Source organism: Catellatospora sp. NPDC049133, assembly GCF_040648455.1.
Lineage (GTDB): Bacteria > Actinomycetota > Actinomycetes > Mycobacteriales > Micromonosporaceae > Catellatospora > Catellatospora aurea.
The window spans coordinates 1-111,101 of the sequence record NZ_JBEZDT010000015.1 but is presented as its reverse complement, the minus strand read 5'-3'; the positions used below and the strand labels follow the sequence as shown (position 1 = coordinate 111,101).

Genomic DNA, 111,101 nt, shown 5'->3' with positions numbered 1-111,101 from the left:
AGATCCTGGACCCGAGGGTCGTCGGTCAGCCGACGTGCCTGCTCGGCGGCTTGCTCACGCAGCGGTCGGTCGGCGCGCCCGAGGGCCTGGCGCACCACGTCCGCACGCGCGAACACCGCTTCGGCGGCGCGTACGATCCACGGCCGGAACTCCTCGTGCGCCGGATCGACCAGCACGAGCCCTGCCACCAGGTCCGGGTCCGACCAGGCGACGACCTGGGCCAGCAGGCCGCCCCAGCTGTTGCCCACCAGGACGCACGGCCCGCCGCCCGCCTGGGACAGCAGTGCCCTGAGATCGTCGAGCTGCGACTCGAACGTCAGCGGCGTGGCCGGGTCGCTGGCCCCGAACCCGGCGCGGTCGTACGCGATGACCCTGGTGTGCGGCACGAGCGCCGGCAGGATCGGCAGCCAGGTCAGCGCGGGAGTGCCGCTGGCCGCGTCCAGCACGACGGTCGGCCCGCCCGTGCCCGCCTCGACCCAGCGAAGTTTGCGCTGCCCGAAAGCGATCTCACGGCGGGTCGCCCCGCCCGGCAGGAGCGCTGCCACGGCCCGCAGCATCACGTCGTCCACGTGCCGCGGCCTCAACCGCGGCGACCGGCGTCGACGAGCCGGTCCCCGAACCAGGTCATGGCCTGGCCGTGCGAACGGGTCCAGGCCAGCGGCCGACCGTCCAGCGCGAGCAGGTTGTACGCCGCGCCGTCGGGCGGTGGCGGCGCCGCACCGGACGGCAGGAGGTCGGCGGAGTCGTTGGCGACCCAGTGACCGGGCAGCCCGCGCACCAGCTCGACGAACGTCGCCTGCTGCGGTGCGGGCACCTGGTACAGCACGGAGGTGTGGAAGACGACCAGGGTCGCGCCTGCCGGAGCCTGGGCCGCGAGCGCGGGCAGGGCGTCGTTCAGGTCACCGCGTACCAGCAGCGGCGGGTCGGCCGCGGCGACGGCGGCCGCGGCGTGCAGCCGGTCGCGGCGGTGCTGGTGCTCGGGCCAGATGAGCGCGTCGAGCCAGGCGACGTCGGCCGGGTCCGTGACGTCGAGCGGGTTCAGGTCGATCCCGGCCCGCCAGACGACCTCGGGCAACCGGTCCGGCGGGGCGGTTCCGGTGACCGTGCAGTCGAGGACCGGGCCGTGCTCGCCCAGCAGGTGCTCCCCGTAGCGGTAGGCGTACCGGTCGGGGTAGAGGCACAGCCCCGCGGACGCGCCGACCTCCAGCAGGGCCAGCGGCTGGGGCAGCGCCGCGAGCACCGGCAGCAGCACCGCGCACCGGCCGGCCTCGTTGGTCTGCGTGGCCCTAACCGTCATCTCGGCCGCGATGGCGGGCCAGCTCCGCACGATGAACGCGCGGCACGCGGCCGGATCGGCCACCGGCCCGCCGAGCAGGCGGACGATGCCGAACAGCAGCTGCGGGTGCCACTTCTCCGGCGGCAGCGTGCCGAGCAGGGCCAGGACCTCGTCGTCCTGGCTGACGGCCGTGCCCAGTCGTTCGTACACGGGCGAGACGCCGTGCGCCTCCGTCTGCGCGAACTCCTCGTAAACCCCCGCGATCGTCACGCCCGCCATCGTCGCACCGCGCCACTCTCCCCGCTGCCCCGCAGAAAACAGCAGCTCACCGCCACCGCTGCGATGGGAAGGGCACCTTCTACATCGGATTTCGATGGGAAGGTGCCCTTCCTTCGTCGGGACGAGGTGGTCTTGCTTTGTCAGGAGTTGAGGCGGCGGTGGCGGTGGACGGAGAGGGGGAGGAAGATCGCGGTGAGCAGGAGCGGCCAGAGGACGGCGAGCAGCAGAGCGTGGTCGGGGACCAGGCCGGGGTTGCCGAACAGGTCGCGGGAGGCGGCGGCGGTGGCCGACAGCGGGTTCCACTGGGCGATCGTGCCGAGCCAGGCGGGCATGGTCTCGGGGTCGACGAAGACCCCGGAGAGGAAACCGACCGGCCAGACGAGGATCTGGACCATGGTCACCGACTCCGGTCCTTTCACGACCAGGCCGAGGAAGATGCCGACCCACAGCAGGGCGAAGCGCAGCAGGAGGAGCAGGCCGAACGCGGCGAGCGCGGAAGCGAGGCCCTCGTGCCAGCGCCAGCCGAGCGCCGCGGCCGCACCGACGAGCACGGCCAGGCCGACCGCCGAGTTCATCAGGTCGGCCAGGCAGCGGCCGAGCACGACCGACGCCGAATTGATCGGCAGGGACCGGAAGCGGTCGGTGACCCCCTTGGCGGCGTCGGTGGACACCGCGGTCATGGTCGCCTCCACGCCGAAGAACATGGTGAGGGCGAACATGCCCGGCATCAGGTAGTCGAAGTAGTCCTCGCCGATCGCCCCGCCGAACAGCCCGCCGAACATCAGCGCGATCATCACGGTGAACAGCCAGTTCACGATCACGCCGACCGGCTGCTGCCGCCAGTGGGTGAGCTCGCGCCGGGCGAGCACCCAGGTCTCCTCCAGTACGGCCGTCACGCCGCCACCTCCTGCTTGTCGCCCTGCTTGCGGTGCAGGTCGAGGAACACCTCGTCGAGCGTGGGCCGGCGCAGGTTGACCTCGACCGGCTCGACGCCCTCGGCGGCCAGCGCCGTGCTGATGGCGATCAGCGCCTTGGTGCGCTGCCGCACCGGCACGCTGATCCGGTGCTGCTCGGTGCGCGGTTCGCCGTCGGCGTGCGCCGCCACCGCGGGCAGCGCCCGCCCGGCCTGCTCGGCGTCCGCGAACGCCAGGTCGATCCAGTCCTCACCGATCGTGGCCTTGAGCTCGTCGGGGGTGCCCTCGCTGACCACGCGGCCGTGCCACAGCATCGCGATCCGGCTCGCCAACTGATCGGCCTCCTCCAGGTACTGCGTGGTCAGCAGGACGGTGGTGCCGCCCGCGACCAGTTCCCGCAGCGCCGACCAGACCTCCTGGCGGCCCTGCGGGTCCAGGCCGGTGGTCGGCTCGTCCACGAACAGCACCTCGGGCGAGACGATCAGGCTGGTCGCGAGGTCGAGGCGGCGGCGCATGCCGCCGGAGTACTTCGCGACCGGTTTGCCGCCCGCGTCGGTCAGGCCGAACCGCTCCAGCAGCTCGTCCGCACGCTTGGCCGCGCGGGCCAGGCCCAGGTGGTTGAGGCGGCCGAACAGCACCAGGTTCTGCCGGCCGCTGAGGATCTCGTCGACCGCGGCGTACTGACCCACGAGGCCGATGCGCTGCCGCACCTGCGCCCCCTGGGTGCTCACGTCGTGCCCGGCCACCACCGCGCGCCCCGCGTCCAGGCGCATCAGCGTCGCCAGGATGCGTACGGCGGTCGTCTTGCCCGCGCCGTTCGGGCCGAGCAGCCCGTACACGGTGCCGCGGGGCACTTCGAGATCGAATCCGTCGAGTGCCGGGGCCTGTGCTCCCCGGTAGGTCTTGCGGACCCCGTGCGCCGATATCGCCGGCTCTGCCATGCGCAGACTCCTCCCGCTCAGTTCGAGTACACCGTACCGTACGTCGTACGCTACTGTCGAGGCGAGCGGAATTCGCGCGGATGACCCACGCTGTGCCGTATGGATTACGCCCCCTTCATGGCTCTCTCCGCGTTCCTGCCACTGGCGGCGCGGACGGCACTGTGGCAGGTGCCCGAGGACGAGGTGTGGATCGTGGAACGCCACCGGCGCTTCCACCGCGCGCTGGCCGCCGGCCGGCGGCTGGCGGTACCCCTGCTCGACCAGGTCAAGGCCAGGGTCGAGCTCACCCAGCAGATGCTGCTGTGGCCCCCGGCGCCACGCGAGGGCAGCGTCGACGAGCCGGCGGGAGACGTGTTCACCGCTCAGGACGGCGGCAAGGTCGAGATCCGGATGCGCATCCTGTGGCGGATCACCGACCCGGTGCGGGCCGCGTACCAGCCGAACGGCCCTGGCCTGGCCATCGACGACCTGGCGGCGGCCATCCTGCGCCGTCTGATCGCGGGCCTGCCGCAGGAGGCCGCGATGACCAGCCGCTCGGCCCTCGACCGGGAGCTGACCAGCGCGCTGACCGAGCAGGCCGGCTGGGCCGAGATCGGCAGTGTGCGGATCAGCGAGGTGCTGGCGCACCCGGTGCCGGTGCGGGCCTAACCACCCGAGCGCAGCAGGTCACGACACAGCGGCACGTCCGAGGTCCGCACGTCGGGCGGGAAGATCAGCGCGGCGAGCGGGCGGCGAAGCACACCGGCCTCCCGCTCGCTGCACATGCGCCGCGAGGTGATCTCGTCGGACTTCAGCTGCCGCGGACCGCCGCCGTCGCGGTACAGGACGGTCTCCAGGTCCTCGTCCTGGCCGATGATGTAGGCGACCTTCGTCGCGCCGTCGACGGTGACCGCGGTCGCGGGCAGCCACATGCCCTGCAGCGTGACCATGCCGGCGAGCACCACGCCCAGCACCAGTGTCAGCCCGTCGACCCAGCGGTTGGGCACCCGCCCGCCGAGCAGCGGGCTCGGCGGGCGCTCGCCGGCGCGCGGCGCGACAGGCCGCCCCCGTCGGCGCAGCATCATCAGCGACAGCAGCGCGGCGGCCGCGGCGAGCACGAGCAGCAGGTACACCGGTGCGGTGAGCAGCCCGACGACCAGCAGCATCAGCGCCACCGGCGGCGGCAGGCTCGCCAGCACCGTGGGCTGGAACACCGCGCCCCGGACGGCGGCGCGCCGCTCGGACAGCGCCAGGTAGGCCGCGAGGATGAGGATCAGCGGCAGGAACGGGACGTAGCTGCCGATGAGCAGCGCCTGCATGCTGGTGTGCTGGGCGAGCGCCTTGAGCGTCGCGTCGTCACCGTTGGACAGCACGAACAGGCGCACCCCGGCCAGGATCGCGGGGAACGCCGCCGACACCAGGCCCAGGTAGAAGCCGTGCCGCTCCCCCGCCGCGACCGCCGGGGCGGCGGCTTCCGGGGTGCGGGGCGAGGGAACCGGGGACGGGGCGTCGCTGAGCTGCTCGGTCACGGTGCGCATTCTTCCATCCAGATCGGACCGCTGGCCATACCCCCGGCGGGCCGTGGGCCACCTGACCTGGTCTCAGGGTCGAGACCAGGGTCGACACCGGATCTGCCGGGCGCGGGCGGAGGTCTAGGTTGGCGGCGTGGCCCTCATCGCGACCCAGTCGCTGACCAAGACATACCCGGGCGGGGTGACCGCTCTGTCCGACCTGACCCTGTCCGTCGAGCCGGGCATCATCGGCCTGGTCGGCGCCAACGGCGCCGGCAAGTCCACGATGATAAAAACCCTGCTCGGGCTACTGACGCCGACCACCGGCAGCGCCCAGGTGCTCGGCCTGGACCCGACCACCGAGGGTGAGCAGGTGCGCGCCCGCGTCGGGTACATGCCCGAGCACGACTGCCTTCCACCGGACATGATCGCGGCGGAGTTCGTCACGCACATGGGCCGGATGACCGGCCTGCCGCGCACCGTCGCCCGCGAGCGCGCCTCCGAGGCGCTGCGCCACGTCGGGCTGTACGAGGAGCGCTACCGCCAGATCGGCGGCTACTCCACCGGCATGAAGCAGCGCGTGAAGCTGGCCCAGGCCCTGGTGCACGACCCGGACCTGCTGCTGCTCGACGAGCCCACCAACGGCCTGGACCCGGCCGGGCGCGACGCGATGCTGACGCTGATCCACCGCATCGGCACCGAGTTCGGCATCTCGGTCGTGGTCTGCTCGCACCTGCTCGGCGAGATCGAACGCATCTGCGACTCGCTGATCGCGATCGAGGGCGGGCGGCTGCTGCGCGCCGACCGGATCGACGCGATGACCACGGGCACGGACGTGCTGGCCATCGAGGTCGCCGAGGGCACCGCCGAGCTGTCGGCGGCGCTGGCGCAGCGAGGGCTGACCGCCACCGCGGAGGGCCGGATGCTGCTGGTCCCGCTCGCCGACGAGGACACCTACGACCTGATCCTGCGTACGGTCGCCGACCTCGATCTGCCGCTGCACCGCCTCGACCAGCGCCGCCACCGGGTGGCCGAGCTGTTCTCCCCCGCCGCCCCGTCAGCTTCCCTGGAGGTGAGCCATGTCTGAGCGGAGCGTCATCCACGACATCGGCTACCAGCGTTACACCGGCACCCGGCTGGGCCGCGGCTACGCCGCCCGCTCGCTGTTCGAGCACGGGGTGCGGGTCGCCTTCGGCCTGGGCCGCAGCGCCAAGGCGAAGATCTTCCCCTGGATCGTGATCGGCCTGGTCACCTCGCTGGCCCTGATCGTGGTCGCGGTGAAGGCGCAGACCGGCGAGATGATCCTGACGTACCAGCAGCTGCCGAGCACGGCCAGCGTACTGGTGATGGTGTTCCTCGCCGTGGTCGCGCCCGAGCTGGTCTCGCGGGACCTGCGCAACCAGACGCTGCCGCTGTACTTCTCCCGGCCGCTGGCGCGCTCGGACTACGCGCTGGCCAAACTCGCCGCGCTGGCGACGGCGGTGTGGCTGCTGATGGCCGGGCCGCAACTGCTGATGTTCCTGGGCTCGGCGTTCACCGCGCAGGACGCGTCGGGGGTGGCCGCGGAGGCGCGCGGCATGCTCGGCGGCTGGGTGGTGGCCACGTGTTACGCCCTGGTCTTCAGCAGCCTCGCGGTGCTGATCGCCTCGATCGCCAGCCGCCGCGCGTTCGCCGCGGGCGCGATCGTGGTCGTCTTCATGATCACCTCTCCGGTGGTGGGCCTGCTCGCCGCGCTCGGCGAGGGCGGTGCGCTGTCGCAGATCGCGCCGATGTTCAGCCCGTTCTCCCTGCCCGAGGGAGTACGCAGCTGGCTGTACGGCACGTCGTTCGAGGTCGGACCGTACGGGCCGGTGTACGGCCTGGTGACGGTGCTGAGTATCACCGTCTGCACCCTGCTGCTGCTCCTGCGCTACCGGAAGGTGAACCTGTGAGCGACCTCGACCTGCGCGGGGTGTCCCGCTGGTACGGCAACGTCGTCGCCGTCAACGACGTCACGATGACCCTCGGGCCGGGCGTGACCGGCCTGCTCGGCCCGAACGGGGCCGGCAAGACCACCCTGCTGCACATGATGGCCGGCTTCCTCGCCCCGTCCCGCGGGCAGGTGCTGATCGACGGCGAGGCAACCTGGCGCAACCCGGCGATCTACCGCAAGCTCGGCCTGGTCAACGAGCGCGAGGCGGTGTACGGCTTCCTGTCCGGCAAGGAGTTCGTGCGGGCCAGCGCGAAGCTGCACGGGCTGCCCGACGCCGACGCGGCGACCCGGCGCGCGATCGAGCTGGTCGAGATGGCCGACGCGCAGGACCGCCGGATGGACACGTACTCCAAAGGCATGCGCCAGCGGATGCGGGTGGCCGCGGCGCTGGTGCACGACCCGGCGGTGCTGCTGCTCGACGAGCCGTTCAACGGCATGGACCCGCGCCAGCGGATGCACATGATGGAGCTGCTGCACCGGCTCGGCGCGCAGGGCCGCACGGTGCTGTTCAGCTCGCACATCCTGGAGGAGGTCGAGCAGGTCTCCGGCACCGTGCAGGTGATCGTCGCGGGCCGGCTGGCCGCGTCCGGCGACTACCGCACGATCCGCCGCCTGATGACGCACCGGCCGCACGTGTTCGCGATCCGGTCCAGCAACGACCGGCGGCTCGCGGTCGCGCTGATGGCCTCGGACTCGGTCGCGGGCGTGACGCTGGGCAAGGACGGGCTGACCGTGCACGCAGGCGACTACGGCACGTTCACCCGTGCCCTGCCGCGCATCGCCCTGGACCAGGGCGTACGGGTGCGCCAGCTCATCCCCTCGGACGAGTCGCTGGAAAGCGTCTTCTCCTACCTGGTCTCGGCATAGGGAGCACCGCGATGAACATGACCATTGCCTGGATCACCGCCCGGGGGCTGCTCGGCCGCCGCCGGTCCTGGCTGCTGCTGCCCATGCCGGTCATCCTGGTCGGCATCACCGCGATCGGCCTGGCCTTCGCGGCCCCGGCCGCCGACCTGGCCGACGGGGTGCTGATCGGGCTCGGGGTGGCCGTGATCCTGCCGCTGGTGTCGCTGATCGTCGGCACCGGCGTGCTCGGCTCGGAGATCGACGACGGCACCGTGGTGCACATCCTGACCAAGCCCATCCCGCGCAGCCGGATCATCCTGGCCAAGCTGGTGGTGGCCTCGCTCGTCAGCGCGGTCACCACCGCGGTGCCGATGTTCGTCGCCGCCACCATGGTCGGCGGGGTGAGGTTGGGCGCCGGGTTCGCGGTGGCGTGCGTGGCGGGGGCGATCGTGTACAGCGCGCTGTTCCTGGCGCTGAGCGTGGTGACCCGGCGGCCGGTGCTGGTCGGCCTGCTCTACGTGGTGATCTGGGAAGGCCTGCTCAGCAACGTCGTGATGGGCACCCGGACCGTGTCGGTGCAGCACTACGTGATCGAGTTCGCCAGCGCGCTGTCCGGCTCGACGCTGTTCCCGAGCACCGTCTCCACCACGGTCGCCGCGGCGATGACCGTCGTCTTCACCGTACTGGGCACCTGGCTGGCCACCCAGCGCCTGCGCGCCTTCTCGGTCGCCGGCGAAACCAGCTGACCTCTGGGAAGCGAAGGAAGGGCACCTTCACAACGCCATGCGTTGTAGAAGGTGCCCTTCCTTCGTATCGCGCGGTCAGGAGCCGGCGATGTTGACCATCCAGTTGACGCCGAAGCGGTCCTTGAGGGCGCCGAACTCGTCGCCCCACATCTGCTTCTCCAGCGGCACGCCGACGGTGCCGCCCTCGGTCAGCTTCTCCCAGTAGCCGCGCAGCCGGTCGCCGTCGTCGCCGCTGAGGCTGATCGTGATGTTGTCGCCGGGGTTATAGGCCATGCCGGGCGGGGTGTCCGAGGCCATCAGCGTGTAGCCGGCGTCGGACTCCAGCTGCGCGTGCATGATCTGGTTCGCGTACGGCGCGTCCTTGTCGCCGAACTCGCCGAAGGTGCTCACCGTCAGGTTGCCGCCGAGGATGCCCTGGTAGAACTCCATCGCCTCGCGGGCGTTGCCGTTGAAGCTGATATACGGGTTGAGCCTGGACGCCATTCGAATCCTCCTTGATCGTCATGGTTCGCCGGGTTGTCGCGCGGTCCACGCAGCATCCTCGCAGAAGGGCCCGACAGCACGGCATGACACGACGGAGTGACGGCCGCCCGTAATCCGTGGTTCAACGGCACAACGGATCACGTTCATCATCGTCCGTGAATGTCCGGCGCATGAGATCACTCCATCGCCGCACGTTCGTCCTAGGCGGACTCGCGATCGCGGGGACCGCGCTGACCGGCGCGAGCGCGTTCGCCGCCGCCCCGTACCCGTTCAAGCTCGGGGTGGCGTCGGGCGACCCCGAGTCCGACAGCGTCGTGCTGTGGACGCGCCTCGCGCCGACGCCGCTCAACGCCGACGGCCAGGGCGGCATGGCCAACGCCGACGTCGTCGTCGACTGGCAGGTCTCCACCAGCAGCTCGTTCAGCACACTGGTCGCCTCCGGCTCGGTCACCGCCCGATACGCCGAGGCGCACTCGGTGCACGTGATCGCGGGCGGGCTGGCCGCCGACGCCGACTACTACTACCGTTTCCGGGCGCAGGGCCACATCTCGCCGGTCGGGCGCACCCGCACCGCGCCCGCGCCGACCGCGTTCGGCCGCGACCTGGTGATGGCGTTCGCGTCCTGCTCGAACTGGCAGGCCGGCTACTTCACCGCGTACCGCCGGCTGGCCGAGGACAACCCCGGCCTGGTGCTGCACCTGGGCGACTACATCTACGAGGGCGGCGCGACCGCCGGTTCGGTACGCGAGCACGTCGGCGCCGAGATCGTGTCGCTGGCCGACTACCGCCGCCGGTACGCGCTCTACAAGTCCGACCCGGACCTGCAGGCCGCGCACGCCGCCGCGCCCTGGCTGGTGGTGCCCGACGACCACGAGGTCGAGAACAACTACGCCACCAACGTGCGCGCCGACAGCTCACCGACGCTGACCGCAGCGCAGTGGACCGCCCGGCGCACCGCCGCATACCAGGCCTACTACGAGAACATGCCGCTGCGCCCGGCGTCGACGCCGAACGGCAACAGCATCCCGCTGTACCGCCGCATCCGCTGGGGCAAGCTGGCCACGTTCCACATGCTCGACACCCGGCAGTTCCGTGACGACCAGGCCTGCGGCGACGGCTGGAAGGTGTGCGCCGACGCCGACCTGCCCACCCGCAGCCTCACCGGCGCGGCGCAGGAGGCGTGGCTGCTCGACGGCCTCGCCCAGCACCACAGCACCTGGGATGTGCTGGGCCAGCAGGTGTTCTTCGCCCGCCAGTTCGACGCTGCCGGGGCCGCCAGCATGGACTCCTGGGACGGCTACCGCGGCTCGCGGGCCCGCATCCAGCAGGGCTGGCGTGACCGCGCGGTGCGCAACCCGCTGGTGCTCACCGGTGACGTGCACAAGTCCTGGGCCAACGAGCTCAAGGCCGACTACGCCAACCCGAACTCGGCGACCATCGGCACCGAACTGGTGTGCACGTCGATCAGCTCCGGCGGCGACGGCAGCGCCACCACGACCATCCCGAACGTGGCCACCAACCCGCATCTGAAGTTCTACTCCGACCGGCGTGGCTACGTGCGCACCACCATCAGCCAGGCGCAGGTCCGCGCCGACTTCCGCGCGGTCGGCGCGGTCACCGAGCACGGGGCCGCGGTGTCCACGCTGCGCTCGTACGTCATCCAGGACGGCCTGCCCGGCCTGCAGCAGGTCTAGGAGAAACACACATGAGAGCCCTCATCACCCTGGCCCTGTCCGCGACGGTGGTCGTGGCCGTCGCCGCGACCCCGGCCGCCGCCGCCCCGGTCCCCGCCGCCCGCGCCTTGGCCGCGCTGACGCCCGTCTCCGTCACCTGGACCACGGCCAACAGCACCGCCACCGGCGACCAGGACGACTCGGCGGTGGCCACGAACCGGTCCGGCCACGTCGCCGTCGTCTGGGAGGACGACCGCGACACCACCGCGCCCGAGGACGCCGCGCATACCGAGATCTACCTGCGCCTGTTCCGCGACGGCGTCGCCGTGTACGAACTGAAGCTGTCCGCGGGCGGCACCGCCGGCACCACCTGGCGGCACCTGTCCCCCGACGTCGGCCTCGACGACAAGGGCAACGCCGTGGTGGTCTGGGCCGACGACCCGGACGGCAACGGCTTCTACAACATCCCCTACCGGGTCGTCTCCCCGACCGGCACGATCCTGGGCTCCGGCAACGCCAACGCGTCGGCCACCGGCCAGCAGATCCAGCCCGCCGTGGCCGTCGACCCCGACGGCACGCCGAGCAGCCCGAACGCGGTCGCGTTCACCGTGGTCTGGGAGGACATCCAGGACCCGAACCCGGCCACGGTCAAGGCGGCGAGCTTCACCAACGTCGCCACCAAGGCGTACGAGGTCACGGCCAGCCAGACCACGGGCGCGCACCACCGGCCCGACGTGGCGGTGTCCGCCGCGGGCGACGCGGTCGTGGTCTGGAACGAGGACGGCGACGGCAACGGCTTCGACAACATCGGCCTGGTCCGGCTCGCCAAGGCCAACGGCGCGGTGACCCTGTCCCGGCGCACCGCCAACGCCACCGGCGACGGCCAGCAGCGTAACGCGTCCGTGGCGGCGAACACGACCGGCGAGTTCACGGTGGCCTGGGAGTCCGACCACACCGGCGCCCCGACCGTCTGGACCCGCTCCTTCACCTCGGCAGGCAACCCCCGCCACGCCGACGTCGAGGTCTCCCCGCAGCCGGGCGCGACCGCGCCCTCGACCGGCATCGACGACCAGGCCAACGTGGTGGTCGCCTGGTCGATCCCGGCGAACACCGGCGACGTCTGGGCCCGCGGCTTCAACCCCGACGGCACCACCGCCGCCCGCCTGCCCGCCCAGTTCTACAGCGACCTCACCACCGGCCGCCAGGACCAGCCCGCCGTGGCCGTCTCCCCCTGGGGCGAGATCGCCCTGACCTTCACCGACGACAACGACGGCAACCAGTTCGACCAGATCCGCCTCGGCCTCGGCGCCGCCAACTCGGACTGGTGACCACCCCCACCCGGGGTGATCATGAACCTATGGCACGGCTCGGCGGCGTGTCGGCGGCATAACCTCATGATCACCTCGGGTGTCGGTCTCCGCGCGGCGCAGCACCAGCACCGCGGGGATCACGGCGAGGATCGCGGCCTGGGTCCAGAACAGGGCGTCCAGGAGCAGCTTCAGCGGGTCGAGGTGCAGGGGCAGGCGTTCGGGCGTGGCCGCGATCTCCTCGATCTCGTCCAGGGTGGACGCGTCGGCCCCGCTGTTCAACCACGACCAGGGATAACCGAGGCCGCGGCGGTAGCCGAACATGCAGCAGACGTCCTCGCGTACCACCAGCAGACCCGCCAGCAGACCGCAGATCGCCAGCACCGCCACGCCGGCCCAGACGATCGGGCCGGGGCGCAGGTCGGCCAGGCCGAGCCAGGCCAGCACCGCGCCGGCGCACCCGAGCACCATCCCGAAGACCGTGTAGTAGCCGATGCCCACGTGTGTCACCAGGGCGAGCAGGCCGACCGCCGCGCTGGCCACCCCGGCGCACAGGAACACGGCCATCCGCAGCCCGGATATCTGCATGCCCCGAGTCTGCCATGGATGACGCGGGACGCTCCCCACCTCCGGACGGCACTAGTCTTGCCCGCGTGACGACGTGACCATGCGGAGGGCCCGTGGACCAGCAGGTACTGCAAAGCCTCGCCGGCAATCCCGCGGCGCCGGAGGACGTGCTGGTGCGGCTCTGCCGCGATCGCCACCTGGCCGGCATGGTGGGCGTGCGCGAGGGCGAACTGCCCGACGCCGTCGTCGACGCGATCGCCGACCACCACGACCCGGCGCTGATCACCTCGCTGAGCCGTCGCGGCAGCGTGTCCGCGACCAAGGCCCGCCGGCTCGCCGAGCATCCGGTCGCCGCCGTACGGCAGGCCTGGCTCGGCGCACCGCGGCAACAACTCGTCGGCGACCGCTACCTCACGATCGTCGAGCTGGAGCGACTGCTCGGCATGCCCCGGTCCGAGCTGGCCCGGCACCAGGACCCAGTGATCCGTGCCGCTGCCGCCCGCTGCTGGTTCGGCCCTTCCACCGAGGCGCACCGCGCGCTGCTCACCGATCCCGATCCGACGGTACGCACCGCGGCCGTCTCGCGCCGACACCCTCAGGTGCCCGTGGACCTGCAACCGGAGTTTCTGCGGAACCCGGTCACTCGACCGGTCCTCGCCCGGTATGCACAGCTCACCGATCAGCAGTCGCGGGCCCTGGCGGAGGACCCGGACCCCGAGGTCCGTGGCGGCCTGGCGCACCATCCGGCACTGCCACCCGCGACCCGCGAGCTGCTCTTCACGGATCCCGACGAGATGGTCCAGGTGACGATCATGCAGCATCCGTCGCTGGCCGAGGAGGAACGCACCCGGCGGTACGACCTGTGCCGGGCGGCCGCCGCCGCAGGCGACGAGGTGGCCGAGATGGTGGTCGAGTTCTTCGATCTCTTCGGCCCGGACTGGCTGCGCACCGCCCCGCTGGAACGCCGACTGGCCTATCTGGACTCACCCTTCGCCGCGTTCCGGGAGGTGGTGGCGTGGTCGCGGGACCTGCCGCCGGAGGCGTACGCCCGGCTCGACGCCGACCCCGTGCACCGGGTCCGGTCAGCCGCGGCGAAGCGGCCCGACGCCCCGCCCGCGCTTGTGGAGCGGATCCTGCGCGAGCACGGAGACAGCCGCAAGTCGCGATGGCGGTGGACCGACCACCCGAACTTCCCCACCGAGGTCCTGCACACCTACGCCGACCACCCTGACGAGCGGGTACGCAGTTATGCGCCACGTGACCCCAACCTGCCTCCGGAGACCCTGGCCCGGCTCGCCACAGATGCGAGTGCGGTCGTGAGGCGCGCCGTCGCGGCCGGTCCCGGGTCACCCGCCGAGATCCTCACCGTGCTGCTCACGGACCCCGAACCGTCCGTCGCCGCGCAGGCCGCCGCCAACCCGCGCCTGTCGGTGACGTCGATGCGCAGCCTGCTGGACCGGGCCGGCCTTCCGTGATCGTCCGACGTGCCAGGCAGGTGTGCGTATCTTGACCGCCCGTACGCCCGGTTGCCTGGCAAGTCCGGCGATCATGGGCCGCGCGGGGGCGCGGTGCGGCCCGGTGGCCGTCGGTGGAGTTCAACGCGGCGGGCGGTAGGGTCCGGCGGTGATCAACGTCGTCGCCGTCGACCTCGACGGCACCCTGCTGCGCTCCGACCACACCGTCTCGGCCCGTACGGTCACGGCCCTGGCCCGCGCCGCGCAGGCGGGGGCGCGCATCGTGATCGGCACCGCCCGGCCGCCCCGGGAGGTCCAGGAGGTCGCCGCCGCGGCGGGCATCGCCGGAGTCGCCGTGTGCTCGAACGGCGCGGTCGTGTACGACCTGGCCACCGGCGAGGTCACCATCACCGGCCCGCTGCCCCTGACGCTGGCGGAGCGGGTCGCCGACGTGCTCACCCCGGCGCTGGACGGGATCGCGTTCGCGGTGGAGACCGGGCACCGGGCGCTGACCGGCCCCGGCTTCGACCACGTGAGCCGCCGCAGCACCGTCCGGGTGCCGGTGCGCACCCGGGACGAGCTGTGGACCGAGGCCGAGAGCTGCGTGAAGCTGCTGGCCTGGTCACCGGCTCCCGTCACCGACGAGCTGCTGAGCCGGCTGCAAACACTGGTGCCGGAGGTGGCGGTCACCTACTCCGGCGGCAGGGGCATGCTGGAGATCAGCGCCGCCACCGTGTCCAAGGCGGACACCCTGGCCCGCCTCTGCTCGACCTGGGGCGTCGACGCCGCCCAGGTGATCGCGTTCGGGGACATGCCCAACGACGTGCCCGTGCTGCGCTGGGCCGGAACCGGGGTCGCCGTCGCCAACGCCCACCCACAGGCGCTGGCCGGCGCCGACCGGGTCACCGCGAGCAACGACGAGGACGGTGTGGCCGTGGTCCTGGAGGAGCTGTTCCCCGCCCGCGGCGGTGTCGTACCCGCCCGTTAGCGTCGCCCGCGACACGACGGTCGGCTGTGGAGTGTGGCGATGTTCAGGCAGGGCGATGTGCTGGTGGTCCCGATCGCGCGGGAGGAGCTGCCGCCGGATCTGATGCCCGCGCCACGCGACCGGCGCAACCGCATGGTGCTGGCGCTGGGCGAGGCGACCGGGCACGCACACGTGATCACCGGCGAGCGGGTGGCGATGCTGTGCCCGCCCGACGACCCGGGCCGGCTGTTCCTGCTGATCGAGGGCTACGGCCGCCTGGTGCACGAGGAGCACGGGCCGATCGCGCTGGCCGCGGGCGCCTACCGGGTGGTCCGCCAGCGCGAGTACTTCCCCGGCGCGATCCGCCCGGTCGCGGACTGAGCGCGGCGTGGACGGGAACACGGCGATGACGACGAGCAGCCAGATCACGAGCACGAGCACCGGCGAGCAGCGGCCGAACCGCCGCGAGGCGCGCCGCAACGAGGACATGGCCCTGGCCGCGCGGGCCGAGCGGTGGATGGCGACCGGTCTGAGCATCGAACCGGCCGACCGGGCGGGCGCGGAGGCGGGCGTGCGCGTCGCGTACACCCTGGCGGGCCTGCCGGTGCCGCGGCGGATGCTGTGGCTGGGCTCGCCCGCGGCGGGCGCGACAGCAGTGGCGATGCTGCGCACCGGGCTCGCGGGCGACCCGCGGGTCCGCGAGGCGCTCGCCGCGCAGGGTGTCCGGCCCGGCGAACTCGAGCTCGGCCGCAGCGTGCGGCCCCGGGTGCGCACGCGCCCCTGGGCTCAGGCCCGGACCGCGCTCACCGACCGGCTCGGTGCGGTGGGCTTCGCCCGGCACTGGGCCGCCACCGCCCGCCGCCCCTGGCAGCAGCTCGTCGACCAGCTCGCCACACCGCTGCGCACCCGGCTGTCGGAGCAGTTCGCCGAACAGAGCGGCGAGTTCGCCCAGGCCCGGCAGGACGCGCTGCTCGACGTCATCCACGGCCAGCACGACGCGGCCTGGCTGGGCGCGTTCGACAGCCACCCCGACGTCGACGGCCTGGCCCGGGTCGCCTGCAGCGCGGGCTGGTGGTGGGCGTTCGAGCACGTCGCGATCCTCACCGAGCGCCCGCGCGAGGTGCACCGGGACAACCTGGGCCGGCTGCACCACGGCGACGGCCCCGCGCTGTCCTACCCCGACGGCTTCGGCCTGCACGCCTGGAGCGGCATGCCGATCCCGGCCGAGATCGCCGCCGAACTGCCGACGCTGACCGTCGCGCGTATCCGCGGCGAGGGCAACGCCGAGATGCGCCGGGTCATGCTGGAGCACTTCGGCTTCGACCGCTACCTGCGCGAATCCGGGGCGGCCAAGACGCAGTCCGACGAGTGCGGAACGCTGTGGCGGGTCACGCTGCCCGGTGACGAGCCGCTGGTGATGGTGGAGGTGCTGAACTCCAGCCCCGAGCCCGACGGCAGCTTCCGGACGTACTTCCTGCGGGTGCCGCCGTCGACGCGCACCGCGCGCGAGGGCGTGGCGTGGACGTTCGGCCTCACGCCCGAGGAGTACCTGCCCCAGCAGCAGACGTGAGCAGCGCGCTCGGCACGCCCCAGGTCGGCGGCGGCCCGGCGGGGATCCGCTCGGGCACGCCGCCGGCGAAGACCTGGTGCAGGCCGAGCCGTTTGAGGTGCACGTACCCGATGTGGCAGTCGCAGGTGGCCTTGCCGCAGGCGCGGGGCCGCAGCGCGGCGCGGTAGCTGCCGTCGTAGAGGTTGCCCAGCGGCTCGGGCAGGAAGTGGCAGCGCCGCACCGTGCCGTCGCCGAGCACCGACAGCGACGTCTCGCCAGCACCGCACTCGTGCCCGGCGGAGGCGTGCGGGCGCACGCTGTATCCGAACAGCGGGTCGATCACCGTCCACGCCGCCTCGGCGTCCGGGGCGTAGGCGTGCCCGTCCGCCGCGTTGATCCACAGGTAGGTCGACTCCGGCAGCTCGGCCCGCATCGCGACCGCCTCCGCGTGGTGTTCCGGCAGGCCCACCATGCCGACCGAGTGCCGGATCCCGTGCCCGCGCAGCGTCGCGCACGCGGCCAGGAACCGCTCCCGGCGCACCTGCCCCGGGTGGTAGGTCGCCCACAGCGCGAGCCGCGCCGGATCGGCCTCGGCGACCCAGCCCAGCCGCCCGGCCAGGTTCGTCTGGATGGCGACCTTCTCGACGTGTGGCAGGTGCGACAGCCGCACCAGCGCGTCCCGGTACCAGGACCGGGTCAGCCCCTCACCCCACGGCGTGAACAGCACCGACAGCGTGTCCCCACCCGGGTTGGCGGCGACCCAGTCGGTGAAGCGGGTCAGCGCGGCCCGGTCCTCGGCCAGCTGCGCGCGGCTGTCGCGCCGCTTCGCGAACGGGCAGTACGGGCAGTCGAAATTGCAGCTCGCGAGCGGTCCCCGGTAGAGCAGCAGCAGGTTCACCGCAGCACCGCCCGTGCCATCGCCGCCCGCACCGGCCCCGACACCAGCCACGGCCCGATCGCGTCGCCGTGCGCCAGGCCCTCGTCCGTCAGCACCAGGCGGTCTCCGTCGCCGACGGCCCAGCCCCGTCCGATCAGCTCCACCAGATGAGGAAAGTCGTCATCCGCCTTGGACCCGAACCGATCGGCATAGCCCGCGAGGTCGACGCCCTCGGCGCGCAGCAGCGACTTCACCAGCCAGCGCAGTCGCTGCTCACCGCCGTCGAGCGCGAACCCGAACTCGGCGTGGGCGAAGTCCCCGGCGGGCCGGGACAGGTAGTCGTCGATGATGGCACGGACCTCGCGCACACTGACCGCGTAGTCGAACGAGTAGTGCAGGTCGGCGGTGTAGGAGCGCGCACCGCAGCCGATACCGACCATGCCGTCGTCCTGGCAGCAGTAGTCCGCGCCGTCCGGGTCGGGCACGTCGGCACGACGGAACTGGCGCATCGACAGCTGCCGGTAACCGGCCTCGCGCAGCAGGTCACGGCCGTGCCGGTAGAGGTCGAGGCGCTGGCTGTCCCATTGCGCGTCGCGATCCGGTGCGGCGGCCGACCCTGACGGCACCAGCGCGTCGCGATCCGGCCGGGCGGCCGTGCCTGACAACAGCAGCGCTTCACGATCCGGCGCGGTGTTCAGACCTGACGGCACCAGCAGGTCGCGTTCCAGTGCGGCTGGGCCGGTCGGTGGCGGCACGCCGTCCCGGCGGCCCAAGCCGGTCAGCGGGCGCACGTACAGCGGGTAGAGGTAGATCTCCTCGGGGTGCCAGGCCAGCGCCTCGCGCAGCGAGTAGGTCCAGGTGTCACGGGTCTGGCCGGGGATGCCGTAGATGAGATCGACGTTGAGCAGCGGAAACGCCGCGTCCCGCAGCGCGGTCAGGGCGCGGTCGACGTCGGCTCGGCGCTGCGGTCGCCCGGCGGCGTGGGCCTCGCTGTCGAGGAAGCTCTGCACGCCCATGCTGACCCGGTGTGTGCCGTGCGCGGCCAGCACCGCCAGCCGGTCGGGTGTCGCCGTCGCGGGCGAGGTCTCCACGGACAGCTGTGCCGCGGCCGGGTCCAGGCCGAGCACCCCATCGGTGATCGCGAACAGTTCCGCCAGCTCGTCGGCGGTCAGGTGGGTCGGGGTGCCACCGCCGATCGCGGCACGGGCGTACCGGGCCGGGCCCAGCGCCGCCGCGACCTGCTCGGCCTGCACCCGCAGCTGCCGCAGGTACGCGCCGACCTGCTCGGCGGGCGGCAACGCGCGGGTGAACAGGTTGCAGAACCCGCACCGCATCTCGCAGAAGGGGATGTGCAAGTACAGGAACAGGTTGTCCCGGTCCTGCCCCGCCCACACGTCGCGCAGGTGCGGGCGCGGCCGCAGTGGGCGGTATGCCGTCTTGTGCGGGTACGCGTACAGGTAACCCTGGTAGGGCGAGCCGTCGAGCACCGTCACCACTCTCCCGGCAGCAGCGTGAACTCGGCGTACGGCACCGTCCACACCACGTCGTGCCCGACCCGGTGCCCCTGGTGGCCGTCCTCGCCGTACGCGGTCCCGTGGTCGGCGCACAGGACCACGAAACAGGGCCGCCCGCGCGAGGTGAGCAGCGCGAACAGGCGCGGCAGCGCGGTGTCCACATACCGCAGCGCGGCGGCGTGGCTGTCCCGCCCGTCCTCGGCCGCGCCGGGCAGGTAGTGCCGGTTGGGCTGGTGCAGCGCGGAGATGTTGAGGAAGGTGAACAGCGGCCGGTCCACCGGCACGGCCCCGGCGCTGGAGGCGAGCTGGTCGAGCTGGTGACGCAGCGAGTCCGGTTCGGTCACCCCGAACTCGGGCCGCCAGTGGTCCTCGGCGAACAGTCCCGGCAGCACGCTGCCCAGCGGCGAGCGCCGGTTGAAGAAGCCGACACCGCCCAGGCACAGCGTGTGATACCCGGCCTGACCAAGCCCGGTTACCAGGTCCGGGGCGTCGAACACCCAGGTGCCGTCGGCGGTGGTCTCGCTGCCGGGGAACCGGGCCGCGAACAGCCGCTCGTGCCGTCCCGGCGTCACCGGCGTCGGCAGGAACCCCGCGAAGAACGCGTGGTGCGCCGCGTACGTGAAGCTCGCCGGGGTGTGCCTCGCCTCCCACCGCCCGCCGGGCAGTGCCCGGCGAACGTTCGGGGTGCGCCCGGCCGCGGCCTCCTCCGCCGCCACGTCGTACCGCAACGTGTCGAGCGTGACCAGCGCGATGTCATGCGTCCCCACCAGGGACGCCAGGTTCACGCTCACGCCGCCGCGCCGGCTCGCTCGCCCGCCAGCAGCGCGGCGACCTCGGCGTCGTAGGTGTCGCGGCCGTCGACCAGGAGGCCGGGGAGCAGGTCGCCGAACGCGTTGACCTCGGCGACCGCGTGCGAGCGCCAACCGGCCGCGAACATCAGGTCGACGCCGGTGTGCAGGCTGCCGGGGAAGCAGGCGGCAACGGCGCGGCAGGTGGCCAGGCCTTCGGCGTAGTGCCTGCCGGCGGCGGCGCGCAGCGCGCACAGGTCGCCGCGTACGCCGCCGAGGTGCAGGTTCGTCATCGGGGAGCGGCTGCCGCGGACCACGACGTGCGACGGCTCGCCGCCGACGGTGACCACGCGCAGGTCGACGACGCGGCCGTCGAGCCCGGCCTTGGGCAGCCAGCGCTGCACCTGCAGGCCGTCGGGGGCGAGCCGGTCCACGATCGCGGCGACGTCGCGCTCGTCGCGGTAGTGGCGCACCCGCAGCGAGTTGAACAGCCGCCCGCCGGACAGTTCGACCGAGGTCGTGGCCAGGATCCGGCCGCCGCTGCCGAGCTGCAGCGCGATGACGCCGGAGGCCGACGAGCCGTGGCACGGCTTGACGAACACCCGCCGCCAGCCGTTCTCGTCCAGCCAGGACCGCAGCTGCGCCCAGCCGGACGGCGACCCGGGCAGGGCCGGTGGCACCGGGATGCCGGCCGCGAGCAGCCGGGCGTGGCAGGCCGCCTTGTCGAACATGGTGAGGATCTCGGCGGGGTCGGCCAGCAGGCGGGCGTCGTGGTCGCGGGCGGCGTCGGCGATCCGGGCCAGGCCGCGGGCGAGTCCGGCGTACCAGGCGCGGCCGCCCACGATCTCGCCGTGCGCGGCCGGGCTCGCCGCGCCCCGCAGCAGCCGGTCGACCTCGGCGTCCTCGCCCGGCGACTCGATGCGCACAGCGGTGCCGGGAGCCAGTCGCAGCGGGGCTCCGCTGAGCACGTCGCGCCAGGCGAGCAGGTCGGGTTCGGGCAGCCCGGCCCGGACGGCGGCCGCGGCGAACAGGCCGACGCGGCGGTGCCCGGGGTTGCCGACGATGGTGAGGCGCACTACTCGGACACCGCGATGTAGCGGTCGTCGCGGTCGGCGTCGCTGCCTTCGGACACGTCCAGGATGACCCCGGCCTCGCCGAGTTCGGCGGTGAGCCGTTCCAGCACCGCCGCGCCGATGAAGTGGTGGTGCAGGTCGAGTTTGTCCAGGTGGGTGAGCGGCTGCCCGGCCAGCAGCGCGGCCGCGCCGGTGTCGCTGAGCATGCCGAGCGACAGGTCCAGCTTGCGCAGGCGGGCGACGACCGGCGCGCCCGCCAGGGCCACCGCGACGAGGTCGGCGATCTCGGCGTCGCGCAGCGCGAGCGAGGTCAGCGCGGGCAGCCGGGTGCCGGCCAGGATCGGGGCCAGGTCGTCGACGTCGGCGTCACCGCCGTAGTTGTCGGTGCCGAGCCACAGCTCCAGGTGGGTCAGCGCGGGCAGGTCGCACTCGGCGACGGCGCGCACCACGTCGGCGGGCAGGCCGCCGGACTCGATGGTGAACTCGCGCAGCCCGGTGTGCCGCACGGGCTTGAGGCTCAGGTCGGTCGCGCCGCGCACGGTCAGCACCTCGAGTTTCGGCAACGCCTCCAGCAGCGGCGTGATGTCGGCCTGCTGGATCCAGGAGATCTCGCACTCGTCGAACGTGATCTCGCCGAGGAACAGCGCCCGCAGCCGGGTGAACCGCGGCAGCGTCGCCGCGAGCTGCCCGATCGGTGGGGCGCTGTCGTACGCGCCGCCCCAGTTGCCGATGACGAGCGCGGTGACCTGGTTGGCCCAGTCCTCCGCGGCGAGCGCTTCGAGCCGCTCCAGGAACTGCCCGGTGTTGTCGTAGTCCGGGTCCTCCAGCCGCCACGCGCTGCCGGCCCGGGAAGCCTTGCCCAGGTCGGCGGGGTATTCCGCGACGGGCAGTCCGGCGAACGTCGTGATGTGGGAGCCGATCGTCATGCGCTGCCTCCGCCGGGCCGCATCAGGTCTGGGACGACGGACACTAACACCCGCCGCCGACGCTTCCGCCGAGCGTGGCACACCATTCATTGCATTAGATAGTTAAGTTTACTAAACTCCAGGCGTTCCACTCGGAGCGAGCCGCTTCCTCGTCCGAACCCGCACCAGATCGGGCCGTCGCGTGCCCCCGGCCGTCGCCTGCCATCAGGCCGCGCCGGGGAGGGGTGCACCTGCCTGTCCGGTCAGTCGATGTGCCGTGACGCGACGCAGCCACGGCACCGGACACCGAAGGGATCCCCATGTCCGACACCCCCAAGACCTGGCGGGGCCGCTGGGCCGCCGCCGCTGCCGCCCTGGCCGTCGCGGCCGCCGGCGTCGCCGTCGCGCTGGCCCCGGCCACGACGGCCCAGGCGGTCGTGCTGCCCAACGGCTTCAAGAGCGTGGGCTACATGCCCTCGTGGGCCGGCAACGTCAACACCGTGCAGTACGGCAAGCTGACGCACATCAACTACGCGTTCATCCTGCCCAACTCCAACGGCAGCCTGCAGGGCCTGGACAACCCGTCCAAGCTGTCCTCGCTGGTCTCGCTGGGCCACGCGAACAACGTCAAGGTCTCCATCGCGGTCGGCGGCTGGAACGACGGCAACGACCAGGCCTTCGAGGACCTGGCCGCCAACGCCACGGCGCGCACCGCGTTCGTCAACAACCTGGTGAACCTCGTCAACCAGTACAACCTCGACGGCGTCGACATCGACTGGGAGTACCCGGACACCACCGCCGAGAGCAACAACTTCACCGCGCTGATGAACCAGCTCAGCACCGCGATGCACTCGCGCGGCAAGCTGCTCACCGCCGCCGTGGTGTCCGAGGGCAGCACCGCCAACTTCGTGCAGCCCGCGGTCTTCAGCGCGGTCGACTGGCTGAACATCATGGCGTACGACGGCGGCAGCCCGCACGCCAACTACAACTGGTCGATCAACGCGGTCAACTCGTGGAAGTCCCGCGGCCTGCCCGCGAGCAAGGCCGTGCTGGGTGTGCCGTTCTACAGCCGCCCGACGTACTACACGTACAGCCAGCTCGTGGCGATGGACCCGGCCAACGCCAACCGCGACTGCACCACGGTGAGCGGCGTGCAGCAGTGCTACAACGGCCTGCCCACCATCCGCAGCAAGACCACGTGGGCCAAGGCCAACGCCGGCGGCATCATGAACTGGGAGCTGTCTCAGGACACCACCGGCTCGACGTCACTGGTCAGCGCCATCTACGAGGTCGCCATCGGCGGCACCACCCCGCCGTCGTCGCCGCCCCCGGGCGGCCGCACCGGCCACATCGTCGGTCAGGCCTCCGGCAAGTGCGTCGACGTCGCCGCCGCCAGCACCGCCAACGGCGCCGCCATCCAGCTCTACACCTGCAACGGCACCAACGCCCAGACCTGGACCATCGGCACCGACGGCACCGTCCGGGCGCTGGGCAAGTGCATGGACATCACCGCCGGCTCCACCGCCAACGGCGCCCTCATCCAGCTCTACGACTGCAACGGCAGCGGCGCCCAGGTCTGGCAACCCCAGTCCAACGGCAACCTCCGCAATCCCCAGTCCGCCAAGTGCCTCGACGCCAAGGACCTCGGCACCGCCGACGGCACCCGCCTCCAGATCTGGACCTGCGCCACCTCCGGCAACCAAATCTGGACCCTCCCCTGACCCCCACCCCGGGTCGATCATGAACTTATGGCACGGCTCGACGGCGTGTCCCTGACACAACTTCATGATCAACGCAGGAAAGCGGCGGGCCCGCACCGGACAACGGTGCGGGCCCGCCGCCGGTGCGGGGTCAGCGCCAACCGTGGACCGGGTCGTAGCCGAGGAGGCGGCGGGCCTTGTCGATGGAGAGCAGGGTCTCGTTGCCGGAGACCGGGCGCTGCCAGGGCAGGTCGGGGAAGACCTCGGCGGCCAGGTCCACGGTCTCGCGGTGCATCACGGTGTCGGCGTTGGCGATGATGAACACCTCCAGGCCCGGCTGGGTGTACTCCAAGGCCCGGCGCACCGCCTGCGCGCCGTCGCGGCAGTCGATGTACGACCACAGGTTCCACATCCGCGCCCGCGGATCGTCCTGCCACGACGCGAAGTTCGCGTAGTCACCGGGCTCCATCACGTTCGAGAAGCGCAGCCCGATCATCTTCAGCTGCGGGTCCCACCGGCAGAACTGCGCCGCCATCTGCTCGTCGAGGTGCTTGGCCAGCGAGTACGCCGTCTCCGGCCGCCCCGCGTACTCCTCGTCCACCGGCAGGTACGGCGGCGGGGTGTCGAACGGCAGCCCCAGCACCGTCTCGCTGGACGCCCACACCACATTGCGCACACCCGCCGCCCGCGCCGCCGCGAACACGTTGTAGCTGACCGTGATGTTGTTGGCGAACGTCGCCGCGTTGCCGGTCACCCCCGGCCCGGGAATAGCCGCCAGGTGCACCACCGCGTCCACCTTCGCGTACCGGCTGTCGATCGCGCTGAACGCCTCCACCGCCTGGCCGTAGTCGGTGAAATCGATCCGGGTGTACGGGCACAACTGCTCGCGCGGCGGCGCGATGTCAAGGTTCACCACGTCGTACCCGTTGTCGAGCAGGTCGCGCACCACCGCCCGGCCCAGCTTGCCGCTGCCCCCGGTCACTGCCACCAATGCCATCGTCCACACCTCTCCCGAAGATCCGCTGACAACGTATCCCGCCCCGCCCGGCGGCGTCCCCCGGCGTCACGGACGCAGATCCACCGCCAGCACCTCACTCTTGCCGAGCGCCAGCACCCGGTCCCGGTCCGCCCCGTGCAGGCTGCCGATCCGCTTGTCGACCGTCGCCCGGCCGACGACACCGCCGTCGTGACCGACCAGGGTCAGCCGTCCCAGGTGTCCGGCGAGCGCGAAGCCCGAGTCGACGGCGGCCACGCCGACGAGCCGGCCGAAGTGCGGCACCCGGGTCCACGGCTGCGCCACGCCCGACTCCAGCGCGACCACCTGCTCGCCGTCGTCGCACCACAGCAAACCGCCTGCCACGGCCACCGCTCGGACACCGGCGGGCACTGCGGGCTGGCGCATCATCTCGCCCGTGATCGGGTTCAGCACCCACAGGGCGCCTGACGTGCCCCGCACCAGCACTCTGCCGACGTCGAGCCGCGCGAGGACCGGGCCCGTGTCCACCTCCAGGACCGGCTCGGGCAGCCGCCAGGTCTGCTGATCGCGCCCGGTCCGCGGTTCGACGGCCCGGATCAGGCCGGTGCCCCGTTCGGCCAGCAGAACGCGGTCACCGAAGGCGAGCGGCTCCTCGATCGCCACCGGACCGCCGCTGCGCCACAGCAGCGCCCCGCTGTCCAGGTCATACCCGGCCAGTGGGGTGTACCCGCGCCAGCCGCCGACCACCGCGACTCCCCCGGCCACCGCCAGATGCCCGGTATGCGCGGGCAGTTCGGCGTGCCACCGCAGTTCCCCCGCGATCGGTTCGTGGCACGACAGCCGCCGTCCCCAGTGCGAGAGGGCGAGGCAGTGCCCGCCGGTCACCGTCAGCCCCTGGGGCCGATTACCGAGCGGCACGTCCCAGCGCACCCCGCCGTCACGCACGTCGAGCCCGACGAGCCGGGAGGCGCGTTCGTTCACCACCAACCGCCCGCTGCCCACCGCCGAGCGGGTCAGGTAGGCGCGCTGGTGCACGCTGTGCCGCCATACCGTCTCGAAGATCACCCGAGCAGGCAACCAGAGCGGGTCCGGCCCGGCAACCAGGAAAGTGAGCGCCCGCCCCGGCGGCACATCCGGGGCGGGCGCGGCACTGGATACGGGAAGGTCAGTGACCGTGCCCGTGGCCCTTGCCCCACGGGCCGGTGATCGCGACGACCAGGCCGTCGGCCTGGATGCCGGCGAACAGGATCCGGCCGTCCTGGCTGAACGTCGGGCCGGTGAACTCGCTGTCGCTGATCTCGTTGCGGGCCAGCGGGTAGGTGACGCCCTTGTCGCTGACGCCGACCAGGTGCGACAGGCCCTCGCCGTCCTCGGCGAGGATGATGCCGCCGTACGGCGAGACCGTGATGTTGTCCGGGCCGTCGTAGTTGCCCTCGGCCTTCGGGTCCGGGTTCACCCCGAAGATGGTCTTGAGTTCGATCGTCTCGCGCTTCGGGTCGTAGAACCAGACCTGGCCGTCGTGCTCGTGCACGCTGCCGTCGCTGATCCGGGCGTAGCTGGAGACGAAGTACACGCCGCCGTCGCCGTACCACTGGCCTTCGAGCTTGCGGGCGCGGGTGACCTGGTCGTTGGTGAACTGCTTGCGCACCGAGACCGTGGCGGCCAGCCGGTCCGGCACGTCCACCCAGCTCACCTTGTACTTCGTGCCGGGCTCGGTGGCCGCGGACAGATCGGTGATGTGCAGCCCGTCGAGCGTCGCCTTCAGCGCCTGGAGGTGGCCCGCGGTGTCGCCGCCCTCGCTGAGGGCAAGCTTGCGCAGCGCGCCGTCACGGCCCTTGAAGCCCTTCGGCGGCACCCAGCGGAAGTAGAGCCCGTTCGGGCCGCTGGCGTCCTCGGTCAGGTAGATCTCGTCGGTCTTCGGGTCCACGGCGACGGCCTCGTGCGAGTACCGGCCGAGGAACTTCAGCGGCACCGGGTCGAGGTTGGCCTCCTGATCGAACGGGTCGACCTCGAACACCCAGCCGTGGTCCTGCTGGAACTGCCCGCCCTTGCGCTGCTCGGTCTCCTCGCAGGTCAGCCAGGTGCCCCAGGGAGTGATGCCGCCGGCGCAGTTGTTGTGCGTGCCGGCCAGGCTGACGTACTGCCGGACCCGGTTGCCGTGGTGGTCGACCTCGATGTTGGTGGTGCCGCCGCCCGCGCCCGGGTCGAACGTGAAGCCGGGCCGGGTCGGCACCCGGAACGGCTCGCTGCCGCCGACCTCGTGGTTGTTGACCAGGGTGAAGCCGCGGCGGGTGCCGAAGCAGGCGGTGCCGTCGGGGTCGCTCGGGGTGGGCTCGCCGGTCGACAGGAGGGTCTTGCCGGCCTCGGCGACGATCCGGTAGGAGAAGCCCTCCGGCAGGGAGAGGATGCCGGCCGGGTCGGGGATCAGCGGGCCGTAGCCGGGGACGGACGGGTGGGCGTACGCGGGTCCGGCGATCGCCTGCACGCTGCCGGCGAACGCGATGCCGAGGCCGCCGAGGGTGGCAGTGCGCAGCAGGTTGCGGCGGGAGAGAGGGGTGTGCACGGATAGCTGCCTTTCGATGGGCCTTCATGTCTACCCGTGACATGCAAGCCCCCGATCGGGAACACCCCGCGCGCACCGCGCCAAGATCAGGAGAACAGCAGGCAAACAATGCCTACGTGACCGCCTTTCAACCTGCTCAGCCTGCGGTTACGTCCCTGCCCAGCACCGCCGCGGCGATCTCGCACACCGCCACCAGCCGCCAGGTGATCTGGTCGGCGCGCCGCCAGTCCAGGCTGGTGACGTCGGGCAGGTTCCAGCCCAGCGCGGTCGCCTTGTCGGTGAGCCCGTCGGCGTAGCAGGCCAGCTCCAGCAGGGGCGGCCGGCGCTCGGGGTCGAGCGCGTCGCCGACGCTCGCCGTCGCCTGGTCGAGGATGGCGAGCACGCCCGGGTCGGCCGCGGCGGCGGCGCGGCCGGCGTCGCCGACGACGCGGGCGTAACGCGCCAGCACCTGGCGGGCTTGCTCGGGGCTGGTGGGGCCACTGTCCATGCCGCGAGATTAGGGCAGCATCGGGGTCTTGAATGCGGCCTGACGTCCGTTATGACCGAACAGAGGACAACGCTGCCCGACCGGCTCCACCCGCCGGAGGGACAGCCAGGTCGACACCCGCCGATGGGCGCGACCGGGTTGGCCGCGCCCATCGGCGGTCGGCGGTCAGCCCCGCCGGGGCGCCGGACGCTGCGGGGAGTTCGGCAGCGGCTGTGTCTGGTCGCTGTCGAAGCCCGGCACCAGCGGCTCCGGGTACTCGTCCGGCTCGGCCGGGGCCTGGTACAGGTCCGGGTCGGCCGGGCTCGGCGCGGCCGGGCTCGGGGCGGCCGAGCCGGCCCGCTGCGACGGGTACACCGTGCCGGCGGACCGGTCCGCGAGCACCTGGGTGGCGTCGGACTGCCCGGCGGCGTAGGCGCGGGCGTGCTCGGCGACGCGGGTCGACTCCTGCCCGGCCCGGTCGAGCCAGCTGTCCCAGCGCGCCTGCATCGGGCGGACCAGGCCGCCGCCGACGCCCACGATCAGGATGCCGGCGACGGTCGCCAGCACCGCGATCAGGATCGGCATGGTCACCGTGGTGGCGACGCCGATCTGGTTGAGCGCCGCGATCACGCCCAGGCCGATGATGAACACCGACGCGGTCGTGGCCAGGAAGCGGCCGTACGACAGCCCGCCCAGCGCGCCCGTCACCAGGTCCCTGACCCAGGAGGCGATGGCCGCGGCCACCACCACGATGACGATCGCGACGAACGCCTTGGGCAGCCAGGACACCACGGCGTTGATCAGGTCGGAGACCGGGTTCGGCCCCCAGATCCCGAAGGCGAGCTGCAGCGTGAACAGCAGCACCGCGTAGTACGCGAGCCGCGCGACCAGGTCGGACGGGTCGACGCCGCCGCGGGCCAGCGCCGCGGTCACCCCGCCGCGGGCCGCGAGCTGGTCGAACCGGACCCGTTCGAGGCCCTTGTCGGCGAGCATACGGATGCCTCGTGCGACGAGCCAGCCGACGAGCAGGATCGCCACGAAGGCCAGCGCCTTGGGCAGGAACAGCGCGACCGAGCGCAGCGCGTCGGTCAGCACCTCTCCGAAGTCCATGGGCTTCTTCCTTTCCAGCGGGAACGAGAGGGGTTTCGGGGTCAGCCAGCCCATTCCCCGCCGGCGGCGCAGGGAAACGGCGAACCGGGCACGCGTGGCCCGATCGGGTGATCCGGGATCGATCGACATCAACGGATACGGGGGTTGGCATCCTTGCGGGAGCGACCGCACGTCCCCGTCACCGCCGGCAGGCCAGGGCAGGCCAGACCGGCGGCAGTGCCGCGTGCCGAACCCCCGGTCGTCGCGTACGCGGACCGCCACGTCCCGTTTCGCGATCGGAGTCAGCCATGCCCCACCCGCCGTCCCGGCTCGCCGTCCTCGGCCTAGCCGTCGCCCTGCTCGCCACCACCGCCGCGGCCACCACCGACACCGCGGTGCGTGCGCTGGCCCAAGCACCGCCCTGACCTCCGGCGGCGGCACACAGGTCCTGGCCGGACACGGTTCGATCCACGGGCCGGGCCACCCGGCCGTGCTCGCCGACAACGGCCAGGACGTGCTGTTCTACCACTACTACACGGACAGCGGCGCGGCACGGCTCGGCATCAACCTGCTGGGCTGGGACAGCGCGGGCTGGCCGTTCGTCTACTGACCGAACCCGTGAGCCCGGCGGCTGGATTAAGCACCCGGCGGCAGGGTAGAACTCGTGCGTGTCTCGGGATACCTGGATCATCATCGGCATCGCCGTCGCGATCGTCGGCATCATCACGCTGATCGGCGCGATCAAACTGGGCAGGCGCCTGTTCGTCACCAAGCGGATGCTCGGTGAGCTGGGCACGGGCGGCAAGGTCGCCTTCTGGGGCGCCCTGATCTACACGATCCTGCCCGTCGACCTGCTCCCCGACCCGATCTACCTCGACGACATGGGGGTGCTCGCGCTGGCCCTCATGTACCTCACCAACCTGCTGCGCAAGCGCAACGGCGGCAAGCTGCTGCCGGGACCGCGTACCAAACCGTCCAGCAAGCACGACGCCCCGCGATAGGGGTCGCGCCTTCACGGTGTGGCGGCCGGGTTGTTGAACACCAGCCGCCACACCGTGTGACCAGGCCGGGTGTAGTACGAGAACTCGTCGCAGACCTCGCCCGTGATGTACAGGCCCCAGCCGCCGGAAGCCGTGGGCCGCGCGGCCGGCTGCTCCGGGGCGGTCCTGCGGAACGTGCCGCCGTCGGTCAGCTCGATGACGACCGCGCCGCCGTCGGCCCACACCCGCACCACGCCGCCGCCGGCGGTGTGGCGCAACGTGTTGGTGACCAGTTCGCTCACCGCGAGCTTCAGCCCGGGCACCCGGCCGGCGGCAAGCCCGGACGCGTGGGCGTGCGCGCCGGCGAACTCGCGGACCGCCGCGAGGTCGTCGGCGGTGGTGAACGAGATCGCGGCCGCCCCCGACGGCGGCTGGGCGAACGGTCTGACTACCTGGCGCAAGACTCCTCCGCGGCCCGGGATGATGTGCGATGTGCGTGCCCGTGCGGGCGGCCTTCCCTCCGAACGCGGTCCTGGGACGCTGACGCAAAGAGTGCCACAGCCTGACCCGGCGTGGCATTCCCGCGCTTGCCTCCTCGGTGGCGACCCCCCACCGACCACCTGGCCACTGACTGCCCCGCCGGGTGACGGCCGAAACCACGGATCGAGATCGGCTCCGGCCCACGACCTATCGGTGAACTCGTATGGTTGGGCCGCGCCGGGTCGGGTACATGGCCGTGGCATGCGGCCACCGGCGGCCGCGTACCACGGCTTCGCGGAGCAACTTGGCTCACCCCGCGCGGCCGACCTGACTGGTGAACGGTGAAGGATGACCATGGCGCTGAAAGCAGAGCAGAGCGAGCGACTCGGCAAGTTGCTCTCGGAGCGGTCGGAGCAGATCTCCCAGCGCTGGGCGGAGGTCGCGGCGGCGCCGCTGAAGGGCCGCCTGACGGTCTCCGAATCGGGTCGCCAGACGACCGAACTGCAGACGCAACTGCGCAAGTCGCTCAGCGAAGGTGCGAGCGACCTCGACAGCGCGAAGGCCGCGGAACTGCGGGCGGTGCTCACCGAGCTGTCGCGCAACCGCGCACGCCAAGGGTTCACCGCCACCGAGACCGCCACCAGCGTCTTCGCCCTCAAGACCGCGCTCTACGAGATCGGCGAGATCGAGAAGAGCGGCGAGACCGCCCTGCGTGACTACGTGGCCTGGTCGGCGCTGATCGACGAGCTGGGCCTGTTCACCTTCGAGGCCTTCTCCCGAGCCCGCGAGCACATCATCACCGAGCAGAGCGAGCAGCTGCTGGAGTTGTCCACGCCGGTCGTGAAACTCTGGGAGGGCGTGGTCGCCGTCCCGCTGGTCGGCACTCTGGACTCCGCGCGCGCCCAGGTCGTCATGGAGCGGCTGCTGCAGGCGCTGGTCGACACCGGCTCGCCGTACGCGATCATCGACATCACCGGCGTGCCCGCGGTGGACACCCAGGTCGCGCAGCACATCCTCAAGACGGTCATGGCGGCCAGACTGATGGGCGCGGAGTGCGTCATCTCCGGCATCCGCCCGCAGATCGCGCAGACCATCGTGGCGCTGGGCATCGAGTTCGGCGACATCGCCACCAAGGCCACTCTCGCCGACGCGCTCCGCCACGCCGTCCGGCGCGGCGGCGCCGAGCTGCGAGCCGCCAAGCGGGAGGCGTGATGGAGCGGGTGCCGATCCTCAAAATCGGCTCGGTGCTGCTGGTCTCCATCCAGGTCGACATGCAGGACCAGATGGCCCTGCAGCTGCAGGAGGACCTCGGCCAGCGCATCGTCGACACCGGCTGCAAGGGCGTCATCATCGACATCACCGGCCTGGACATCGTCGACTCGTTCGTCGGGCGCACCCTGTCGACGATCGCGTCGATCTCCCGGGTGCTCGACGCCGAGACGATCGTCGTCGGCATGCGCCCGGCCGTCGCGATCACGCTGGTCGAGCTCGGCCTGTCGCTGGACGGCATCCGCACCGCGCTCAACGTGGAGCGGGGCCTGGAACTGCTGGCCGCCAACGCCGAGCCGGACCTGATCGACGACCTGGACCTCCTCGACGAGCCCGAGACGACCTCGCCGTGACGGGCGGTGCAGGTGCCGAACTCCAGGTGCAGGCCATCGGCAACGACGAGGACGTCGTCCGGGTGCGCCAGCTGGTCCGCACCGCGGCGGTCGCCGCGAAGCTGTCGCTGGTCGACCAGACGAAAGTCGTCACCGCGGCCAGCGAGCTGGCGCGCAACACCCTCGTGTACGGCGGAGGCGGCAAGGCCGAGGTCTGCACCGTCGACAACGGCAAGCGACGCGGAGTGCGGGTCGTGTTCAGCGACTCCGGCCCGGGTATCGCCGACATCGACCTCGCGCTGACCGACGGCTACACCAGCGGCGGCGGCCTCGGCCTGGGTCTGAGCGGTGCGCGCCGGCTCGTCGACGAGTTCGAGCTGGAGACCGCGGTCGGCGCGGGGACCACCGTGGCGGTGGTCAAGTGGGCGCGCTGAGCTCGCTGACCCCGACCTCATCCTGGTTCCGGCTGGACGACGCGAGCGCCGTGGGCGCGGTCCGGCGCTTCGCCGTCGAGCTCGCCGGCTCCGTGGACCTCGGCGAGCGCAAGTCCGCCGACATCGCGATCATCGCTACCGAGCTCGCCTCCAATCTGGTCAAGCACGCCGAGGACGGGACGCTGCTGGTGCGCCCGGTCCGGCACGACGACACCGTCGGCGTCGAGATCGTCAGCATCGACTCGGCGCCTGGCATGGCCGACCTGGCCGCCATGTACGAGGACGGCCGCTCCACGACCGGCACCCTCGGCATCGGCCTGGGCGCCGTGTCCCGGCTCGCGGACCGGATGGAGGGCTACTCCGCGCCGGGACGGGGCTCGGTCCTCACCGCCCAGCTCTGGCGCGAGGCGGTCCCGCCGCCCGCCTGGGCCGACGGGCTGACCCGGCCGCTGACCGGCGAGACCGTCAGCGGCGACTGCCACGCCGTGCGGACCATCGGCGACCGGCGGCAGGTGATGGTGTGCGACGGGCTCGGCCACGGCCCGCTCGCCGCCGCCGCCGCGCAGACCGCCTTCAACCTGTTCCACACCGCGCCCGACGGTCCGCCCGCGACCGTCGTCGAACGCCTGCACCGGGGCATGTCCCACACGCGCGGGGCCGCCCTGACCGTCGCGGAGATCGACCCGGACGCCGGACTCGTGCGCACCTGCGGCATGGGCAACGTCGCGGCGACCGTCCTCACCGCAGGCACCCGGCGCGGCATGGTGTCGATGCCCGGCATCGCGGGCCACGGCAAGGCCGTCATCCGGGAGTTCGAGCACCCGTTCGGGCCGGACTCGCTGCTGGTCATGCACTCCGACGGGGTCAGCGACAAGTGGCGCCTGGACGCCGACCCGGGGCTCGTCGTCCGATCGCCGCTGCTGATCGCCGCCACGGTGCTGCGCGACGCGGGCGTGCGCCGCGACGACGCCTGTGTGCTGGCGGCCAGGATCCGATCATGACCGACACCCTCCTGCTCCAGTTGGTGCTACGCGGCGAGCAGGATGTGTTCGCCGTCAGGCAGCGCGGGCGCGAGGCCGCGGCGGCGCTGGGGCTCGAACACCAGGACCAGATCCGGCTGGCCACCGCGCTCAGCGACGTCGGCCGCCAGCTGCTGTCCCGGGGCACCGGTGTGGAGGTCGCCTTCCGGATCCACGGCCGGCCCGAGCACCTGCGCGTCGACCTCACGGTCCCCGGCCGGGTGGACCGGCAGGCGCTGCGACCGGTCGGCCGCCTGGTCGATGTTTTGGAAGTCGCCGAAGGTGGGCAGGAGACAGTAGTCATGCTGTCACGCCGCCTGCCCGACCCGGGCCAGCTCACCGCCGAACAGGTCGAGCAGGTCCGGCGTAAGCTTGCCGCCTCCGCCGTCGCCAGCCCGCTCGACGAGCTGGCCTCCCAGAACGAGCATCTGCTGGCGGCGCTGGAGGAGGCCCGCGAGCAGCGGGACCGGCTCAAGGCGCTCAACGACGAGCTGGAAGAGACCAACCGCGGCGTGATGGCGCTCTACCTCCAGCTCAGCTCGGAGCTGGAGGAGACCAACCGCGGCGTGGTGGCGCTGTACGCCGAGCTGGACGAGAAGTCCGGGCAGCTGCGTGCCGCCAGCGAGGCCAAGACGCGCTTCCTGGCCAACGTCAGCCACGAGCTGCGCGCCCCGGTCACGGCGGTCATCGGGCTGATCCGGATGCTGTCCGATCCGGAATCCGACCCGCTGACCGCTGCGCAGGCGGAGCAGATGTCGCTGATGCGGGGCTCGGCCTCGGACCTGCTGTCGCTGGTGAACGACCTGCTCGACCTGGCCAAGGCCGAGTCCGGGCACCTGGAACCGGTGTGGGGTCCCGTCGACCTCAGCCGGCTGTTCAAGCAGCTGCGCGGCACCGTCAAGGCGGTCCTGACCAGTCCCGATGTCGCGCTGGAGGTGGAGGCGCCCGGCGACGGCGCGTGGATCGAGTCCGACGAGGCGCTGCTGTCGCAGGTGCTGCGCAACCTGCTGCACAACGCGGTGAAGTTCACCGAGCACGGCTCGGTGACCATGCGGGCCGCCTCCGCCGGCGGCCACTGGACCATCACCGTCGCCGACACCGGCGTCGGCATCCCCGTCGCCCAGCACGAGCGCATCTTCGAGGAGTTCGTGCAGCTGCCCGGTCGGCACAAGATGCACGGCACGGGACTCGGGCTGCCGTACGCCCGCCGGCTCACCGGCATCCTCGGCGGTGAGATGCACCTGGACAGCGAACCCGGCAAGGGAAGCACCTTCACCGTCACCCTTCCGGTCGCGAGGACCTCATGAGCAACCCGGCCGAGACCACCATCCTGGTGGTCGACGACCGCGCCCCCAAGCGCTACCTGCTGAAGAACTGGCTCACCCGGGCCGGCTTCGCGGTCACCGAGGCCGTCGACGGCCAGGATGCCCTCGACAAGCTCCAGCAGCGTCCCTTCGACATGGTCGTGCTCGACGTCAAACTGCCCGACATGAGCGGGCTCGACGTCTGCCGGCGGATCAAAGCGGACCCGGCCACCACCAGCACACCTGTCGTGCACGTCTCCGCGCACGCGGTCGACGCCGCCGACCGGACCCTGGGACTGGTCGGCGGCGCCGACGCCTACCTCGTCGAACCGATCGACCCGCACGAACTGGTCGCCACGGTGCAGGCCGTGCTGCGCTACTACCGGGCACGCCGCAAGGCCGAACAGCTCGCCGACGGCCTGGCCGGGCTCGCCGCGACGACGCTCGCCGTCACCATGGCCCGTGACTTTCCCGAACTGCTCAGCCGTGCCGCCGCCGGAGCCGTACGGCTGTTCGGCACGGCCGCGGCGGTCGCCACCGAGACCGACGCGGGCTGGACCCTGGCACTGGCCACCGTGTCCGGCGACGTCACCGTCGCCGGTTGGGAACCTCCCGGCGAGGACGTGCCGGTCGGCTCGCACCGGCTCACCGGTGACGCCACGCGGTGGCAGCTGCCCGCCGGCTGGCCCGACCCCGGCGAGGTCACCGTCACCACCGCCCGGTTCCGCGCCGCCCGGCCGTCGCTCTACCTGTTCACCGGCGTGTGCGCCGACGAGGACCAGACCCAGTTGCTGACCCAGCTGACCCAGGCGCTGGGCGCGGCGGCAGAGGCCCAGCGGGCACAGGACCAGGACCACCGGATCGCGGTCACCCTGCAGCGCAGCCTGCTCCCCCGCCGCCTGCCCGCCGTGCCCGGCATCAGCCTCGCCGTGCGCTACGAGCCGGCCAGCCCGCAGGCCGAGATCGGCGGGGACTTCTACGAGCTGTCGACGCTCGGAGACGAGCTGCTCATCGCCATCGGCGACGTCGTCGGGCACTCCCTGCACGCCGCGACGGTGATGGCCGAGATCCGCCACGCCCTGCGCGCGTACGCCGTCGAGGGCCACTACCCCGGCCGCATCGTCGCCCTGATCGACGAGCTGATGGTCCGGCTGCTGCCCGGCGAGATGGCGACCCTGTGCCTGCTGTTCCTCGATCCCCGGACCGGCCGGGCCCGGCTGGCCAACGCCGGTCACCTGCCGCCGCTGCTCATCGCCGACGGCCGGGTCACCGAGGTCTGGCACCGCGCCCCGCTGCTGGGCATCAACCATGCCCGACCCGACGACCTGGAGTTCGTCCTCCCAGAGGGCGGCACGCTGCTGCTGTACACCGACGGCCTCATCGAGCGACGGGACATCACGATCCGGGACGGCATCGCCGACCTCAGCCGGCTGGCCGCGCCCGTGGACGCCGATCTCGACCGCTACTGCGACCGGCTGCTCCGGCAGCTGACCAACCCTCCGCACGCCGACGACGTCGCCGTTGTCGCCGTCCGGCGTCTGTGATTGGCTGCCCCCATGGATCGTGCAAGCAACACGCCGCAGGCCACACACGAGGTGGAGGTCCTGCCGGACCGGGTCCGGATGGTCCTGGTCGGCGAGTTCGACCTGGCGAACGAGCAGGCTCTGACGAACTGGCTCGTCGACGCGATCGAAGCGAGCCCGGGACGCCCGCTGGAGGTCGACATGCACGACGTCGGCTTCATCGACTCCAGCGGTATCCGGGTCCTGCTGCACGCGCACGCCACGGCGCAGCGGCACGGCGGGTCCTTCCGGATCACCCGCGCGTCCGGCACGGTCCGCGAGGTGCTGGAGATCGTCGCCGTGTACCGGCACCTGACCGGCGGCGCATGACACTCAGGCGGCGTACGCGCGCAGCGCCGGGTGGCTGGCGGGCAGCCCGTACCAGCGCAGCAGCTCGGTGACCTCGTCGGGTTCGGCGACCAGCGCGTCCGGGTGGCGGACCAGGTGGTCGACGAGCCAGCGCTGGGCGGGGGTGAGGTCGGCGTACCGCAGCGGGCTGCTCCGCCCGTCGTCCCCGAACGCCAGGTAGAAGGCCTCACCGAGGCGCTCCGCCCACGGGCCGTGCGCCCGCCGGGTCGCCTCCGAGCGGACCAGCGCCGCCCTGGCCTCGGCCGCTCCCGAATCGCCGAGGTGTTCCAGCAGCCGCACCGACCACTCGGCCCGCGTCAGCCCCCACGGCGCGAGCACCGGCTCGTCCGGGCTGAGCCCGCCGCCCGCCCGCGCGCGCAGCTCGGCCCGCGCCTCCTCGGGCACGGTCGGGCCCGCGGTGAGCGTCCACGCCACCGCGGCGGCCCAGCGGACCTCCGAATCCTCGTCGTGCACCAGACTCGCGATCACCGCCGATTCGGCCACCGGACCGCGCGCGGCCAGCCCGGCCGCGAGCAGCGCGGTCACCCGCAGGTCCCGCCGCCAGCCGCGCTGCCCGGCCACGGCCAGCAGCGGCACCACGGTGTCACCCGCCGCTTCCGGGAACCAGGCCAGCAGATAGGCCGCCGCCTCGATGACGTCGCCGTCGCTGTCGTCCAGCAATCGCAGGATGCGGGGCAGCTCGGCCCGGACCGCGTCGTACACCCGCAGTTCGTCGACCTCGGCCGGCACCGCCGGCGGGTCGGCGGTCGCGTGGCCGCTCCACTCGCTGTAGAGCAGGTGCCAGGATTCGTCGACCGCGTCCGGCGAGGGCCGCAGCCGCTCGATCGGGAAACCCGTCAGCAGGTACGGGTGGTCGGAGCCGATCGCCATCGCGGTGAGCAGGTCGACGATCGCGGCCCGGTCGAGGGTGAGCGGGTCGGCGGCCAGGTCGGCGAGGAACGGCACGGTGTAGACGTCGGCCTGGTAGCGCCTGCCCTCGTGCAGCAGGCTGCTCCACAGTTCGTCGCGGGCGTCGCCGCGGGCCTCGGGGTCCTCCGCGCGCAGCGCGGTGATGAAGGCGGGGATCTCCTCGGCCGTGCCGAAGGCATGCGTCAGCCCGCCCCAGCCGACGGTGTCGAGCTTTTCCAGCATCCTTCGATGATGCCCACTATCCCCGACATCAATCGGCCAATTTGTGCGACCGAAGGCCTCGACGTGGGCAGCGATCATCCACCGGGACAGGGCTGCGGCCGCAAGTTTGCGATCATGGAAGCATGACCGTCAGCACCAGGCTCGTGACCATCGACGACGCGACCGCCGTAAGCGCGCTCTACCAGGCGAACATGGAGTTCCTCCTGCCGTTCGAACCGGTGCGGCCCGAGGGCTGGTTCGGCCCCGAGGGCCAGCGCGAGGTGCTCGCGAGCGCGCTCGACCGCCACGCGCGGGGCGAATGCGTGCCGCACGTGATCCTGCTCGACGGCCGCGTCGTCGGACGGATCACGCTCAACGACATCGTGCGGGGCCCGTTCCTGAACAGCCACCTCGGTTACTGGGTGAGCCAGGACGTCAACGGCCGGGGTGTCGCCTCGGCGGCGGTGGCGCGCATGATCGAGGTGGCGTTCGAGGAGCAGGGCCTGCACCGCATCCAGGCGGGCACCCTGCGGCACAACCTGGCCTCGCAGAAGGTGCTGGAGCGCAACGGCTTCGTGCGCTTCGGCCTGGCCGAGAAGTACATCCAGATCGCCGGCGTGTGGCAGGACCACATCCTGTTCCAGCGGCTGGCCCACGACCGGCCCTGAACATCCGGCCGTTTCGATCGTCAACCCGAACTCCGGCAGGTGCCTGGACGCGGTCGAGTTCGGCACCGCCAACGGGACGCGGCTGCAGATCCGGGACTGCGGCAACCCGCTCGGCGGCAACCGGCAGTGGCGCCTGGGCTGACCGCCCGGCAGTGACACCCGCCCTCCCGGGATGCCGAAACCGGGAGGGCGGGCCCCCGTTCGCGCAGATGGAAACAGCGTTTCCATAATGCGGCATCGCCGGCGACGGGACAAGCGGGACAACGGTCGATTGACGCCCTCACGCGGCCGCCACAGACTCGCCTTGCCATGCCGACCGTCCGTTCGGGAGCGCCACCATGCCGGTTCACCTCAAGAGCGCCGTGAAGCCGCCGACCAGCACGGTCGACTCCGAGGTCGGCGCGACCGTCGCCGCCGTCATCGCCGACGTGCGCGCCCGCGGCGACGACGCGGTACGCGAGTACTCCCGCCGCTTCGACGGCTGGGAACCCGAGCGGTTCCGGCTCGACACCGAGCAGATCGACGCGATCGTGCGCACGGTGCCCGACCAGGTCCTCGACGACATCCGCACCGTGCAGGGCAACGTGCGCGCGTTCGCCCGGCACCAGCGCGCGTCGCTGCACGACTTCGAGGTGGAGACCGCACCCGGCGTACTGCTCGGCCAGCGCAGCATCCCGGTGTCCGCGGCCGGGGCGTACATTCCCGGCGGCCGGTACCCGCTGGTCGCGTCGGCGCACATGACGATCGTGACGGCGAAGGTCGCCGGAGTTGATCGGGTCGCCGCGTGCACGCCGCCGATCCGCGGGCAGGTGCCGGCGGCCACCGTCGCCGCGATGCACCTGGCCGGGGCGGACGAGATCTACCTGCTCGGCGGGGTGCAGGCGGTGGCCGCGCTGGCGCTGGGCACGGCGACCATCGACCGCGTGGACCTGCTCGCCGGACCCGGCAACGCGTACGTCGCCGAGGCCAAGCGGCAGCTGTTCGGCGAGGTCGGCATCGACCTGCTGGCCGGGCCGACCGAGATCCTGATCGTCGCCGACGACGCGGCCGACCCGTTCGTCGTCGCGGTGGACCTGCTCAGCCAGGCCGAACACGGCCCCGACTCGCCCGCGGTGCTCATCACGACCTCGGACGTGCTCGCCCGCGAGGTGATCGGGCACGTCGAGCGCATCCTGGTGGACATGCCGACGCGCGACTTCGCGGGCCCGGCCTGGCGCGACCACGGGCAGGTGATCGTCGTCGGCGACCTCGCCGAGGCGTACGCGCTGGCCGACGACTTCGCCAGCGAGCACGTGCAGGTCCTGACCCGGCGGCCCCGCGAGGCGCTGGACCGGATGCGCCACTACGGCGCGCTGTTCCTCGGCGAGGGCACCTGCGTCTCCTACGGCGACAAGGTCATCGGCACCAACCACACGCTGCCCACCCGGGGCGGCGCCCGCTACACCGGCGGCCTGTGGGTCGGCCGCTACCTCAAAACGGTGACCTATCAGGAGGTCGTCGATCCCGCCGCGAGCGCCGAACTCGGCCGGCTGTGCGGTCGGGCCAGCCGCGTCGAGCTGTTCGAGGGCCACGCGCGCTCCGGCGACGTGCGCGCCGCGAAATACGCCGGCGACCCGCTGCCGTGGTCTCCCGCGCAGGCCGCCGCGTGAGCGCCGACCGGGTCGCCGGGCGCACGGCGCTGGTGACCGGGGCGGGCAACGGCCTCGGCCGGGCGATCGCGCACGCGCTGTCGGCCGCCGGGGCGCGGGTCGTGCTGGCCGGCCGCACCCGGGCCACTCTCGACGCCGTCGCGGCGGAGCTGGCCGGGGCCGCCGCCGGGGTGCGAGTCGCGGTCTGCGACACGTCCGCGCCGGACTCCGTGGCGGCGTTGCGCGCTGAACTGTCCGACGAGGACGTGTCCATCCTGGTCAACAACGCCGGTATCGCCGGTCCGGTGGACGCGCTCGTCGACGTCGAGCCCGCCGACTGGGACGAGGTCTTCGCCGTCAACGTGCGCGGGGTCTACCTGATGTGCCGGGCGTTCCTGCCCGCGATGACCGCCGCCGGGCGGGGCGACGTCATCAACGTCGCTTCGGTGAGCGGGAAGCGTCCGCTGGCGCGGCGCACGCCGTACACGGCGTCGAAGATGGCGGTGCTGGGGCTCACGGTTACCCTGGCGCACGAGGTCGGCACGCTCGGCGTGGCCGTCAACAGCCTGTCCCCGGGGCCGGTCGCGGGCCCGCGCATGACGCGCAACTTCCGCCTCGAAGCACAGCGCACCGGCGTCACCGAGGCCGAGGCCGAGCAGGCGTTCGTCTCCCGGGCCGCGCTGCAGCGCATGGTCACCGAGGAGGAGGTCGGCGCGGCGGCCGTCGCCATGCTGCGCATGCCGGGCCTGACCGGCGCGGACATCGACCTGTCGGCAGGCATGATCGCGCGCTGAGTCGCGCCGTCGCTCGCCGGTGGTCGCCGGGTGCCGATACAGTCCCATCGCCGCCGGACGAGCGCTCGTCGTCGCGCGGTGAAAGGAGCCGTGGATGACCGACCCGACGACCGAGGGATACACCGTCACCAGCGCCGAGATCAACGGCATGGTGCGCAACCTCTGCGCGTACGCGCTGAGCGAGCCCGACCCGCTGCAGCGTTATGCCGACCTCACCCACCAGCAGGTCCTGTTCGAGGGCATCGTCGCGGCGCTCCAGCGCGAACGCGGCCGTGCCCTGGCCGACCTCGCCGTCTCCGGAGTGCCGCTCGACGAGGTGGCCAAGAAGACCAACCTGGCGACCGCGCCGAAGGTACGCAAGCTGATCAGCCTGGCCGGCGAGACCGAACGGGTCCGGGCCGCCGCGGCCGCGGCCAAGCCGGCCAAGTCCAAGCAGCCGAAGAGCACTCCCGCACCTGATCCGGTCGCGCCACCGGCACCGCCGGTCGCCGTGGAGGGCAAGCGCATCATGACGGCGGAGGAATGGGCGGCCCTGGGCCTGGCCACCGAGGGACCGGCCACCCGCGCCCGGCCCAAGAAGCGCCGCCGGGCCGCCGCGGCGTGATCCCGCCGGTTCAGCCCGCCCCGGGCAGGTAACGGTCCAGCCCGCTGATCAGCAGTTCCAGCCCGAACTCGAACCGCACCTCCCCGTCGCCCTGTACGAGCACGTCGGCGTGCTCGTACAGGAACGGGAAGCGGGCCGGGGGCAGGGTGCGGTAGTAGTCGTGGACCTGGCCGAAGAAGTCGGCGACGAACTCCTCGACCGGCTTGCCGCTGGCCCGCTGCCGGGCCTGGTAGAGCGAGCCCTCGTACGCGTCGGCGCTGATGTACAGCGCGACCCGGTCCACCGCCCAGGACGCCTACTGGGGCGGCACGCCGCCGCTGATCAGCACGCCGAGCATGGCCTCGGCGACCCGCACCGAGTTCGGGCCGGTCGGCGCGTTGGCGAGGCTGACCCGGGCGATGTCGCTGTGCGCGCCGAGCACCCGGTAGGACTCGCGGGCGACCTCGCGGATCTGCTCGCGCCAGCGCGCCGGGTCCGGCTCGGGCAGCCGGATCTTTAAGAGTTGCGACCGCAGGCGGGGGCGATCTGGCCCACGATGGAGGTATGACCGATGAGGCAGAAGCCACCGTCGACGAGCCCGTCGCGCCCCGTCCGGTGCGGCGTGAGTCCTCCGGCAGGTTCGCTCTCGCGCTGGTCGGGGCGTTCCTGGCCGGGTCCTGCCTGACCGGGTGCGTCGGCGCGGCCCTGGTCGCTGCCGCCCACCGTGTACGCCATGAGCGGATGGAGGAACGCTGGCACCACGACCGCGATCGGTGGCACGAGCGCCCCGAGTGGTGGGACCGCGACCGGCAGTTCCCCCCGCCACCGGCTCCGCTCCCGCCGGTCGTGCCGACCAGGCCGCCCGCCGCGCCGCCCGCCACCCCGGCTCCGCCGCCCGCCGCGCCGACGCCGACCCCGTCCCGGACCTGAACCGGGCGTAGATCAGGTAGTGCGCTACCTGGCATCGATATGAGACAGTGCCGGGCATGCAGAACATCACCTCCAAGGCGCTCATCGCGCTGTCGATCGTGTACGGCGCCACCATCGCGATTCTCGCGATCTCCGGCGCGGACTTCGTGGGCAAGTTCGCCGCCATCGGCGGTATCACCATCGGCGTGCTCTGGGCACTGCGCGCAGTGCTGGGTTCCAAGACGAACGGATAGCCGGTGACGGCCCTCCGGTGGCAGGAGAGGAGGCCCGCCACCGGACGACCGCCCGGGGTTCACACCCGGGAGCTGTAGCTGATGAAGTACTCCGGGGTCACCGGAGCGCCTGCGGCGGTCCAGCAGATGACGTTGCGGACGATCACGACGGTGCCGGAGATCAGCCAGACGTTCTGCAGGTTGCAGTAGCTCGCGCCACTGCGGTAACCGGTGACCTGCACGTGGCCCTCCCGGAAACCGACCTTGTGGAACTCGTTGTACTGCAGCCCGGGGCCCGCCGGGGTCGAGACGACGACCGAGCCGACCGAGCTGTAGGTGGACGGGCCGGGGAACCCGTTGCTCCACAGGTAGGCGAAGTACTTCGGTGGGTTGAACGCCCCGTAGACCGAGCGCTCACGGTGATACGTCAGGTCGAACCAGCTGTCGGCGGGTGCGCCGGTGTGGTCGTAGCAGCGCACCACGACGTCCAGCCCTGCCCCGCCGGGGATCCAGTTGTCGACCTTGCAGCGGCGCGGGCTGTTCGGGTGCTGCGCGGTCACCTGCAGGTTGCCGTCCTGCACCCCGGTGCTGACGCCGGGCAGCCAGACCTTGTAGACGCCGGTGCCGATGCCGCCGTGGGTGACCGTGTTGACCCCGCCGATCGGGTTGTACGACGTGTTGGTGCCGCCGGTGGACTTGCCCTGCACGTAGGCGTACGTGCCGGGGCCGACGAGCGGGCCGGAGCTGGTCGAGTACATGACCGTGAACGCCGACCAGTCGGGGCTGATCACCGCCCCGGTGTACTTGTAGCACTGCACCTCGACGATCTGGTCGGCCCCGGAGGCGTAGTAGTTCCAGACCTGGCACCAGCGCGGATCACCGGCGACGGCGGTGACGTGGGCGACGCCGTTGGCCGAGGCGATGCTCGGGAACCTCACCCGGTAGCGGCCGACGACCAGCGGGCTGACCGTGCTGTTGGGGATGTTGTCGCTCTTCCACTGCCGGGTCGGGTCCATCAGGTAGGCGGCCGGCGGGACCGGGTTGTCCATGAACGCGAACGCCCAGCGGTCGGGCGTGGCGGCGTGCGCGGCCGGGGCCTGCGCGACGGCGGTGACACCGAGCGCCGCGACGGCGGTGAGCAGCGCCACGAGGGTGCGACGGAGTTTCACGGGATACCTCCGACGAGGTGGGATAGGGTGCCGTCAATCTAAGGCTTGCCTCGCCCTCTTTCGATGCAGGGACGTTGATCTGCCAGCACAGTCGTCCGGGCCGCACGGTTGACATCGATCGATGGCCGTACGACTCTTGGGAGCGCTTCCAATCACCATTCCCGAAAGGAGGTCCGACGATGAGAAAGAGCCGCATCGCCCTGCTGGCGTTCACGCTGGCAGCGGCAACCCTCACCGTCCCGACCCAGGCGAGCGCCGAGCCCGCCGTGACCGTGACCGTCAACGCCCGCGCCGGGCTGGAGTCCGCCGGAGACGCCGCGATCGGCGTCAACCACGCCGTCTGGGACTCGCAGCTGGGCACGAACGCCGTCGCCGACCTGATGAAGAGCGCCGGCGTGCAGACCATGCGCTACCCCGGCGGGTCCTACTCCGACATCTACCACTGGCAGACCCACACCGCGCCCGGCGGCTACGTCGCTCCCGACACCGACTTCGACACCTTCATGGGCGGTGTGCGGCGGGCCGGCGCGCAGGCCATGGTGATCGCCAACTACGGCACCGGCACGCCGGAGGAGGCCGCCGGCTGGGTGCGCTACGCCAACATCGAGAAGAACTACGGCGTGAAGTACTGGGAGATCGGCAACGAGCTGTACGGCAACGGCCACTACGGCGCGACCTGGGAGGCCGACGACCACGCCGACAAGAGCCCGGCCGGCTACGCCACTGTCGCCAAGCAGTACGCCGAGGCGATGAAGGCCGTCGACCCCACCATCAAGATCGGCATCGTGCTCACCACGCCCGGCAACTGGCCCGACGGCATCGTCGGCTCCGGTGACGCCGGGACCTGGAACCAGGTCGTGCTCTCCATCGCGGGTCCGTCCGTCGACTTCGCGATCCTGCACTGGTATCCGGGCGGCTCCTCGTCGACCGAGGCGCTGTCCAAGACCGCGCAGGTGACCGACGCGGTCTGGCTGGCCCGGCGGCAGATCGACCGGTACGCGGGCAAGAACCTCGGCATCGCGCTCACCGAGATCAACACCGGGTACGGCCAGAACACCCAACCCGGTGCGCTGTTCGCCGCCGACGCCTACGCGAGCCTGATCGCCGCCGGCGTGTTCAACATCGACTGGTGGAACGTGCACAACGGCATCGGCACCGTGTCCACGGTGGGCGGGCACACCGACTACGGCGACTTCGGCCTGCTCTCCAGCGCCTCCTGCAACGCCGACGGCTCCGTCTGCGAACCGCCGATGAACACCCCGTTCGCTCCGTACTTCGGCCTGGCCATGACCTCACGCTTCGTCAAGCCCGGCGACCAGCTGATCCGCGCGGGCGCATCCGACCCGGCGGTCCGCGCGCACGCCGCCCGCCGTGCCGACGGCGACCTCGCGGTGCTGCTCGTCAACACCGACGAGGCCGCGAGCAAGCAGGTCAGCCTGAGCTACTCCGGATACTCCCCCGCCGCCGGCGCCCAGGTGCACACCTTCGGCAACGGCGACACCGCCATCACGACCGGCACCGGCAGCGCCACCTCGGTGACGCTCGCGCCGAACTCGCTGACGACGCTCGTCCTGCGCACGGCGGCAACGAGTGCCCGCCCGGCGACGCCCGGTCGCCCGGTAGCGTCCGCCGTCACGGCCACGAGCACCACGCTCACCTGGCCGGCCGGGGCCGCCGGGCTCAAGTACGAGATCCACCGGCAGCTCGGCACGATCAGCGAGCAGTGGGGCGAGACCACGGGGACCACGTTCACCGTGCACAACCTGACGCCGGGCACCCGTTACACGGCCAACATCATCGCGCGGGACGGCTCCGGCCGGGTCTCCTGGGCGTCGCCGCCGGTGACCTTCCAGACCGGCACGCCCACCGCCGCACCGTGCGCGGTCACCCTGACCGACGCCAGCAACTGGGGCAACGGGTACGTCGGCAGCGTCGACATCACGAACACCGGCGCCAACCCGGTGGACACGTGGACCCTGGCGTTCAGCTGGCCGACCGCCTGGCAGCAGCTCGGCAGTGGCTGGAACGGCACCTGGACGCAGACCGGTTCCGCGGTCACCGTGTCCAACGCCGACTTCAACAAGGTCATCGCGCCGGGAGCCACCGTGAACGTCGGCTACGTCGGCAACTACCAGGGACCGAACGTCCTCCCGCCGCTGTTCCGGCTCAACGGCAACCTCTGCACGACCCGCTGATCCGGCGTCCGGCCGGTCCGAGCAGGACCGGCCGGACGTTCACGCTGGCACCGGGCCCACCTCGCCGATCTCGGTCGCCTGTCGGCCGTCAGGCATAGAGTCGGCGGCGTGGAGATCCTGAGCTTCGAACACCCGGATCAGTGGGAGGCCTGGCTGGCCGAGCACCACGGCAGCCCCGACGGCGCGTGGCTGAAGGTCCGCAAGAAGAACTCGCGGCAGCCCGCGATCAGCGTGACCGAGGCGGCCGACGTGGCCCACTGCTACGGCTGGATCGACAGCGTCCGCAAGTCCCTCGACGCCGACCACTTCCTGCAGCGCTACTCCCGCCGCCGACCCAGGGGCTCGTGGTCGCGGGTCAACGTGGAACGCGTGGAGGCGCTTATGGCGCAGGGCCGGATGCGCGCGCCGGGCCTGGCCGAGGTCGAGGCGGCCAAGGCCGACGGGCGCTGGGACGCCGCCTACGTCAAGCAGAGCGAGGCGATCGTGCCCGCAGATCTCACCGCGGCGCTGGCCGCGAACACGGCCGCCGCCGACTTCTTCGCGCAGCTCGGCAAGACCGAGCAGTACCTGGTGATGCTTCCGCTGCTCAAGGCCGTGAACCCGGAGACCCGCGCGGCGCGTCTCGGCAAAGCGGTCGCCGACCTCGCCGCCGGCAAGCGGCCGTAGCCGCCACGACACCGTCAGCAGGCGATGACGTGGCCGACGCGCGGCGGGGTCGTGCCCGCGAGCATGCCGAGCCAGGCCTCGCGAAGCCCGTCCGGGCCGTGGCTGACCGTGATGTCGACCCATTGCTCGGCGACCGCGGCGAAGCGGCTCCAGGACTCGGCGAGCCGCCGGTCCAGCTCCGGGCGGCCCCAGTCGAGCGTGCGTCTGCGGATCTGGTCCGGGGCGAAGAACACGGCGGTCGCGCCGGTCGCCCGCTCCTGGTGGGTCAGGCCCACGGCGACGTCGTGCACGAGGCGGTCGCCGAGGTGGGCGCGCAGCGCCGCGCGGGTGGCCGGGTTCGCCGAGAGGTCGAGGTACGCGGTCGGGGTCGCCGGGTCGAGTTCGCCGATCCCGTCGTACGGCAGCACGTCGTCGTAGCAGCCCAGCTCACGAGTGAAGGCCACGTTGCCGGGTGCGGTGAGGCCGACCAGGCGCGGCCCTTTGCCGCGCAGCTCGAACGCGGCCGCGTACGCCGTCTTGCTCGACGCGGACGACAGCACCAGCGTCGCGGCCCCGTAAAAGTCGTTGTCCTGCAGACGGTCGGCGAGCATCGCCGAGGTCACGAACAGGGGACGGAACAGGATCAGCAGGTCCTCCCGGTCGGCGTCGTAGGACGGGTCACCGGTGGTCGCGGCGTAGGCGTTGTACGGCGACGGCAGCTGCGCCCGGTGTGGACTGGCGTCGCGGAACCCGCGCTCGTCGACCCGGCCGGGCCGGACGACAAGGTGACCGGCGGGCGGCAGGTATCCGTACAGGCGCTGACCGACCGGGACGCCGTCCACTCGCGAGTCGACCACCTCGCTGAACCCCCACAGCGGGCCCAGGCCCCACCGCGCGTCGAGCCCGGCGGTGGCGGCCGGAAAGAAGTCCCAGTAGCGGTACGTGTCGCCGAGCACGGCGTAGGTCACGTTGTTCGCGGTCATGCCGACCCGGTCCACGCGCAACAGGGCCTCGCCGTCGGCGAGTTCGGGCACCGGGTGCCGCACCAGTTCGGTGTGGGACAGGTCGTCACGTGCGATGGCGAGGGTCCACGAATCCGTCACGGCGTCACCGTAACGGATCGGCCGATGTTCCAGCACCCCCAGTGCATGAATATGGCGAAGACAACTCGCGCGCCCGCCCACCGGTCGATCCGTACCCTGTGGTGGTGATCCGTTCTGCCACTGTCGAGGATGCGGCCGCCATCGGCCGGATCAAGGTCCGCTCATGGAGATCGGCGTACGCGGAGTTCATGGCCGCGCCGCTGCTCGGCGCGCTCGACCCGGTCCAGGAAGCCGCGGACTGGGCCGAGTACCTGACCACCATGCCGAGCGGGCACAGGTTGTGGGTGGCCGAAGGCGACTGTGCCGTCGTCGGCTTCTGCCGCACCGGACCGGCTGACCACGATCCGGATCTCGGCCCGGGCGCCGGTGAGGTGTACGGGCTGTATGTCGATCCCGACCACCTCGGCGCGGGGTTCGGCCGGCAGCTGTTCAGCCATGCCGTCGCGGACCTGCGAGCCCGGGGTCGACGACCCGTGTGCGTGTACGCCTATCGGCCCAACACGAACGCGGTCCATTTCTACCAGCGGGCGGGCTTCTCCCTCGACGGCACGACCCGCCTGGATGAAACGGATGCGATCGGCATCGCCGAGGTGCGGCTGGTCGACCGGGGCTGAGCGCCTTCAGGCCGCGGGCGGCGGGCCGCTACTGGCCCGGACGACCAGTGAGGGCGGCACCCGCGGGTGGCGCGCGACCCCCAACGGGCGGTCGACGCCGAGCAGTTCCAGCAGCGCCGCCAGGCAGCGGCGGCCGACCTCGTCGAAGTCCTGCCGCACGGTGGTCAGCGGCGGCGACAGGTACGCCGCCTCGGGGATGTCGTCGAAGCCGACGACGCTGACGTCCTCCGGCACCCGCACGCCGCGCTCGTGCAGCGCCCGCAGCATGCCCAGCGCCTGCTGATCGTTGGCGCAGAAGACCGCGGTCACGTCGCCGCGATCGGCCAGCTGCCGACCCGCCTCGTAGCCCGAGCGCGGGCTCCAGTCACCGGCGAGCACCGGCGGAACGCGGCGGCCTGCCGCTTCCAGGGCCGCCCGCCAGCCGTCGATCCGATCGCGGGCCTCCAGCCAGTCCTTGGGGCCCGACAGGTGCCACACCGTCTCGTGTCCCAGGTCCAGCAGGTGCTCGACGGCCAGCCGGGCGCCCGCGACCTGGTCCACGGAGACGGTCGGCAGGTCGCCGGCCATGTCCGACTCGACCACGACCGCGGGCACGCCGCTGGGCAGGCTGCCCGCCGCCGCTGCCGCGGTCAGCAGCGGCGCGATGATCACAACGCCGGCCACGGACTGCTCGGCCAGCCGGTTCACGGCATCGACGACGCCGCTGCGGTCGAGCCGCTCCAGAGCCACGATGCTGATGCCGTATCCGGCATGCCGCGCCGCCCGCTCGATGCCGAGCAGGGTCGCGGCGGGGCCGTAGAGGATGGTGTCGAAACTGACCACCCCGATGACCCGCGACCGCCGCCCCGCCAGCCCTCGCGCCAGCGCGTTCGGGCGGTAGTTGAGCTGTTTCACGGCACGCAGCACCCGCTCGCGGGTCTCGTCGCGCACGCTCGGGTGATCGTTCAGCACCCGGGACACGGTCTGATGCGAGACGCCCGCGAGGCGCGCGACATCCTTGATCACCGCTGCCCGGGCGGCCGGCTGCTGACTCATCGTGACCCCCTGTCGGCGCATCGTACCCCACCCACGATCTTCGCCTTCATCCTCGAACCCCGCGCCCACCAGCAACCCGACGGAAACATTTTCGGAACGTCTTGACGCCTCGATTGTTATCGGTCACATTCATGAGGCGGGATCGAGGGCGCGCGATATGACCGCTTCAACCTGCACTGCATGGCACCGTCCTGCCGTCCCGGCGTGCGTTACTGGATAGCCATGTGATCGGTCACGCCGCCCAGGTCCCTTCCTCCACGTCAAGGAGCTCCTATGTGGTCACCGTCCCTGTCCCGCCGCCGCCTGCTGCAGGCCGCCGGCGTCGCCACCGCGGCCGCGGCCGCGCCCGCCCTCACCGCCACCGAGGCCGCCGCCGCGGCGATCCCCCCGGCCCGCGCCGACCTCGGCGTCTCGGCCTACCCCTTCGATCTCTCGGAGGTGCGGCTCACCACCGGCCGCTGGCTCGACAACCAGAACCGCACGCTCAGTTACCTTCGGGACGTCAGCGTCGACCGGCTGCTCTACGTGTTCCGTGCCAACCACCGGCTGTCGACCAACGGGGCCGCGGCCACCGGCGGTTGGGAGGCCCCCACCTTCCCGTTCCGCAGCCACAGCCAGGGCCACTTCCTCACCGCGTGGGCGCAGGCCTGGGCCGTGCTCGGCGACACCACGTGCCGTGACAAGGCCACCCAGATGGTCGCCGCCCTGGCCGCCTGCCAGGCCAACAACTCGGCCGCCGGGTTCACCGCCGGATACTTGTCGGGCTTTCCCGAGTCCGACTTCACCGCCCTCGAAGCGGGCAACCTGACCAACGGCAACGTGCCGTACTACGCCCTGCACAAGACCCTGGCCGGCCTGCTGGACGTGTGGCGCCTGATCGGCAGCACCCAGGCCCGCGACGTCCTGCTGAGCTTCGCCGGCTGGGTCGACTGGCGCACCGGCCGGCTGAGCACCTCGCAGATGCAGTCCGTGCTGGGCCGGGAGTTCGGCGGCATGAACGCCGTGCTGGCCGACCTCTACCAGCAGACCGGCGACTCCCGCTGGCTCACCGTCGCGCAGCGCTTCGACCACGCCGCGGTCTTCAACCCCCTGGCCGCCAACCAGGATTCGCTGAACGGCCTGCACGCCAACACCCAGGTGCCCAAGTGGATCGGCGCGGCCCGCGAGTACAAGGCGACCGGCACCACCCGCTACCGCGACATCGCGGCCAACGCCTGGAACATCACCGTCAACGCGCACACCTACGCCATCGGCGGCAACAGCCAGGCCGAGCACTTCCGCGCCCCCAACGCCATCGCCGCGTACCTGAACACCGACACGGCCGAGGCCTGCAACACGTACAACATGCTCAAGCTGACCCGGGAGCTGTGGCTGCTCAACCCCGACAACGCCGCGTACTTCGACTTCTACGAGCGCGCGCTGCTCAACCACCTCATCGGCCAGCAGAACCCGGCCGACAGCCACGGGCACTTCACGTACTTCACCCCGCTGAACCCGGGCGGCCGCCGCGGCGTGGGCCCGGCCTGGGGCGGCGGCACGTGGAGCACCGACTACACCACGTTCTGGTGCTGCCAGGGCACCGGCATCGAGACCAACACGAAGCTGGCCGACTCGATCTACTTCTACAACGGCACCACGCTGACCGTGAACCTGTACACGCCATCGGTGCTGACCTGGGCCTCTCGCGGCATCACCGTCACCCAGACCACCACGTACCCGGTCAGCGACACCACGACGCTCACGGTGACCGGCAGCGTGAGCGGCTCGTGGTCGATGCGGCTGCGCATCCCGTCCTGGACCACCGGGGCCACCGTAAGCGTCAACGGCACCGTGCAGAGCGTCACCACGACGCCCGGCACGTACGCCACCCTGACCCGGTCCTGGACCTCAGGCGACGTGGTGACCGTCAAGCTGCCCATGCGGGTGGTCATGCGGGCGGCCAACGACAACGCCAACGTCTCCGCGGTCACCTACGGCCCGGTCGTGCTCGCCGGCAACTACGGCAACACCAGCCTGTCCGCGCTGCCCAGCCTGACCACCAGCACGGTGACCCGCACCAGCACCAGTTCACTGGCGTTCACCGCCACCGCCAACGGGGCCACGGTCAACCTCGCGCCCTTCCATGACGCCCACGGCTACAACTACACCGTCTACTGGAACGCCTCCGGCCAGGGCGGCACCACCGGCGGTGCGGTGTTCCGGCTGGCCAACGCGGCCAGCGGGCTGGTCCTCGGGGTGCAGAACATGTCCACGGCCGACGGCGGGCTCGCCGTGCAGTGGGCCGACAACGGCACCGCCGACCACAACTGGGAGCTCATCGTCGACGGCTCGGCGCTGCGGCTGCGCAACGCCAACAGCGGCAAGGTCCTCGGCGTGGAGAACATGTCCACCGCCGACAACGCCCGCGTCATGCAGTGGGCCGACAACGGCACCGCCGACCACCGCTGGACGGTCGTCGACAACGGCGACGGCTCCCACAAGCTGCGCAACGTGCACACCGGCAAGCTGCTGGCGATCCTCAGCGGCTCCACCGCCCAGGGCGCGCAGGCGGTGCAGGACCCCGACAACGGCACCGCCGACAACCTCTGGCGCTTCGTGCCCGAAGGTGCGCGGCGTATCCAGAACGTCGCCTCCGGCCTGGTGCTGGGCGTGCAGAACATGTCCACCGCCGATGGGGGCCTGGTGCTGCAGTGGGGCGACACCGGCACCGCCGACCACCTCTGGACCGCGATCGTCGACACCGGCGGCTACCTGCGCCTGCGCAACGGCAACAGCGCCAAGGTGCTCGGCGTGGAGGGTATGTCCACCGCCACCGGAGCCCGGATCATGCAGTGGGCCGACAACGGCACCGCCGACCACCGCTGGCGCCTGCGCCACGCCTCGAACGGCACCTTCCGCATCCAGTGCGCCAACGGCGGCAAGGTTCTAGCCGTCACCGGCAGCTCAACGTCCCAGGGCGCCCAGATCGTCACCGCCGACGACTCCACCGCCACCGACCGCCTCTGGCGCTTCCTCTGACCGTCCTCCGGCTCCACCCGCTCCGCCGACCCGGCGCACACCGCCGGGTCGGCCTTTGTCTTGATCCTTCGACCTGCCAGGCAGATGGGTGAACAGCCTCGCAAGATACGCACGGATGCCAGGCAGGTCGGATGGTCAAGGAGGGGACGCGGCCTGGCGGGTGAGGTTCTGGTGGAGGGTCAGGCGGGTGGGCCGCTGCTGGCGCGGACCATGAGGGTCGGGGCGACGCGGGGGTGCGGCGGCGCGTCGGGGGTGTCGTGGGCGTCGAGGAGGTCCAGCAGGGCGGCCAGGCAGCGGCGGCCGACCTCGTCGAAGTCCTGGCGCACCGTGGTCAGGGGCGGGGACAGGTACTCGGCCTCGGGAATGTCGTCGAAGCCGACGACGCTGACGTCCTCCGGCACCCGGATGCCGCGTTCGTGCAGCGCCCGCAGCATGCCCAGGGCCTGCTGGTCGTTGGCGCAGAACACCGCCGTGACGTCGGAGCCAATCCGGTGCCCGGCCTCGTAGCCCGAGCGTGGGCTCCAGTCGCCCACGATCGCCGCCGGGACGCGGCGACCCGCGGCCTCCAGGGCCTGCCGCCAGCCGTCGACGCGGTCGCGGGCCTCCAGCCAGTCCTTCGGCCCGGTCAGGTGCCACACCGTCTCGTGGCCGAGTTCGAGTAGGTGCTCCACGGCCAGCCGGGCCCCGGCGACCTGGTCGACGGAGATGGTCGGCAGGTCCCCGGCGGTGTCGGATTCGACGACCACGGCGGGTACCCCGGTCGGCAGGCTGTGCGCCGCCGCGGCCGCCGTCAGCAGCGGCGCGATGATGACGACTCCGGCCACGGACTGCTCGGTGAGCCGGTTGACCGCCTCGGTGACGCCCGCACGGTCGAGCTTCTCCAACGCCACGATGCTGATGCCGTATCCCGCGTGCCGGGCCGCCCGTTCGACGCCGAGCAGGGTCGCGGCGGGGCCGTACAGGATGGTGTCGAAGCTGACCACGCCGATGACCCGGGAACGCCGCCCGGCCAGGCCGCGGGCCAGCGCATTGGGCCGGTAGTTGAGCTGCCGGACGGCCACCAGCACCCGTTCGCGGGTCTCGTCGCGCACGCTCGGGTGGTTGTTGAGCACCCGGGACACGGTCTGGTGCGAGACCCCGGCGAGGCGGGCGACGTCGTTCATCACCGCGGCGCGGGCGGCCGGCTGCTGGCTCATGGCTGCTGCTCCCCTGACGGCACATCGTATCGCATGTTGATCAACTTTCGTCGCGGACGGCCGACAGGTCGACGGATGCGCACACCCTCGCCGGGTGGGCGCATCCGTCGTCTGCGGGGCGGGGTCAGAATCCTCGGGCCAGCCGGTAGTAGGCCTGGTTCCAGCGGATCTCGTCGGCGAAGCGGCGGGTGGTGGTGTCCGCGTCGATCACGACGAGCTCGGTGCGCGCCATCTCGGCCAGGTCGTGCAGCTCCTCGACGCCCACGGCCTGGGACAGCACGGTGTGGTGCGGAGCCCCGGCGGTGATCCACGCCTCGGCGGAGCCGGCCAGCGACGGCCGGGGACGCCAGACCGCGCGGGCGACCGGCAGCTTCGGCAGCGGCTGCGGCGGGGCCACGACGTCGATCTCGTTGGCGACCAGCCGGAACCGCTCGCCCATGTCGGCCAGGCCCATGACCACGGCGGGGCCGGGCTGGGCGTCGAAGACCAGCCGGACCGGGTCTTCGCGCCCGCCGATGCTCAGCGGGTGGATCTCCACGTTCGGGGTGTCGGCCGCGATGGTCGGGCAGACCTCCAGCATGTGCGCGCCGAGCACCAGTTCCTGGCCCGGGGTGAGGTCGTAGGTGTAGTCCTCCATGAACGAGGTGCCGCCGGACGTGCCGACCGACATCGCCTTCAACGTGCGGACCAGCACAGACGTCTTCCAGTCGCCCTCGCCGCCGAAGCCGTAGCCGTCGGCCATCAGCCGCTGCACCGCGATGCCGGGCAGCTGCCGCAGGCCGCCCAGGTCCTCGAAATTGGTGGTGAACGCGCGGAAGCCGCCCGCTTCCAGGAAGTTGCGCAGGCCGGCCTCGATGCGGGCGGCGTAGCGCAGCGAGTCGTGGCGCTCACCGCCCGGACGCAGCTCGGGGGCGACACGGAAGGTGTCGTCGTACACCTTGACCAGCTCGTCGATCTGCGCGTCGGCGACCGCCCCTACGGCGTCGACCAGGTCGTTGACGCCGTAGGTGTTGACCGAGACGCCGAAGCGCAGCTCGGCCTCGACCTTGTCGCCCTCGGTCACCGCCACGTCGCGCATGTTGTCGCCGAAGCGGGCCAGGCGCAGCGAGCGCATCGCCGACCAGCCGATCGCCGCGCGGGTCCACGCGCCGACCCGGGCGACCACCCGCGGGTCGGACACGTGGCCGGCGACGGTCTTGCGGGCGACCCCGAGCCGGGTCTGGATGTACCCGAACTCGCGGTCGCCGTGCGCGGCCTGGTTGAGATTCATGAAGTCCATATCGATCTCGTCCCAGGGCAGCAGCACGTTCGCCTGGGTGTGCAGGTGCAACAGCGGCGTGGTCAACGCATCCAGCCCGGAGATCCACATCTTCGCCGGGGAGAAGGTGTGCATCCAGGCGATGACCCCGACGGCGCCCTGTGCGGCGGCCTCCCGGCACACCTGCAGGATCTCGCCGCTGGAGGTCAGGACGGGCTTCCAGACCACCCGCGCCGGGATGCCCGGCGACTCGTCGAGGATGCGGGCGATCTCCCGGGACTGGCCGGCGACCTGGCGCAGGGTCTCTTCGCCGTACATGCCCTGGCTGCCGGTGAGGAACCAGACCTCGGGCTGGGGATGCGTTGTCATGTGCTTGCCTTCCGCGATACGGGTCGGGGTTACTTCTTGCGGATGCCGATGAGGCGTTGGAGCAGGATGAACGCGAACAGCAACCCACCGATCACGATCTTGGTCCACCACGAGTTGAGGCTGCCGTCGAAGGTGATGAGGGTCTTGATCACGCCGAGGACGAGCACCCCGAGCACGGTCCCGAAGACGTACCCGGAGCCGCCGGTGAGCACCGTGCCGCCGATGACGACCGCGGCGATGACGTCGAGCTCCATGCCGACGGCGATCAGCGGGGCGCCGGACAGCGTGTAGAACGACAGCAGGATCCCGCCGATCGCCGAGCACAGGCCGCTGATGACGTACACCGCGATCTTCGTCCGGCCGACGGGCAGGCCCATCAGCAGCGCCGACTGCTGGTTGCCGCCGAGGGCGTAGACGTTGCGGCCCAGCCGGGTGTACGCCAGCACGAACGCGCCCACGAGCACGACCACGAACGCGACCAGCACGCTGATCGACACGAAGTTGCCCTTCGGGTCACCGATGCGTTCCTGGGCCATGGCGGTCCAGAACGGATCCGTGATCGGGATCGACTCCTTGCTGATGAAGGTGCACATGCCCCGGGCGAAGAACATGCCGGCCAGGGTCACGATGAACGGCTGGATGTCGAAGAAGTGGATGACGCAGCCCATCAGCAGGCCCAGCGTCGGCCCGACGAGCAGCGCGACGACCAGCACCGCCGCCGGATGCGTACCACCTTGCAGCAGCGACGCCGACATCATCGCCGTCATCGCGACGACCGAGCCGACGGACAGGTCGATGCCGCCGGTGAGGATCACGAACGTCATGCCGACCGCGACGACCAGCAGGAAGCCGTTGTCGATGAAGACGTTGAAGACGACCTGGATGTTGGAGAAGGCGCGGTACTGCGAGACGCCGACGCCGTACATGACCAGCAGCAGGGTGAGCGTGGCCAGCACCGGCACGTACCGCTGCGGGATGCGCCACCAGTCGCGGGTGGGGGTGAGCGAGCTCGTGGTCATGCCGGCACCTGCTCCTTGCTCTGGTCGGCCGCCGTCGGCGCGGCGGGCGCGGCGGGTCGCCGGCGCGCGAACCTGGCCCGGAACGCGGGGGCCTGGACGAGGCAGACGATGATCACGACCACGGCCTTGAACAGCAGCGACGTCTGCGGTGAGATGTTCATCGCGTACACGGTGGTGGTCAGGGTCTGGATGAGCAGCGCGCCGAGGATGGTGCCGCTGAGCGAGAACCGCCCCCCGGCCAGCGACGTGCCGCCGATCACGACGGCGAGGATCGCGTCGAGTTCGATCCACAGGCCGGCCGCGTTGCCGTCGGCGCTGGACACGTTCGCGGTGACCATGAACCCGGCGATGCCGGCGCACACCGCGCTGATGACGTACACCAGGAACGTGATGCGGGCCGAGCGGATGCCGGCCAGCCGGCTGGCCTCGGCGTTGCCGCCGACCGCCTCGATGATCATGCCGAGCGCGGTGCGACGGGTCACCGCGGCGACCAGCAGCGCGACGCCCGCCGCGATGAAGATGGCCAGCGGCAGCGTGAGCAGGTAGCCGACGCCGACGGACTTGTACGGCTCGGAGTTGATGGTGATGATCTGGCCCTCGGTGATCAGCTGGGCGAGGCCGCGCCCGGCCACCATCAGGATCAGTGTGGCGATGATCGGCTGGATGCCGATGATCGAGACGAGCGCACCGTTCCAAGCGCCGAGCAGCAGCGACAGCCCGATGCCCAGCGCCAGCGCGACCAGCACGCCGCTCAGGGCGTTCTGGTCCGGCTGTTGACTGATGTGCAGGCAGGCGATCGCGCCGCTGATCGCGCACATCGAGCCGACCGACAGGTCGATGCCACCGGTGGCGATGACCAGCGTCATGCCGAGCCCGACCAGGATCAGCGGAGCGGCCAGCCGCAGGATGTCGACGAGGCTGCCGTAGAGGTGCCCGTCCTTCATCTCGACCGACAGGAAGCCGGGCCGGTAGATCGTATTGGCCACCAGCAGCGCCACCAGCGCGACCGCGGGCCAGAACAGCGAGTGGGCGGTGACGGCGTCCCACCGTGCCTTCGAATTGCTCATGCCCTCTCCTCGCTTCGCTCGTCGACGGCATATGCCCTGAGCCTGCTGATTCGCTCGCTGCGCTCGCTCATGCTTCCGGCCCTTCGTGGTGCGTGCCGCTGGCGATGGTCTGCATGACGCGGTCGGCGTCCACCGTGTGATCGTTGGCCAGCTCGGTGACCAGCTGCCGGTCCCGCATGACCACGATCTTGTGGCTGAGGCGCAGCACCTCCTCCAGCTCGGCGGAGATGAACAGCACCGCCATGCCCCCGTCGGACAGCTGCACCACCAGCTTCTGGATCTCGGCCTTCGCACCGACGTCGATGCCCCGGGTGGGCTCGTCGAGGATCAGCAGCCGCGGCTCGGTGATCAGCCACCGGGCCAGCAGCACCTTCTGCTGGTTGCCGCCGGACAGGTTGCGCACCGGGATCTCGGGATCAGCGGGGCGGATGCTCAGCGCCTTGACGTACTTGTCGACCAGCTCGTCCTGGCGGCGGCGCGGAACGGGGCGCAGCCAGCCGCGCGCGGCCTGCATCGCGAGGATGATGTTCTCGCGCACGCTCAGCTCGCCGACCAGGCCCTCGGTGCGCCGGTTCTCGGAGCAGAACGCGATGTCGTGGCCGATCGCGGCGATCGGGTTGCGCAGCGACGCCGGTTTGCCGTCGACGGCGGTCCGGCCGTGGTCGGCCCGGTCCGCGCCGAACAGCAGGCGGGCCACCTCGGTGCGGCCGGAGCCGAGCAGCCCGGCCAGCCCGACGACCTCGCCGGCGTGGATGGTCAGGCTGAACGGCGCCACCGATCCCTTGCGGCCCAGCTCCTCGGCCTGCAGGAACGGCGTGCTCGCCTCCAGCGCGGCGAGGTCGCGTTTGGACTGCTCGTCCAGGCTCTCCAGCACGTCGAGTTCCTTGCCGATCATCTTCTCGACCAGGGCGAGCTGCGGCAGCTCGGCGGTCGGGTACTCCCCCACCAGGCGGCCGTTGCGCAGCACCGTGATCCGGTCGGCGATGCCGTAGACCTGGTCGAGGAAGTGCGTCACGAAGATGATCGCGATGCCCTCGTCGCGCAGCTGGCGCATGATGCGGAACAGCTGCTCCACCTCGGTCGCGTCGAGGCTGGAGGTGGGCTCGTCGAGGATGAGCACCCGGGCCTGGATGTCGATGGCGCGGGCGATGGCGACCATCTGCTGCACGGCCAGCGAGTACGTGCCGAGCAGCTGGGTCACGTCGATGTGCAGGTCGAGCCGGGCCAGCAGGTCGCGGGCCCGGCGACGCATCTCGCCCCAGCGGATCGCGGCGAGGGTGCGCGGCTCGCGGCCGATGAAGATGTTCTCCGCCACCGACAGGTTGGCGCAGAGGTTGACCTCCTGGTAGACGGTGCTCACCCCGGCGGCCGCGGCCTGCATCGGGCCGGTGAACGACACCTGCTGCCCGGCCAGCTCGATGTCGCCCGCGTCGTGGGCGTACACACCGGTCAGCACCTTGATCAGGGTGGACTTGCCGGCGCCGTTCTCGCCCATGAGGGCGTGCACCTCGCCGGGAAACAGCCGGAAGTCGACGCCGTCGAGCGCGCGCACCCCCGGGAAGGACTTGCTGATGGCGGTCATCGTCAGGACCGGTTGCCTACCCGACATCCCATCCGACCTTTCGCTGAGTACTGGGTAAGGGGTCGCCGCGGCCGGCCGCCGAGGGTCGGCACCGTGGCGAGGACGTCGGCCGGACGCGGTGTGCCCCGCCGATCCGGCTCCGTCTGCGGTGATGGAGGACGGGGCCGCCGCACGGCGTGCGGCGGCCCCGGGTGCGGATCAGTACTTGCGGTTCGGCAGTGCCGCCTTGGCCTGCTCCGGAGTGAAGGTGCCTTCCTCGGTCTCGATGCGCTGGGGAATGGTCTCCCCGGCCTTGACCTTCTTGACCAGGTCCATCAGCTGGGGCCCGAGCAGCGGGCTGCACTCCGCGATGAAGTTGAACTTGCCGTCGGCCAGGGCCTGCATGCCGTCCTTGACCGCGTCGATTGTGATGATCTTGATGTCCTTGCCCGGCACCTTGCCCGCGGCGGTGATCGCCTCGAGCGCACCCAGGCCCATGTCGTCGTTGTGCGCGAACAGCACGTCGATCTTCGGGTTGGCCTTCAGGAACTGCTCCATGACGGCCTTGCCGCCGGCGCGGGTGAACTCACCGGTCTGCGACGCGATGATCTTCAGGTTCGGGTTGGCGGCGATGGCGTCGCCGAAGCCCTTCTTGCGGTCGTTGGCCGGGGCCGAACCCGTGGTGCCCTGCAGCTCCACGATGTTGACCGGGCCGGTCGCCGCCTTCATCTCGTTGACCAGCCACTCACCGGACAGGCGGCCTTCCTTGACGAAGTCCGAGCCGATGAACGTCTTGTACAGCGACTTGTCCGCCGAGTCCACCGAGCGGTCGGTCAGGATGACCGGGATGCCGGCGTCCTTGGCCTCCTTGAGCACGGTGTCCCAACCCGACGACACCACCGGCGAGAAGGCGATGACGTCGACCTTCTGCTGGATGAAGTTGCGGATCGCGGTGATCTGGTTCTCCTGCTTGCCCTGCGCGTCGTCGAACTTCAGCTCGATGCCGGCCGCCGTCGCGGACTCCTTGATCGAGTTGGTGTTCGCGGTGCGCCAGCCGCTCTCGGCGCCGACCTGCGAGAAGCCGAGCGTCAGCTTGCCGTCGTCGGCCGGCTGCTCGCCGGTGTCGCTGTTGCCGCACGCGGCCATACCGGTCGCGAGCAGAGTTGCGGTCAGCACCGCGACGGCGCGGCGTCGCGTGATGGCCTTGCCCATGGTGAGCATGCGATCTCCTTGGATGAGGATGGGCCTACCCCCGCACGCCGTGTGGGACGCCGGCGCGCGGCCTTCACTGTGGAGCTGGTGGAGCGGTGATGCTGCGGTGAGAGGATCGGGGGTGGTGCGACCGCCGGGTGCCGAATCCCGGCGGACATCTAGCGGCCGGCCTGGCCGTACACGTTCTGGTAGCGGTCGTAGAGGGAATCCACGTCGGCCTGCGCCATCGGCAGCGGCTGCCCGAGCACCCTGGCCAGGTGCGCGGTGCGCGCGACGTCCTCGCACATCACCGCGGCCTTGACCGCGGCGCGGGCGTCCTTGCCGATGGTGAACACCCCGTGGTTGCGCATCAGCACCGCGGGCGAGCGGTGCCCGGTCAGCGTCTCCACGATGCCCTTGCCGATGTCGTCGCCGCCGATCAGCGCGAACGGCCCGATCGGGATCTCCCCGCCGAACTCGTCGGCCTGCGCCGTCAGGTGGCATGCGATCGCCTCACCTCGCGCCGCCCAGGCGGTGGCGTACGTGCTGTGCGTGTGCACCACACCGCCCACCTCAGGCATGGCCCGGTAGACGTAGGCGTGCGCCGCGGTGTCGCTCGACGGCGACAGGTCGCCCTCGACGACCACCCCGTCCAGGTCACAGACGATCATGTTGTCCGCGCTGAGGTCGTCGTAGGACACCCCGCTCGGCTTGATGACCATCAGCTCCCGCCCCGGCACCCGCGCCGACACGTTCCCGGAGGTCCAGGCCACCAGCTGGTATCGGGTCAGCTCGGCGTGCAGCGACGCCACGGTCTGCCGCAGCTCGGCCATGACGCTCATGCCGCAACCCCCAGCGCTACGGTCGGCTCGTCGGCCGAGTGCTGGTGGGCGGCGTTGCGGATGGCGCGCAGGCGCAGCATGACGTCGTTCGCGCCGCGTCCGAAGTGGTCGTGCAGCAGCGCGTACTCGGCGTAGAGCGCGTCGTAGGCGCGGGCGCGGTCCGGGTCGGGCTGGTAGACGCCCCGCTCGACGCGGCCCATCGCGTCCGACGCCTCGTGCACGTCGGCGTACGCCCCGGCGGCGACCGCGGCGTGGATCGCCGAGCCCAGCGCCGGGCCCTGCGCCGAGCCGATGATGCTCAGCGGCCGGCCGGTCACGTCGGCGTAGATCTGCATCAGCAGCCGGTTCGTGGTCAGGCCGCCCGCGACGACCAGCTCGGTGACCGGCACCCCCGCCGCCGCGAACGCCTCGATGATCATGCGGGTGCCGTACGCGGTCGACTCCAGCAGCGCCCGGTAGACGTCCGCCGGGCGCGTGGCCAGGGTCATGCCGACGATCAGGCCGCTCAGGTCGTGGTTGACCAGCAGCGAGCGGTTGCCGTTCCACCAGTCCAGCGCGATCAGCCCGTGCGCGCCGACCGGCTGCGCCGCGGCGAGCTCGGACAGCCGCTCGTGCGAGTCGAAGCCCGCCGGGGCCGCGTGGTCGACGAACCAGCCGAAGATGTCACCGACGCCGCTCTGCCCGGCCTCGTAGCCCCAGGCGCCAGCGCTGATGCCGCCGTCGACGACGCCGCACATGCCCGACACCTCCGCGGGCACGGTGCCGTTGACGACGTGGCAGGTCGAGGTGCCCATGATGGCGACCAGCCGGCCCGGGTCGAGGGCCTGCGCGGCGGCGGCGGTGACGTGCGCGTCGACGTTGCCGACCGCGACCGCGATGCCCTCCGGCAGCCCCGTCCACGCGGCGGCCTCGGCAGTGAGCGAGCCGGCCCGGCCGCCCAGCGGCAGCAGCGGACCGTCCAGCTTGGCCACGAAGTCGGCGAAGCCCGGGTTGAGCGCGGCGAGGTAGTCCTTCGACGGGTACGCCCCGTCCTGGAAGATGCCCTTGTAACCGGCGGTGCAGACGTTGCGGGTCTCGACCCCGCACAGCTGCCAGATGATCCAGTCCGCGGCCTCGATCCAGCGCTGCGCCCGGTCGTAGATCTCCGGGTCCTCTTCGAGCAGCTGCAGGCCCTTGGCGTACTGCCACTCCGCCGAGATCTTGCCGCCGTAGCGGCCGATCCACGGCTCCCCGCGCTCGTGGGCCAGGGCGTTGACGCGGTCGGCGTGCGGCTGCGCGGCGTGGTGCTTCCACAGCTTCACCCACGCGTGCGGGCGGTGGCGCAGTTCCGGCAGCTCGCACAGCGGCGTGCCGTCGGCCAGCGCCGGCAGCACCGTGCAGGCGGTGAAGTCGGTGCCGATGCCGATCACGTCGGCCGGGTCGACGCCCGCCGCGGCCAGCGCCGCCGGGACCGCGTTACGCAGCACGTCGCGGTAGTCGTCGGGGTCCTGCAGCGCCCAGTCCGGCGGCAGCGGCGCGCCGGATGCGGCGAGCACGCCGTCCATGACGCCGTGGCGGTACTCGTGCACCGCCGTGCCGACCTCGGCGCCGTCGCTGACGCGGACCACCAGGGCCCGGCCGGACAGCGTGCCGTAGTCGACACCGACGACGTACCGGTCGCTCATGTCTTCCTCCGCTCGGTTGCTGGCACACAGTGTTAGCGCTCACATCAAGAGGCGTCAAGACATGCCCTCGCAACAGATACGTAACGGCCGCTGACGCTGAGCGGCCCAAGAACTTGCGCAACTCGGGATGCAGACGACATGGCCGGGTCCAGCCGGTTTCCGGCTTCCCTTGACGGCAACCTATGTGTGCGTTAACACTATCGCTGCAATTCGAGTCCGGAACCGAGCCGGATCGAGTCCGCGGACTTGCCGCACGCCCGGTACGCGGCGGCAGCTCGACGGCGGGCGGGGGTGGCACTTCATGCGGTGAGAGCGGCACCCCCGCCCGCTCCATCCCGCGACCGTCCGGCATGGACGATCGCGGGCAGGCTCACGCCCGCAGGCCCCGGTCGGGACCTACGGGAGGAGGGAGAGCACCGGTCAGGCGGCCGGCGAAGGCGACGCGTCCGGCGAGGGCGACGCACCCGGCGACGGCTCGTACGGGATCGCACTGCCCTTGACGTACTCGTCCCAGGGCTTGTCGAAGTCGGTCCAGCCGTTGCCGTACTGCAGCTTGCGCGGCGTGCCCTTGGTGATGACCGGATCGCCGATCATCGTCTGCTCGAACAGCCACTTCGCGTCGGCGGTGGACATGTTGACGCAGCCGTGCGAGACGTTGCGCACGCCCTGGTCCTTCACCGACCACGGGGCCGCGTGGATGAACTCTCCACCCCAGGTCAGCCGCTGGGCGTAGACGATGTTCGTCCGGTAGCGGTTGTTCGGGTTGGGGTCGCTGGTCGTGTCGAACACCGTCTTGGCGAGCCGCTCGATGATCACCGTGGTGCCGCTCGACGAGGGCATGCTCGCCCGGCCGAGGCTGACCTTGATGGTGCGCACGGTGACGCCGTCCTTGACGACCTTCATCACCTTCGGCTTGGCCTTGTCGTCGATCGTCATCACCAGCGAACGGCCGATGGAGCAGGTCAGCGTCGAGTTGCGCGCACCGAAGAACCCGTCGCCCAGGGGCAGCCCGCCCGCGCGCACGTCGACGAACACCTTCGTGCCCGCCTGCCAGAACTCCCGGGGCCGCCAGTGCAACTCGTCATCGGTGTACCAGGTCCAGATGCCCTCCTGCACGGGCGTGGTCTGCACCAGCAGCCGCCGCTGCAGCGCCGCCCGCTGGGCCTGGGGAATCTTGCGACTGAGCCGGAAGATCAGCGGCATGCCGACGCCGACCACGGCGCCGTCGGGCAGGAAGCTGACGACCCGGACGGTCTTGTCCGGCTGGGCCATCGTCGTGAACGTCGACGTGGCCGTGGCGGGCCGCCCGTCGTCACCGGTCGCGGTGACCGTGACGGTGTAGGCCGTCCCGTACGCCAGCGCCTTGGCCGGCAGCCAGCCCTTGCCGTCGGGGTGCATCTCGCCCGGCACGTCCGCCCCGGCCGCGTCCTTGAGCACGACCTGCGTCGAGACGGCGTCGGTCGCGGCGAACACGATCTCGGCGGAGGCGGGGACCTCGGTCGCCGCGGTGGCGGGTTCGGTGATGGTGACCTTGGCCTTGGGTGGCGGGGCGTCCGGGCTCTGACCGCCGGACGGCGCGGTCCCGGACGGGCCCTTGCCGCCGGTGCAGGCGGCCAGGCCGATCGCGGTGCCCGTCAGGCCGAGCGCGGCCAGGGCGGACCGGCGCGTCAGCGGGCCCAGGTCGGTGCGGGGGAAGGAGGGCATGCGTTCCTCACCAGCTAGTACGGGGCGGACGTCGGCCCGCGGGTGGAGCGGGCAGGCGTCGACGATCCCGGCCAACTGTACGCGGCGGTACGCGAGGGATGCTCACGACGGCAGCGCCCGCCCGCGTCGCGGCGGCCGCGGCACCCCGCTCCGCGGGTCGCGCACCGTCCGGTCGTGTCCGGTGTCCGCTGCCCGGACGCACCCCGGTGAGCTGCTCCTTCACCGCGAGCCGCGACCGTCCTGTCCGGACGGACGGATCGCGCCGCCGCGGCGGTGGCACGGTCATCTCACGACATCCGAGCCGAACAGAAGGAGACACGGATGAACATCCGGCAGAGGCTGGCCACCCTCGTCGTGACCGCCGCCGTCGCGGTGGCGACCGGCCTGGCGTCCGCCGGGCCCGCGAGCGCGGCGCCCACGGGGCAGGACAACCAGACCATGGGGGTCGGGGTCTTCGAGCAGATCCGCAACGAGTACTCGTACAAGTGCCTGATCCCGAAGGGCAACTCCAGCAACCACAACGCCCCGATCGTGCAGCGCAGCTGCGAGAACCGGCCGCACCACCGCTGGGCGCTGTTCCCGACCAGCAACGGGTACTACTGGATCGTCAACCAGGGCAGCGGCCTGTGCCTCGACCTCGCGGCCAACAGCGAGGACGAGGTGCAGATCGGCACCCGGGTGCAGCAGTTCACCTGCAACGCGGCGTACACCAGCGAGGAGTGGACGCCGATCTCGTACTTCGGCACCGGGCGCTACCTGTACCAGAACAAGGTCAAGGGCCTGTGCCTGGACGTGCTGGGACGCTCCACCGGCAACGACGTCCCGCTGCAGGTCATCGAGTGCAAGCTGTACGAGCCCGCGCAGCAGTTCTACTACCAGTGAGAACGGTCCCGCCCGGCGGGGCGTCGCCTCAGGCGGCGTCCAGCCGGGCGCGTACCGCGTGGGCGTTCTCGTGGCCGATCCGGTCGAGGATCTCCCACGCCTCCTCCAGCGCCGCCCGCGCGGCGGCCCGGTCCCCGGCAGCGAGCCGGGTCTCCGCGAGGTTCCGCAGCGTGGCCGCCGTGCCGAAGCGGTCGCCGTCGGCCCGGAACATCTCCAGCGCCCGCTCGTAACACGACACGGCGGCAATGAGGTCCCCGAGGTGGTGATGCGCGTGACCGAGGCTGTCCAGGGTGTCCGCGACGCCCTGCGGGTCGGCGACCTGCTGCAGCCGCTCCAGCGCCCGCCGGCAGTGGACGACCGCCTGGCGGTGGTCGCCGAGCAGGCCGAGCTGCCAGCCCACCGCGTTGAGGGTGTACGCCTCCCCCGCCGTGTTGCCCGACGCGGTGAACAGCTCCAGCGCGCGCCGCGAGTGCTCCAGCGCCTCCCGGTGCCGGTGCGCCCGCTCCAGGGTCTGGCCGAGGTTCAGAAACGTCTGGGCCAGCCCGTCGGTGTCACCGAGATCGGTGAAGTCGTCCAGGGCCTGCTTGAGCTGCCCGTGGGACTCGTCGTGGCGGCCCAGCCGGGAGCAGACCCGGGCCAGGTCGCGGTGCGTGTGCGCCTGCCCGGCGAGATCGCCGTCCCGCTCGGCCGCGCTCAGCACCAGCTCCTCGATCTCGTGCCACTGCGCCCACCTCGCCCGCCGGTCCAGGTGACCGGACAGGCACCAGGCGAGCTGCCAGGCGTGCCGGCCGAATCCGGTGGCACACGCCTGCCTGATCTCGGCCGCCAGCACGCCCAGCTCCGCGTCGAACCAGGCCTGGGCGGCCCTGCCGTCGGCCAGTGCCACGGCCGTCACGCCGTCGCCGCACGCTCCGAGGGTGATGTCGCTGAACGGCGGGTGCAGCAGGACCGCCGCGCGGTGCGCGGTGTGCAGGTAATGGTCGAGCAACCGCCGTGTGGCCGCGCGCCGGTCGGCGGCGCTGTCGGCGTCGTGCGCCAGCTCGCGGGCGTACGCCCGCACCAGGTCGTGCATCGCGTACCGGCCGGGACGGTGCTCGGTGAGCAGGCCCGCATCACCCAACCCGGCCAGCAGCCGCCGCGCCGAGCCGATCGGCACGTCCACGAGACTCGCCGCCGCCACGGGTGTGATGTCGCCACCCGCGGCCAGGCCCAGCAGGCGCAGCGCTCGCGCCGCCGGCGCGTCGAGGGTGCGATACGACCAGGAGAAGACGGCGCGCACGTCGGTGGCCTCGTCGCCGGTCCGCAGCGCCTCCAGCTCCCCCGGTTCCTCCCGCAGCTCCCGGGCCAGCTCCGCCAGCGACAGCGCGGGCTGCAGCGCCACCCGGCACGCCGCGACGCTCAGCGCCAGCGGCAGCCGCGCACAGGCCAGCACGATCCCGTCGGCGGCTTCGCGTTCGGCGTGCAGCCGCTGCTCACCGATGCGCGACGCGAGCAGGTCCGCAGACTCCTCCGTGCTGAGCGGTGCCAGGTGCAGCATCTGCGCGGCCTGCGCCACGACCAGCCCAGCCAGGCGGCTGCGGCTGGTCACCACGGCCTGGCAGCCGGGCCCGCTCGGCAGCAGCGACCGCACCTGCTCCGCGTCCCGGGCGTTGTCGAGCACCACCAGCACCCGCCGGTTCGCCAGCAGGCTGCGGTACAGCACGAGCTGCGCGTCGGGGCTGGTCGGCAGCCGGTCCGGCGGCACGCCGAGCGCTTCCAGGAAGCCGCGCGTCGCCTCGGCCGCCGGCATGACCGCCCCGGAGGGCTCGAATCCGCGCAGGTCGACGTAGAGCTGACCGTCCGGGAACCGGGGCGCGGCCTGGTGTGCCCACTGCACGGCCAGGGACGTCTTGCCGATGCCCGGCGGCCCCGAGATGATCACCGGATCGGCTGCCGCGGTCAGCGCGGCCAGTTCGGCCTCACGGCCCACGAAGGTGCGCGGCCGGGGCGGCAGCCCGCGCGGCGTGGCCTGATCCGGCTCGGCCGCGTCCGGGCCGCCGGGCGCGGACACCTCGCTCAGCAGCTGCTCGACCGCCGTGTGCCGCCGCCGCCAGTACTCCTCGACCCCGAACTTTCCGGACAGGTGCGCGGCCCGCCCGTGCTGCCCCGCGTACGCATGGCAACGGGCCACCACCGCGCGGATGACCCGCCAGTCCGGCAGGCGCTCGACGCGCCCGTTGAGGATCGCCCCGAGTTGGCTCTTGCCCAACCCCACCTCGGTCGCCAGCGTGCGCAGGCTCGGCCCGCCCGCCTGCTCTCGCAGGTGGCGCAGGTCGTCGCAGAGGCGGCCGAGCAGTTCCTGGCCGGCACCGCCCGAGACCGTCATCGTTCCCCCCGTATCGATGGCTGTCTCCAGCCTAGGGACCCCGCCGGGCCGCGCTTATCCGCGATCGGACGGTGTCGCTCTGCCGACATCGCCCTCGTTGGCACGGATAACGGCGGCTATGCGCCCGTTCTGCCGAGCGCCGCCGCCACGGCCTGCCGCAGCGTCGCGGGCGGGCGGCCGAGCACCCGCGCCAGATCACCCGTCTGCCGTTCGAGCGCTCCCGACTGGGCCAGCCCCATCAGGAAGCCCATCGGCCCGGGGACCGGCTCGGCAGCCTCGTGATACTGGACCTCTCTGCCCGCGACGTCGCCGAAGGTCACCGCGAGCCTGTCGTCCGACGATCGGACTCAGCCAACACCGGCCGGGACGGGGAATGCCACTGATTTTCGGCCGCCCGGCCGCAGACTCTCAGCGGCTCAGGGTGGTCTCCTGCGCCACTCGCGACAGCTTCTCCGGGTTGCGCACGACGTAGAGCCCGGACACGGCACCGCCCTCGATCCGTGCGGCGACGACGCTGTCGACCTGCCCGCCGAGCCGCATGAGCAGCGCCGGACACCCGTTGATCTGCACCGGATCGAACGTCACCAGTGCGCCGACCTTCTTCCAGCCCGCGACCAGCAGGCGGGCGACCTTGTCCGCCCCGACGACGGGCCGGAGCACGGCCTGGCGGACTCCACCTCCGTCGCTCAGGACCACCACGTCCGGGGCGAGCACGTCGAGCAGGCTCTGCATGTCGCCCGTCTCGACCGCTCGGTGGAAGGCGGCCAGGACGGCCCGTGTCTGCGCCGGGGACGCGGCCTCGCGTGGCCTGCGGGCGGCGACGTGCGCCCGTGCCCGGTGGGCGATCTGCCGAATCGTGGCGGGGCTCTTGCCGACGGCGTCGGCGATCTCGTCGTACCCCAGATCGAAGACCTCGCGCAGCACGAACACCGCCCGCTCGGTCGGCCCGAGCGTCTCCAGCACCAGCAGCATCGCCATCGAGACGCTGTCGGCGAGTTCGACGTCCTCGGCCACGTCCGGCGTGGTCAGCAGCGGTTCGGGCAGCCAGGGCCCGATGTAGGACTCCTTGCGCCGGCTGAGGGTGCGCAGGCGGCCGAGCGCCTGCCGGGTGGCGATCCTGACCAGGTACGCGCGCGGGTCGCGCACCTGCTCGAACGCGACGCCCGCCCAGCGCAGCCACGTCTCCTGGAGGACGTCCTCCGCGTCGGCCGCCGAGCCGAGCATCTCGTACGCGACGGTGAAGAGCAGATTGCGGTGGGCGACGAACGCCTCGGTCGCCGTGCCCATGCTGCCTGCCTCGCTCATCGGTGGCCCCTTCCAGCGGTCCCACCACAAGACGCCGGCCAGGGGCCTGGTGCGACAGATCCGGTCCGTGACGCGCGTCACCGCACGGCGCTGTCACAGCCGTCGCGGCACCGGCATCCCTTGTTCGAACACCAGCCCGCAGGGCCGAAGCCCTGTCGCCCCAGGACATCAAGGAGAACCCGATGAACCTCGCACTGTGGATCGTCACGGGACTGCTCGCGACCGCCTACCTCTTCGGCGGAGCCGGCAAGCTGATCATGCCCAAGGAGCGGATCGGGGCCTTCGGGCCCAGCTCGAAGTGGGTCGAAGACTTCAGCCCCGGCGCCGTCAAGGCGATCGGCGCGCTGGAGGTTTTGGCGGCAGCAGGCCTGATCCTCCCGGCCGTGCTCGACATCGCGCCGGTGCTGGTGCCGCTCGCCGCGCTCGGCCTGATGGTCGTCATGACCGGTGCCGCGATCACCCGCATCCGGCGTCGCGAGTACCGGTACATGCTGGTGGACCTGGTCTATCTGGCGCTGACCGGGTTCGTCGCGTGGGGGCGCTTCGGGCCCGAATCCTTCCTGGGCTGAACCGGCGGCCTGCCGGATGCCCCTTGTGGGTCAGCGGAACCCGTCGCGCAGGCGGCGGAAGAAGCCGCCCTCCATCGGCAGCGGCGCGGCCGGCGGCGGGGCCTCCCGGCGCTGGCGGGCGATCGGCTGGTCGTAGTCGGTGCGCGCGATGGCGTCGATGACCTGCTCCTCGGTGAAGTCCTCGGAGCCGGGGATGTGCGGGACGAACCCGACCAGCATCCCGTCGCGCAGCACCTGCGCCTCCAGGCCCGCGGTGCCGTCGGTGTCCCACAGCGCCTCGCGGCCGTCAGGCAGCGCGATCCGGACACCGACCTTGCGGTGGCCGCCGCCGAGGGACAGGTGCGCGGGGACCCCGCGGTCACGCAGACGGTCCACCACTCGCCGGGCTCGGTTCTCGTCCATGCGCCCACGGTAACCAGCCACGCTGGGCAGATGCTGGGAACCACGCCGAGGCCTCGGGGCACGGCCGCGTGGACAGACCGCGCTGTGCTTCCTACGCTGGCGGGCATGACCGGTGGCGCTTCGGTGATCGACTGGCTGCTCGACGCGGATCCCGCGATCAGGTGGCAGGTGATGCGCGATCTGCTCGACACCCCGCAGCCGCAGTGGGCGGCCGAGCGCGCGGCGGTCGAGACGAGCGGCTGGGGGGCGAGACTGCTCGGCCTGGCCGATGACGACGGGCAGTGGGCGGGTGGCGCGTTCGCTCCACGCGGATTCGACTCGCGCGAGTGGCACGAGGTCGGGCAGCCGTGGACGGCCACCTCGTTCACGCTGCAGCAACTGCGGGAGTTCGGCCTCGACCCCGGCTCGAAGGCGGCTGCCCGCACCGTCGCGCTGATCGGCGCCCACTCGCGCTGGGACCACGACGGCCAGCCCTATTGGGAAGGCGAGGTCGAGGAGTGCATCAACGGCCGGACCCTCGCCGACGGCGCGTACTTCGGGGCCGACGTCTCCGGGATAGCGGAACGGCTCGTCGGCGAGCGTCTTGCCGACGGCGGGTGGAACTGCGAGCGGCAGAACGGCTCGCTCCGCTCGTCCTTCCACAGCACCATCAACGTGCTGGAAGGGCTGCTGGAGTTCGAGCGGGCCACCGGCGGCACCCCGCAGACCCGCTCGGCGCGCGCCTCGGGCGAGGAGTATCTGCTGGCACGTGGCCTGTTCCGCCGCCTGAGCACCGGCGAACCGGCCGACGAGCAGTTTCTGAGTCTCACGTATCCGCACCGCTGGCACTACGACGTGCTGCGAGGGCTGGACCACTTCCGTGCCGCCGCCGTGCTGACCGGCGCGACGCCCGACCCGAGGCTGGGCGACGCGGTCGCCTACCTGCGCTCACGGCGGCTGCCGGACGGCACGTGGCCCCTCGACAGCAGGCTGCGCGGCCGGGTCTGGTTCGAGCTGGACGACGGGCCGGGCAAGCCGTCACGCTGGGTGACCCTGCGGGCGATGCGGGTGCTCGCCTGGTGGGACCGGTGACGGGCGCGGCTTGCCGCCGTAGGGCTTCTTCTTCTTGACGACCACGCGCTCGTCCTCGTCGTCGCAGCTGGTCCGGACGGCCTCGTTGCCGTCGTCGCCGCTGTAGGAGGCCACCCACCGGTAGGCGCCCGGCACTCGGGGCCGGAACGCGTCCGAGCGGTAGCGGCCGTTGCCGTCGACGTCGACCGAGGTCGTGAACACCGGCGTCCGGGAGCAGGTCTTGTCGCCGGGGCCGTACAGCTCGAAGGTGATCGAGCCGGTCGGCGCGGCACCGCCGGCCAGGGTGGCGGTGCCGACTGAACACGGCCGCGATCCGCCCGCCGAGTGTTTCCCGGCGATGACCAGACCTTGACAGTCATATATCTATACGAGTATCAATTAGCTGCAAAAAACGTTATAGAGCCGTCCCGCTCCACACCACGACGAGGCTTTCGGCGACCTCGTCAGGCCCGGTAACGATCCTGGGAGACCCCATGCACCCAGCACGTCATCGACGGCGCCTGCGCACTGCCGTCCTCCACGGCGCCCTCGGCATCCTCACCGTCCTCGGCGGCCTCGCCGCCGCCGCTGCTCCGGCCGCGGCCGCCCCCGCCCAGCCGTCCCCGCTGACCACTCCGTGGACCGGCCAGGCGCTCAACGGCACCCCGCTGCCGGAGTACCCGCGCCCGCAGATGACCCGCCCCGACTGGCTGAACCTCAACGGCGAGTGGCAACTGGGCCAATCCACCACCAACGGCGCGCCTGTGTTCGGCCAGAACCTGCCCGAGCGGGTCAACGTGCCGTTCCCGGTCGAGTCCGCGCTGTCGGGCATCAAGCGCCCCGCCAACGACACCCGCTACTACCTGACCTACCGGCGCACCTTCACCGTGCCCGCCGGCTGGGCGGGCCGCCGCGTGCAGCTGCACTTCGGCGCGGTCGACTGGCGCACCACGGTATGGGTCAACGGCGTGCAGGTCGGCACCCACACCGGCGGCTACGACCGGTTCGAGTTCGACGTCACCGCGCAGCTCAACGGCGGCACCAACGAGCTGGTCGTGCGGGTCTTCGACCCGACCGACTCCGGCGCGGAGGGCAGCAACCCGGCGCGCGGCAAGCAGGTCCGCAACCCCGGCGGCATCTTCTACATCCCCACGTCGGGCATCTGGCAGACGGTGTGGATGGAGCCGACGCCGACCTCGTCGATCTACAGCGCCGACCTCTACGCCAACCTGAGCAACAACACCCTGCGGATCAAGGTGTTCACCCGCGGCGACGTGACCGGTCACTCGGTGTACGCGGAGGCGCTGAACGGCACCACCGTCGTGGGCACCGCCACCGGCGGCTTCACCGAGTTCACCGTGCCGGTGCCGAGCGCCCGCCGCTGGTCGCCCGACGACCCGTTCCTGTACAACCTGCGGCTGTCGCTGCGCAACAGCTCGGGCGCGACCGTCGACCAGACCGTGCACTACTTCGGTATGCGCGAGGTCGGCAAGGCCGTGCTCAACGGCAAGCTGATGCCGACCCTCAACGGCCAGTTCGTGATGCACAACGGCACCCTCGACCAGGGTTTCTGGCCGGACGGCCTGTACACCGCGCCGACCGACGCGGCGCTGGCCGGCGACCTGCAGAAGATCAAGGACCTCGGCTTCAACATGGTCCGCAAGCACATCAAGGTCGAGCCGCAGCGCTGGTTCTACCACGCCGACCGCCTCGGCCTGCTGGTCTGGCAGGACATGCCGAGCAAGGGCGACCCGGGCAGCGCCGCCCAGCAGGCGCAGTGGGAGACCGAGCTGCGCGAGCTGGTCGACGAGCACCGCTCGTCGCCCGCCGTCGTGGTGTACGTGCCGTTCAACGAGGGCTGGGGCGAGTGGAACCTCGCCGACACGGCCCGGATCGCGCAGAACGTCAAGAACCAGGACCCGACCCGGCTGGTCAACCCGCACAGCGGCTACAACTGCTGCAACTCCAAGGGCGACCCCGGCAACGGCGACATCATGGACTGGCACGTCTACGTCGGCCCGGACTCCCCGACCCCGACGGCCACCCGCGTGGCGACGCTCGGCGAGTACGGCGGCATGGGTCTGCGCACGCCCGGCCACGAGTACAGCCCGAACGGCAACTTCGGGGCGTACGAGATGCACACCAGCACCCAGTCCATCACGGACCGCTTCGTGGGGCTGATCAACTCGTCGACGAACCTGATGTACACCCGGGGCCTGTCCGGATTGGTCTACACGCAGCCGTTCGACGTCGAGGGCGAGGTCAACGGCTTCTGGACGTACGACCGGCAGGTGCTGAAGTTCGACGCGGCCCGGGTGCGGGCCGCCAACCAGGGCATCATCGCCGCGTCCAAGGCGCTCAACACGAGCCCGCCGCCCGGCCAGCGCATCATCGGCCCCGGCGGCAAATGCGTCGACGTCGCCGCCGACGACACCGGCGGCAACGGCGCGGCCGTGCAGCTGTGGGACTGCCAGGCGACCTCCGGCGACCAGCGCTGGACCTGGAACGGCAACACGCTGCGCACCCTGGGCCGCTGCATGGACGCCACCGGCAACGGCACCGCCAACGGCACCCTCATCCAGCTGTGGGACTGCAACGGCGGCGGTGCCCAGCAGTGGGTGCAGCAGGCCAACGGCTCGCTGCGCAACCCGCAGTCCAACCGCTGCCTCGACTCGCCCAGCGGCTCCACCGCCAACGGCACACGGCTGCAGCTCTACGACTGCAACAACAGCGTGGCGCAGGTGTTCCGGGTCGGCGGCGGCTCCACCACGGCGAGCGACATCATCGGTCCCGGTGGCAAGTGCGTCGACGTCGCCGCCGACGACACCGGCGGCAACGGCGCGGCGGTCCAGCTGTGGGACTGCCAGTCCTTCGCGGTGGACCAGAAGTGGGCCTGGGACACCACCACCCTGCGCACGCTGGGCCGCTGCATGGACGCCACCGGCAACGGCACCGCCAACGGCACGCTCATCCAGCTGTGGGACTGCAACGGCGGCGGTGCCCAGCAGTGGATCCCGCAGGCCAACGGCTCGCTGCGCAACCCGCAGTCCAACCGCTGCCTCGACTCCCCGAACGGCTCCACCGCCAACGGCGTGCGGCTGCAACTGTGGGACTGCAACGGCAGCCCCGCGCAGCAGTTCCTGAAGCAGTAACGAATCCGGTGGTGGCGGTGCTTTCCGCGCCGTCACCACCGGTCGCGGTCAGGCCGCCGGGGCGACCGTCGCGTCGAGCCGGCCCGAGCGCCGCAGCGCCTCGGCCACGAAACCGGAGCCTTTCAGCTCCTCGACGAGGTCGCGCAGGAAACGCACGGTCTGCGGCAACCGGTCCCGGGTCGTGCCCACGGCCTGCCGGATCTGCATGAACGCCTCGTCGATCACCCGGACGCCCGCTTCGGCGGCAGCGAAGTCCCGCACCGGCTGCCGGATGCCAGCCGCGACCTCCAGTCCGTGGGCGCGGAACGCCTCGACACCCTCCTCGCCACGCACGATCTCGGCGTGCCGCAAGGTGCGCGACAGGAACAGGTCGTACGCCGATCCCTGCTTCACGCCGACGCGCACGCCGGGCCGGTCCACGTCGTCGAGCGAAACGATCGGCGAGTCCACCGGGACGGCGTACACCGCCTCGATGACGGCGTACGGGGCGGTGAACGCGACCTCGGCCTCCCGGGCCGGTTCGACGGCCAGGAAGCAGATGTCGGCCCGGCCGGACGTCAGCGCCTCGAAGGACTTGCGGGCGGCGTCGAAGCAGACGAACTCGACCGGCACGCCCAGGCGCTGCCCGATCTCGCGCGCGATGTCCACGGTCGCCCCGCCCGGAGCGTCCGGCGTGCCCTGCGCCAGCACCGGGTTGCCGAGATTGATGGACGCCCGCAGCACCCCTGTCGGAGCCAGGTCCCGCCGCACGGCAGCAAGTTCGATCATGACCCCACCCTAGATCACCACCTCCACGACCTCGGGCCGCCGATCCCGCGCCGGTCGGCAGTTTCGGGGAAGTGCACCAATCGCGGCCGTGATTCGTGCACTTCCCCGAAAGAGCAGGAACGCAGCGGGCCGGTCAGCGGCGTTGCCAGAGGGCGGGGGTGTTCGGGGGTTCCCAGCCGGGCAGGGAGGTGTGGGCGATCTGGCAGGCGTACGCCAGGCCGCCGTAAGTGACCTGCGCGCCGACGGCGTACGGCTGGTAGGGCTGCCAGGTGCCGCCGGTGGGCGTGGGGCTCGGTGAGGACGTCGCCGTCGGGGAGGGTGAGGGCGGCGTGCCCGGCACGTTGAGCACGAAGTCGAAGGTGGCCCGCCGGGCCGAGCCGACCTGCTGCACGTTCATCAGCAGGGCCGGGTCGAACAGGGAGTCCGTGCTGTTGCGGGGCTCATTCGGGAAGTAGAGCTGCGTGGTCAGCACCGGGCGGCCTGGCGCCTGCACCTTGACGTGGATGTGCCGGGTCCGGCCCGGGTAGAGGCCGGGCACGATGGTGGACAGCGTGAACCGGCCCTGGGCGGCTGCCCGGACGGGGTGCTCGCCAGCGCGGGCATCCCGGCCAGCAGCGGCACGGCCGGCACGACCAGCGCCGCGCGCAGCAGGGACTTACGGGTGATGCCCGGGGTGCGGGCGTCGTCGTCGTTCATGGCGGGTCTCCTTCATGGGACGTCGCCGGAAACGCTAGAGCGGCGCATAGCCACCATTCGATGGACGCGATCGGGTGTTCGTGGTGTTTTCGACGGGTGCCCACGTCCAGGACGCCGCCCGCCGGAACTCCCCCGCGCTCGATCCGGTCTCCCTGCGGAAGAACCGGCAGAAGTACGCCTGGTCGGCGAAGCCCAGCTCGCGGGCTATCTGCGCGATGCTCAGCCGGGTGCCGGCCAGCAGCCGCATCGCCTCCACGGTGCGGGCATGGCGGATCAGCTCGCCGGGCGAGCGCCCGGTCACGTCGCGGACCGCCTCACCCAGGTAACCCTGCGAGACACCCAGCGCCGCCGCGCACTCGCGGACCGAGAGTGCCCCGCCGCGCGGTGCCGTCAGCAGGTCCAGGAACCGTCCGGCCAGCTCCGCCCGCTGCCCGGTGGCACCGGGCGGGGTAAGCGCACCGGTCACGCGGGCGGCCTTGGTCAGCAGGACGCGCAGGTACGACTGCACCACCCCGAGCGAGTCCGCGGCGGGCTCGGCACACTCCTGCCGCATCCGCTCGACCAGGCCGAACGCCTCCTCCGCGAGATCCGGCGAAAGGGTGCGGCAGGGCCGGTGACCCAGCAGATGCAGCAGGTCGCGGACCCGGGGGCACCCGGCGAGAAACTCCTCGCTGAACAGGATCAGCCAGCCGTGCAGGTCGACGGCGTCCTGCCAGTGATGGGCACGCCCCGGCAGCACAACGGCAAGCTGCGGCGGCTCCAGCGGGTACGCCGCGAGGTCGACCACGTGGGCACCGCCGCCCGCCCGGACCAGCACCACCTCGTAGAAGGTGTGCCGGTGCGGGAACGGGGCGTGCGACAGGGGGCCGAGGGCCGCGAACGTGTCGATCGCGAACGGAGCGGACAGCGGCTGGGGCGTGGTGAGCCGGTGCAGTGGCAGGGACATCCCCCGAGCCTGCTGCCTCGATCGACGGGGCGGCAGATATCAGCCCGGTCCTATCACACCCTGATGGCGTACGCCGCCGCCGCGGACCCGTCCGGCGGCCCTGTACCCTGCACCTTCCAAACGGGGAGGGCTCATGTACGACCGCGGTGACCTGGTGCGCGCCTACCTCGGCGCGCAGGGCGAGGGCTTCGGCGGCTACTTCCCCGATTCCGCGACGTTCAACGCGGCGCTGAGGGCCCACCACGAGGCGATGCTCGACGGGCTCGGGCAGCTCTTCGGGGTGCGCCTGGACATGGACGGCGTCGGATCGTTCGACAACCGCGTGCTGTTCATGCTGTTCAGCTCGACGGCCCGGTCGTTCCTGGCGATCCGCACCCCGTGGTCGGGCTTCCTGGAGTCGAGCCTGCTGGTCAAGAAGATCGAGGATGCGGGCGTGAACGGGCAGCACGTCATGGCGGCGAGCGAGCGCATCGAGCAGCTCGCCGCCCAGTCGCGGCAGACCCACCTGGACATGCTGGACGCGCTCGCCGCCGCGCTGCTGGGCGACCGGTCCGACGCGACCTTCTCCGCCGACGATCTGCGGGCGCTCGGCGTCGAGGTCGTCGGTCCAAACCCGAACGACTACCCGCTCTACGAGGACTGACACTGGTCAACGGTTTGCTTACCGTAAACAATATGACCTGTTTGGAAATAGAAGGTTTCCAGTAGGGTTCCTAGATTCCCCGGTGTGACGCCGAAATCCAAACTCTTCAGTGTTCTGATCGCCGTGGCGGCCCTCTCATCCGCCATGGTGATCACGTCGGCCAACGCCGGCTCCACACCCGCTCCCGCTCCCCTGCCCGTCGCCGCGGACCGCGGCATGATCTACGAGCTGGCCCGCACCCTGCGCATCAGCCCTGATCAGGCACTGGCCCGGCTGGGCCGCGAGGCGGCGTTCGCCCGCACCGAGCAGCAGCTGCGCGGCGCGCTGGGCAGCGGCTTCGGCGGGGCCTACCTCGACACCGACGCCTCGACGCTGACCGTGGCCGTGACCACCGCCGCCGACAGCGCTCGAGTGCGGGCGGCCGGGGCCGTCCCGGTCACCGTCGCACACAGCGAGGCCCTGCTCGTACGCGAGACGGGCCGCCTCGACCGGCGGGCCGCCACCGCGCCGAAGCAGGTCCCGGGCTGGTACCCCGACGTGCGCGCCAACCGCGTCGTAGTCCTCTACCGGGACGGCGCGCTGAGCGCGGCCCGCACCTGGGCCGCGTCGAGCGGCCTCGACATCGCGATGGTCCGCTTCGAGGCCAGCACCGAGCAGCCGCAGCCGCTGATCGACATCGTCGGCGGCAACGCCTACTACATCGGCAGCGGCACCCGCTGCTCGGTCGGCTTCGCGGTCACCGGCGGCTTCGTCACCGCCGGGCACTGCGGCAGCGCGGGGGCGAGCACCACGCAGCCCAGCGGCACGTTCGCCGGATCGAGCTTCCCCGGCAACGACTACGCCTGGGTGCGCACCGCCGCCGGTAACACCCCACGTGCCCTGGTGAACCGCTACTCCGGCACGGTCGCCGTGGCCGGTTCGCAGGCCGCCGGGGTCGGCGCGTCGGTGTGCCGGTCGGGTTCCACCACCGGCTGGCACTGCGGCACCATCAACGCCCTCAACAGCTCGGTGACGTACCCGCAGGGCACCGTGACCGGCCTGATCCGCACCAACGTCTGCGCCGAGCCCGGCGACTCGGGCGGCTCGCTCATCGCCGGTGACCAGGCGCAGGGCGTGACCTCCGGCGGCTCCGGCAACTGCAGCTCCGGCGGCACGACGTACTTCCAGCCGGTCAACGAGATCCTGCAGACCTACGGCCTGACCCTGACGGTCGGCGGCGGCACCCCGCCGACGAACCCGCCGAGCCCGACCGCCGGACCGACCGGACCGCCGCCGGGCTGCGGCGGGCTGCCCGGCTGGAGTGCGACGACGGCGTACGCCCCCGGCGCGACCGTCGCCCACAACGGCCGCCGCTACGAGTCGACCTGGTGGTCGACCGGCGCGGAGCCCGGTGCGCCAGGCTCCTGGGCGGTCTGGTCCGACCAGGGCGCCTGCTGACCGGGTAGGGGTGGCACAGGGGCCGGACGCCTGACCGCGTCCGGCCCCCGGTGGCTAAGCTGGTCGCCGTGACCACCGCCGACCAGTTCGCCCGCGCCAAATACGTCAGCCTGACGACCTACCGCAAGGACGGCACGCCCGTCGCCACACCGGTGTGGCTGGCCGTCGACGGTGACGAGCTGTTCATCGTCTCGGACGCCGACGCGTGGAAGGTCAAGCGCATCCGGCGGACGAGCCGGGTGTCGCTGGCCCCGTGCGACGTCCGGGGCCGCATCGCGCCCGACGCCGTGCACGTGGACGCCACCGCCCGGGTCCTCGACGACGCGGGCACGCGGCATGTCCGGCAGCTGATCGCCCGCAAGTACTGGATGTCGCGGGTCGGCAACTGGGCGGCGCGGGTCCTGCACCTGCCGAAGAAGCCGGTCGTCGGCATCGCCGTCACCTTCTGAGCGCGCACCCGCCGGGCGGGTCACCGCCAGGAGAACAGAGTTTCCTCCACCGAAACGGTTGCGTCCGGGCCGGACAGGTAAGAAGCTGTCTGAACCCGTGCGATCGGCGACGGGCTATGGGGCTGGAGGCGCTCGCGATGAAGGTTACCGACCTGCGAGCGAGCCGGGCGCTGCTCGGCGCGATCGCCGCCGGCCTGCTTATGACGGGCTTGATCGCGCTGAGCGCCGGCTGGCTGGCCCGGCCGGACCTGCTGCCCGACGCCGGACCCTCCTGGTACGTCTGGCAGCGGCCCGAACGCTCCACGCTGATCATGGCCGGAGTCTGGTCGCTGTACGCCCTGCACCAGGTCGGCTTCTGGGCCCTGATCTGGTACGGACAGCAGCGCGTCGGCAAGTACACCGGACGGCTGCACCTGGTCAACGTGGCCGCGCTGGCGTTCAACGCGGCCTTCGTGCTGCTCCACTTCGCACAGACCCAGCTCTGGTACGACGGCCTCGCCCAGGACGTGTCGATCTGGTCGTCGCAGTTCTCCGTCATCATCCTGCTGGTCTGGGTGCTGCTCATGGAGAACGACCGGCGGGGCCTGCTCTTCGGCAGGACGGTCCCGACACCCGGCGGCGCGGGCGTACGCGAGTGGGCGCGCAAGTACCACGGCTACTACTTCGCCTGGGCCGCGGTGTACACGTTCTGGTACCACCCGATGGAGACCACGACCGGGCACCTGATCGGCTTCCTCTACATGTTCCTGATCCTGGTGCAGGGCAGCCTGTTCCTGACCCGCGCGCACGTGAACCGCTGGTGGACGGTGACCCTGGAGGTGATGGTCCTGTTCCACGGCGCGATCGTCGCCCTGAACAGCCCGAAGCAGCTGTGGTTCCAGTTCGGCTGGGGCTTCGCCACCATCTTCGTGATCACGCAGATGCACGGCCTGGGCCTGAGCCGGCGGGTGCGCTGGCTGATCGGCCTGGCCTACGTCGGCTCGGTCGGCGTCGTCGTCTCGATCCTCGGCACGGCGAAGCTGGCGACGCTGCCACGGGTGCCCGCGGCGGAGTACGTCGGCGTGTTCATCCTCGCCGCGATCTTCGCGGCCGGACTGTGGATCGCCCGCCTGATCAGACCGCGCCGCACACCGGAGGACACCCCCTCGCCGGTGCCCAGCGGCGATCAGGTCACCGTCTAGTCCGCCGTCGAGGCGATGATCTGGCGGTTCCGGCGCTACTGCCGCCGCCGGACGGCATACTCGACACAGGGGAGGTCCATCGCACCGTCGGCGGCCCGCCACGGTGCGGACATGCCGCTCAGGTCGACAGACTGGAGCCGGGTATGCACATCCGAGAACGCTCGCTCACACCTCTCGCCGCGGTGGTGTCGGGGCTGATCGCCGGAGTCGTGGGCACCGTCTGCATGGACACGTTCCGCTACCTGGACTATCGCCGCACGGGCGGCAAGGACAGCCCGCTGGGCTGGGAGTTCGCGCCGGTCGAGAGCTGGGCGCAGGCGCCCGACCCGGGGCAGGTCGCCAAGCGGGTGGTCGAGGGTTTCACCCAGCGCGAGCTGCCGGACCGCTGGGCGTGGCCGGCCAGCACCGCCGCGCACTGGGGCTACGGATCCGGCTGGGGCGCGCTCTACGGCATCGTGGCCGGGTCGCTGCGTAATCCTCGCCCCTGGTACGGGCTGCTGTTCGGCGCGGCCGTCTGGGGCAGCGACTACGCCGTCCTGCCGGTGGCCGGCCTGTACAAGCCGATCTGGGAGTACGACGCGAAGACGCTGGGCACAGATCTGGCCGGGCACCTCGTCTACGGGCTGGGCACCGGCACCGCCTTCTGGCTGATCACCAGATGCCGGAGGGGCGCCACCCGCCGACACCGCTGACCGCCGCCGCGCGAACGGGGTCCGCCGGGTCCGTTCAGGAGGCCGGCGGCAGGACCACGTCCAGGGTGGCCGCCCACTGGCGCAACACCCGGGCCCGGCGGGCGGTGTCGTCGTGCAGCAGCTCGCCCAGGCCCAGCCCACGCGCCAGGTCCAGGGTCGCCTGCACGGTCTCCCGCGCGCCAGGGGTCTGCTCGTCGACGCGCAGCAGCTCGACCGCCATGCCGTGCGCGGTACGCCCCAGTGCCGCCTCCAGCGGCCGCACCTGGTCCCGCAGCGACGCGTCCACCGCCGCCGCGGTCCACACGTGCAGCGCGGCCCGGAACAGCGGCCCGCGATACAGCCCGACCAGCACCACCAGCACCTGCTCGGTGCGCCGGGGGCCGCTGCGCAGCCCCGCGACGGCCCCCTCGATCTCGGCGGCCCGCACCTCGGTCATGTGCTCGATCAGCCCGGTGACCAGGTCCTCCCGGGTCGGGAAGTGGTGCTGGGCCGCGCCGCGGGAGACCCCGGCGCGCTCGGCGACGACGGCGACCGTCGTGCCGGACCACCCGAGTTCCGCCATGCACCGCACCGAGGCCTCCAGCAGCCGCCGGCGGGTGGCGCGGCTGCGGTCCTGCTGCGGTTCACGTACGGGGGTGGTCGGCACGGCGATCACGCTACCCGGGCTCAGTAGGACCTGGGCAGGCCCAGGCTGTGCTGGGCGACGAAGTTGAGGATCATCTCCCGGCTGACCGGGGCGATCCGCCCGAGCCGGGACGCGACCAGCAGCGTGGCCAGCCCGTACTCGGTGGCCAGGCCGTTGCCGCCGTGGGTCTGGATCGCCTGGTCGACGGTCTTCACGGTGGCCTCCCCCGCCGCGTACTTGGCCATGTTCGCCGCCTCGCCCGCCGCCTGGTCGTCGCCGCTGTCGTAGAGGAACGCCGCCTCCCGGGTCATCAGCCGGGCCAGCTCGACCTCGATGTGGCAGGCCGCGAGCGGGTGGCTGATCGCCTGGTGCGCGCCGATCGGCGGCCCCCACACGGTGCGGTTCTTGGCGTACTCGACGGCCCGGCCCAGCGCGTACCGGGCCATGCCGAGCGCGAACGCCGAGGCCATGATGCGCTCGGGGTTCAGCCCGGCGAACAACTGCAGCAGCCCGGCGTCGGCGCTGCCGACCAGCGCGTCGTCGGGCAGCCGTACCTCGTCGAGGAACAGGTTGTACTGCTTCTCCGGCGCGACCAGCTCGGTCGGGATCTGCTGCGCGGTGAAGCCGGGCGCGTCGGTCGGCACCACGAACAGCACGGGCTTGAGCCGCCCGGTGCGCTCGTCGGCGGTACGCCCCACGACCAGCACCGCCTCGGCCTCGTCGATGCCGGAGATGTAGGTCTTGCGGCCGGACAGCAGCCAGCCGTCGCCGTCGCGGGTCGCGGTGGTGGTGAGCTTGTGGGAGTTCGATCCGGCGTCGGGCTCGGTGATCGCGAACGCGAAGATCTTCGTCCCGTCGGCCAGGCCCGGCAGCCAGCGCTGCTTCTGCTCCGGGGTGCCGAACCGGGAGATGACCGTGGCGCAGATGGCCGGGGACACGACCATCATCAGCAGCGGGCAGCCGGCCGCGCCGAGTTCCTCGCAGACCGCGGCGAGGTCGCCGATGCCGCCGCCCCCGCCGCCGTACTCCTCGGGCACATGCACACCGAGGTAGCCGAGTCGGCCGGCCTCCTGCCACAGCTCGGTGGTCTTCTCGCCGGCGCGCGTGCAGCGCAGGTAGTAGTCGTGGCCGTACTTGCCGGCCAGGTCGGACACGGCGCGGCGCAGGGCCTGGCGCTCGTCGCTCTCAAGGATCACGGTTGGGCCTCCGGCGGGGTGACGACCGCGAGCACCGCGCCGACCTCGACCTGGTGGCCGACGGCCACGGGCAGGCTGGTCACGGTGCCGTCGGTCGGGGCGGTGATCTCGTGCTGCATCTTCATGGCCTCCAGCCACAGCAGCGGCTGGCCGGCGGTGACCTGGTCGCCCTCGGCGACGCCGAGGCGGATGACGGCCCCGGGCAGCGGCGCGAGCAGCGACCCGCTCGCGACCTGCGTCTCCGGCTCCGGGAAACGTTCGACCGGCCGCAGGCTGACCGGCCCGAGCGCCGAGTCGACACAGACCATGTCCGCGTACGCCGCCACGGCGAACACGTGCCGCACGGTGCCGCGCCCCAGCTCGACCCGAGTCGGCGTGACCTCGCCGACGACGAGGTCGGGCTCGCCCTCGATCCGCACGCCGTCGCGGGCGCGCCGGTAGCCGACGTCGATCCGCCCAGCGGGGGCCTGGTAGGCACGGTTCTGCGACGCGGAGGCGACATTGCGCCAGCCGCTCGGCAGTCCGGTCACGACGGTCGCTTCCGCACGCTCGGCAGCGGACGCGGCCAGCGCGGCGGCGTACGCGGACAGGCGTTGCGCGTCCTCGTCGGCCAGTGGCCGGGCGAGCATGTCGAGCCCGTGCTGCTCGAAGAACGCGGTGTCGATCCGCCCGGCCAGGAACGCCGGATGCCGCAGCACGTTGACCAGCAGATCCCGGTTGGTGACCAACCCGTGAATCCGCGCCTGGGCCAGCGCCCCCGCCAGCGCCCGCGCGGCTTGCGCCCTGGTCGGCGCCCACACGATCACCTTCGCCAACATCGGGTCGTAGTGCGGCGTCACCACGTCCCCGCCCGCGAACCCGCTGTCCACCCGCACCACGATCCCGTGGTGGCTCTGCAGTTTCGGGGAAACTGCGTGAATGCCGCGGTCGATTCCTGCACTTTCCCCGAAACTGCCGCCGAAGGCCGGTGCGGGTGCGCCGAACTCGGTGGTGGCGGGGAGGGTGAACTTTTGGAGGGGGCCGGTTTGGGGACGCCAGGTGTGGGCGGGGTCCTCGGCGTAGAGGCGTACCTCGATGGCGTGGCCGTGGACGGGGGGCGGGGTGGGTGGGAGGGCCGCGCCTTCGGCGATGTCGAGTTGGAGGGCGACCAGGTCGAGGCCGGTGACGAGTTCGGTGACGGGGTGCTCGACCTGGAGACGGGTGTTCATCTCCAGGAAGTGAAAGGAGCCGTCGGACGCGGCGAGGAACTCGACGGTGCCCGCGCCGCGGTAGCCGATCGCGGCCGCGGCGGCGGTGGCCGCGGCGTGCAGGCGTTCGCGCATCGCCGGGTCGACCATCGGCGACGGGGCCTCCTCGACGACCTTCTGGTGGCGGCGCTGGATGGAGCACTCGCGCTCGCCGACCGCCCAGATCGTGCCGTGCACGTCGGCCAAGACCTGCACCTCGATGTGCCGCCCGGTGGCCAGGTAGGGCTCGCAGAACACGGTCGGGTCGCCGAACGCCGCGGCGGCCTCGGCACGGGCGGCCTCGACCTGGTCGGGCAGGTCGGCGAGGGTGCGCACGACGCGCATGCCCCGCCCGCCGCCACCGGCCGAGGCCTTGATCAGCACCGGCAGGTCGGCCTCGATGACGGTGGCCGGGTCGAGTTCGGGCAGCACAGGCACGCCCGCGGCGGCCATCAGCTTCTTCGACGCGATCTTCGAGCCCATCGCGTCGATGGCGTCCGGTGACGGCCCGACCCAGGTCAGCCCGGCGTCGATGACGGCCTGGGCGAAGGCGGCGTTCTCGGACAGGAAGCCGTAGCCGGGGTGCACCGCGTCCGCGCCGGCCGCGAGCGCGGCCTCGATGACGAGGTCGGCGCGCAGGTAGGTGTCGGCGGCGGTGACGCCGGGCAGGCGTACCGCGATGTCTGCTTCTCGGGTGTGCAGGGCTCGGGCGTCGGCGTCGGAGAACACGGCGACGGTGGTGATGCCGCGTTCGCGGCAGGTGCGCAAGACGCGGCGGGCGATCTCGCCCCGGTTGGCGACCAGCAGTCGGGAGATCATCTCGTCACATCCGGAAGACGCCGTAGGGACCCGGGCCGGGGTCGGGGGCCGACTGCACCGCGGACAGGCACAGGCCGAGCACGGTGCGGGTGTCGCGGGGGTCGATGACGCCGTCGTCGTAACCGAGCCCGGACAGCACCATCGGCAGCGACTCGGCCTCGATCTGGTTCTCGACCATGGTGCGGACGACCTGGTCGGTGTCCTCGTCGTAGGGCCGCCCGGCCGCGGCCGCCGACTGCCGCGAGACGATCGACAGCACCCCGGCCAGCTGCGCGCCACCCATCACCGCGGACTTCGCGCTCGGCCACGCGAACAGGAAGCGCGGGTCGTACGCCCGCCCGCACATGCCGTAGTGGCCCGCGCCGTAGGACGCGCCGATGAGCACCGAGATGTGCGGCACGGTGCTGTTCGACACCGCGTTGATCATCATCGCGCCGTGTTTGATGATGCCGCCCTGCTCGTAGTCCTTGCCGACCATGTAGCCGGTCGTGTTGTGCAGGAACAGCAGCGGGGTGCGGGTCTGGTTGGCGAGCTGGATGAACTGCGCCGCCTTCTGCGACTCCGCGCTGAACAGCACCCCGCGCGCGTTGGCCAGGATGCCGACCGGGAAGCCGTGCACGCTCGCCCAGCCGGTGGCCAGGCTCGCGCCGTACTCGGGTTTGAACTCGTCGAAGCGGGAGCCGTCGACGACCCGGGCGATCACCTCGCGCGGGTCGAACGGGGTGCGCAGGTCCGGCGGCACGATGCCGAGCAGCTCCTCGGCGTCGAACACCGGCTCGTCGGCCTGCGGCGACGGGGCCGCGCCGAGCTTGCGCCAGCGCAGCGACGCGACGATGCGTCGCCCCATGCCGATGGCCTGCACCTCGTCGTCGGCCAGGTAGTCGGCCAGGCCGGAGACGCGGGCGTGCATCGCCGCGCCGCCCAGCGACTCCTCGTCGGCGTCCTCGCCCGTGGCCATCTTGACCAGCGGCGGGCCGGCCAGGAACACCTGCGACCGCTCCTTGATCATGACGACGTGGTCGCTCATGCCCGGCACGTACGCCCCGCCCGCGGTGGAGTTGCCGAACACCAGCGTCACCGTCGGCACACCCGCCGCCGACAGCCTGGTCAGGTCGCGGAACAGCCGCCCGCCGGGGATGAAGATGTCCTTCTGGCTCTGCAGGTCGGCCCCGCCGGACTCGACCAGGTTCACCAGCGGCAGCCGGTTCTCCCGAGCGATGTCCATCGCCCGCAGGGTCTTGCGCAGGGTGTACGGATTGGACGCTCCCCCGCGCACCGTCGGGTCATTGGCGATGATCATGCATTCGGTGTTCTCGACGACCCCGATCGCGGTCACCACGCTCGCCCCGACCGGGTAGTCGGTGCCGTACGCGGCCAGCGCCGACAGCTCCAGCAGCGGCGAGTCCCGGTCCACCAGCAGCTCGATGCGCTCGCGCGGCAGCAGCTTGCCCCGGTCGTGGTGCCGCTTGACGTACTTCGGCCCACCCCCGCCCAGCGCCTTGGCGTGCTCGGCGTCGAGCGCGGCGAGTTTCTCCAGCAGCGCGCCCCGGTTGCCCGCGTACGCGGCCGCGCCGGTGTCCAGGGTGGATCTCAGGATCACAGCAGTTCCTCCGGGATGTCGACGTGCCGCGAGCGCAGCCACTCGCCCAGGCCCTTGCCCTGCGGGTCGAACCGGGTACCCGCAGACACGCCGTCGCCGAGCAGCCCGTCGACGACGAAGTTCAGTGCCCGCAGGTTCGGCAGCAGGTGCCGGGCGACGGGCAGCCCCGCAGCCTCGGGCAGCAACTTCACCAGCGCGCCCGCGGTCAGCGTCGCCGCCAGCCAGGCATAGGCGGCGTCCGTACGCGCCCAGACGCCGATGTTGGCGCTGCCGCCCTTGTCGCCGCTGCGCGCCCCGACGACCAGCCCCAGCGGCGCACGCCGTGTCGGCCCGTGCGCGGCCCACACCGATGGCTCCGCGCTGCTCACCAGGGAATCCGTGACCCCGGGCGCGAGCGGCTCGATCCGGTGCTCGGTGCCGTCCGGCAGCACCACCACGTGCGGGACCTGTTCGGCCGGCACGGCCGCCGAGGTGAACACCCCGAACGGGGTCGCGTCGCCGGGCGGGGCGAGCAGCGTGAAGCCCGGGTAGCTGGACAGCGCCAGCTCGACGGCGGCCCCGCTGAAGGCGCGCCCGGCCACGGACGGGTCGGGATCCTTGACGGTGGCGTGCAGCAGCGCGCTGGCCTCCTCCTGCCCGTCGGCGTCGGGGTGGTCGGTGCGGGCCAGCCGCCATACCAGCTCGGCGGGCGCGCGCTTCAGCGACGCTTCGAGCTGCGCACGGGCCAGTGCCGCCTTCGCCTCGACGTCCAGGCCGGTGATCAGGAAGGTGACGTCGTTGCGGAAGCCGCCGAGCGAGTTCAGTCCGACCTTCAGCGTCGCCGGCGGCGCTTCGCCGCGCACTCCGGTGATGCGCACCCGGTCGGGGCCGTCCTCGGCCAGCACGACCGTGTCCAGGCGAGTGGTGACGTCGGGTCCGAGATACCTCGGGCCATCCACTTCGTACAGCAGCTGCGCGGTGACCGTGCCCGTGTTGACGACACCGCCGGTGCCGGGGTGTTTGGTGATGACGCTGGTGCCGTCGGCGTGCACCTCGGCGATCGGGAACCCGGGCAGGCCGATGGCGTGCTCGGCGAAGAACGGGTAGTTGCCGCCGGTCGCCTGCGCGCCGCACTCGATCACGTGCCCGGCCGCGACGGCCCCGGCAAGGGCGTCGAAGTCGTCGCGCGCCCACCCGAACCGGGCCGCGGCCGGGCCGACGACCAGCGACGCGTCGGTGACCCGGCCGGTCACCACGATGTCGGCCCCCTGCCGCAGGGCGCGCGCGATGCCCCACGCGCCGAGGTACGCGTTCGCGGCCAGCGGCGCGCCCAGCCCCAGCTCGTCGGCACGTTCCAGCAGGTCGTCGCCGGTCACGTACGCGATGCGCGGGCTCAGCCCGAGCCGCCCGGCGAGCGCGCCGAGCGCTTGCGCGAGCCCGGACGGGTTGAGCCCACCCGCGTTGGCGACGATGGTGACGCCCCGGTCGAGGGCCGGGCCGAGGCACTGCTCCAACTGCCGCAGGAACGTCTTGGCGTATCCGGTGGCCGGGTCCTTCATCCGGTCGCGGGCCAGGATGAGCATGGTCAGCTCGGCGAGGTAGTCACCGGTGAGCACGTCGATCGGGCCGCCTTCGAGCATCTCCCGCATCGCCGAGGCCCGGTCGCCGTAGAAGCCGGAGACGTTCGCGATGCGCAGCGGTGCGCTCATGCGCCGCCCTCCAGGACGAACTGGCCGGGTGCGCGGCCCGTGCCGGGTGGGCCGGCGAAGGCCTGGGCGATGTCGAGCCACCGATCGGCGTCGGGTCCGTCCGCGCGTACGGCGAGGTCGGCGCGGTGCCGCCGCTGGGTCACCAGGAGGCAGAAATCGAGAGCGGGTCCGGTGACCCGTTGCGCGGCCTCCTCCGGCCCCCAGGTCCACTCGTCACCGTCAGGCCCGGTGAGGCGGACGTGGAACGGCGCGATGGGCGCGTCGAGCCCGTGCGCGGCGTAGGCGAAGTCGCGGGCGCGTACCCCGATGTGGGCGACGTGGCGCAGCCGGCCGGTGGGGGTCCGCGTGACGCCGAAGGTGTCGGCGAGGTCCTGGCCGTGCGCCCAGGTCTCCATGATGCGGGCGGTCGCCATGGACGCGGCGCTCATCGGCGGCCCGTACCAGGGCAGCCGGGTGCCGGGCGGGACGGCGGCGAGCGCGGCCCGCAGCTTCCCGCGGGTCTCCCGCCAGCGGCCGAGCAGCTCGTCGGGCGGCAGCACGGCGAGCCGTTCGGCTCCGGCGTCGACGAAGCGCAGCGGGTCCGGCGAGTCGGCGATCTCCTGCAGCGCATCAGCGAAGCCGGCGGGATCGGTCGCGGCGAGCAGGGAGCGCTCGTCGGTCCACAGCAGATGGGCGATCTGGTGCGCGACGGTCCAGCCGGCGGCCGGGGTCGGCGTCGCCCAGCGGTCCGTTGCCAGGTCCGCGACGAGCCGGTCGGCGTCGGCGCTCTCGGCGTCGAGATCGGCCAGCAGCGCCTCGATGTCCGCCATCGGGTGCTCCCTCCAGTCGGTTCCACCCTTCCGCCGAGCCTTAAAAAAGTCAAGCGTGCTTGATTTTATTCTGAACCTGGGGCACCTGTCGGGTCTTCCCGACCACCGGTCAGAGCGGGTCGACGTACCGCCAGTGGCCGCCCTCGCGCAGGAAGCGGCTGTGCTCCTCCAGCACGCCCGGCCGGCCGCCGTCGCGGTAGTGGGCCCGGAACAGCACGGTCCCCTCCGTGTCGAACATCGTGCCCCGGTCGGTGGCGAGCACCTCCAACGCGGTGTATCGCGGCCCGCCGGTCAGGTCCAGCTCCCCCGGCCTGGTGCTGGAATGCCAGGTGCGCAGCAGATAGGCGACGTCCCCGAGCGCGAACGCGCTGTACCGCGAGCGCATCAGCTGCTCCGCGGTCGGCGCCTCGCCGCCTCGGTGCCAGCGGCCGCAGCACTCGTCGTACGGCTGCCCGGTCCCACAGGGGCAGACGGCGGGCCGCGGTTCGGGCTTCCTACGTGCTCGTGCCATGGCCACCATGGTGGCGCATCAACGTCCCGGCCTCCCACGGGACACCCACCCGCACCAATTTGATCTCCTGAGACGCCCGCCGGAGGATGTCGGCATGGCGGTTGCGGAACTGGTCTGGGACATGGACGGCACGCTGCTCGACTCCACGGTCGTGGTGCCGGCGGCGTTCGTGCGCGCGGTCGCACGGCTGGGTGGACAGCCGGTGAGCCCGGCGCAGGCCGTCGCCGCGTATCCGGTGGGCACCCCTGAGGCGATCCTGGCGCATCTGGTCGGACGGCCCCTCGGCCCGCACGAGACCGACGTCTACTACCAGGAACTGCACGGCGCACAGGTCGCCCCATATCCCGGGATCGTCCAAACGCTCGCCGCGCTGCGGGAGCGGGGACGGGCGGTGGCGGTGTTCACCGGGGCGAGCACCCGGGGCGCTCGCATGCTGCTCGATGCGGCCGGGCTGACCGTGGACGTGCTGATCGGCGGAGACCATGTGCGTCGGCCCAAGCCCGCTGGGGACGGTGTGCTGCTGGCTGCCGAGCGGCTGGAGGTCGCACCGGGCGCGGTCGCGTACATCGGCGACTCCCCGCTGGACCTCCGCGCGGCCGCGGCGGCCGGCAGTGTCGGCGCGGCCGCCACCTGGGGTCACCTCTACGACGCGCGGGAGCCCGCCGACTACACGCTGACTCGGCCGGAGGCAGCCCTGGATCTGCTCAGGTGAGTCAGCGGCCGTAGTTCAGGAGCGCGACGGCGAGGCAGATCAACGCGACGGTGGTCGCCCCGGTGCGCACGTGGTTCCACCGCGACCACTTGGCCTCGTCGAACCGGGCCCGCACACCCGCCAGGTCGGCGACCTGGTCAGGTTCTCCGGCGGCCTTGAGCGCGTTGTTCATCGGCACGTTGACGGCGATCGTGATCACGAAGACGACCAGGTACAGCACGAGTGCGGCGATGGTCCAGCTCAGTGCCGGGCTGCCTGGGCCGAACAACAGCAGCACCGAACCGGCGGTGAAGACCAGCGCGCCGAGGAAGCCACCGAGCATGAACCACGGGTTGATGATCGCCCGGTCGAGCGCCTGGAACGCGCCGACGAACGTCCGGTCGTCGGTACGCCGCAGCCCGGGCATGACGGTGTGGGAGTACAGGCCGAACACCCCTGCCATGATCCCCATCGTCACCGTCGCAGCCACCAGCACGGCCATCCGCACAGCGTCCACATCGCCCCCTCGGTCCGAGCACCACCCGCGTGATCCTATGCGGCCTGCTGAATCACGTCATCAGGTCCAGATCGCACACGGCGGTCCGCCACCACCGGCGGCGGTCCGACCACACCTACCCGGCGCGGTCGTCGAGCAGGCCACCGAGCAGGGCGCGGACGGCGCGTTCGAACAGGTCGACGGTTGGCGGTCCGGGTGAGCTGCCGGTGAGCGCCGCGGTCAGGCGCGGGTGGCGGACCGGGTCCATCGCGGCGAAGTCGATGGCCGTGGGAGCGGCGGCGCTGCGGGCGAACAACATGATCACGCCGTTGAGCACGCCGACGGCCTCCATCTTGCGCAGCGTCGTCCGGTCGAGTGCCGCCATCGCCTGCAGGCAGTGCTCGAACCAGCACAGCGTGTTCGGGCCCGGCGCGGAACTGGAGGGCACCGCGTCGAGCAGCCAAGGCTGCGCCACGTAGAGCGAGCGGGTGGACTCGGCGATCCGGACCAGCGCGCCGAGCCAGTCCTCATCGGACCGAGGGGTGTGGGCGAATCCGGCCATGGCGGTGTCGACCATGAGGTCGAGCAGCTCGTCACGAGAGGCGACGTAGCGGTACAAGGTGCTGGCCGTGGTCTTGAGCTCGGCGGCGACGGCGCGCATGGACACAGCGGCGAGCCCACCGGTGGCCGCCAGGCGGATCCCGGCCGCGGCGATGTCCGCCAGCCGGTGTTCGGGCGAGGGACCGCGCGCGCCCCGCTGGGGCCTGGTCCAGATCGATCCGTGCTGACCACCCGTCACCTCGCCACTCTAACCGCGAACGACGTACGCAGTAGGCTCGGACGGCTCACGGCGTGGGGACCGCGAGAAGATCGGAGTGAGGTTAGGGTGGGCAAGGCCCGCCGCTCCGGGTAAAACGGTCACACATCGGGGAGGCGGTCAGCCATGTCCAGCTATGACGTACTGGTGCTCGGCGGGGTCGGCGTGGACACCATCGTGCAGGTCCCCGAGCTGGCGGTCCCGCCGGGTGACTTCCTTCCGGTGTCGCCGATCCGCGACTACGTCGCGCACTCCGGCAACGGCGTCGCGCTGGGCTTCCACGCGCTGGGCCTGCGTACCAAGCTGATCGACTTCCTCGGCGACGACATGCTCGGCGCCATGGTGCTGGCCCGCTACGCCGAACTCGGCCTGGACTTCAGCCACATCACCGCCCCGAACGGCACCCCGCGGGCCGTGAACCTGGTCGACAAGGCCGGCCACCGCTTCTCGTTCTTCGACGGCCGCCACCCCCACGACCTGGTGCTGCCGCCGGACTTCTACCTGCCGTTCCTGCAGCGCACCCGGCACGCCCACATCGCCGGGCACCGGGCCGCGGGCGCGTTCGCCGACGCCCACCGGCTGGGCGTCACCACCTCCACCGACCTGCACGCGTGGGACGGCGAACTCGACTGGGTATGGCCATTGGCCCGCGCCGCCGACCTGGTGTTCCTCAGCGCCCAGGCGGCCCCGGAGCGCATCGACGACATCCTGCTGGCGGTGCTCGGCTCCGGCCGGGCGCAGGTGGTCGTCGCGACCGACGGGGCGGCCGGCTGCCGCGTCGCCACCAGGGACACCCCGGAGGTATGCCGGTATCCGGCGGTCGCTCCTGAGCGGCCCGTCATCGACAGCAACGGCGCGGGCGACGGCTTCAGCACCGCTTTCATGAGCCGGTGGCTGATCGGCCGCCCGATCGAGGAGTGCGTGCTGGCCGGATCCGTGTCGGGCGCGTTCGCCTGCGGCGCGCCCGGCACCCACGAGGAACTGATCACCGCCGACCAGCTCACCGCAGCGGTGGAACGCGCCAGAACCCGGACGGCCCGCACACCGACCTGACACCGACCGGAACGCGGTTTCGGGGAAACTGCGGCAATCGAACGTCGCGTTGCTGCTGTTTCCCCGAACCGCAACCGGCGTCGGCCGACGCGCCCACCGGAACCGGTCAGGATTCGGCCGGGTAGTCCGTGGAGACGGTGACGTCGGCCCACTTCTCGGTCTCGGCGGCGCGGGACGCCGCGGACTCGCGGGCCCGGTTCAGGGCGTCGGAGCCGAGCAGCAGCCGCAGCGGCGGATCGGCGGAGTCGGCGAGGTCGATGACCACCTTCGCGGCCCGGACCGGGTCGCCGGGTTCGACGTACTGCTCCCGGAATTTCAGCATCGCGCCGACCGACGGCTCGTAGTCCGGCCCGATCGGGGCCGCGAGCTGCGACGCCCCGCCGCCCCACTTGGTGCGGAACCCGCCCGGCTCCACGATGGTGACCTTCACCCCGAACGGCCGCACCTCGTTCGCGAGCACCTCGGAGTAGCCCTCGACACCGAACTTCGCGGTCTGGTACGCCCCCAGCCCCGGCGTGCCGCCGGCCCGTCCGCCGATGGACGAGAACTGGATGACGTGGCCGTGCCGCTGCGCGCGCAGCACGGGCAGCGCGGCCTTGGTGACGTTCACGACGCCGAAGAGGTTCGTCTCGATCTGGGCGCGGAAGTCCTCGTCCGGCGTCTCCTCCAGCGAACCGGACACGGCGTAGCCCGCGTTGTTCACGAGGATGTCGAGACTGCCGAACGCGTCGACGGTCGCCTGCACGGCGGCTCGCGAGGCCGCGGGGTCGGTGACGTCCAGGGTCACCGCGCGGATCTGGTCGCCGTACTTGCGGACCAGCTCGTCGAGGGTTTCGGGCCTGCGGGCCGTGGCGACGACGTTGTCGCCGTGCTCCAGCACGGCCCGGGTGAGTTCGTAGCCGAAACCGCTGGAGGTTCCGGTGATGAGCCAGTTCTTCGCCATGAGTCCCCCTGTTGATCTGTTCAAGGCGGTGTCTTCGTCAGCGTGGGTCCGGGTCGTCCACCCAGGCCGGGACCAGGCCGGCGAGCACGTCGACCAGGTCGTCGCGCGGGCACGGGTCCGGATCGGTGACCCAGTGCACGATCGCGGCGGCCAGGCCGTGGCCGAGGAACACGGCGGTCGTCGCCAGTTCACCCGGCGGCCGCGCCGGGGCGATCCGCAAGCGCTGGAAGTAGTACCCGATGTTGTCGGCGAGCTGCTGCCCGAACCGGGCCGTCGCGGCGCCGCCCTCGGCCGAGCCGAACACGGCCAGCAGCTCGGCGCGCTGGCCCTCGACCTGGTCGAGGATGTGCCCGAGCACGATCCGGGAGGCGTGCCGCCCGGTGGCCTCGCCGATCAACCGCACCTGCACGTCCTGCTCGGAGATCGCCCGCAGGGCCTGCTCCAGGACGTACACCGCCAGGCTGCCCGTGGTGTCGAAGTGCGCGTAGAAGGAGGACCGGTTCAGGCCCGCCTCCGCCACGATCGCGCTGACCGACACCGGAGCTCCCGGGTGCCGTGCCGCGACCGCGGTGAACGCGTCCGCGAGCCGCGCCCTGGTCCGTACGGCCCGGGGGTCGCGACTGTGCGTCTCCCCGGCCTTCACTCCCGTTCCCACCAGGCCAGAGTAGCCAGCTCACGGGCACTTCGCCAACAGATGTCGGCGAAGTAGTCCTAGACCACCTCGATCTGCACCGCGACCGGGACGTTGATCACGCTGTCACGGCGCGGGCTCACCAGCGGCGAGTGAGGATCTGCCCCGGCCATTCGCGGCCGGGCTGCTCGACGGAGAAGGTGTCTCCCCTGGTGAAACCCTGCTTCTCGTAGTAGCGCACCAGTGCCCCCTCGCCCCCGGCGAAGCAGTCCAGTCTGATCAGCGCGACACCCTGGGCGAGGGCCAGTTCACGCGCACGCGCCAGCAGTGCGGCGCCGGCGCCTCGGCCTGACGTGGACCGGTCGGAGATCAGCAGCTGGACGTAGAGCTCGGGCTCCTCGGCAGGCGGCACGTACGGCAGGGCTTCGCCGACCGAGAGCGCGCCGACCACGGCTGCGTCGCGCTCGGCGATCCACAGTCCGCCGCCGCGGGCGAATCCCTCGATCTGGGCGATGCGCTTGGGGTTGGTGGAGTGCGGCTCCGAGCCCCACTGGTCCTCCCGCCCGATCGACACCAGCCACTCGGTCGCCTGGTCCATCAAGGCGAGCACAGCGGCGACATCGTCCAGGCCGCCGGAACGGATCGTCAACGGGATCGAGTCGGGCACCCGATGATCATAATGTTCCTCGCCTCGGCCGGATAGGGCTGTGGCCGGTCCGGACGTGCCCGGACCGGCCACAGCGTGCGGCACCCGACTTACGGGGCCGGGTAGTCCACGACGTACACCGGCGAGCCGATGCGGGTGGTGTCAGCCGGGTCGCCGAGGCCGTTGACCACGTGGTCGATCGTGCCGGCGCTCAGGTTGACGGTCATGATGTGGTGCAGCTTGATCCCCGGCCGGTTCGGCACCTCGAAGCCGTTCTCGGTGTGGATCGACGGGTTGTTCTGGTTGAACACGTACACGCCGCCGCCGTACAGGGTGTGCGTGCGCACGTGATCGCCGACCTTGTAACCCGCGTAGCCTTCGACGTCGCCGTTCATCCAGTCGGCCTGCGTCGGCGGGTCGTAGGGCAGCTCGTTCTGGTACAGGATCGTGCGGCCGTTCTCGCCGTTCCACACGGTGTTGTACTTCTGGAAGTGCTCGACGAACAGGCCGTTGGCGTTGACCCGGTCACCGTTGATCACCGCGCCGTACCGGCCGGTGTTGGTGTTCCACCGCTGCGTGTCGGTGAAGCCCTCCACGCCGTGGTCGCCGCGCCACACCCAGGTGTGGTCGATGAGCACGTCGTTGCTGTTGACCTGCAGCGCGGTGTCGGTCTTGCCGACGTGCGGGCCGCCGACGCGGAAGTACACGTCCGACAGCGTGGTCGGGTTGCTCGGCGTCGACCAGCGCAGCAGGTTGTGCTTGCGGCCGACGCGCAGCAGCACCGGCGACTCCTGGAGACCGGCGTCGATGGTGACGCCGGCGATGATGACGCCGGGCACGTCGGCGACGTCGAGCGGCACGGAGCCGTTGACGGCCGTCAGCGTCGCCTGGCCGAGACCCAGCACCACGGTGTCGGGACGCCACACCTCGATGCTGCGCGCGATGTCGTACACACCGGGGGTGAGCAGCAGGTGCTTGCCGAGCGCGAGGGCCACGTTGATCTTCGTGACGGAGTCGCCCGGCTTGGCGACGTAGAAGTCGCTCAGCGGCACGGTGCGGCCGGGAGTCATCCCGTCAGCCCACGAGACACCGCGGGTGTCGGTGCGCGCCGACGGCACCCGGACCTGGTACTTGCCCTGCGCGTCCACGAACAGGAACGGCTTCTCCCGGCTGACCGGGGTGGTGTCCAGTGTCGTGTAGGGCGGGTTCGGGAACGCCTCGTCGGTCGGCGCGCCGACGACGCCGGTGAAGACCTGGTTCCACACGCCGTTGGACCAGCCGGCCACCTCGCTGTTGCGGGTGAGCCACTGCTGCTGCGATCCGCTGACCACGAACGGCAGCTTCGAGTCGGCGATGAAGCCGCCGCTGGCGTACTGCGGACCCGCGGTGCAGTAGTCCATCAGCGACAGGTTCGCGCCGGTGATGTTGAGCCGGCGCATGGAGACCGCCTGCGACACGCCCCAGAAGTTGGCCGAGGCACGGCAGCCGTCCTGCCCGGCGGCGTTGACGTTGATCGTCAGGTTGGACAGGGTGCGCCAGAAGTTGACCAGCGCGAGGCAGTTGCCGGTGCCGCCGTCGGCCAGGCACCGGTTGTAGACCTCGACCTTGCCGTTGATCACCACGTCGGTCGGCGACGCACCCAGACCGGTGATCTCGGTGTAGTAGCCCACCTTGACCTGGAGCGGCTGCTCGGCTGTGCCGTAGGTGCCCGGCTTGAACAGGAACGCGTACCGGTTGGGCGCCATCTCGGCGTCGACCTGGGCCGTGTGCACCGCGTCCAGGGTGGCCTGGATCTGGCTGACCGGCATGCTCGGGTCGAAGACGGTGACGTTCGCGCCGAAGTTCGGCGTGCCGGACGACGACGGGGTCGCGGCGGCGGCCGGGCCGGTGCTGCCGGCGACCACGACGACGGCGGCGAGCGCCGTCGTCAGGCCGAGCGTCACCTTCCGGCGTCGGCGGCCCGCGGCCGGTGCCGTGGCACTGCCGGGACTCGTGCTCATCATTGCGTGCAGGTCCTCTCTGCTGGGACTGGTCGGCACGGGTGACCGCGCTCTCGCCTGTGCGAGGTAGGCCCGGCAAGCGAAAACGGCTGCCGGAGAGAGCGCTCTCCCGTGCCTGTCCCCCGGAGCGTAGCCGAGCGGACTCATTCTGGAAATCTCCGTTGTGGACGATGTCGCATCGACCGGATCGGGGTCGACAACGCGGCGTCCCACCGTCCGCCCGGTGACCTGTTGCCGACAGTCGCGTGTGGCGATGCGCCGGTATCCCGCCGACAACCGGGCCGCCCACCTCGCCGCCCTGGCCCACAGCCTGTGGGCGGCCGCGTCCCTGCGCCTCGCCCAGGGTGCCGACCTGGCAGCCGGACTCGCCCTGGTCGACGAGGCGGTCCGCCTCTACGAGGGCCTCGCTGAGGCCGATCCGCAGGCTTTCGCGGATTCCCTGCGTTCGGCCGGGACGACCCGCGACGGCATCAGCGCCGCTCTCGGCCGGGTCGAGGGCCCGCGCGATCCGCTGAGCGGACAGCCCTGACGGCGTTCACGGACAGTGCTGAACGTGCAATTCGGCGTAGTCGTGGCGGCGACGTGGATACCGGGGCCAGGCGCCCATCGGGATCTCGGTGCAGCAGTGGGTTTCCGGCTCCTGCGCGCGGTGCGCCGGGCCGTCCTCGGCCAGTTCCCGAACCTGCTCGGCGCGCAGCTCGTAGGCTTCCCTGCTGCCCGTCAGCACCAGCGTGTCCGCGGCGACGGACCACCGCAGATGGTCGCGATATCCGTGGTGCCACATGCGGTGGTGGTCGGCGGCGGGGCGGCTGGGCCACGTGCCGGTCGGCAGGGTGACATTGTGCGGGCTGCCCGCGCCGAGCCGAGCCCGCACGTCCTTCCACCGCGACGGAGGGAACGCCAGGCTGTGGTGCAGCAGCACCAGGTCCAGCGGGCGGCCCCAGTCGCACGGGTCCGCCGCTGCCGACGCGCGCAGCGGCAGGTACACGATGGTGTGCGGGGAACGGGCGGCCAGCCCCCAGGCCATCGCGAACGTCGCCGCCGAGTTCTTGTCGACGCAGAACTGCGCGCCCAGTCGACCCTCGCGGAGCCCGGCGAACGCCGGCGGCCGGGCGGGGCGCACCACCCGGTAGCGCTTTCCGCCGAGCGCGACCGTGCTGACCAGCACCGGCCATTCGCGCTCAGCCAGACGGGTCACCACGTCGTCTTCACTGTTCGCACTCCCGCAAGCCGGCTCGTCTGCATGGATCATCGGCGGGCCCGGCCGTTCGCGGCAACCGGCTTTCTCTCCGCCACCCTTCCGAATGAAGTGTGTTTGCCCGATATCGACTTTATGCGTTGGTACCCATAGATTTCGGGCATGGCTACTGAGATGCAGCTCCGCAAGCTGGACAAGGCCTTCGGCCACCTCGACAACGACCGCAGCGGCTTCGTCGAGCAGCAGGACCTGACCAACCTAGGCATACGCCTGCTGGCCGAGTTCGGCACCGCGCACGACGCGCCGAAGGCGCTGCGGATCGCCGAGGACTTCTCCACCTTCTGGCAGGAGCTGGCCAAGGCGCTGGACGTCGACCACGATCAGCGGCTCAGCCCCCAGGAATGGCGGCAGGGCATGACCGAGGCGTTCGTCCACGGGGACGCCTTCGACCGTAGCTTCCGCCCTGGCGCGCTGGCCGTGCTGCACCTGGCCGACACCGACGACGACGGGCGGGTCAGCCGGGACGAGTTCGCGACCATGCAGCGCGCCTTCGGCACCCCGGTCGGCGAGATCAACCTGGCTTTCGACAAGCTCGACGCGGACGAGGACGGCTACCTCACCATCGATGAGCTGATGCTCGGCGTCCGCCAGTTCTACATCGGAGCCGACGAGACCGCGCCCGGCAACTGGTTCTTCGGACGCGTCTGAACCCAGCCCAGAACCCCAGCCCGGTGACCAGGGGGCGTGCCGCGGCACGCCCCCTCCCGCGTTCGAGGTCAGACCTGGTCCAGCAGCATCCCGCTCGGGCCATAGCCGATCTTCCAGTCGTCGTAGACGCCGATCTCCGCGCAGGACTGGCAGCGCAGCGCGACGTAGAGCCAGCGCACGTCGTCTGATCCGTCGTCGTACAGGGAGAAGCCGACCGCGGCGGTGAACTCCTCGTGCCCGCAGTTGCACGCGCAGACCTCGACGTCGTCCTCGTCGTCCCAGTACTCCGCGCTGTCGGCGATGAACCCGTGGACGCCGCAGGCCACGCAGGTCCGGCGCACCGCACCCTCGTCGTCTGCCATGGCGGCGACCTCGAAGACCCGTCCGCCGCAGGACCGGCACACGCATTCGCGCACCTCGTGCACGGGATAGGCGTCGTCCTCGGGGCGCAGCAGGAACTCCGTCAGTTCCTCGTACGCGTCCGCTCGCGCCGTTGCGGCCGATCCGCCCATGTCGCCTCCCTTGCCGCGAACGCGCCGTCCGCGTTCACCGCGGCATCATGCATGCCTGGTCCGACAGCGCGGGCAGCCCCCTGGGGCGTGGCCCGATCTCCGCCGGTGGTAACGGACGCCCGTCGGCGAAAACAGCCGCCAAGGCAAGATCTTTCGCTTGTATGGTGTCCCCCATGCCCGCGCACCCCGACATCACCGGCGACTTCGAGATCCACCTGACCGTGTCGGAGTACCAGACGCGCGCCCTGGCCGAGTTCGCCGCACGGCATCAGGTGAAGTTCGTGCATGTGGTCCTGGATCGCGGGGCGCGGCGCTCCCAGCCGATGCTGACCCTGACCGGCAGCGGAACGCTGGCCGACCAGCACGCCCTGGCCAAGCAGTGGAGGAAGCGGCTGCGTGACGCCATGCTGCACCCGAGACGCACGAAGATCGAGGCCGCGCCGTGGTGCACGGGCGTGCCCGCCACCGACGCCGACGCCGCGGCCGAGCCCGCCGGCCGCTACTTCGAGCATCACGTGAAGCTGCTGCTGCCCGCCGAGGACGTGGCGTCCCTGCTGGCCGTTGCCACGCTGGTCGAGCAGCACGGTGCCCGGCTGTCCCGCAACGCGCGCCGAGTCCGCGACGACGGGCGGCAGGAGCGTTTCGTCACCCAGCGCTGCCACGGGGTCGGCCTCGATTCCGCCCGCGACCGGCTCGACCGGCTCATCGCCCCGCTGCGCGAGGCCTCCTGGGAGATCGCCTCCGTGGAGCAGGAGTACGTCGTGCACGATGACCGCCTCTCCCTGGACGCGGACTGGCTCGCGCTGGCTCCGGCCGCACATCCGCGAAACGACCAGCAACGCACGGCCCCACCCGGTGGGCCGAACTACCCGGCCACCTACCGGCCGCTGCCCGACACGCCCGGAGTCTCGCAGGGCGTGGCCTTCGACCCGGCGCTCAAGCAGCACCAGAGCGCCTACCGGCCGAGCGAGCCCGTGTTCGACGGCGCGGGCACGGCCCGGCAGTGGAAGCGAGCCCGCCGGCAGGCCATGACCGAGTTGCTGAACGCGGTGCAACGCACGCCGTACGCCGGGCAGCTCGTGCTGCGCGGCAGCGCCGTCATGGCCGCCTGGTTCGGCGGCGAGGCCCGCGAACCCGGCGATGTCGACTTCGTCGTGGAACCGTTCTCGATGAGCCGCAGGAGCCCCGAGGCCGCGGCGATGCTCGACGCGATCCTCGACGAGCTGCACGCCCGGCCCGGCGTGAGCCTCGACCCGAGCCGGGCTGTCCACTCCGAGATCTGGACCTACGAGCGGGCCGACGGACGCCGCCTGGTCATTCCGTTCGACGCGCCCGGCGTGCCGACCGGCTCGGTGCAGGTCGACTTCGTGTTCAACGAGCACCTGCCGATCGAGCCGGTCGCGGTGGCGCTCGACGGCGTCGACACAGTGATGCGGGCGGCCTCGCCCGCGCTGTCGCTGGCCTGGAAGCTGATGTGGCTGGCCACCGACCGATATCCGCAGGGCAAGGACCTTTACGACGCGGTGCTGCTCGCCGAGCACACGGCGGTGGAGCTGCGGCTCGTCCGCGGCCTGATCCGGCCCGAACTGGCCGAGCAGGCCGACGCCTTCACCGCCGAGTCCGTGCTGGACTGGACCGTCGACTGGGAGAACTTCATCCGCGAGTACCCGTCCATCCCCGGTGACGGCGAGGCCTGGCAGCGGCGGCTCGCCCTGGCGCTGCACCGGAGCTGGTCGGCCGCATGACGTCTGGCATGGTGGTGAGGTGCTGATCTACAAGATCCTGCTGCCGTCGGAATGGGCGGCGTTCGAACGGGCCGGACGGTTCGACGGCTCGCCGTTCGACCACGAGTCCGGGTTCATCCACCTGTCCTCGCGCGAGCAGGTCGCGGCGACCGCGCTGCGGGTGTTCGGGAACGAGCCGGAGCTCGTCGTGGCCGCCGTGGACACGCAGGCGGTCGAGGAGTCGCTGCGTTGGGAGGAGTCCCGCGACCGAGGCGTGTTCCCGCACGTGTACGGTCCACTGCCGCGCAGCGCCGTGGTTGCCGTGCACCACGTCGCAGGGGCGGCGGCGGTCGAGGAGACCCTGCCGCCGCTTTGACACCCGGTCTGCTGTCCGTCAGTTGCCGCGAACCAGGAATCGGTCGAGGTCGCCGACGGCCGGGAGGTTCGCCGCGGTCAGGTGGCGAACCTCGCCGCGGAAGTTGCGCAGTTCCAGCCAGCTCCCGGGCGCGCCGTCGGCCAGGTCGCGCAGAAAGCCGTCCAGCCGGTAGCCCGGATACACCTTGAAGGTCTGGTCCCGCAGGGGCCGCGGGCCCTGGATGTCGCAGCGCAGGTCCAGGACGGGACGGGGTTCGCGATCCCAGTCGGCGTACGGCAACGACGCGTGCCCGTGGATCCGCGCGTCGACGAATCCCTCCGAATCGGCGTCGCCGATCTCGCAGTCGTGGATCGGGAACGCTGTGGCGACCCTGGCCCTGATAGCCGGGTACACGGAAGCCGCTCCTCCGAGCGCCGGAGAGCACACCAGCGCATGGCTGAACGGCCCGGCCGGACGGTCCAGCACGATCTTGTGGTGGGACCGCCCGTCGAACGCGAGATCCCGCCGGGCCACGATGGTCTCCAGGAATGCCGCGATCAGGTCCGCGCGATGTGCTGACTCACGGACGTTGAAGCCGACGGCTCGACGGCCCTCGTCACCGAGGACCAGATAGTGGTAGAAGCCCCTGCCTGGTGAGGCGGGCCAGACCGACGCGTGGCAGACGACGTCGGTGAAGCCTGCCACCGGCAGATACTGCGGCCGGGCGATGCCGAAGGCGGGCTTGGTCTGCGCGTCGGCGATGGTGTCGACCACGAGCGCGGCCGGATCACCGACGGGCGCCGGTGGGCCGGGCACCTCGACGAATCCCTTGCGCAGCCGCTCCCTGATCTTCTTCGCCGTGTGTGCCTGGGCGTGCTGTTCGTCCCGGGCAACAGTGGTCGACCCCGTGTTCCGGCCGCCCGCCCGGCCCCAGCCGATGAAGCAGCGGATGCCCTCCTGGCGGATCTGCCAGTACTCCCGCTCGTCGCCTTCGCCGCGTTCGAAGCGCCGCCAATCCGTCATCGGTGTCAGGCCTGACCCGGAGGGGCGGGGTCAGCCTCGTCGAGCAGCGCGGCGAGTTCGTCGGGGGCTCGCATGCGCCACGCGTCGGTGACCAGTTCGGTGAGCCGGGCAGCGTCCACCCGGGGCAGCCGCAGCATGACCAGCGGGAAGCCGTCGTAGCCCGGCGTGGTGAAGAACAGGTCGGGCTCGCCGAGCAGCAGCGCCTGCTTCTCGGCCTCGTCGCCGACGTACAGCACCGCGACGTCGGTGCGGATGACGCGCGGCTTGCCGGGCAGGCGCTCCGGGTAGGACCAGACGAACCCCTTGTTCGCGACCCGGAAGTCGAAGCCTTCGCTGTCGATCTCGACCACCTCGGGCAGCGCGAGCGCCAGGCGGCGCACGTCGTCCGCGTCAGCCACCGATCCGCCTTCCCGCCGTCTGCCTCACGGCCACAGGCTAACCCCGAGGACGGACAAGAGCGCCCGTGAGGGCGTCCACGAGGTGGGCGGCCCACATCCGGTAACCGGCGGCGCTGGGGTGGAAGCCGTCCTCGGCGTAGAGGCCGGGCTCGTCGATGCGCGGGCTGGGCACGTGCAAGGCCGACGGTGTGCTCGCGGCGGCTCGGGCCAGGCGGCGGTCCAGGTGCCGGGCGTGCAGCGCCAGCAGGGCGCGGGTCGGCTGGGGCAGCGTCGGGAAGCCCGCGACGTCCGGCACGCCCGCGAGCACGATACGGCCGCCGGCGCGCAGCCGCGGCCGCAGCGCGGCAAGCAGCGCGGTGACGTCGCGCTGCCAGGCCGCAGCGGCTCGCATCTCCAGCACGTCGTTGACCCCGAGCACGACGGCGACGGCGTCGTAGGCCTCGTCGGGCAGCTGCGGGACGAGCCGTGTCAGGGTCTTGCGCGCGCTGAACCCGGTGTTGGCGCAGACCCGCCAGGCCACGGGACGGCCGCTGTGCCGGGCGAGGCCGGACGCGAGCGCGGGCGCGAGCCCGTCGGCCTGGCGGGGCACGCCGACTCCGGCCGCGGTCGACTCGCCGAGCACGAGCACGGCCAGCGGGTCCGGGCCCGGCCCGCCCTCGACGCCGTGGCGCTCCCCTGCGGCCTCAGGCAGCACGGGCGTCCGCCGGCGCACCCGGACACCCTGCGTGATCAGGATCGGCGCGACCGCGAAGGCGAGCGGCCGGCTGGCGCGTACGGCGATCTGACCCATGATCCGGATGCTAACCGCCGGGCCCGGTCACCGCAGCGTGCGGTCCAGGGTGTAGCGGCGTTGCAGCAGCATCGCGATGACCATCAGCACGGCGGGGACGACGCCGAAGCCGAGGCGGATCATGGTGTGCGCGGACTCCGACTGCACGACCTCGGTGCCCGCGCTGCTCGCGACGAAACCGCCGATGGCCAGGCAGGCCGCGTACACGTACGGCCCGAGCGCGCCGCCGGTGGCCTCGGCCGCGGTCCACACACCCGTGTAGGTGCCGGCGCGGGTGGTGCCGTCCGCGCCGCTCGCGCGGATCACGTCGGGCATCATCGAGAACGGCAGCAGCTGCATCGCGGCGAACGCGATGCCGAGCACCGCGACCGCGCCGATCAGCACGGGCAGGCCGGCCGCGCTGCCGAAGGCGAGCACGATCGAACCGGCCACGAACGCGCCCTGCGCGATGAGCAGGCCGGGCTGCTTGCCGATGCGGCGGGCCACCACGACCCAGACCGGCGTGGCGATCAGTGCCGGGGCGACGAACGCGGCGACCAGCACGGTGGTCAGGCCGGGGCGGCCGAGTTCGTACTCGGCGAAGTAGGGCACGGCGGCCAGCACCAGGTGGCTGGTGGTGGACATGGCCAGGTAGGAGCCGACGAGCCAGCGGAACTGCGGGTCGTGCAAAGCGACCAGGAGGGTACGCAGGCCCGCCGCGCCGTGCCCGCCGGTGTTCACCGGGCTCGGGGCGGCCGCGGTCAGCCGCCGCACGCCGCCGATGCCGATCAGCATGGTGACCAGCATCGACGCGCCGAGAACCAGACCCATCAGGGCGTACCCGGACCGGGTCGGGTCCTCCTTGCCCGCCAGCATCGGCGCGAGCACGCCGCTGAGCAGGATGCCGACGGTGAGCACCACCATCCGGAAGCCCATCAGGCGGGTGCGCTCGTGGTAGCCGATGGCCAGGTCGGCGGGGGTGGACAGGTAGGGCACCTGGTACGCGGCGAACAGCAGGTTGCCCGCGATGAAGGCGACGGCGACCCAGGCCGCGGCGGAGTTGCCGATCAGGCCGCCGGGCACCAGGAACAGAGCCGCGAAGGCGAGCGGCAGGCCGCAGCCGATCATCATCAGGATGCGGCGGTGGCCGCGGCGGGCCAGATCGGCGTCGGAGAGGTGGCCGACCCACGGGTGCAGCAGCACGTCGGCGATCTTCGGCAGCAGCAGCACGAACCCGGCGACCAGCGGCGCGACGGCGAGCACGTCGGTGAGGAAGTAGAGCAGCAGCAGGCCGGGTACGGTGACCCAGGTGCCCATGCCCAGTGACCCGCTCGCGAAGGCCAGCATGCCGCCGCGGGGAAGCCGCGCCGCCTCGTCCATACCCTCTCCTCGCTCTTTCGCGGGTGTAATCCAACGTTTGCTGGATAGTAGGGCACGATGGAGCGCATGACTACACCCCGACGGGGACCGGGCCGCCCCCGGCGCGCGGACCAGCGCGCCACCCCCGACGTGATCATCGAGGCGGCGGCGGGCCTGTTCGCGCGGCGCGGCTTCGACGCCGTCGGCATGCGCGAGGTCGCCGCGGCCTGCGGCGTGGACGTGGCCACGGTGCACCACCACGTCGGCACCAAGGCCGCGCTGTACGAGTGCTGCTTCGCCCGCGTCTTCGCGGCCGAGAGCGAGGCGCTGACCAGGGCCGTCGCCACCGCCCGGGAGGGGCTGGCCGCCGGACCCGGCCCGGCCATGGCCGCGCTGCACGAACTCGTCGACGTGTTCATCGACTTCCTGGAGGACCGCCCCGAGGTCACCGGCCTGTGGCTGCGCCGCTGGCTGGAACCGGACCGGCACGCCGAACTCGACCAGCGCTACAGCGAGCCGCTCTACCGGGCCGTCGAGCAGGTGCTGGCCGAGGCCGACGCGGCCGGCGTGCTCAGCGAACCGCAACCGCACCTGGCGGTGCGCAGCCTGGTCTGGTCCGTGCACGCGCACGTGGTCGGCCTGCTGTCCGGCGCGAACGGGGCCCGCCAGCGCCGCGAGTTCCGCGCCTTCGCCCACCGCTGGCTCGACCGCATGTACCCGCCCCCGGCCTGACCCCGCCAAGATCGCCCGACTTGCCAGGCAACCGGGCGAAAGCGCGCCCACGATTCGCACATCTGCCAGGCAAGTCGAGCGATCAAGGGCCGCCCGCTTGACGCGGCGACCCCTTCCGACGCAATATCCAACAGACGTTGGATTTCGGGAGGGTACGCATGACGCCACGGGTCGCCGTGATCGGAGCCGGGCCGGCCGGGTTGGCCACGCTCAAGGCACTGGCCGACCGGGGCGTGCCCGCCGTCGCCTTCGACGCCGCGGCCCAGGTCGGCGGCCTGTGGGTGTACGGCGCGCCGCATTCCTCGGCGTACCGCACGCTGCACCTGAACACCTCGCGGACCCGCACCGAGTTCGCCGACCTGCCCATGCCCGCCGACTGGCCCGACTACCCCGACCACGGCCGCATCGCCGGCTACCTGCACGACTACGCCCAGCGCTTCGGCCTGCAGGCGTCCGTGCAACTGCGGCACACCGTCACCGAGGTCGTCCGCGACGGCGCGGGCTGGCGGGTCACCGCACTCGGCCCCGACGGCACCACCACCGTGCACGTCGAGGCCGTCGTGGTCGCCAACGGGCACAACAGCCGCCCCAAGCTGCCGTCGCCGGCTTACCCGGGCGAGCTCGGCGTCGAGCAGCTGCACAGCCACGACTACCGCGGCCCCGAGCAGCTCGCCGGACGGCGGGTGCTGGTCGTCGGCGGCGGCAACTCGGCCATGGACATCGCCGTCGACGCCTCGTACGTCGCCCCGCGCACCCTGCTGTCGCTGCGCCGCGGCGTCTGGATCGTGCCCAAGCACCTGCTCGGCAAGCCGTCCGACACCCTCAACGGGGCGCTGGCCAAGCGCCTGCCGTGGCGGCTGCGCCAGCGCATCAGCCAGACCATGCTGCGCTTCGCCGTCGGCCGCCCCGCCGCGTACGGCCTGCCCGCCCCGGAGCACGGCTTCCTGCAGGACCACCCGACCCTGTCGGACTCGCTGCTGTCGCGCATCACCCACGGCGAGATCGGCGTCCGGCCCGCGATCGCCCGCTTCGACGGCGACCGCGCGCACTTCGCCGACGGCCGCGCCGACGAGATCGACCTGGTCGTCTGGTGCACCGGCTACGACATCGACCTGCCGTTCCTCGACCCGGCACTGCTCGGCGACGGCGCGGACCGGCTGCCGCTGTTCCGGCACGTGTTCCACCAGCAGGCCCCCGGCCTGATGTTCGTCGGCCTGATGCAGTCCACCGGCTCGGCGCTGCCCGTCGTCGAGGCCCAGGCCCGGCTCGCCGCCGCCCACCTGGCCGGGCAGTACGCGCTGCCCGACGCCGCCGGGCAGGCCGCCGACATCGCCGCCGAGCACCGCGCCGCCCGCGACCGCTGGGGCGAGCGCCGCCCCGCCATGCGCATCGACTTCGACGCCTACCTCGCGCTCGCCGCGAAGGAGCTGACCGACGGCGCGGCCCGCGCCCGCCGCGGCCAGGGCGTCACCTGGACCAGCTCGGCTGCCGTCCGATGAGCACATCCACCGGCCGCCCGGCCCGCACACCGCAGGAGACCGCTCGATGACCACCCTCAACGGCCGGCGCGTCATCGTCACCGGCGCGAACGGCACCTTCGGCCGCCTGCTGTGCGCGCGGCTGGAGCTGGCCGGGGCCCGCGTCGTCGGCCTCGACCTGCGAGCGGACATGGTCGGCACCTCGCCGGTCATCGCCTGCGACCTGACCGACGGTGCCGCCGTGCCCGGCGCGGTCGCCCAGGCGGTCGAGACGCTCGGCGGCCTCGACCTGCTCATCAACAACGCGGGCGTCGGCGGGCCCGCCCCGGCCGAGCTGGCACCCGGTGACGCCGCCCGCAGGCAGCTCGACGTGAACCTGATGGCCGCCTGGCACACCACCGCCGCGGCCGTGCCCGCCCTGGAACGCAGCCGGGGCCGGGTGGTGTTCGTGTCCAGCCGCATGGCGCTGCTGCCGCTGCCGCTCGCCGCCGCGTACGGCGTCAGCAAGCGCGCCCTGGTCGCGTACGCCGACGCGCTGCGGCTGGAGGTCGGCACGCACATCGGCGTCAGCGTCGTCTACCCGAGCATGGTCGCGTCCCCGATCCACGACGCGTCCGCCCAGGCCGGCCTGTCCCTGCAGGGCGTGTCCCGGTACGAGCCGGTCGAGGGCGTGGTGGCCGCGATCCTGCGCGCCGCGACCGCCCGCAGGGCACCGCGCGACGTGGCCACCACCGGCCGCGGCCGGTTCGAGCTGTTCCTGGCCCGGCACCTGCCCTCGGTGACCGGCGCGATCGTGCGCCGCACCATCGCCAAGCGCGTCGCCGCCGGCGACCTGGACCAGGCCCCACTGGCGGCGGGCATGCGCCGCCGCGCCGGCCGCTGACCGGCGGCAGCCGCGGAGCGGCCGAGGCCGCGGCGATGATCGCCGTTTGAGGTCAGAACGTGCGGTCGGACCGCAGATCATGTCCTGAAACCCTGGATACTTGAGGTGGGTCAGCTTGGCCGCCGCGCCGCTGGTGTCAATACTGGACCCGGGGCAGGGCGCGGTCAATGCCATACTTGCATTCGTCTATGTGATTGGCTGCCTGAGCTTGCCGTCCAGCCGCGGCCGCACCGCCCCTCGACCTCGGTGCAGATGCCGAAGACGCGGGCCTGGCCGGTCCAGCCGTTGACCCGGCCGCGGTTGTTGCTGATCTGCACCCGCCCGGCCGCCGCGTCCACGGCCGACACCAGGTGCAGGTAGACCGTGCCCGCGACGCGGGCCAGCACGATGTCGCCGACCTGGACCGCAGCCGGGTCCACGGGCGCGACGGTCACCAGGTCGCGGCTGCGGATCAGCGGGACCATCGAGTTGCCGGTGGGCCGGAACCGCACGGTCGCCCCGGCGGCCACCCGCGTGGCGACGCTGTCGAGCATTCCCATGGGCCACAGGATGCCCGGGCGCGCCCGGACCGGGCCAACGATATAGCGCATGGCGGCGGGAGCCATCCCCGGACATCGAAACATGTGGACGGCGCGGCTGGAGGCCGGCGCGGCCCGCGCCTACGGTGACGCCACCCCTGTCACCGGAAGGAGCCGGCCATGTCACCACGTGTCCGCGCTGGCGTCGCGGTCGCCGCCGCGCTACTGGTCGTTTTCGGATCCGCCGCGCCCGCCGCCGCCGCGACGCCTTACACGGTGCCGCCCGTCGCCGGCACCCTGAAGACCTACAACATCTCCAGCGTGTACGTCGCCGGCGTCTCCTCCGGCGGCTACATGGCCACCCAGCTGCACGTGGCCTACTCGGGCCGGATCAAGGGCGCGGCCGTGTTCGCCGCCGGGCCCTACTACTGCGCGCAGTACAACGCGAGCCGGGCGCTCTACGCGTGCGGCGACAACCTGTGGTCGACGCAGCTGAGCAGTCTGCAGTCGTACACCTCGCTGTGGTCGGGCTACGGCTGGATCGACCCGCCGTCGTCGCTGTCCGGCGACCCGGTGTACGTCTACCACGGCGGCAACGACAGCACCGTGAAGAAATCGGTCACCGACGACCTGGTGCGGTACTACCAGCACTTCGGCGCAAGCGTGTCCTACGACTCGGGCAGCTCGGCCGGGCACGCCTGGGTCACGCCGTACGGCACGGGCGGCTGCACGGCCACCGCGTCGCCGTACCTCAACGACTGCGGCACCGACCCGCAGAACGCCATGCTCGCCAAGCTGTACGGCGCGGTGAACGCCCGCAACACGGGCCCGCTCACCGGCTCGCTGATCCGCTTCGACCAGAACACGTTCGCGGTCAACGGGTTCGCGGCCGGGCTGAGCATGGGCAGCAGCGGCTTCGCGTACGTGCCGAGCAGCTGCGCGGCCGGTCAGAGCTGCCGTCTGCTGGTCGCCCTGCACGGTTGCGCCCAGGGCTACGACGCGGTCGGCACCGCCTTCGTCGACCGCGCCAACCTCAACCAGTACGCCGACACCAACAACACCGTCGTCCTCTACCCCCAGGCCACCGCCTCCGCCGTGAACCCGTACGGCTGCTGGGACTGGTGGGGCTACCTCGGCTACACCAACTACCCCATCAAAGGCGGCCTCCAACTCGAAACCCTCATGAACATGATCCGCCGCCTCGACGGCTGACCCGATCTGTTCCGCAACTCTGAAAACGTCGTGGCCTCCAAGTGATCTGGAGGCCACGACTTTTTCAGAGTTGCCGCAGGGGTCAGGTGAGCAGGACGCGGAGGAGGAGGGCGGCTTCGGGGTCGATGAGGGTGCGCATGTCGATGAGGGCCTGGTCGGCGCCGCCGGCGACGCCCATGAACTTGCGCAGGTGCTGCAGGCGGCCGCGGGCCTCCTGGGCGGCGTGGTCGTCGCGGTCCGCCAGGCGCTGCAGGCCCGCCTCGACCCGGGCCACGCCGCGGACCACGACCAGGGCCGGGTGGTCGGGCAGGGTGACCCGGTCGAAGCTGACGCCGCGGAAGTCGACGTCGTCGAACGCGGTCACGCCGCGCATGTCGACGTCCTGCATGGGGTTGGGGCCCAGGTCGCGCTCGGGTTCGAGGACGCGGCCGTCGAAGACGACCTCGCGCAGCACCCCGGCGAACCGGCAGCGGACCAGGCTGGCCTGCCAGAAGTTGGTGCATTCGAGCTGGGCGTGGGCGAAGTCGACGTCGGTGAACGAGGCGACGCCGCAGCCGAGCCGGGACAGGTCGGCGTGGCGGAAGTCGACGTCGCGCAGCCGGTTGCCGCGCCCGGCGTACCAGCCGCCGACCGACGAGCGGGCCAGGTCCGCGGCGAGGAACGAGGTGGCGCTGACGTCGGTGGCCCACATCCGCAGCCCGACGCAGTGCGCCCCGTCGAACAGGCTGTTGTCGATCACGCAGCCGAACAGCCGCAGCCGCGGCAGGTGCGCGCCGCGCAGGTCGAGGTCGACCAGGCGGGCCCGCTGGAACTCCAGCGTCGCCGCGACGTCGGAGAACTCGAAGGTGAACGACATCCCGCCGGACTGGCGGGTGGTGCTGTCCGGTTCGGCGGCACGGGGCTCGGGCGCGCCGAGACCGCGCAGATCCCACCGGCCGTCGATGCGATCCAGGGCCAGGCCGTCGAGGCGCTCCCCCGCCCGCAACCGGCGGATGACCTCGGCCTGCAACTCCGGCCCGCCGGGCCCGAGCCAGCGCTCGACGAGCGCCTCATCGTTGAGCATGCGGGACCCCTCGCATCGACAACGCCGCATGACGAGCCGCTCGGGGCGCAGCTCAACGGGTCGTTGGCGATCAAAAGTAGGACGCCGTGCCCGGTTACTCAACAGGTCACCGACCGATATGTCGGATAGGTCCGACCGCGTTACCGAACCTTGACCTGACATGGGATCTTCACCGCAGCAGCGGCAGCTCGTCACCGACGGTGACGCCGTTGAGCAGGGACCTGCCGAGCGGAGTGACCGAGTGCAGCATCGACGTTCCGGACCGCTGCGAGGCGATCAGGTTCGCGGCGCGCAGCGCCGTGGCGTGCTGGCTCGCGCTCGGCGCGGACACGTTCGCCCGCCGGGCGAGCGCTCCGGTGCTCACCGGGCCCGCCGCGACCACTTCGAGCACCGCGGCCCGGGTCCGGCCCAGCAGCGCTGCCAGCGAGGCGTGCGAGGGGCCGGCCGGCTCGCCCCAGATCCGCGCCGCCTGCCGCACGTCGCGCACCGCGGGATAGACCAGCACCCGGGTCCGCTGATCCAGTGACGTGTAGAGCTGCGGCGCGGGCCAGCAGAAGACCGACGGCGCGAGCAGCAGCCCGCCTCTCCCACGCCCTCGCTCAGCAGGACCCGGCCGAACTCGGCCTGCTCGTCGTCGAGCACCCCGGCGATCCGGCCGGCGGTGCCCGCGATCGCCGCGTGCTGCAGTTCGCGCAGGGCCAGGACGAGATCACGACGGGCCTCGTGGTCCCCCGCGACCAGCTCGCGCAGCCAGGTGGGCACCGGACGCCCGCGTGACCGGGCCACGCCCAGCTCGGCGTTGAGCTGGCGCTGCGGCAGGGCGAGCAGGTTCTCCGCGGCCTGCTCGGCGGTCGCCTCCACCCCGGCCAGCGTGATCAGATCGACGGGCAGTTCCCCGTACGGGAACAGCCAGGCCGCCGTGTGCACCGCCCGCGGGGTCAGCCGCGCCTTCGCGTCGGCCCGCCACCGCCCGTAGAGGTGGCCGGCGTCGCGGGCCGCCAGCGCGGGCGCGGCCAGCTGCGCCAGTGCCAGGGGACTGAGCCGGACCGGCGCTGGCCCAGGTGCGCACCGCCGACGACCGGGTGTACGACCTGACCGCGCAGCGCGAAGGCATCCTCCTGGAGCACCGCGTCGCGGCCGGG

114 protein-coding genes (1 of these 114 running past the window's edge) are annotated in these 111,101 nt (G+C 71.9%); 49 read left to right on the top strand and 65 right to left on the bottom strand.

Translation table 11 applies throughout. The features are described from left to right. From AB0B35_RS18995 to AB0B35_RS18980, 4 genes are all read right to left on the bottom strand, one after another. A protein-coding gene (locus AB0B35_RS18995; protein WP_361046927.1) for an alpha/beta hydrolase crosses the window boundary here: on the bottom strand, positions 1–545 show its 5' portion. 346 nt of this gene lie to the left of the window's left edge; only the first 545 of its 891 coding nucleotides appear in the window; its start codon is at positions 543–545; the stop codon falls past the left edge of the window. Between the two features lie 35 nt (positions 546–580). Then, positions 581–1,555 (bottom strand): DUF2332 domain-containing protein, encoded by a 975-nt coding sequence (locus tag AB0B35_RS18990; RefSeq protein ID WP_361046924.1) that lies wholly within the window; start codon positions 1,553–1,555, stop codon positions 581–583. A gap of 140 nt (positions 1,556–1,695) precedes the next feature. After that, on the bottom strand, positions 1,696–2,451 hold the full coding sequence (locus AB0B35_RS18985) for an ABC transporter permease (protein ID WP_361046922.1): 756 nt from the start codon (positions 2,449–2,451) through the stop codon (positions 1,696–1,698). Then, entirely contained in the window at positions 2,448–3,410 is a 963-nt protein-coding gene (locus AB0B35_RS18980; protein WP_361046919.1) for an ATP-binding cassette domain-containing protein, read from the bottom strand. The genes AB0B35_RS18985 and AB0B35_RS18980 overlap by 4 nt, the downstream gene beginning before the upstream one ends. A gap of 99 nt (positions 3,411–3,509) precedes the next feature. Here AB0B35_RS18980 and AB0B35_RS18975 point away from each other — a divergent pair, with 99 nt between their 5' ends. Beyond that, entirely contained in the window at positions 3,510–4,058 is a 549-nt protein-coding gene (locus tag AB0B35_RS18975; RefSeq protein ID WP_361046916.1) for an SPFH domain-containing protein, read from the top strand. Here AB0B35_RS18975 and AB0B35_RS18970 read toward each other — a convergent pair. Beyond that, on the bottom strand, positions 4,055–4,927 hold the full coding sequence (locus AB0B35_RS18970) for a hypothetical protein (protein WP_361046913.1): 873 nt from the start codon (positions 4,925–4,927) through the stop codon (positions 4,055–4,057). The genes AB0B35_RS18975 and AB0B35_RS18970 overlap by 4 nt on opposite strands. A 127-nt stretch (positions 4,928–5,054) precedes the next feature. On the opposite strand from AB0B35_RS18970, the gene AB0B35_RS18965 reads away from it, so the two are divergent. From AB0B35_RS18965 to AB0B35_RS18950, 4 genes are read left to right on the top strand one after another with little or no spacing between them, the layout of a single operon-like run. Further along, positions 5,055–5,987, top strand: coding sequence for an ABC transporter ATP-binding protein (locus AB0B35_RS18965; RefSeq protein ID WP_361046911.1), 933 nt, complete (start codon positions 5,055–5,057; stop codon positions 5,985–5,987). After that, positions 5,980–6,831: an ABC transporter permease subunit gene (locus AB0B35_RS18960; RefSeq protein WP_360532491.1), complete on the top strand. Its 852-nt coding sequence runs from the start codon at positions 5,980–5,982 to the stop codon at positions 6,829–6,831. Before AB0B35_RS18965 ends, AB0B35_RS18960 begins: the two co-directional genes overlap by 8 nt. Then, positions 6,828–7,739 carry an ABC transporter ATP-binding protein gene (locus AB0B35_RS18955; RefSeq protein WP_361046908.1) on the top strand — a complete coding sequence of 304 codons (912 nt, stop codon included), beginning with the start codon at positions 6,828–6,830 and terminating at the stop codon, positions 7,737–7,739. Before AB0B35_RS18960 ends, AB0B35_RS18955 begins: the two co-directional genes overlap by 4 nt. Positions 7,740–7,750: 11 nt before the next feature. Further along, a complete protein-coding gene (locus tag AB0B35_RS18950; RefSeq protein ID WP_361046905.1) occupies positions 7,751–8,464 on the top strand; it encodes an ABC transporter permease subunit in 714 nt (237 codons plus the stop codon). Positions 8,465–8,539: 75 nt separating this feature from the next. Here AB0B35_RS18950 and AB0B35_RS18945 read toward each other — a convergent pair whose 3' ends face one another. Then, a complete protein-coding gene (locus AB0B35_RS18945) occupies positions 8,540–8,947 on the bottom strand; it encodes a VOC family protein (RefSeq protein WP_361046902.1) in 408 nt (135 codons plus the stop codon). 170 nt (positions 8,948–9,117) lie between these two features. On the opposite strand from AB0B35_RS18945, the gene AB0B35_RS18940 reads away from it, so the two are divergent. Together AB0B35_RS18940 and AB0B35_RS18935 are read left to right on the top strand one after the other, a co-directional pair. Next, a complete protein-coding gene (locus AB0B35_RS18940; RefSeq protein WP_361046900.1) occupies positions 9,118–10,641 on the top strand; it encodes an alkaline phosphatase D family protein in 1,524 nt (507 codons plus the stop codon). Between the two features lie 11 nt (positions 10,642–10,652). After that, a complete protein-coding gene (locus AB0B35_RS18935; RefSeq protein ID WP_361046897.1) occupies positions 10,653–11,948 on the top strand; it encodes a hypothetical protein in 1,296 nt (431 codons plus the stop codon). A 27-nt stretch (positions 11,949–11,975) separates the two neighbouring features. Here AB0B35_RS18935 and AB0B35_RS18930 read toward each other — a convergent pair whose 3' ends face one another. Continuing rightward, entirely contained in the window at positions 11,976–12,515 is a 540-nt protein-coding gene (locus tag AB0B35_RS18930) for a hypothetical protein (RefSeq protein ID WP_361046894.1), read from the bottom strand. A 92-nt stretch (positions 12,516–12,607) separates the two neighbouring features. Here AB0B35_RS18930 and AB0B35_RS18925 point away from each other — a divergent pair, with 92 nt between their 5' ends. From AB0B35_RS18925 to AB0B35_RS18910, 4 genes are all read left to right on the top strand, one after another. Continuing rightward, complete coding sequence (locus tag AB0B35_RS18925; RefSeq protein ID WP_361046891.1) at positions 12,608–13,969, top strand: hypothetical protein; 1,362 nt, start codon at positions 12,608–12,610, stop codon at positions 13,967–13,969. A 148-nt stretch (positions 13,970–14,117) separates the two neighbouring features. Continuing rightward, the gene (locus AB0B35_RS18920; protein WP_360532516.1) at positions 14,118–14,936 is read left to right on the top strand and encodes an HAD family hydrolase; all 819 of its coding nucleotides are present in this window, start codon (positions 14,118–14,120) and stop codon (positions 14,934–14,936) included. Between the two features lie 39 nt (positions 14,937–14,975). After that, positions 14,976–15,296 (top strand): hypothetical protein, encoded by a 321-nt coding sequence (locus tag AB0B35_RS18915; protein WP_360532519.1) that lies wholly within the window; start codon positions 14,976–14,978, stop codon positions 15,294–15,296. Between the two features lie 25 nt (positions 15,297–15,321). Then, complete coding sequence (locus AB0B35_RS18910; RefSeq protein WP_361046888.1) at positions 15,322–16,485, top strand: DUF6745 domain-containing protein; 1,164 nt, start codon at positions 15,322–15,324, stop codon at positions 16,483–16,485. On the opposite strand, the gene AB0B35_RS18905 is transcribed toward AB0B35_RS18910, so the two are convergent. The 5 genes from AB0B35_RS18905 to AB0B35_RS18885 are packed head-to-tail and all read right to left on the bottom strand — an operon-like array spanning position 16,448 to position 21,642. Beyond that, complete coding sequence (locus AB0B35_RS18905; RefSeq protein ID WP_361046885.1) at positions 16,448–17,362, bottom strand: STM4011 family radical SAM protein; 915 nt, start codon at positions 17,360–17,362, stop codon at positions 16,448–16,450. The genes AB0B35_RS18910 and AB0B35_RS18905 overlap by 38 nt on opposite strands. Further along, positions 17,359–18,834: a radical SAM protein gene (locus AB0B35_RS18900; protein WP_361046883.1), complete on the bottom strand. Its 1,476-nt coding sequence runs from the start codon at positions 18,832–18,834 to the stop codon at positions 17,359–17,361. The genes AB0B35_RS18905 and AB0B35_RS18900 overlap by 4 nt, the downstream gene beginning before the upstream one ends. Further along, entirely contained in the window at positions 18,831–19,646 is an 816-nt protein-coding gene (locus AB0B35_RS18895; RefSeq protein WP_361046881.1) for an STM4013/SEN3800 family hydrolase, read from the bottom strand. The genes AB0B35_RS18900 and AB0B35_RS18895 overlap by 4 nt, the downstream gene beginning before the upstream one ends. Continuing rightward, on the bottom strand, positions 19,643–20,719 hold the full coding sequence (locus tag AB0B35_RS18890) for an STM4014 family protein (RefSeq protein ID WP_361046878.1): 1,077 nt from the start codon (positions 20,717–20,719) through the stop codon (positions 19,643–19,645). Before AB0B35_RS18890 ends, AB0B35_RS18895 begins: the two co-directional genes overlap by 4 nt. Next, complete coding sequence (locus AB0B35_RS18885) at positions 20,719–21,642, bottom strand: STM4015 family protein (protein WP_361046875.1); 924 nt, start codon at positions 21,640–21,642, stop codon at positions 20,719–20,721. The genes AB0B35_RS18890 and AB0B35_RS18885 overlap by 1 nt, the downstream gene beginning before the upstream one ends. 299 nt (positions 21,643–21,941) lie before the next feature. Between AB0B35_RS18885 and AB0B35_RS18880 the strand changes: the two genes are divergently transcribed. After that, positions 21,942–23,342 (top strand): glycosyl hydrolase family 18 protein, encoded by a 1,401-nt coding sequence (locus AB0B35_RS18880; RefSeq protein WP_361046872.1) that lies wholly within the window; start codon positions 21,942–21,944, stop codon positions 23,340–23,342. Between the two features lie 130 nt (positions 23,343–23,472). Here the strand turns inward: AB0B35_RS18880 and AB0B35_RS18875 are convergent, their stop codons facing one another. From AB0B35_RS18875 to AB0B35_RS18855, 5 genes are all read right to left on the bottom strand, one after another. Next, entirely contained in the window at positions 23,473–24,318 is an 846-nt protein-coding gene (locus AB0B35_RS18875) for an NAD(P)-dependent oxidoreductase (RefSeq protein WP_361046869.1), read from the bottom strand. A 66-nt stretch (positions 24,319–24,384) separates the two neighbouring features. Then, positions 24,385–25,362: a PQQ-binding-like beta-propeller repeat protein gene (locus AB0B35_RS18870; protein WP_361046867.1), complete on the bottom strand. Its 978-nt coding sequence runs from the start codon at positions 25,360–25,362 to the stop codon at positions 24,385–24,387. Positions 25,363–25,462: 100 nt separating this feature from the next. Beyond that, positions 25,463–26,860, bottom strand: coding sequence for an alkaline phosphatase PhoX (locus tag AB0B35_RS18865; protein WP_361046864.1), 1,398 nt, complete (start codon positions 26,858–26,860; stop codon positions 25,463–25,465). A 136-nt stretch (positions 26,861–26,996) separates the two neighbouring features. After that, positions 26,997–27,347 (bottom strand): DUF6401 family natural product biosynthesis protein, encoded by a 351-nt coding sequence (locus AB0B35_RS18860; RefSeq protein WP_360532552.1) that lies wholly within the window; start codon positions 27,345–27,347, stop codon positions 26,997–26,999. A gap of 165 nt (positions 27,348–27,512) precedes the next feature. Beyond that, complete coding sequence (locus tag AB0B35_RS18855; protein ID WP_361046862.1) at positions 27,513–28,436, bottom strand: hypothetical protein; 924 nt, start codon at positions 28,434–28,436, stop codon at positions 27,513–27,515. Positions 28,437–29,083: 647 nt separating this feature from the next. Between AB0B35_RS18855 and AB0B35_RS18850 the strand changes: the two genes are divergently transcribed. Continuing rightward, positions 29,084–29,416, top strand: a complete 333-nt coding sequence (locus tag AB0B35_RS18850; RefSeq protein WP_361046859.1) for a YkvA family protein — start codon at positions 29,084–29,086, stop codon at positions 29,414–29,416. Positions 29,417–29,427: 11 nt separating this feature from the next. Here the strand turns inward: AB0B35_RS18850 and AB0B35_RS18845 are convergent, their stop codons facing one another. Continuing rightward, a complete protein-coding gene (locus AB0B35_RS18845; RefSeq protein WP_361046856.1) occupies positions 29,428–29,856 on the bottom strand; it encodes an ATP-binding protein in 429 nt (142 codons plus the stop codon). Between the two features lie 373 nt (positions 29,857–30,229). Here AB0B35_RS18845 and AB0B35_RS18840 point away from each other — a divergent pair, with 373 nt between their 5' ends. The 7 genes from AB0B35_RS18840 to AB0B35_RS18810 are packed head-to-tail and all read left to right on the top strand — an operon-like array spanning position 30,230 to position 36,125. Next, positions 30,230–31,087, top strand: a complete 858-nt coding sequence (locus tag AB0B35_RS18840; protein WP_361046853.1) for an STAS domain-containing protein — start codon at positions 30,230–30,232, stop codon at positions 31,085–31,087. Next, on the top strand, positions 31,087–31,497 hold the full coding sequence (locus tag AB0B35_RS18835) for an STAS domain-containing protein (protein WP_360532570.1): 411 nt from the start codon (positions 31,087–31,089) through the stop codon (positions 31,495–31,497). Before AB0B35_RS18840 ends, AB0B35_RS18835 begins: the two co-directional genes overlap by 1 nt. After that, complete coding sequence (locus AB0B35_RS18830; protein ID WP_360532573.1) at positions 31,494–31,910, top strand: ATP-binding protein; 417 nt, start codon at positions 31,494–31,496, stop codon at positions 31,908–31,910. Before AB0B35_RS18835 ends, AB0B35_RS18830 begins: the two co-directional genes overlap by 4 nt. Then, entirely contained in the window at positions 31,898–32,911 is a 1,014-nt protein-coding gene (locus AB0B35_RS18825; RefSeq protein ID WP_360532576.1) for an ATP-binding SpoIIE family protein phosphatase, read from the top strand. Before AB0B35_RS18830 ends, AB0B35_RS18825 begins: the two co-directional genes overlap by 13 nt. Continuing rightward, the gene (locus AB0B35_RS18820; protein WP_361046851.1) at positions 32,908–34,236 is read left to right on the top strand and encodes a sensor histidine kinase; all 1,329 of its coding nucleotides are present in this window, start codon (positions 32,908–32,910) and stop codon (positions 34,234–34,236) included. Before AB0B35_RS18825 ends, AB0B35_RS18820 begins: the two co-directional genes overlap by 4 nt. After that, positions 34,233–35,777 (top strand): fused response regulator/phosphatase, encoded by a 1,545-nt coding sequence (locus AB0B35_RS18815; RefSeq protein WP_361046849.1) that lies wholly within the window; start codon positions 34,233–34,235, stop codon positions 35,775–35,777. The genes AB0B35_RS18820 and AB0B35_RS18815 overlap by 4 nt, the downstream gene beginning before the upstream one ends. Positions 35,778–35,789: 12 nt before the next feature. Then, positions 35,790–36,125: an STAS domain-containing protein gene (locus AB0B35_RS18810; RefSeq protein ID WP_361046846.1), complete on the top strand. Its 336-nt coding sequence runs from the start codon at positions 35,790–35,792 to the stop codon at positions 36,123–36,125. 3 nt (positions 36,126–36,128) lie between these two features. Here the strand turns inward: AB0B35_RS18810 and AB0B35_RS18805 are convergent, their stop codons facing one another. Beyond that, positions 36,129–37,295, bottom strand: a complete 1,167-nt coding sequence (locus AB0B35_RS18805) for a hypothetical protein (protein ID WP_361046843.1) — start codon at positions 37,293–37,295, stop codon at positions 36,129–36,131. 122 nt (positions 37,296–37,417) lie between these two features. Here AB0B35_RS18805 and AB0B35_RS18800 point away from each other — a divergent pair, with 122 nt between their 5' ends. The 4 genes from AB0B35_RS18800 (at position 37,418) to AB0B35_RS18785 (ending at position 40,968) form a co-directional block, all read left to right on the top strand. Next, entirely contained in the window at positions 37,418–37,942 is a 525-nt protein-coding gene (locus AB0B35_RS18800; RefSeq protein ID WP_361046841.1) for a GNAT family N-acetyltransferase, read from the top strand. 338 nt (positions 37,943–38,280) lie between these two features. Further along, entirely contained in the window at positions 38,281–39,591 is a 1,311-nt protein-coding gene (gene hisD / locus AB0B35_RS18795; RefSeq protein WP_361046838.1) for a histidinol dehydrogenase, read from the top strand. Next, the gene (locus AB0B35_RS18790) at positions 39,588–40,364 is read left to right on the top strand and encodes an SDR family oxidoreductase (protein ID WP_361046836.1); all 777 of its coding nucleotides are present in this window, start codon (positions 39,588–39,590) and stop codon (positions 40,362–40,364) included. The genes hisD and AB0B35_RS18790 overlap by 4 nt, the downstream gene beginning before the upstream one ends. A 94-nt stretch (positions 40,365–40,458) precedes the next feature. Then, complete coding sequence (locus AB0B35_RS18785) at positions 40,459–40,968, top strand: hypothetical protein (protein ID WP_361046833.1); 510 nt, start codon at positions 40,459–40,461, stop codon at positions 40,966–40,968. A 10-nt stretch (positions 40,969–40,978) separates the two neighbouring features. On the opposite strand, the gene AB0B35_RS18780 is transcribed toward AB0B35_RS18785, so the two are convergent. Then, on the bottom strand, positions 40,979–41,251 hold the full coding sequence (locus AB0B35_RS18780; protein ID WP_361046830.1) for a TetR/AcrR family transcriptional regulator C-terminal domain-containing protein: 273 nt from the start codon (positions 41,249–41,251) through the stop codon (positions 40,979–40,981). Positions 41,252–41,263: 12 nt separating this feature from the next. After that, positions 41,264–41,455, bottom strand: coding sequence for a TetR/AcrR family transcriptional regulator C-terminal domain-containing protein (locus AB0B35_RS18775; protein WP_361047045.1), 192 nt, complete (start codon positions 41,453–41,455; stop codon positions 41,264–41,266). 56 nt (positions 41,456–41,511) lie between these two features. Here AB0B35_RS18775 and AB0B35_RS18770 point away from each other — a divergent pair, with 56 nt between their 5' ends. Together AB0B35_RS18770 and AB0B35_RS18765 are read left to right on the top strand one after the other, a co-directional pair. After that, positions 41,512–41,877 (top strand): hypothetical protein, encoded by a 366-nt coding sequence (locus tag AB0B35_RS18770; protein ID WP_361047053.1) that lies wholly within the window; start codon positions 41,512–41,514, stop codon positions 41,875–41,877. Between the two features lie 56 nt (positions 41,878–41,933). Beyond that, a complete protein-coding gene (locus AB0B35_RS18765) occupies positions 41,934–42,110 on the top strand; it encodes a hypothetical protein (protein ID WP_360532612.1) in 177 nt (58 codons plus the stop codon). A 59-nt stretch (positions 42,111–42,169) separates the two neighbouring features. On the opposite strand, the gene AB0B35_RS18760 is transcribed toward AB0B35_RS18765, so the two are convergent. Further along, a complete protein-coding gene (locus AB0B35_RS18760) occupies positions 42,170–43,258 on the bottom strand; it encodes a hypothetical protein (RefSeq protein WP_361046827.1) in 1,089 nt (362 codons plus the stop codon). 179 nt (positions 43,259–43,437) lie between these two features. Here AB0B35_RS18760 and AB0B35_RS18755 point away from each other — a divergent pair, with 179 nt between their 5' ends. Then, the gene (locus tag AB0B35_RS18755) at positions 43,438–45,453 is read left to right on the top strand and encodes a cellulose binding domain-containing protein (RefSeq protein WP_361046824.1); all 2,016 of its coding nucleotides are present in this window, start codon (positions 43,438–43,440) and stop codon (positions 45,451–45,453) included. 108 nt (positions 45,454–45,561) lie between these two features. Beyond that, positions 45,562–46,119, top strand: a complete 558-nt coding sequence (locus tag AB0B35_RS18750) for a YdeI/OmpD-associated family protein (protein WP_361046822.1) — start codon at positions 45,562–45,564, stop codon at positions 46,117–46,119. 14 nt (positions 46,120–46,133) lie between these two features. Here AB0B35_RS18750 and AB0B35_RS18745 read toward each other — a convergent pair whose 3' ends face one another. Continuing rightward, a complete protein-coding gene (locus AB0B35_RS18745; protein WP_361046819.1) occupies positions 46,134–47,201 on the bottom strand; it encodes a DUF2855 family protein in 1,068 nt (355 codons plus the stop codon). 104 nt (positions 47,202–47,305) lie between these two features. Here AB0B35_RS18745 and AB0B35_RS18740 point away from each other — a divergent pair, with 104 nt between their 5' ends. Then, a complete protein-coding gene (locus AB0B35_RS18740) occupies positions 47,306–47,815 on the top strand; it encodes a GNAT family N-acetyltransferase (RefSeq protein WP_361046817.1) in 510 nt (169 codons plus the stop codon). A gap of 6 nt (positions 47,816–47,821) precedes the next feature. Here the strand turns inward: AB0B35_RS18740 and AB0B35_RS18735 are convergent, their stop codons facing one another. Beyond that, positions 47,822–48,850: a LacI family DNA-binding transcriptional regulator gene (locus AB0B35_RS18735; RefSeq protein WP_361046814.1), complete on the bottom strand. Its 1,029-nt coding sequence runs from the start codon at positions 48,848–48,850 to the stop codon at positions 47,822–47,824. Between the two features lie 273 nt (positions 48,851–49,123). On the opposite strand from AB0B35_RS18735, the gene AB0B35_RS18730 reads away from it, so the two are divergent. Continuing rightward, the gene (locus AB0B35_RS18730; RefSeq protein WP_361046811.1) at positions 49,124–51,868 is read left to right on the top strand and encodes a beta-L-arabinofuranosidase domain-containing protein; all 2,745 of its coding nucleotides are present in this window, start codon (positions 49,124–49,126) and stop codon (positions 51,866–51,868) included. A gap of 179 nt (positions 51,869–52,047) precedes the next feature. On the opposite strand, the gene AB0B35_RS18725 is transcribed toward AB0B35_RS18730, so the two are convergent. The 9 genes from AB0B35_RS18725 to AB0B35_RS18685 form a co-directional block, all read right to left on the bottom strand. Continuing rightward, a complete protein-coding gene (locus AB0B35_RS18725; RefSeq protein ID WP_360532636.1) occupies positions 52,048–53,064 on the bottom strand; it encodes a LacI family DNA-binding transcriptional regulator in 1,017 nt (338 codons plus the stop codon). A gap of 124 nt (positions 53,065–53,188) precedes the next feature. Further along, positions 53,189–54,691 (bottom strand): L-arabinose isomerase, encoded by a 1,503-nt coding sequence (gene araA, locus AB0B35_RS18720; RefSeq protein ID WP_361046808.1) that lies wholly within the window; start codon positions 54,689–54,691, stop codon positions 53,189–53,191. A gap of 29 nt (positions 54,692–54,720) precedes the next feature. After that, a complete protein-coding gene (gene yjfF, locus AB0B35_RS18715; protein ID WP_361046805.1) occupies positions 54,721–55,710 on the bottom strand; it encodes a galactofuranose ABC transporter, permease protein YjfF in 990 nt (329 codons plus the stop codon). After that, positions 55,707–56,777, bottom strand: a complete 1,071-nt coding sequence (locus AB0B35_RS18710) for an ABC transporter permease (RefSeq protein ID WP_361046802.1) — start codon at positions 56,775–56,777, stop codon at positions 55,707–55,709. Before AB0B35_RS18710 ends, yjfF begins: the two co-directional genes overlap by 4 nt. 67 nt (positions 56,778–56,844) lie before the next feature. Further along, complete coding sequence (locus AB0B35_RS18705; protein WP_361046799.1) at positions 56,845–58,386, bottom strand: sugar ABC transporter ATP-binding protein; 1,542 nt, start codon at positions 58,384–58,386, stop codon at positions 56,845–56,847. A gap of 171 nt (positions 58,387–58,557) precedes the next feature. Next, positions 58,558–59,559 (bottom strand): ABC transporter substrate-binding protein, encoded by a 1,002-nt coding sequence (locus AB0B35_RS18700; RefSeq protein ID WP_361046796.1) that lies wholly within the window; start codon positions 59,557–59,559, stop codon positions 58,558–58,560. Between the two features lie 149 nt (positions 59,560–59,708). Next, positions 59,709–60,371 carry an L-ribulose-5-phosphate 4-epimerase gene (locus AB0B35_RS18695; protein WP_361046794.1) on the bottom strand — a complete coding sequence of 221 codons (663 nt, stop codon included), beginning with the start codon at positions 60,369–60,371 and terminating at the stop codon, positions 59,709–59,711. Further along, complete coding sequence (araB, locus tag AB0B35_RS18690; RefSeq protein ID WP_361046791.1) at positions 60,368–62,035, bottom strand: ribulokinase; 1,668 nt, start codon at positions 62,033–62,035, stop codon at positions 60,368–60,370. The genes AB0B35_RS18695 and araB overlap by 4 nt, the downstream gene beginning before the upstream one ends. Positions 62,036–62,455: 420 nt before the next feature. After that, entirely contained in the window at positions 62,456–63,739 is a 1,284-nt protein-coding gene (locus AB0B35_RS18685; protein WP_361046789.1) for an Ig-like domain-containing protein, read from the bottom strand. A 321-nt stretch (positions 63,740–64,060) separates the two neighbouring features. Here AB0B35_RS18685 and AB0B35_RS18680 point away from each other — a divergent pair, with 321 nt between their 5' ends. Then, positions 64,061–64,621 carry an RICIN domain-containing protein gene (locus tag AB0B35_RS18680; RefSeq protein ID WP_361046787.1) on the top strand — a complete coding sequence of 187 codons (561 nt, stop codon included), beginning with the start codon at positions 64,061–64,063 and terminating at the stop codon, positions 64,619–64,621. A 28-nt stretch (positions 64,622–64,649) separates the two neighbouring features. On the opposite strand, the gene AB0B35_RS18675 is transcribed toward AB0B35_RS18680, so the two are convergent. The 3 genes from AB0B35_RS18675 to AB0B35_RS18665 form a co-directional block, all read right to left on the bottom strand. Then, entirely contained in the window at positions 64,650–66,986 is a 2,337-nt protein-coding gene (locus tag AB0B35_RS18675) for a tetratricopeptide repeat protein (RefSeq protein WP_361046785.1), read from the bottom strand. A gap of 116 nt (positions 66,987–67,102) precedes the next feature. Then, entirely contained in the window at positions 67,103–67,306 is a 204-nt protein-coding gene (locus AB0B35_RS18670; RefSeq protein ID WP_361046783.1) for a hypothetical protein, read from the bottom strand. Positions 67,307–67,394: 88 nt separating this feature from the next. Continuing rightward, entirely contained in the window at positions 67,395–68,291 is an 897-nt protein-coding gene (locus tag AB0B35_RS18665) for an RNA polymerase sigma-70 factor (protein ID WP_361046781.1), read from the bottom strand. A gap of 182 nt (positions 68,292–68,473) precedes the next feature. Between AB0B35_RS18665 and AB0B35_RS18660 the strand changes: the two genes are divergently transcribed. Beyond that, positions 68,474–68,860, top strand: coding sequence for a DoxX family protein (locus AB0B35_RS18660; RefSeq protein WP_361046779.1), 387 nt, complete (start codon positions 68,474–68,476; stop codon positions 68,858–68,860). Positions 68,861–68,890: 30 nt separating this feature from the next. Here the strand turns inward: AB0B35_RS18660 and AB0B35_RS18655 are convergent, their stop codons facing one another. After that, positions 68,891–69,262: a hypothetical protein gene (locus tag AB0B35_RS18655; protein WP_203690483.1), complete on the bottom strand. Its 372-nt coding sequence runs from the start codon at positions 69,260–69,262 to the stop codon at positions 68,891–68,893. Positions 69,263–69,367: 105 nt separating this feature from the next. Between AB0B35_RS18655 and AB0B35_RS18650 the strand changes: the two genes are divergently transcribed. Next, on the top strand, positions 69,368–70,333 hold the full coding sequence (locus tag AB0B35_RS18650; protein ID WP_361046776.1) for a hypothetical protein: 966 nt from the start codon (positions 69,368–69,370) through the stop codon (positions 70,331–70,333). Here AB0B35_RS18650 and AB0B35_RS18645 read toward each other — a convergent pair. Beyond that, on the bottom strand, positions 70,280–70,534 hold the full coding sequence (locus AB0B35_RS18645) for a hypothetical protein (RefSeq protein ID WP_361046773.1): 255 nt from the start codon (positions 70,532–70,534) through the stop codon (positions 70,280–70,282). The genes AB0B35_RS18650 and AB0B35_RS18645 overlap by 54 nt on opposite strands. A gap of 272 nt (positions 70,535–70,806) precedes the next feature. Between AB0B35_RS18645 and AB0B35_RS18640 the strand changes: the two genes are divergently transcribed. After that, positions 70,807–73,464, top strand: coding sequence for a ricin-type beta-trefoil lectin domain protein (locus tag AB0B35_RS18640; RefSeq protein WP_361046771.1), 2,658 nt, complete (start codon positions 70,807–70,809; stop codon positions 73,462–73,464). A gap of 48 nt (positions 73,465–73,512) precedes the next feature. Here AB0B35_RS18640 and AB0B35_RS18635 read toward each other — a convergent pair whose 3' ends face one another. The 3 genes from AB0B35_RS18635 to AB0B35_RS18625 form a co-directional block, all read right to left on the bottom strand. Next, positions 73,513–74,232: a transporter substrate-binding domain-containing protein gene (locus AB0B35_RS18635; protein ID WP_361046768.1), complete on the bottom strand. Its 720-nt coding sequence runs from the start codon at positions 74,230–74,232 to the stop codon at positions 73,513–73,515. Positions 74,233–74,365: 133 nt separating this feature from the next. Next, complete coding sequence (locus AB0B35_RS18630) at positions 74,366–74,770, bottom strand: carbohydrate-binding protein (protein ID WP_361046765.1); 405 nt, start codon at positions 74,768–74,770, stop codon at positions 74,366–74,368. A 192-nt stretch (positions 74,771–74,962) separates the two neighbouring features. Next, a complete protein-coding gene (locus AB0B35_RS18625; protein WP_361046762.1) occupies positions 74,963–75,874 on the bottom strand; it encodes an AraC family transcriptional regulator in 912 nt (303 codons plus the stop codon). 133 nt (positions 75,875–76,007) lie between these two features. Between AB0B35_RS18625 and AB0B35_RS18620 the strand changes: the two genes are divergently transcribed. From AB0B35_RS18620 to AB0B35_RS18600, 5 genes are all read left to right on the top strand, one after another. After that, complete coding sequence (locus AB0B35_RS18620) at positions 76,008–76,517, top strand: hypothetical protein (protein ID WP_361046760.1); 510 nt, start codon at positions 76,008–76,010, stop codon at positions 76,515–76,517. An 84-nt stretch (positions 76,518–76,601) separates the two neighbouring features. After that, positions 76,602–77,954, top strand: a complete 1,353-nt coding sequence (locus AB0B35_RS18615; RefSeq protein ID WP_361046758.1) for an alpha-lytic protease prodomain-containing protein — start codon at positions 76,602–76,604, stop codon at positions 77,952–77,954. 68 nt (positions 77,955–78,022) lie between these two features. Further along, a complete protein-coding gene (locus AB0B35_RS18610) occupies positions 78,023–78,403 on the top strand; it encodes a PPOX class F420-dependent oxidoreductase (protein WP_361046755.1) in 381 nt (126 codons plus the stop codon). Positions 78,404–78,540: 137 nt separating this feature from the next. Then, positions 78,541–79,584, top strand: coding sequence for a hypothetical protein (locus AB0B35_RS18605; RefSeq protein WP_361046752.1), 1,044 nt, complete (start codon positions 78,541–78,543; stop codon positions 79,582–79,584). Positions 79,585–79,727: 143 nt separating this feature from the next. Beyond that, complete coding sequence (locus AB0B35_RS18600) at positions 79,728–80,276, top strand: hypothetical protein (RefSeq protein ID WP_361046749.1); 549 nt, start codon at positions 79,728–79,730, stop codon at positions 80,274–80,276. 34 nt (positions 80,277–80,310) lie between these two features. Here the strand turns inward: AB0B35_RS18600 and AB0B35_RS18595 are convergent, their stop codons facing one another. The 7 genes from AB0B35_RS18595 to AB0B35_RS18565 form a co-directional block, all read right to left on the bottom strand. Continuing rightward, positions 80,311–80,922 carry a TetR/AcrR family transcriptional regulator gene (locus AB0B35_RS18595; protein WP_361046746.1) on the bottom strand — a complete coding sequence of 204 codons (612 nt, stop codon included), beginning with the start codon at positions 80,920–80,922 and terminating at the stop codon, positions 80,311–80,313. Positions 80,923–80,942: 20 nt separating this feature from the next. Then, the gene (locus AB0B35_RS18590; RefSeq protein ID WP_361046744.1) at positions 80,943–82,097 is read right to left on the bottom strand and encodes an acyl-CoA dehydrogenase family protein; all 1,155 of its coding nucleotides are present in this window, start codon (positions 82,095–82,097) and stop codon (positions 80,943–80,945) included. After that, positions 82,094–84,142 carry a biotin carboxylase N-terminal domain-containing protein gene (locus tag AB0B35_RS18585; RefSeq protein ID WP_361046741.1) on the bottom strand — a complete coding sequence of 683 codons (2,049 nt, stop codon included), beginning with the start codon at positions 84,140–84,142 and terminating at the stop codon, positions 82,094–82,096. The genes AB0B35_RS18590 and AB0B35_RS18585 overlap by 4 nt, the downstream gene beginning before the upstream one ends. A 4-nt stretch (positions 84,143–84,146) precedes the next feature. Then, positions 84,147–85,742 (bottom strand): carboxyl transferase domain-containing protein, encoded by a 1,596-nt coding sequence (locus AB0B35_RS18580; RefSeq protein ID WP_361046738.1) that lies wholly within the window; start codon positions 85,740–85,742, stop codon positions 84,147–84,149. Next, entirely contained in the window at positions 85,739–87,430 is a 1,692-nt protein-coding gene (locus AB0B35_RS18575; protein ID WP_361046736.1) for an acyclic terpene utilization AtuA family protein, read from the bottom strand. Before AB0B35_RS18575 ends, AB0B35_RS18580 begins: the two co-directional genes overlap by 4 nt. Beyond that, a complete protein-coding gene (locus AB0B35_RS18570; RefSeq protein WP_361046734.1) occupies positions 87,427–88,239 on the bottom strand; it encodes a TIGR03084 family metal-binding protein in 813 nt (270 codons plus the stop codon). Before AB0B35_RS18570 ends, AB0B35_RS18575 begins: the two co-directional genes overlap by 4 nt. Before the next feature lie 109 nt (positions 88,240–88,348). Further along, positions 88,349–88,750, bottom strand: coding sequence for a YchJ family metal-binding protein (locus tag AB0B35_RS18565; RefSeq protein WP_361046731.1), 402 nt, complete (start codon positions 88,748–88,750; stop codon positions 88,349–88,351). Positions 88,751–88,844: 94 nt separating this feature from the next. Between AB0B35_RS18565 and AB0B35_RS18560 the strand changes: the two genes are divergently transcribed. Next, on the top strand, positions 88,845–89,462 hold the full coding sequence (locus AB0B35_RS18560; RefSeq protein WP_361046728.1) for an HAD-IA family hydrolase: 618 nt from the start codon (positions 88,845–88,847) through the stop codon (positions 89,460–89,462). A gap of 1 nt (position 89,463) precedes the next feature. Here AB0B35_RS18560 and AB0B35_RS18555 read toward each other — a convergent pair whose 3' ends face one another. Together AB0B35_RS18555 and AB0B35_RS18550 are read right to left on the bottom strand one after the other, a co-directional pair. Beyond that, positions 89,464–89,958 carry an anthrone oxygenase family protein gene (locus AB0B35_RS18555; RefSeq protein ID WP_361046725.1) on the bottom strand — a complete coding sequence of 165 codons (495 nt, stop codon included), beginning with the start codon at positions 89,956–89,958 and terminating at the stop codon, positions 89,464–89,466. Positions 89,959–90,073: 115 nt separating this feature from the next. Beyond that, positions 90,074–90,736, bottom strand: a complete 663-nt coding sequence (locus tag AB0B35_RS18550) for a helix-turn-helix domain-containing protein (RefSeq protein ID WP_361046722.1) — start codon at positions 90,734–90,736, stop codon at positions 90,074–90,076. A gap of 144 nt (positions 90,737–90,880) precedes the next feature. On the opposite strand from AB0B35_RS18550, the gene AB0B35_RS18545 reads away from it, so the two are divergent. Further along, positions 90,881–91,807: a carbohydrate kinase family protein gene (locus AB0B35_RS18545; RefSeq protein ID WP_361046720.1), complete on the top strand. Its 927-nt coding sequence runs from the start codon at positions 90,881–90,883 to the stop codon at positions 91,805–91,807. A gap of 106 nt (positions 91,808–91,913) precedes the next feature. Here the strand turns inward: AB0B35_RS18545 and AB0B35_RS18540 are convergent, their stop codons facing one another. From AB0B35_RS18540 to AB0B35_RS18525, 4 genes are all read right to left on the bottom strand, one after another. Next, complete coding sequence (locus AB0B35_RS18540) at positions 91,914–92,750, bottom strand: oxidoreductase (RefSeq protein WP_361046718.1); 837 nt, start codon at positions 92,748–92,750, stop codon at positions 91,914–91,916. A 37-nt stretch (positions 92,751–92,787) separates the two neighbouring features. Next, on the bottom strand, positions 92,788–93,405 hold the full coding sequence (locus AB0B35_RS18535) for a TetR/AcrR family transcriptional regulator (protein WP_361046716.1): 618 nt from the start codon (positions 93,403–93,405) through the stop codon (positions 92,788–92,790). Positions 93,406–93,520: 115 nt separating this feature from the next. Beyond that, positions 93,521–94,048, bottom strand: a complete 528-nt coding sequence (locus AB0B35_RS18530; protein ID WP_361046714.1) for a GNAT family N-acetyltransferase — start codon at positions 94,046–94,048, stop codon at positions 93,521–93,523. Positions 94,049–94,137: 89 nt separating this feature from the next. Further along, positions 94,138–96,027, bottom strand: coding sequence for an adenylyl cyclase (locus tag AB0B35_RS18525; RefSeq protein ID WP_361046711.1), 1,890 nt, complete (start codon positions 96,025–96,027; stop codon positions 94,138–94,140). 253 nt (positions 96,028–96,280) lie between these two features. Here AB0B35_RS18525 and AB0B35_RS18520 point away from each other — a divergent pair, with 253 nt between their 5' ends. Then, positions 96,281–96,556, top strand: coding sequence for a hypothetical protein (locus tag AB0B35_RS18520; RefSeq protein WP_361046708.1), 276 nt, complete (start codon positions 96,281–96,283; stop codon positions 96,554–96,556). 6 nt (positions 96,557–96,562) lie between these two features. Here AB0B35_RS18520 and AB0B35_RS18515 read toward each other — a convergent pair whose 3' ends face one another. Beyond that, entirely contained in the window at positions 96,563–97,225 is a 663-nt protein-coding gene (locus AB0B35_RS18515; RefSeq protein WP_361046705.1) for a hypothetical protein, read from the bottom strand. Between the two features lie 162 nt (positions 97,226–97,387). Between AB0B35_RS18515 and AB0B35_RS18510 the strand changes: the two genes are divergently transcribed. Next, on the top strand, positions 97,388–97,933 hold the full coding sequence (locus AB0B35_RS18510) for an EF-hand domain-containing protein (RefSeq protein WP_361046702.1): 546 nt from the start codon (positions 97,388–97,390) through the stop codon (positions 97,931–97,933). Between the two features lie 68 nt (positions 97,934–98,001). On the opposite strand, the gene AB0B35_RS18505 is transcribed toward AB0B35_RS18510, so the two are convergent. After that, positions 98,002–98,445 (bottom strand): hypothetical protein, encoded by a 444-nt coding sequence (locus tag AB0B35_RS18505; protein WP_361046701.1) that lies wholly within the window; start codon positions 98,443–98,445, stop codon positions 98,002–98,004. A 173-nt stretch (positions 98,446–98,618) separates the two neighbouring features. Here AB0B35_RS18505 and AB0B35_RS18500 point away from each other — a divergent pair, with 173 nt between their 5' ends. Both AB0B35_RS18500 and AB0B35_RS18495 read left to right on the top strand, forming a co-directional pair. Beyond that, positions 98,619–100,190 (top strand): nucleotidyl transferase AbiEii/AbiGii toxin family protein, encoded by a 1,572-nt coding sequence (locus AB0B35_RS18500; RefSeq protein WP_361046698.1) that lies wholly within the window; start codon positions 98,619–98,621, stop codon positions 100,188–100,190. 19 nt (positions 100,191–100,209) lie between these two features. Then, positions 100,210–100,545, top strand: a complete 336-nt coding sequence (locus AB0B35_RS18495) for a DUF952 domain-containing protein (RefSeq protein ID WP_361046696.1) — start codon at positions 100,210–100,212, stop codon at positions 100,543–100,545. A gap of 18 nt (positions 100,546–100,563) precedes the next feature. Here the strand turns inward: AB0B35_RS18495 and AB0B35_RS18490 are convergent, their stop codons facing one another. The 4 genes from AB0B35_RS18490 to AB0B35_RS18475 are packed head-to-tail and all read right to left on the bottom strand — an operon-like array spanning position 100,564 to position 104,094. Beyond that, positions 100,564–101,547, bottom strand: a complete 984-nt coding sequence (locus AB0B35_RS18490) for a WGR domain-containing protein (protein WP_361046694.1) — start codon at positions 101,545–101,547, stop codon at positions 100,564–100,566. Between the two features lie 5 nt (positions 101,548–101,552). Next, positions 101,553–101,945, bottom strand: coding sequence for a hypothetical protein (locus AB0B35_RS18485; protein ID WP_361046692.1), 393 nt, complete (start codon positions 101,943–101,945; stop codon positions 101,553–101,555). 37 nt (positions 101,946–101,982) lie between these two features. Further along, a complete protein-coding gene (locus AB0B35_RS18480; protein ID WP_361046690.1) occupies positions 101,983–102,735 on the bottom strand; it encodes an SGNH/GDSL hydrolase family protein in 753 nt (250 codons plus the stop codon). Between the two features lie 27 nt (positions 102,736–102,762). Continuing rightward, the gene (locus AB0B35_RS18475; RefSeq protein WP_361046688.1) at positions 102,763–104,094 is read right to left on the bottom strand and encodes an MFS transporter; all 1,332 of its coding nucleotides are present in this window, start codon (positions 104,092–104,094) and stop codon (positions 102,763–102,765) included. A gap of 66 nt (positions 104,095–104,160) precedes the next feature. Here AB0B35_RS18475 and AB0B35_RS18470 point away from each other — a divergent pair, with 66 nt between their 5' ends. The 3 genes from AB0B35_RS18470 (at position 104,161) to AB0B35_RS18460 (ending at position 107,166) form a co-directional block, all read left to right on the top strand. Continuing rightward, positions 104,161–104,805 carry a TetR/AcrR family transcriptional regulator gene (locus AB0B35_RS18470; RefSeq protein ID WP_361046685.1) on the top strand — a complete coding sequence of 215 codons (645 nt, stop codon included), beginning with the start codon at positions 104,161–104,163 and terminating at the stop codon, positions 104,803–104,805. 158 nt (positions 104,806–104,963) lie between these two features. After that, positions 104,964–106,304, top strand: a complete 1,341-nt coding sequence (locus tag AB0B35_RS18465) for an NAD(P)-binding domain-containing protein (RefSeq protein ID WP_361046682.1) — start codon at positions 104,964–104,966, stop codon at positions 106,302–106,304. A 46-nt stretch (positions 106,305–106,350) separates the two neighbouring features. Further along, positions 106,351–107,166 (top strand): SDR family oxidoreductase, encoded by an 816-nt coding sequence (locus tag AB0B35_RS18460; protein ID WP_361046680.1) that lies wholly within the window; start codon positions 106,351–106,353, stop codon positions 107,164–107,166. Positions 107,167–107,330: 164 nt separating this feature from the next. Here the strand turns inward: AB0B35_RS18460 and AB0B35_RS18455 are convergent, their stop codons facing one another. Further along, positions 107,331–107,705 (bottom strand): S24 family peptidase, encoded by a 375-nt coding sequence (locus tag AB0B35_RS18455; RefSeq protein WP_361046677.1) that lies wholly within the window; start codon positions 107,703–107,705, stop codon positions 107,331–107,333. A 159-nt stretch (positions 107,706–107,864) separates the two neighbouring features. Between AB0B35_RS18455 and AB0B35_RS18450 the strand changes: the two genes are divergently transcribed. Next, on the top strand, positions 107,865–108,896 hold the full coding sequence (locus tag AB0B35_RS18450) for a PHB depolymerase family esterase (protein ID WP_361046675.1): 1,032 nt from the start codon (positions 107,865–107,867) through the stop codon (positions 108,894–108,896). 82 nt (positions 108,897–108,978) lie between these two features. On the opposite strand, the gene AB0B35_RS18445 is transcribed toward AB0B35_RS18450, so the two are convergent. From AB0B35_RS18445 to AB0B35_RS18430, 4 genes are all read right to left on the bottom strand, one after another. Further along, on the bottom strand, positions 108,979–109,959 hold the full coding sequence (locus tag AB0B35_RS18445) for a pentapeptide repeat-containing protein (RefSeq protein ID WP_361046673.1): 981 nt from the start codon (positions 109,957–109,959) through the stop codon (positions 108,979–108,981). Between the two features lie 169 nt (positions 109,960–110,128). Then, positions 110,129–110,323: a helix-turn-helix domain-containing protein gene (locus AB0B35_RS18440; RefSeq protein WP_361046671.1), complete on the bottom strand. Its 195-nt coding sequence runs from the start codon at positions 110,321–110,323 to the stop codon at positions 110,129–110,131. Then, entirely contained in the window at positions 110,320–110,886 is a 567-nt protein-coding gene (locus AB0B35_RS18435) for a hypothetical protein (protein WP_361046669.1), read from the bottom strand. The genes AB0B35_RS18440 and AB0B35_RS18435 overlap by 4 nt, the downstream gene beginning before the upstream one ends. 11 nt (positions 110,887–110,897) lie before the next feature. Further along, the coding region (locus tag AB0B35_RS18430) for a hypothetical protein (protein ID WP_361046666.1) at positions 110,898–111,101 on the bottom strand (204 nt) is incomplete at its 5' end.

What these genes read in the sequence shown, in the direction of transcription:
- AB0B35_RS18935 (WP_361046897.1), top strand. Translation starts at nt 10,653, where the DNA reads ATGAGAGCCCTCATCACCCTGGCCCTGTCCGCGACGGTGGTCGTGGCC.
- AB0B35_RS18675 (WP_361046785.1), bottom strand. Translation starts at nt 66,986, where the DNA reads ATGACGGTCTCGGGCGGTGCCGGCCAGGAACTGCTCGGCCGCCTCTGC.
- AB0B35_RS18570 (WP_361046734.1), bottom strand. Translation starts at nt 88,239, where the DNA reads ATGGCGGACATCGAGGCGCTGCTGGCCGATCTCGACGCCGAGAGCGCC.
- AB0B35_RS18445 (WP_361046673.1), bottom strand. Translation starts at nt 109,959, where the DNA reads ATGCTCAACGATGAGGCGCTCGTCGAGCGCTGGCTCGGGCCCGGCGGG.
- AB0B35_RS18880 (WP_361046872.1), top strand. Translation starts at nt 21,942, where the DNA reads ATGTCCGACACCCCCAAGACCTGGCGGGGCCGCTGGGCCGCCGCCGCT.
- AB0B35_RS18820 (WP_361046851.1), top strand. Translation starts at nt 32,908, where the DNA reads ATGACCGACACCCTCCTGCTCCAGTTGGTGCTACGCGGCGAGCAGGAT.
- AB0B35_RS18545 (WP_361046720.1), top strand. Translation starts at nt 90,881, where the DNA reads ATGTCCAGCTATGACGTACTGGTGCTCGGCGGGGTCGGCGTGGACACC.
- AB0B35_RS18785 (WP_361046833.1), top strand. Translation starts at nt 40,459, where the DNA reads ATGACCGACCCGACGACCGAGGGATACACCGTCACCAGCGCCGAGATC.
- AB0B35_RS18770 (WP_361047053.1), top strand. Translation starts at nt 41,512, where the DNA reads ATGACCGATGAGGCAGAAGCCACCGTCGACGAGCCCGTCGCGCCCCGT.
- AB0B35_RS18625 (WP_361046762.1), bottom strand. Translation starts at nt 75,874, where the DNA reads ATGTCCCTGCCACTGCACCGGCTCACCACGCCCCAGCCGCTGTCCGCT.
- yjfF (WP_361046805.1), bottom strand. Translation starts at nt 55,710, where the DNA reads ATGACCACGAGCTCGCTCACCCCCACCCGCGACTGGTGGCGCATCCCG.
- AB0B35_RS18875 (WP_361046869.1), bottom strand. Translation starts at nt 24,318, where the DNA reads ATGGCATTGGTGGCAGTGACCGGGGGCAGCGGCAAGCTGGGCCGGGCG.
- AB0B35_RS18685 (WP_361046789.1), bottom strand. Translation starts at nt 63,739, where the DNA reads ATGCCCTCCTTCCCCCGCACCGACCTGGGCCCGCTGACGCGCCGGTCC.
- AB0B35_RS18735 (WP_361046814.1), bottom strand. Translation starts at nt 48,850, where the DNA reads ATGAGTCAGCAGCCGGCCGCCCGGGCAGCGGTGATCAAGGATGTCGCG.
- AB0B35_RS18930 (WP_361046894.1), bottom strand. Translation starts at nt 12,515, where the DNA reads ATGCAGATATCCGGGCTGCGGATGGCCGTGTTCCTGTGCGCCGGGGTG.
- AB0B35_RS18505 (WP_361046701.1), bottom strand. Translation starts at nt 98,445, where the DNA reads ATGGGCGGATCGGCCGCAACGGCGCGAGCGGACGCGTACGAGGAACTG.
- AB0B35_RS18620 (WP_361046760.1), top strand. Translation starts at nt 76,008, where the DNA reads ATGTACGACCGCGGTGACCTGGTGCGCGCCTACCTCGGCGCGCAGGGC.
- AB0B35_RS18810 (WP_361046846.1), top strand. Translation starts at nt 35,790, where the DNA reads ATGGATCGTGCAAGCAACACGCCGCAGGCCACACACGAGGTGGAGGTC.
- AB0B35_RS18855 (WP_361046862.1), bottom strand. Translation starts at nt 28,436, where the DNA reads ATGGACTTCGGAGAGGTGCTGACCGACGCGCTGCGCTCGGTCGCGCTG.
- AB0B35_RS18565 (WP_361046731.1), bottom strand. Translation starts at nt 88,750, where the DNA reads ATGGCACGAGCACGTAGGAAGCCCGAACCGCGGCCCGCCGTCTGCCCC.
- AB0B35_RS18600 (WP_361046749.1), top strand. Translation starts at nt 79,728, where the DNA reads ATGCACATCCGAGAACGCTCGCTCACACCTCTCGCCGCGGTGGTGTCG.
- hisD (WP_361046838.1), top strand. Translation starts at nt 38,281, where the DNA reads ATGCCGGTTCACCTCAAGAGCGCCGTGAAGCCGCCGACCAGCACGGTC.
- AB0B35_RS18805 (WP_361046843.1), bottom strand. Translation starts at nt 37,295, where the DNA reads ATGCTGGAAAAGCTCGACACCGTCGGCTGGGGCGGGCTGACGCATGCC.
- AB0B35_RS18475 (WP_361046688.1), bottom strand. Translation starts at nt 104,094, where the DNA reads ATGGACGAGGCGGCGCGGCTTCCCCGCGGCGGCATGCTGGCCTTCGCG.
- AB0B35_RS18945 (WP_361046902.1), bottom strand. Translation starts at nt 8,947, where the DNA reads ATGGCGTCCAGGCTCAACCCGTATATCAGCTTCAACGGCAACGCCCGC.
- AB0B35_RS18705 (WP_361046799.1), bottom strand. Translation starts at nt 58,386, where the DNA reads ATGTCGGGTAGGCAACCGGTCCTGACGATGACCGCCATCAGCAAGTCC.
- AB0B35_RS18455 (WP_361046677.1), bottom strand. Translation starts at nt 107,705, where the DNA reads ATGGGAATGCTCGACAGCGTCGCCACGCGGGTGGCCGCCGGGGCGACC.
- AB0B35_RS18950 (WP_361046905.1), top strand. Translation starts at nt 7,751, where the DNA reads ATGAACATGACCATTGCCTGGATCACCGCCCGGGGGCTGCTCGGCCGC.
- AB0B35_RS18970 (WP_361046913.1), bottom strand. Translation starts at nt 4,927, where the DNA reads ATGCGCACCGTGACCGAGCAGCTCAGCGACGCCCCGTCCCCGGTTCCC.
- AB0B35_RS18520 (WP_361046708.1), top strand. Translation starts at nt 96,281, where the DNA reads ATGCGCCGGTATCCCGCCGACAACCGGGCCGCCCACCTCGCCGCCCTG.
- AB0B35_RS18910 (WP_361046888.1), top strand. Translation starts at nt 15,322, where the DNA reads ATGACGACGAGCAGCCAGATCACGAGCACGAGCACCGGCGAGCAGCGG.
- AB0B35_RS18560 (WP_361046728.1), top strand. Translation starts at nt 88,845, where the DNA reads ATGGCGGTTGCGGAACTGGTCTGGGACATGGACGGCACGCTGCTCGAC.
- AB0B35_RS18680 (WP_361046787.1), top strand. Translation starts at nt 64,061, where the DNA reads ATGAACATCCGGCAGAGGCTGGCCACCCTCGTCGTGACCGCCGCCGTC.
- AB0B35_RS18710 (WP_361046802.1), bottom strand. Translation starts at nt 56,777, where the DNA reads ATGAGCAATTCGAAGGCACGGTGGGACGCCGTCACCGCCCACTCGCTG.
- AB0B35_RS18665 (WP_361046781.1), bottom strand. Translation starts at nt 68,291, where the DNA reads ATGAGCGAGGCAGGCAGCATGGGCACGGCGACCGAGGCGTTCGTCGCC.
- AB0B35_RS18725 (WP_360532636.1), bottom strand. Translation starts at nt 53,064, where the DNA reads ATGAGCCAGCAGCCGGCCGCCCGCGCCGCGGTGATGAACGACGTCGCC.
- AB0B35_RS18465 (WP_361046682.1), top strand. Translation starts at nt 104,964, where the DNA reads ATGACGCCACGGGTCGCCGTGATCGGAGCCGGGCCGGCCGGGTTGGCC.
- AB0B35_RS18490 (WP_361046694.1), bottom strand. Translation starts at nt 101,547, where the DNA reads ATGACGGATTGGCGGCGCTTCGAACGCGGCGAAGGCGACGAGCGGGAG.
- AB0B35_RS18765 (WP_360532612.1), top strand. Translation starts at nt 41,934, where the DNA reads ATGCAGAACATCACCTCCAAGGCGCTCATCGCGCTGTCGATCGTGTAC.
- AB0B35_RS18860 (WP_360532552.1), bottom strand. Translation starts at nt 27,347, where the DNA reads ATGGACAGTGGCCCCACCAGCCCCGAGCAAGCCCGCCAGGTGCTGGCG.
- AB0B35_RS18940 (WP_361046900.1), top strand. Translation starts at nt 9,118, where the DNA reads ATGAGATCACTCCATCGCCGCACGTTCGTCCTAGGCGGACTCGCGATC.
- AB0B35_RS18655 (WP_203690483.1), bottom strand. Translation starts at nt 69,262, where the DNA reads ATGGACGAGAACCGAGCCCGGCGAGTGGTGGACCGTCTGCGTGACCGC.
- AB0B35_RS18980 (WP_361046919.1), bottom strand. Translation starts at nt 3,410, where the DNA reads ATGGCAGAGCCGGCGATATCGGCGCACGGGGTCCGCAAGACCTACCGG.
- AB0B35_RS18640 (WP_361046771.1), top strand. Translation starts at nt 70,807, where the DNA reads ATGCACCCAGCACGTCATCGACGGCGCCTGCGCACTGCCGTCCTCCAC.
- AB0B35_RS18480 (WP_361046690.1), bottom strand. Translation starts at nt 102,735, where the DNA reads ATGGGTCAGATCGCCGTACGCGCCAGCCGGCCGCTCGCCTTCGCGGTC.
- AB0B35_RS18915 (WP_360532519.1), top strand. Translation starts at nt 14,976, where the DNA reads ATGTTCAGGCAGGGCGATGTGCTGGTGGTCCCGATCGCGCGGGAGGAG.
- AB0B35_RS18460 (WP_361046680.1), top strand. Translation starts at nt 106,351, where the DNA reads ATGACCACCCTCAACGGCCGGCGCGTCATCGTCACCGGCGCGAACGGC.
- araB (WP_361046791.1), bottom strand. Translation starts at nt 62,035, where the DNA reads ATGAGCGACCGGTACGTCGTCGGTGTCGACTACGGCACGCTGTCCGGC.
- AB0B35_RS18510 (WP_361046702.1), top strand. Translation starts at nt 97,388, where the DNA reads ATGGCTACTGAGATGCAGCTCCGCAAGCTGGACAAGGCCTTCGGCCAC.
- AB0B35_RS18450 (WP_361046675.1), top strand. Translation starts at nt 107,865, where the DNA reads ATGTCACCACGTGTCCGCGCTGGCGTCGCGGTCGCCGCCGCGCTACTG.
- AB0B35_RS18730 (WP_361046811.1), top strand. Translation starts at nt 49,124, where the DNA reads ATGTGGTCACCGTCCCTGTCCCGCCGCCGCCTGCTGCAGGCCGCCGGC.
- AB0B35_RS18755 (WP_361046824.1), top strand. Translation starts at nt 43,438, where the DNA reads ATGAGAAAGAGCCGCATCGCCCTGCTGGCGTTCACGCTGGCAGCGGCA.
- AB0B35_RS18585 (WP_361046741.1), bottom strand. Translation starts at nt 84,142, where the DNA reads ATGATCTCCCGACTGCTGGTCGCCAACCGGGGCGAGATCGCCCGCCGC.
- AB0B35_RS18540 (WP_361046718.1), bottom strand. Translation starts at nt 92,750, where the DNA reads ATGGCGAAGAACTGGCTCATCACCGGAACCTCCAGCGGTTTCGGCTAC.
- AB0B35_RS18700 (WP_361046796.1), bottom strand. Translation starts at nt 59,559, where the DNA reads ATGCTCACCATGGGCAAGGCCATCACGCGACGCCGCGCCGTCGCGGTG.
- AB0B35_RS18575 (WP_361046736.1), bottom strand. Translation starts at nt 87,430, where the DNA reads ATGAGCGCACCGCTGCGCATCGCGAACGTCTCCGGCTTCTACGGCGAC.
- AB0B35_RS18500 (WP_361046698.1), top strand. Translation starts at nt 98,619, where the DNA reads ATGCCCGCGCACCCCGACATCACCGGCGACTTCGAGATCCACCTGACC.
- AB0B35_RS18650 (WP_361046776.1), top strand. Translation starts at nt 69,368, where the DNA reads ATGACCGGTGGCGCTTCGGTGATCGACTGGCTGCTCGACGCGGATCCC.
- AB0B35_RS18660 (WP_361046779.1), top strand. Translation starts at nt 68,474, where the DNA reads ATGAACCTCGCACTGTGGATCGTCACGGGACTGCTCGCGACCGCCTAC.
- AB0B35_RS18835 (WP_360532570.1), top strand. Translation starts at nt 31,087, where the DNA reads ATGGAGCGGGTGCCGATCCTCAAAATCGGCTCGGTGCTGCTGGTCTCC.
- AB0B35_RS18885 (WP_361046875.1), bottom strand. Translation starts at nt 21,642, where the DNA reads ATGACGATCGGCTCCCACATCACGACGTTCGCCGGACTGCCCGTCGCG.
- araA (WP_361046808.1), bottom strand. Translation starts at nt 54,691, where the DNA reads ATGACAACGCATCCCCAGCCCGAGGTCTGGTTCCTCACCGGCAGCCAG.
- AB0B35_RS18840 (WP_361046853.1), top strand. Translation starts at nt 30,230, where the DNA reads ATGGCGCTGAAAGCAGAGCAGAGCGAGCGACTCGGCAAGTTGCTCTCG.
- AB0B35_RS18635 (WP_361046768.1), bottom strand. Translation starts at nt 74,232, where the DNA reads ATGATCGAACTTGCTGCCGTGCGGCGGGACCTGGCTCCGACAGGGGTG.
- AB0B35_RS18470 (WP_361046685.1), top strand. Translation starts at nt 104,161, where the DNA reads ATGACTACACCCCGACGGGGACCGGGCCGCCCCCGGCGCGCGGACCAG.
- AB0B35_RS18525 (WP_361046711.1), bottom strand. Translation starts at nt 96,027, where the DNA reads ATGAGCACGAGTCCCGGCAGTGCCACGGCACCGGCCGCGGGCCGCCGA.
- AB0B35_RS18960 (WP_360532491.1), top strand. Translation starts at nt 5,980, where the DNA reads ATGTCTGAGCGGAGCGTCATCCACGACATCGGCTACCAGCGTTACACC.
- AB0B35_RS18800 (WP_361046841.1), top strand. Translation starts at nt 37,418, where the DNA reads ATGACCGTCAGCACCAGGCTCGTGACCATCGACGACGCGACCGCCGTA.
- AB0B35_RS18695 (WP_361046794.1), bottom strand. Translation starts at nt 60,371, where the DNA reads ATGAGCGTCATGGCCGAGCTGCGGCAGACCGTGGCGTCGCTGCACGCC.
- AB0B35_RS18975 (WP_361046916.1), top strand. Translation starts at nt 3,510, where the DNA reads ATGGATTACGCCCCCTTCATGGCTCTCTCCGCGTTCCTGCCACTGGCG.
- AB0B35_RS18815 (WP_361046849.1), top strand. Translation starts at nt 34,233, where the DNA reads ATGAGCAACCCGGCCGAGACCACCATCCTGGTGGTCGACGACCGCGCC.
- AB0B35_RS18990 (WP_361046924.1), bottom strand. Translation starts at nt 1,555, where the DNA reads ATGGCGGGCGTGACGATCGCGGGGGTTTACGAGGAGTTCGCGCAGACG.
- AB0B35_RS18605 (WP_361046752.1), top strand. Translation starts at nt 78,541, where the DNA reads ATGAAGGTTACCGACCTGCGAGCGAGCCGGGCGCTGCTCGGCGCGATC.